107 protein-coding genes, 2 pseudogenes, 1 riboswitch and 1 other annotated feature (1 of these 111 running past the window's edge) are annotated in these 115,343 nt (G+C 52.5%); of the genes and pseudogenes, 50 read left to right on the top strand and 59 right to left on the bottom strand.

The window, feature by feature from the left end; all coding sequences use genetic code 11:
- Positions 1-154 carry the final stretch of a glycoside hydrolase family 30 protein gene (locus HEP82_RS02815; RefSeq protein WP_192456687.1) on the top strand. Its footprint begins 1,088 nt before the window's first position, so only the last 154 of its 1,242 coding nucleotides appear in the window; the start codon falls outside the window, past its left edge; its stop codon occupies positions 152-154.
- Between the two features lie 54 nt (positions 155-208).
- Here the strand turns inward: HEP82_RS02815 and HEP82_RS02810 are convergent, their stop codons facing one another.
- Entirely contained in the window at positions 209-1,216 is a 1,008-nt protein-coding gene (locus HEP82_RS02810; protein WP_192456686.1) for a LysR family transcriptional regulator, read from the bottom strand.
- 104 nt (positions 1,217-1,320) lie between these two features.
- On the opposite strand from HEP82_RS02810, the gene HEP82_RS02805 reads away from it, so the two are divergent.
- The gene (locus HEP82_RS02805) at positions 1,321-1,782 is read left to right on the top strand and encodes a DMT family transporter (RefSeq protein ID WP_192456685.1); all 462 of its coding nucleotides are present in this window, start codon (positions 1,321-1,323) and stop codon (positions 1,780-1,782) included.
- A gap of 1 nt (position 1,783) precedes the next feature.
- On the top strand, positions 1,784-2,260 hold the full coding sequence (locus HEP82_RS02800) for a DMT family transporter (protein ID WP_015853827.1): 477 nt from the start codon (positions 1,784-1,786) through the stop codon (positions 2,258-2,260).
- A gap of 93 nt (positions 2,261-2,353) precedes the next feature.
- Here HEP82_RS02800 and purT read toward each other — a convergent pair whose 3' ends face one another.
- The 4 genes from purT to HEP82_RS02780 all read right to left on the bottom strand — a co-directional run bounded on the left by purT (position 2,354) and on the right by HEP82_RS02780 (position 6,081).
- Positions 2,354-3,532 (bottom strand): formate-dependent phosphoribosylglycinamide formyltransferase, encoded by a 1,179-nt coding sequence (gene purT / locus HEP82_RS02795; RefSeq protein ID WP_192456684.1) that lies wholly within the window; start codon positions 3,530-3,532, stop codon positions 2,354-2,356.
- 140 nt (positions 3,533-3,672) lie between these two features.
- Complete coding sequence (locus HEP82_RS02790; RefSeq protein ID WP_269150406.1) at positions 3,673-3,855, bottom strand: hypothetical protein; 183 nt, start codon at positions 3,853-3,855, stop codon at positions 3,673-3,675.
- The gene (locus tag HEP82_RS02785) at positions 3,818-4,870 is read right to left on the bottom strand and encodes a zinc-binding alcohol dehydrogenase family protein (protein ID WP_192456854.1); all 1,053 of its coding nucleotides are present in this window, start codon (positions 4,868-4,870) and stop codon (positions 3,818-3,820) included. Before HEP82_RS02785 ends, HEP82_RS02790 begins: the two co-directional genes overlap by 38 nt.
- 17 nt (positions 4,871-4,887) lie before the next feature.
- On the bottom strand, positions 4,888-6,081 hold the full coding sequence (locus HEP82_RS02780; RefSeq protein ID WP_192456683.1) for a serine hydrolase domain-containing protein: 1,194 nt from the start codon (positions 6,079-6,081) through the stop codon (positions 4,888-4,890).
- Between the two features lie 122 nt (positions 6,082-6,203).
- Between HEP82_RS02780 and HEP82_RS02775 the strand changes: the two genes are divergently transcribed.
- Positions 6,204-7,124, top strand: a complete 921-nt coding sequence (locus HEP82_RS02775) for a LysR family transcriptional regulator (RefSeq protein ID WP_192456682.1) — start codon at positions 6,204-6,206, stop codon at positions 7,122-7,124.
- 272 nt (positions 7,125-7,396) lie between these two features.
- Positions 7,397-9,457 (top strand): S9 family peptidase, encoded by a 2,061-nt coding sequence (locus HEP82_RS02770; RefSeq protein ID WP_192456681.1) that lies wholly within the window; start codon positions 7,397-7,399, stop codon positions 9,455-9,457.
- A gap of 645 nt (positions 9,458-10,102) precedes the next feature.
- Here HEP82_RS02770 and HEP82_RS02765 read toward each other — a convergent pair.
- Positions 10,103-10,333, bottom strand: a complete 231-nt coding sequence (locus HEP82_RS02765) for a DNA polymerase III subunit theta (RefSeq protein WP_192456680.1) — start codon at positions 10,331-10,333, stop codon at positions 10,103-10,105.
- 237 nt (positions 10,334-10,570) lie between these two features.
- On the opposite strand from HEP82_RS02765, the gene copD reads away from it, so the two are divergent.
- The 4 genes from copD to cspE (HEP82_RS02745) all read left to right on the top strand — a co-directional run bounded on the left by copD (position 10,571) and on the right by cspE (HEP82_RS02745) (position 13,939).
- Positions 10,571-11,449 (top strand): copper homeostasis membrane protein CopD, encoded by an 879-nt coding sequence (copD, locus tag HEP82_RS02760; protein WP_192456679.1) that lies wholly within the window; start codon positions 10,571-10,573, stop codon positions 11,447-11,449.
- Positions 11,450-11,867: 418 nt separating this feature from the next.
- Positions 11,868-12,368, top strand: coding sequence for a non-heme ferritin (ftnA, locus tag HEP82_RS02755; protein ID WP_015853820.1), 501 nt, complete (start codon positions 11,868-11,870; stop codon positions 12,366-12,368).
- A gap of 195 nt (positions 12,369-12,563) precedes the next feature.
- A complete protein-coding gene (locus HEP82_RS02750) occupies positions 12,564-12,902 on the top strand; it encodes a YebY family protein (protein WP_023638320.1) in 339 nt (112 codons plus the stop codon).
- Between the two features lie 824 nt (positions 12,903-13,726).
- Positions 13,727-13,939, top strand: a complete 213-nt coding sequence (cspE, locus tag HEP82_RS02745) for a transcription antiterminator/RNA stability regulator CspE (protein ID WP_015853818.1) — start codon at positions 13,727-13,729, stop codon at positions 13,937-13,939.
- 576 nt (positions 13,940-14,515) lie between these two features.
- Here cspE (HEP82_RS02745) and lpxP read toward each other — a convergent pair.
- Positions 14,516-15,439 (bottom strand): kdo(2)-lipid IV(A) palmitoleoyltransferase, encoded by a 924-nt coding sequence (lpxP, locus tag HEP82_RS02740; RefSeq protein WP_192456678.1) that lies wholly within the window; start codon positions 15,437-15,439, stop codon positions 14,516-14,518.
- A gap of 438 nt (positions 15,440-15,877) precedes the next feature.
- Between lpxP and HEP82_RS02735 the strand changes: the two genes are divergently transcribed.
- Both HEP82_RS02735 and HEP82_RS02730 read left to right on the top strand, forming a co-directional pair.
- The gene (locus tag HEP82_RS02735) at positions 15,878-16,105 is read left to right on the top strand and encodes a YdcH family protein (protein WP_015853816.1); all 228 of its coding nucleotides are present in this window, start codon (positions 15,878-15,880) and stop codon (positions 16,103-16,105) included.
- A gap of 437 nt (positions 16,106-16,542) precedes the next feature.
- Positions 16,543-16,821, top strand: a complete 279-nt coding sequence (locus HEP82_RS02730; RefSeq protein WP_225622297.1) for a hypothetical protein — start codon at positions 16,543-16,545, stop codon at positions 16,819-16,821.
- A gap of 629 nt (positions 16,822-17,450) precedes the next feature.
- Here HEP82_RS02730 and HEP82_RS02725 read toward each other — a convergent pair.
- Positions 17,451-17,642, bottom strand: a complete 192-nt coding sequence (locus HEP82_RS02725) for a hypothetical protein (RefSeq protein WP_192456676.1) — start codon at positions 17,640-17,642, stop codon at positions 17,451-17,453.
- A gap of 225 nt (positions 17,643-17,867) precedes the next feature.
- Between HEP82_RS02725 and HEP82_RS02720 the strand changes: the two genes are divergently transcribed.
- Positions 17,868-18,341 (top strand): OsmC family protein, encoded by a 474-nt coding sequence (locus HEP82_RS02720; RefSeq protein ID WP_192456675.1) that lies wholly within the window; start codon positions 17,868-17,870, stop codon positions 18,339-18,341.
- A 196-nt stretch (positions 18,342-18,537) separates the two neighbouring features.
- Here the strand turns inward: HEP82_RS02720 and lysC are convergent, their stop codons facing one another.
- The 11 genes and pseudogenes from lysC to HEP82_RS02665 form a co-directional block, all read right to left on the bottom strand.
- On the bottom strand, positions 18,538-18,822 hold the full coding sequence (lysC, locus tag HEP82_RS19915) for an Rz1-like lysis system protein LysC (protein ID WP_225622284.1): 285 nt from the start codon (positions 18,820-18,822) through the stop codon (positions 18,538-18,540).
- Positions 18,749-19,099: pseudogene (lysB, locus tag HEP82_RS02715) on the bottom strand (Rz-like lysis system protein LysB); the annotation flags it as partial. The pseudogene lysB and the gene lysC, both read right to left, overlap by 74 nt.
- Entirely contained in the window at positions 19,096-19,587 is a 492-nt protein-coding gene (locus HEP82_RS02710; protein WP_192456673.1) for a glycoside hydrolase family 24 protein, read from the bottom strand. The pseudogene lysB and the gene HEP82_RS02710, both read right to left, overlap by 4 nt.
- Positions 19,577-19,891 carry a phage holin family protein gene (locus HEP82_RS02705; protein ID WP_192456672.1) on the bottom strand — a complete coding sequence of 105 codons (315 nt, stop codon included), beginning with the start codon at positions 19,889-19,891 and terminating at the stop codon, positions 19,577-19,579. The genes HEP82_RS02710 and HEP82_RS02705 overlap by 11 nt, the downstream gene beginning before the upstream one ends.
- A gap of 344 nt (positions 19,892-20,235) precedes the next feature.
- A complete protein-coding gene (locus HEP82_RS02700) occupies positions 20,236-20,937 on the bottom strand; it encodes a DJ-1/PfpI family protein (RefSeq protein WP_192456671.1) in 702 nt (233 codons plus the stop codon).
- Positions 20,938-21,084: 147 nt separating this feature from the next.
- The gene (locus HEP82_RS02695) at positions 21,085-21,252 is read right to left on the bottom strand and encodes a hypothetical protein (RefSeq protein WP_192456670.1); all 168 of its coding nucleotides are present in this window, start codon (positions 21,250-21,252) and stop codon (positions 21,085-21,087) included.
- Positions 21,253-21,275: 23 nt separating this feature from the next.
- Entirely contained in the window at positions 21,276-22,946 is a 1,671-nt protein-coding gene (locus HEP82_RS02690; RefSeq protein WP_192456669.1) for a methyl-accepting chemotaxis protein, read from the bottom strand.
- A 282-nt stretch (positions 22,947-23,228) separates the two neighbouring features.
- Positions 23,229-25,082 (bottom strand): sensor domain-containing diguanylate cyclase, encoded by a 1,854-nt coding sequence (locus HEP82_RS02680; RefSeq protein WP_192456667.1) that lies wholly within the window; start codon positions 25,080-25,082, stop codon positions 23,229-23,231.
- Positions 25,083-25,587: 505 nt separating this feature from the next.
- Positions 25,588-25,782, bottom strand: a complete 195-nt coding sequence (locus HEP82_RS02675; protein WP_192456666.1) for an ogr/Delta-like zinc finger family protein — start codon at positions 25,780-25,782, stop codon at positions 25,588-25,590.
- A 648-nt stretch (positions 25,783-26,430) separates the two neighbouring features.
- Positions 26,431-27,045 (bottom strand): tail fiber assembly protein, encoded by a 615-nt coding sequence (locus tag HEP82_RS02670; protein WP_407938270.1) that lies wholly within the window; start codon positions 27,043-27,045, stop codon positions 26,431-26,433.
- A complete protein-coding gene (locus tag HEP82_RS02665) occupies positions 27,045-27,647 on the bottom strand; it encodes a phage tail protein (RefSeq protein WP_192456665.1) in 603 nt (200 codons plus the stop codon). Before HEP82_RS02665 ends, HEP82_RS02670 begins: the two co-directional genes overlap by 1 nt.
- Before the next feature lie 389 nt (positions 27,648-28,036).
- Here HEP82_RS02665 and smrA point away from each other — a divergent pair, with 389 nt between their 5' ends.
- Positions 28,037-28,603 (top strand): DNA endonuclease SmrA, encoded by a 567-nt coding sequence (gene smrA / locus HEP82_RS02660; protein WP_192456664.1) that lies wholly within the window; start codon positions 28,037-28,039, stop codon positions 28,601-28,603.
- A 106-nt stretch (positions 28,604-28,709) separates the two neighbouring features.
- On the opposite strand, the gene HEP82_RS02655 is transcribed toward smrA, so the two are convergent.
- From HEP82_RS02655 to HEP82_RS02645, 3 genes are all read right to left on the bottom strand, one after another.
- Positions 28,710-30,053, bottom strand: coding sequence for an MFS transporter (locus tag HEP82_RS02655; RefSeq protein ID WP_192456663.1), 1,344 nt, complete (start codon positions 30,051-30,053; stop codon positions 28,710-28,712).
- A gap of 207 nt (positions 30,054-30,260) precedes the next feature.
- Positions 30,261-31,616 (bottom strand): esterase-like activity of phytase family protein, encoded by a 1,356-nt coding sequence (locus HEP82_RS02650; protein WP_192456662.1) that lies wholly within the window; start codon positions 31,614-31,616, stop codon positions 30,261-30,263.
- Between the two features lie 520 nt (positions 31,617-32,136).
- Complete coding sequence (locus HEP82_RS02645) at positions 32,137-32,358, bottom strand: hypothetical protein (RefSeq protein ID WP_192456661.1); 222 nt, start codon at positions 32,356-32,358, stop codon at positions 32,137-32,139.
- A gap of 852 nt (positions 32,359-33,210) precedes the next feature.
- Between HEP82_RS02645 and HEP82_RS02640 the strand changes: the two genes are divergently transcribed.
- Together HEP82_RS02640 and HEP82_RS02635 are read left to right on the top strand one after the other, a co-directional pair.
- Complete coding sequence (locus HEP82_RS02640) at positions 33,211-34,074, top strand: phage repressor protein CI (protein WP_192456660.1); 864 nt, start codon at positions 33,211-33,213, stop codon at positions 34,072-34,074.
- Positions 34,075-34,826: 752 nt separating this feature from the next.
- Entirely contained in the window at positions 34,827-36,833 is a 2,007-nt protein-coding gene (locus HEP82_RS02635; RefSeq protein ID WP_192456659.1) for a methyl-accepting chemotaxis protein, read from the top strand.
- A gap of 232 nt (positions 36,834-37,065) precedes the next feature.
- On the opposite strand, the gene HEP82_RS02630 is transcribed toward HEP82_RS02635, so the two are convergent.
- The 4 genes from HEP82_RS02630 to yebS form a co-directional block, all read right to left on the bottom strand.
- Positions 37,066-37,266, bottom strand: a complete 201-nt coding sequence (locus HEP82_RS02630) for a YdfD/YebW family protein (protein ID WP_015853776.1) — start codon at positions 37,264-37,266, stop codon at positions 37,066-37,068.
- Positions 37,267-37,500: 234 nt separating this feature from the next.
- Positions 37,501-38,946, bottom strand: coding sequence for a 16S rRNA (cytosine(1407)-C(5))-methyltransferase RsmF (gene rsmF / locus HEP82_RS02625; RefSeq protein WP_192456852.1), 1,446 nt, complete (start codon positions 38,944-38,946; stop codon positions 37,501-37,503).
- Positions 38,947-39,057: 111 nt separating this feature from the next.
- Positions 39,058-41,688, bottom strand: coding sequence for a PqiB family protein (locus tag HEP82_RS02620; protein WP_192456658.1), 2,631 nt, complete (start codon positions 41,686-41,688; stop codon positions 39,058-39,060).
- Positions 41,657-42,940: a membrane integrity lipid transport subunit YebS gene (gene yebS, locus HEP82_RS02615; protein WP_225622283.1), complete on the bottom strand. Its 1,284-nt coding sequence runs from the start codon at positions 42,938-42,940 to the stop codon at positions 41,657-41,659. Before yebS ends, HEP82_RS02620 begins: the two co-directional genes overlap by 32 nt.
- 254 nt (positions 42,941-43,194) lie before the next feature.
- On the opposite strand from yebS, the gene HEP82_RS02610 reads away from it, so the two are divergent.
- From HEP82_RS02610 to pepT, 8 genes are all read left to right on the top strand, one after another.
- On the top strand, positions 43,195-43,701 hold the full coding sequence (locus tag HEP82_RS02610; protein ID WP_192456850.1) for a GAF domain-containing protein: 507 nt from the start codon (positions 43,195-43,197) through the stop codon (positions 43,699-43,701).
- An 84-nt stretch (positions 43,702-43,785) separates the two neighbouring features.
- Positions 43,786-44,523, top strand: a complete 738-nt coding sequence (gene proQ, locus HEP82_RS02605; RefSeq protein WP_192456657.1) for an RNA chaperone ProQ — start codon at positions 43,786-43,788, stop codon at positions 44,521-44,523.
- 19 nt (positions 44,524-44,542) lie between these two features.
- Positions 44,543-46,564, top strand: coding sequence for a carboxy terminal-processing peptidase (prc, locus tag HEP82_RS02600; RefSeq protein WP_192456656.1), 2,022 nt, complete (start codon positions 44,543-44,545; stop codon positions 46,562-46,564).
- A 293-nt stretch (positions 46,565-46,857) separates the two neighbouring features.
- A complete protein-coding gene (locus HEP82_RS02595; RefSeq protein ID WP_015853770.1) occupies positions 46,858-47,106 on the top strand; it encodes a FeoA family protein in 249 nt (82 codons plus the stop codon).
- An 11-nt stretch (positions 47,107-47,117) separates the two neighbouring features.
- Positions 47,118-47,345, top strand: a complete 228-nt coding sequence (locus tag HEP82_RS02590) for a FeoA family protein (RefSeq protein ID WP_015853769.1) — start codon at positions 47,118-47,120, stop codon at positions 47,343-47,345.
- Positions 47,346-47,369: 24 nt separating this feature from the next.
- Positions 47,370-49,694, top strand: a complete 2,325-nt coding sequence (gene feoB / locus HEP82_RS02585) for a Fe(2+) transporter permease subunit FeoB (RefSeq protein ID WP_192456655.1) — start codon at positions 47,370-47,372, stop codon at positions 49,692-49,694.
- Between the two features lie 21 nt (positions 49,695-49,715).
- Complete coding sequence (locus tag HEP82_RS02580) at positions 49,716-49,937, top strand: FeoC-like transcriptional regulator (protein WP_192456654.1); 222 nt, start codon at positions 49,716-49,718, stop codon at positions 49,935-49,937.
- Positions 49,938-50,528: 591 nt separating this feature from the next.
- Positions 50,529-51,797 (top strand): peptidase T, encoded by a 1,269-nt coding sequence (gene pepT, locus HEP82_RS02575; protein WP_192456849.1) that lies wholly within the window; start codon positions 50,529-50,531, stop codon positions 51,795-51,797.
- Positions 51,798-52,026: 229 nt separating this feature from the next.
- Here the strand turns inward: pepT and HEP82_RS02570 are convergent, their stop codons facing one another.
- The 8 genes from HEP82_RS02570 to rluE all read right to left on the bottom strand — a co-directional run bounded on the left by HEP82_RS02570 (position 52,027) and on the right by rluE (position 60,431).
- Positions 52,027-53,148: a ribosomal protein uL16 3-hydroxylase gene (locus HEP82_RS02570; RefSeq protein WP_192456653.1), complete on the bottom strand. Its 1,122-nt coding sequence runs from the start codon at positions 53,146-53,148 to the stop codon at positions 52,027-52,029.
- A 240-nt stretch (positions 53,149-53,388) separates the two neighbouring features.
- Positions 53,389-54,840, bottom strand: a complete 1,452-nt coding sequence (phoQ, locus tag HEP82_RS02565; RefSeq protein WP_192456652.1) for a two-component system sensor histidine kinase PhoQ — start codon at positions 54,838-54,840, stop codon at positions 53,389-53,391.
- A gap of 19 nt (positions 54,841-54,859) precedes the next feature.
- Entirely contained in the window at positions 54,860-55,531 is a 672-nt protein-coding gene (gene phoP / locus HEP82_RS02560) for a two-component system response regulator PhoP (RefSeq protein ID WP_015853763.1), read from the bottom strand.
- A 174-nt stretch (positions 55,532-55,705) separates the two neighbouring features.
- Complete coding sequence (gene purB / locus HEP82_RS02555; RefSeq protein WP_192456651.1) at positions 55,706-57,073, bottom strand: adenylosuccinate lyase; 1,368 nt, start codon at positions 57,071-57,073, stop codon at positions 55,706-55,708.
- A gap of 111 nt (positions 57,074-57,184) precedes the next feature.
- Positions 57,185-57,814 carry a high frequency lysogenization protein HflD gene (gene hflD, locus HEP82_RS02550; RefSeq protein ID WP_192456650.1) on the bottom strand — a complete coding sequence of 210 codons (630 nt, stop codon included), beginning with the start codon at positions 57,812-57,814 and terminating at the stop codon, positions 57,185-57,187.
- Positions 57,815-58,124: 310 nt separating this feature from the next.
- The gene (mnmA, locus tag HEP82_RS02545) at positions 58,125-59,237 is read right to left on the bottom strand and encodes a tRNA 2-thiouridine(34) synthase MnmA (RefSeq protein ID WP_192456649.1); all 1,113 of its coding nucleotides are present in this window, start codon (positions 59,235-59,237) and stop codon (positions 58,125-58,127) included.
- A gap of 122 nt (positions 59,238-59,359) precedes the next feature.
- On the bottom strand, positions 59,360-59,812 hold the full coding sequence (locus HEP82_RS02540; RefSeq protein WP_015853759.1) for an NUDIX hydrolase: 453 nt from the start codon (positions 59,810-59,812) through the stop codon (positions 59,360-59,362).
- Positions 59,805-60,431, bottom strand: coding sequence for a 23S rRNA pseudouridine(2457) synthase RluE (gene rluE / locus HEP82_RS02535; RefSeq protein WP_192456648.1), 627 nt, complete (start codon positions 60,429-60,431; stop codon positions 59,805-59,807). Before rluE ends, HEP82_RS02540 begins: the two co-directional genes overlap by 8 nt.
- A gap of 132 nt (positions 60,432-60,563) precedes the next feature.
- On the opposite strand from rluE, the gene icd reads away from it, so the two are divergent.
- The 3 genes from icd to htpX all read left to right on the top strand — a co-directional run bounded on the left by icd (position 60,564) and on the right by htpX (position 65,938).
- Entirely contained in the window at positions 60,564-61,817 is a 1,254-nt protein-coding gene (gene icd, locus HEP82_RS02530; protein ID WP_192456647.1) for an NADP-dependent isocitrate dehydrogenase, read from the top strand.
- Between the two features lie 750 nt (positions 61,818-62,567).
- Positions 62,568-64,724, top strand: coding sequence for a putative bifunctional diguanylate cyclase/phosphodiesterase (locus tag HEP82_RS02525; protein ID WP_192456646.1), 2,157 nt, complete (start codon positions 62,568-62,570; stop codon positions 64,722-64,724).
- A 329-nt stretch (positions 64,725-65,053) separates the two neighbouring features.
- Entirely contained in the window at positions 65,054-65,938 is an 885-nt protein-coding gene (gene htpX, locus HEP82_RS02520; RefSeq protein ID WP_192456645.1) for a protease HtpX, read from the top strand.
- Between the two features lie 68 nt (positions 65,939-66,006).
- Here htpX and HEP82_RS02515 read toward each other — a convergent pair.
- Positions 66,007-66,892 (bottom strand): annotated as a pseudogene (locus HEP82_RS02515) (IS4 family transposase); the annotation flags it as partial.
- 429 nt (positions 66,893-67,321) lie between these two features.
- Here HEP82_RS02515 and ogl point away from each other — a divergent pair.
- The 11 genes from ogl to ihfA all read left to right on the top strand — a co-directional run bounded on the left by ogl (position 67,322) and on the right by ihfA (position 77,434).
- Entirely contained in the window at positions 67,322-68,488 is a 1,167-nt protein-coding gene (ogl, locus tag HEP82_RS02510; RefSeq protein ID WP_192456644.1) for an oligogalacturonate lyase, read from the top strand.
- A gap of 209 nt (positions 68,489-68,697) precedes the next feature.
- On the top strand, positions 68,698-69,489 hold the full coding sequence (kdgR, locus tag HEP82_RS02505) for a DNA-binding transcriptional regulator KdgR (RefSeq protein WP_015853753.1): 792 nt from the start codon (positions 68,698-68,700) through the stop codon (positions 69,487-69,489).
- Positions 69,490-69,672: 183 nt separating this feature from the next.
- Positions 69,673-69,924, top strand: a complete 252-nt coding sequence (locus HEP82_RS02500; RefSeq protein ID WP_407938271.1) for a YebO family protein — start codon at positions 69,673-69,675, stop codon at positions 69,922-69,924.
- Positions 69,925-70,222: 298 nt separating this feature from the next.
- Positions 70,223-72,151 (top strand): threonine--tRNA ligase, encoded by a 1,929-nt coding sequence (gene thrS, locus HEP82_RS02495; RefSeq protein WP_192456642.1) that lies wholly within the window; start codon positions 70,223-70,225, stop codon positions 72,149-72,151.
- Between the two features lie 3 nt (positions 72,152-72,154).
- A complete protein-coding gene (gene infC / locus HEP82_RS02490; protein WP_192456848.1) occupies positions 72,155-72,697 on the top strand; it encodes a translation initiation factor IF-3 in 543 nt (180 codons plus the stop codon).
- A 93-nt stretch (positions 72,698-72,790) separates the two neighbouring features.
- Positions 72,791-72,988, top strand: coding sequence for a 50S ribosomal protein L35 (gene rpmI / locus HEP82_RS02485; RefSeq protein ID WP_015853749.1), 198 nt, complete (start codon positions 72,791-72,793; stop codon positions 72,986-72,988).
- A gap of 40 nt (positions 72,989-73,028) precedes the next feature.
- Positions 73,029-73,385 carry a 50S ribosomal protein L20 gene (gene rplT / locus HEP82_RS02480; protein WP_015853748.1) on the top strand — a complete coding sequence of 119 codons (357 nt, stop codon included), beginning with the start codon at positions 73,029-73,031 and terminating at the stop codon, positions 73,383-73,385.
- Positions 73,386-73,521: 136 nt separating this feature from the next.
- Positions 73,522-73,645, top strand: a sequence feature (Phe leader region).
- Positions 73,527-73,571, top strand: coding sequence for a pheST operon leader peptide PheM (pheM, locus tag HEP82_RS02475; protein WP_106120997.1), 45 nt, complete (start codon positions 73,527-73,529; stop codon positions 73,569-73,571). (Overlaps the previous feature by 45 nt.)
- A 99-nt stretch (positions 73,646-73,744) precedes the next feature.
- On the top strand, positions 73,745-74,728 hold the full coding sequence (pheS, locus tag HEP82_RS02470) for a phenylalanine--tRNA ligase subunit alpha (RefSeq protein WP_192456641.1): 984 nt from the start codon (positions 73,745-73,747) through the stop codon (positions 74,726-74,728).
- 14 nt (positions 74,729-74,742) lie between these two features.
- Positions 74,743-77,130: a phenylalanine--tRNA ligase subunit beta gene (pheT, locus tag HEP82_RS02465; protein WP_192456640.1), complete on the top strand. Its 2,388-nt coding sequence runs from the start codon at positions 74,743-74,745 to the stop codon at positions 77,128-77,130.
- A 4-nt stretch (positions 77,131-77,134) separates the two neighbouring features.
- On the top strand, positions 77,135-77,434 hold the full coding sequence (gene ihfA / locus HEP82_RS02460; protein ID WP_015853745.1) for an integration host factor subunit alpha: 300 nt from the start codon (positions 77,135-77,137) through the stop codon (positions 77,432-77,434).
- Positions 77,435-77,766: 332 nt separating this feature from the next.
- Here ihfA and HEP82_RS02455 read toward each other — a convergent pair whose 3' ends face one another.
- From HEP82_RS02455 to nadE, 3 genes are all read right to left on the bottom strand, one after another.
- Positions 77,767-78,162, bottom strand: a complete 396-nt coding sequence (locus tag HEP82_RS02455) for a nitrous oxide-stimulated promoter family protein (protein WP_192456639.1) — start codon at positions 78,160-78,162, stop codon at positions 77,767-77,769.
- A 49-nt stretch (positions 78,163-78,211) separates the two neighbouring features.
- A complete protein-coding gene (gene yddG, locus HEP82_RS02450; RefSeq protein WP_192456638.1) occupies positions 78,212-79,099 on the bottom strand; it encodes an aromatic amino acid DMT transporter YddG in 888 nt (295 codons plus the stop codon).
- Positions 79,100-79,178: 79 nt separating this feature from the next.
- Complete coding sequence (nadE, locus tag HEP82_RS02445) at positions 79,179-80,000, bottom strand: ammonia-dependent NAD(+) synthetase (protein WP_192456637.1); 822 nt, start codon at positions 79,998-80,000, stop codon at positions 79,179-79,181.
- A 325-nt stretch (positions 80,001-80,325) separates the two neighbouring features.
- On the opposite strand from nadE, the gene osmE reads away from it, so the two are divergent.
- Entirely contained in the window at positions 80,326-80,658 is a 333-nt protein-coding gene (gene osmE / locus HEP82_RS02440; RefSeq protein ID WP_192456636.1) for an osmotically-inducible lipoprotein OsmE, read from the top strand.
- A gap of 52 nt (positions 80,659-80,710) precedes the next feature.
- On the opposite strand, the gene HEP82_RS02435 is transcribed toward osmE, so the two are convergent.
- The 11 genes from HEP82_RS02435 to kduI form a co-directional block, all read right to left on the bottom strand.
- Positions 80,711-82,102: an L-cystine transporter gene (locus HEP82_RS02435; protein ID WP_192456847.1), complete on the bottom strand. Its 1,392-nt coding sequence runs from the start codon at positions 82,100-82,102 to the stop codon at positions 80,711-80,713.
- 148 nt (positions 82,103-82,250) lie between these two features.
- Positions 82,251-82,835 carry a metal-dependent hydrolase gene (locus HEP82_RS02430; RefSeq protein WP_192456635.1) on the bottom strand — a complete coding sequence of 195 codons (585 nt, stop codon included), beginning with the start codon at positions 82,833-82,835 and terminating at the stop codon, positions 82,251-82,253.
- Positions 82,836-82,989: 154 nt separating this feature from the next.
- A complete protein-coding gene (gene paeX / locus HEP82_RS02425; protein ID WP_192456634.1) occupies positions 82,990-83,934 on the bottom strand; it encodes a pectin acetylesterase PaeX in 945 nt (314 codons plus the stop codon).
- A gap of 204 nt (positions 83,935-84,138) precedes the next feature.
- Complete coding sequence (gene kdgM, locus HEP82_RS02420; RefSeq protein ID WP_192456633.1) at positions 84,139-84,852, bottom strand: oligogalacturonate-specific porin KdgM; 714 nt, start codon at positions 84,850-84,852, stop codon at positions 84,139-84,141.
- A gap of 454 nt (positions 84,853-85,306) precedes the next feature.
- Complete coding sequence (locus HEP82_RS02415) at positions 85,307-86,599, bottom strand: ABC transporter substrate-binding protein (protein ID WP_192456632.1); 1,293 nt, start codon at positions 86,597-86,599, stop codon at positions 85,307-85,309.
- 15 nt (positions 86,600-86,614) lie between these two features.
- Entirely contained in the window at positions 86,615-87,742 is a 1,128-nt protein-coding gene (locus tag HEP82_RS02410) for an ABC transporter ATP-binding protein (protein WP_192456631.1), read from the bottom strand.
- Positions 87,743-87,755: 13 nt separating this feature from the next.
- Positions 87,756-88,658: a carbohydrate ABC transporter permease gene (locus HEP82_RS02405; RefSeq protein WP_015853734.1), complete on the bottom strand. Its 903-nt coding sequence runs from the start codon at positions 88,656-88,658 to the stop codon at positions 87,756-87,758.
- The gene (locus tag HEP82_RS02400) at positions 88,651-89,541 is read right to left on the bottom strand and encodes a carbohydrate ABC transporter permease (protein WP_015853733.1); all 891 of its coding nucleotides are present in this window, start codon (positions 89,539-89,541) and stop codon (positions 88,651-88,653) included. Before HEP82_RS02400 ends, HEP82_RS02405 begins: the two co-directional genes overlap by 8 nt.
- Before the next feature lie 46 nt (positions 89,542-89,587).
- A complete protein-coding gene (gene pelW / locus HEP82_RS02395; RefSeq protein WP_192456846.1) occupies positions 89,588-91,219 on the bottom strand; it encodes a pectate disaccharide-lyase PelW in 1,632 nt (543 codons plus the stop codon).
- Positions 91,220-91,478: 259 nt separating this feature from the next.
- Complete coding sequence (gene kduD / locus HEP82_RS02390; RefSeq protein WP_015853731.1) at positions 91,479-92,240, bottom strand: 2-dehydro-3-deoxy-D-gluconate 5-dehydrogenase KduD; 762 nt, start codon at positions 92,238-92,240, stop codon at positions 91,479-91,481.
- A 79-nt stretch (positions 92,241-92,319) separates the two neighbouring features.
- A complete protein-coding gene (kduI, locus tag HEP82_RS02385; protein ID WP_192456630.1) occupies positions 92,320-93,156 on the bottom strand; it encodes a 5-dehydro-4-deoxy-D-glucuronate isomerase in 837 nt (278 codons plus the stop codon).
- A 320-nt stretch (positions 93,157-93,476) separates the two neighbouring features.
- Between kduI and HEP82_RS02380 the strand changes: the two genes are divergently transcribed.
- Entirely contained in the window at positions 93,477-93,809 is a 333-nt protein-coding gene (locus tag HEP82_RS02380; protein WP_192456629.1) for a cupin domain-containing protein, read from the top strand.
- A gap of 249 nt (positions 93,810-94,058) precedes the next feature.
- Positions 94,059-94,607, top strand: coding sequence for a YniB family protein (locus HEP82_RS02375; RefSeq protein ID WP_192456628.1), 549 nt, complete (start codon positions 94,059-94,061; stop codon positions 94,605-94,607).
- Positions 94,608-94,656: 49 nt separating this feature from the next.
- On the opposite strand, the gene HEP82_RS02370 is transcribed toward HEP82_RS02375, so the two are convergent.
- A complete protein-coding gene (locus HEP82_RS02370; protein ID WP_192456627.1) occupies positions 94,657-95,526 on the bottom strand; it encodes a fructosamine kinase family protein in 870 nt (289 codons plus the stop codon).
- Positions 95,527-96,675: 1,149 nt separating this feature from the next.
- Here HEP82_RS02370 and HEP82_RS02365 point away from each other — a divergent pair.
- The 3 genes from HEP82_RS02365 (at position 96,676) to rlmA (ending at position 97,944) form a co-directional block, all read left to right on the top strand.
- Positions 96,676-96,792, top strand: a complete 117-nt coding sequence (locus HEP82_RS02365; protein WP_071597672.1) for a DUF2627 domain-containing protein — start codon at positions 96,676-96,678, stop codon at positions 96,790-96,792.
- A 38-nt stretch (positions 96,793-96,830) separates the two neighbouring features.
- Positions 96,831-97,040: a transcription antiterminator/RNA stability regulator CspE gene (gene cspE, locus HEP82_RS02360; protein ID WP_015853726.1), complete on the top strand. Its 210-nt coding sequence runs from the start codon at positions 96,831-96,833 to the stop codon at positions 97,038-97,040.
- Between the two features lie 79 nt (positions 97,041-97,119).
- Positions 97,120-97,944 carry a 23S rRNA (guanine(745)-N(1))-methyltransferase gene (gene rlmA / locus HEP82_RS02355; protein WP_192456626.1) on the top strand — a complete coding sequence of 275 codons (825 nt, stop codon included), beginning with the start codon at positions 97,120-97,122 and terminating at the stop codon, positions 97,942-97,944.
- A gap of 44 nt (positions 97,945-97,988) precedes the next feature.
- On the opposite strand, the gene mntP is transcribed toward rlmA, so the two are convergent.
- The 5 genes from mntP to manX all read right to left on the bottom strand — a co-directional run bounded on the left by mntP (position 97,989) and on the right by manX (position 102,156).
- Complete coding sequence (mntP, locus tag HEP82_RS02350; protein ID WP_192456625.1) at positions 97,989-98,561, bottom strand: manganese efflux pump MntP; 573 nt, start codon at positions 98,559-98,561, stop codon at positions 97,989-97,991.
- A 14-nt stretch (positions 98,562-98,575) separates the two neighbouring features.
- A riboswitch (yybP-ykoY riboswitch) is annotated at positions 98,576-98,748 on the bottom strand.
- Positions 98,749-98,944: 196 nt separating this feature from the next.
- Positions 98,945-99,403, bottom strand: a complete 459-nt coding sequence (locus HEP82_RS02345; RefSeq protein ID WP_192456624.1) for a DUF986 family protein — start codon at positions 99,401-99,403, stop codon at positions 98,945-98,947.
- A gap of 76 nt (positions 99,404-99,479) precedes the next feature.
- Entirely contained in the window at positions 99,480-100,319 is an 840-nt protein-coding gene (locus HEP82_RS02340; protein ID WP_015853722.1) for a PTS mannose transporter subunit IID, read from the bottom strand.
- A 13-nt stretch (positions 100,320-100,332) separates the two neighbouring features.
- Complete coding sequence (locus HEP82_RS02335) at positions 100,333-101,130, bottom strand: PTS mannose/fructose/sorbose transporter subunit IIC (RefSeq protein WP_192456623.1); 798 nt, start codon at positions 101,128-101,130, stop codon at positions 100,333-100,335.
- Positions 101,131-101,199: 69 nt separating this feature from the next.
- Complete coding sequence (gene manX / locus HEP82_RS02330; protein WP_192456622.1) at positions 101,200-102,156, bottom strand: PTS mannose transporter subunit IIAB; 957 nt, start codon at positions 102,154-102,156, stop codon at positions 101,200-101,202.
- Between the two features lie 589 nt (positions 102,157-102,745).
- Here manX and HEP82_RS02325 point away from each other — a divergent pair.
- Complete coding sequence (locus HEP82_RS02325; protein WP_192456621.1) at positions 102,746-104,299, top strand: TerC family protein; 1,554 nt, start codon at positions 102,746-102,748, stop codon at positions 104,297-104,299.
- Positions 104,300-104,479: 180 nt separating this feature from the next.
- On the opposite strand, the gene HEP82_RS02320 is transcribed toward HEP82_RS02325, so the two are convergent.
- The 3 genes from HEP82_RS02320 to pabB form a co-directional block, all read right to left on the bottom strand.
- Entirely contained in the window at positions 104,480-105,844 is a 1,365-nt protein-coding gene (locus HEP82_RS02320; protein ID WP_192456620.1) for an L-serine ammonia-lyase, read from the bottom strand.
- 195 nt (positions 105,845-106,039) lie between these two features.
- Positions 106,040-106,651, bottom strand: coding sequence for a CoA pyrophosphatase (locus HEP82_RS02315; RefSeq protein WP_192456619.1), 612 nt, complete (start codon positions 106,649-106,651; stop codon positions 106,040-106,042).
- A gap of 130 nt (positions 106,652-106,781) precedes the next feature.
- Entirely contained in the window at positions 106,782-108,140 is a 1,359-nt protein-coding gene (gene pabB / locus HEP82_RS02310; RefSeq protein WP_192456618.1) for an aminodeoxychorismate synthase component 1, read from the bottom strand.
- A 145-nt stretch (positions 108,141-108,285) separates the two neighbouring features.
- Here pabB and HEP82_RS02305 point away from each other — a divergent pair, with 145 nt between their 5' ends.
- Positions 108,286-108,471, top strand: coding sequence for a YoaH family protein (locus HEP82_RS02305; RefSeq protein WP_192456617.1), 186 nt, complete (start codon positions 108,286-108,288; stop codon positions 108,469-108,471).
- A 17-nt stretch (positions 108,472-108,488) separates the two neighbouring features.
- Here HEP82_RS02305 and HEP82_RS02300 read toward each other — a convergent pair whose 3' ends face one another.
- Positions 108,489-108,836 carry a Rid family hydrolase gene (locus tag HEP82_RS02300; protein WP_192456845.1) on the bottom strand — a complete coding sequence of 116 codons (348 nt, stop codon included), beginning with the start codon at positions 108,834-108,836 and terminating at the stop codon, positions 108,489-108,491.
- A 199-nt stretch (positions 108,837-109,035) separates the two neighbouring features.
- On the opposite strand from HEP82_RS02300, the gene HEP82_RS02295 reads away from it, so the two are divergent.
- The 5 genes from HEP82_RS02295 to rnd form a co-directional block, all read left to right on the top strand.
- Positions 109,036-110,955 (top strand): ATP-dependent DNA helicase, encoded by a 1,920-nt coding sequence (locus HEP82_RS02295; protein WP_192456616.1) that lies wholly within the window; start codon positions 109,036-109,038, stop codon positions 110,953-110,955.
- Between the two features lie 62 nt (positions 110,956-111,017).
- Positions 111,018-111,719, top strand: coding sequence for a tRNA (adenosine(37)-N6)-threonylcarbamoyltransferase complex dimerization subunit type 1 TsaB (tsaB, locus tag HEP82_RS02290; RefSeq protein WP_192456615.1), 702 nt, complete (start codon positions 111,018-111,020; stop codon positions 111,717-111,719).
- Positions 111,720-111,848: 129 nt separating this feature from the next.
- A complete protein-coding gene (locus HEP82_RS02285; RefSeq protein WP_192456844.1) occupies positions 111,849-112,418 on the top strand; it encodes a Slp family lipoprotein in 570 nt (189 codons plus the stop codon).
- Between the two features lie 224 nt (positions 112,419-112,642).
- The gene (gene fadD, locus HEP82_RS02280) at positions 112,643-114,319 is read left to right on the top strand and encodes a long-chain-fatty-acid--CoA ligase FadD (RefSeq protein ID WP_192456843.1); all 1,677 of its coding nucleotides are present in this window, start codon (positions 112,643-112,645) and stop codon (positions 114,317-114,319) included.
- Positions 114,320-114,565: 246 nt separating this feature from the next.
- On the top strand, positions 114,566-115,343 hold a 778-nt coding region (rnd, locus tag HEP82_RS02275; RefSeq protein WP_192456614.1), incomplete at its 3' end, for a ribonuclease D.

Raw genomic sequence — 115,343 nt, 5'->3', positions numbered from 1 at the left:
GAACATTAGCCACGCTGATGTCGGTAAATTTGCAAAATACAGCACATCAGAGGCGTTGAATGTGGGATATGGCGGGTCATATCAGGTTGATAACAGTGGGAAAACAAACGTATGGCTCAATCCGCTGAGCGTGACAACCTTTGTGAGTCAATGACGATACAATGAGTGTCTGTTCTTGCGCCGCAATCTGCTTGCGGCGTTTTTAATTTTAGGGGGTTGCATCTTCACGGTTATCCGGGCAGGCAGGCGCTTCCTTTCCGGGGCGGGGGCGTAGAGGCGCGTCGCGCGCGCCTGGGTTGGCGGCGTATTCGTAATCCCGGCGGTAGTCCGAGCCTTCGCCCAGATGCTGGCTGAGAAAGTCGATGAACACCCGCACTTTAGCCGGCAGGTGGCGCCGTTCCGGGTAAACCGCGTAGATACTGTGTTCCGGCAGGCGGTACTGCGGCAGTACCTCCACCAGCCGGCCTTCGCTCAACGCCGGCCCGACGATGAATTTGGGCATCTGGCAGATACCAACGCCCGCCAGCAGCGCATCGAACAACGCTTCGCTGTTATTAGCGCGATAATTGCCATGAGGTTGAAAGCGCACCGGGCCGTCCGGGCCCTCGAAACTCCATTCAACCCCACCTTTGAAATAGAGATAAAACAAACAATTATGGTGCTTCAGCGCATCGATATGCTGAGGGACGTCGGTACGTTGCAGGTAATCCGGCGCGGCGCACAGCACACTGAAACACGGGGAGAGCCGACGGGCTATCAGGCTGGAGTCTGGTAACTGGCCGATACGTACCGCTAAATCGAACCCTTCGCCCACCAAATCCACCACCCGATCATCCATCAAGAGATCGACACTGACCTCGGGATAACGGTGCAGAAATATCGGCAATAGGGGAGAAATATGACGCAGCCCGAACGCCATCGGCGCACTGACGCGCAATGTTCCCTGCGGGCGCTGTTGCAACTGTGTGACCGCGTCTTCCGCCTGCTGCGCCAGTTGCAGTGCCCGTTGCGCGTAATCGTAGTAATCGCTGCCCGCCTCCGTCAGGCTGATCTGCCGGGTGGTGCGATGCAGCAGGCGAACGCCCAGCCGCTCTTCCAACTGGCTCAGGCGTTTGCTGACCGCTGACTTTGACAGATTCAGCCGTTTGCCCGCCGCAGAGAAACTGCCGCTTTCCACCACGGCGACGAACACGGGCAGAGAAGAAAAATCGTTCATAGGATTGTTGCCTATAGATAAACAATTAGTTTCGTATGGGATGGATTATAGAGGATGTCGTCACCCGCTAAAATGCCTGCCGAAATCCATAACGAGGATAATGTATGCGTATGAATATCGGGTCAGGTGGGTTGGCGATCGGTGCCGGCGCATTGCTTTCCGCCATGATTGGCCTTAATAGTCAACTGGCGGTCTACAGCTCACCGGCAGCGGCGTCCTGGGTTGCTCATGGCATCGGTACGATTGCTGCGGGTGTACTGTTGCGGGGATTGTGTTTTTTTGGGCAACAATCGGCTGTGTCATCGGGCCAGCCGGCACCTTGGTGGGCGTGGCTAGGCGGCATTCCCGGCGCGATGACGGTTCTACTGGCGGCCATCACCGTCAATAGCCCGCTGGCACTGTCCGGATCGCTGGCGCTGATGTTGCTGGGGCAGATGCTGTTCGGTATGGCGACGGACGTGTGCGGCGGGTTTGGCATGGACAAACGCCGGCTGACGCCGCGCGATGGCGGTGCATTGCTGTGCGTGCTGGCGGGGACGCTGCTGCTGATCATGGCGGGGCGGTGACATGGCTATCATGATGATACTGGCGGTGCTGAACGGGGGATGCATCGCCTTGAGCCGGTTGTTGAATGGACGACTGGGTATGGCCCGAAGCGCGTTTTTTGCGTCGTTTTGGAATCATCTGCTGGGGTTTTTATTCCTGACGCTGACGTTGTGCTTGTCCGGCGATCTGCGCAGCGCGGTGCCGAGCGGCGCTCCTGCCTTCGCCTGGTTAGGGGGCGTCATCGGCGCATTGTTTGTCGCCGTCAACAGCTACGTGTTGCCGCGGTTGGGCGCGATGAAGGCCACGCTGCTGGTGATTGGCGGCCAAATGCTGACCGGCGTGTTGGCCGACGCATTCAGTCATGCGACGACGGCACCGTGGGTGCAGATAGGGGGTGTCGTGCTGATTTTGGCGGGGCTGTTTCTCTCCAAGACGCCGGCGACAACATCGGGTGAACATCGGCGGGAGCAACGACAGGTGTGGTGGTGGAAGCGCTAGGCGGCGTTTTTAATCACGGATGGAGTGGGTATCGCGCCACGGTTTCATGCGGTGACACGGGCCGATAGCCATCGTTATCGGCCCGCTGCGGTATTAGCCGCTGACGTTGACGGCGGCAGCGACGGACTTGGCCAGCGCGACGGCCGCGTCGGTGCTGTCGGCGACGGCGAGCGCCACGCCCATCCGGCGTTTGCCGGCGATGTCCGGTTTACCGAACAAACGGATTTGCGTATGCGGTTGCAGCGCCTGTTCAAGCCCCTGATAACGCACGTCGCTGCTGGTCAGTTCAGGGAGGATCACCGCAGAGGCCGACGGGCCGTACTGACGAATAGCGCCGATCGGCAGCCCAAGGAATGCGCGTACATGCAGCGCGAACTCGGACAGCTCCTGGGAAATTAACGTCACCATGCCGGTATCGTGCGGACGCGGCGACACTTCGCTGAAAATCACCTCATCGCCGCACACAAACAACTCCACGCCGAACAGGCCGTAACCGCCGAGCGCGCTGACCACCTTGCCGGCGATCGCTTTGGCTCGCTCCAGCGCCAGCGGGCTCATCTGCTGCGGTTGCCAGGATTCACGGTAGTCGCCATCTTCCTGTCGGTGGCCGATCGGGTCGCAAAAATGCAGGCCGTCGGCGGCATGGATAGTGAGCAGGGTGATTTCGAAATCGAATTTGACCAAACCTTCAACAATGACCTTACCGCCGCCGGCACGGCCACCTTCCTGCGCGTAGCGCCAGGCATTTTCAAGCTGGTCGGCGGAGCGAATCAGGCTTTGCCCCTTGCCGGAAGAGCTCATCACCGGCTTGACGATGCACGGATATCCGAGCTCGTCGGCGGCCTGACGAAATGCCCGCTCATCGGCGGCGAAACGGTAGGTGGAGGTCGGCAAACCAAGGGTTTCGGCCGCCAGCCGACGGATGCCTTCCCGGTTCATGGTCAGACGGGTGGCTTCGGCGCAGGGCACCACTTTTTGCCCCTGCTGCTCCAGCGCCAGCAGGGTTTCCGTGGCGATAGCTTCGATTTCAGGCACGATGTAGTCAGGGCGCTCCAGCGCCACCAGCTGCGTCAGCGCGTCGCCGTCCAGCATATTGATGACGTGGCTACGGTGGGCGACCTGCATAGCAGGCGCATCGGCGTAGCGATCGACCGCGATAACCTCAATCCCCAGACGTTGACACTCAATCGCTACTTCTTTTCCCAGCTCGCCCGAACCCAGCAACATAACGCGGGTAGCGCCGGGGCGCAGGGCTGTTCCCATTGTTAACATAAGCCTGATACCTAATGGTGTTGTGAAAAAATCAAAACGGGTAATCCGAACCGCCCGAAGTATAAGCGAAAACGTTTGCGTGCGCATCCGCTCAGGAATCTGGCGCGAGCCTGGCGGTACCGGCAAGTAGGGCGCGGTACTTATGGTGTCCCTGGGTTGCGGAACCGAAACATGGCCAGGCCCCATGCCATGTGTGACAACAGCCCGGCTGGCAACGCTTCGGTCAGGATGGTGATAAAAGCCGCCATGGCCAGCGCCAGCAACGAGACCAACGGGACGCCGCGCTCATTGTCCTGCCTCCTGGGCGGGTTGCCCCCTGTCATTCGCAGAACGTGCCACCACCACCTTGCCGGCGATGCCGCCGTTTTCCACCAGCCTATGCGCCGCGCACAGCCGGGCAGCGTCGAGCGGATACAGTACACGGTTGACGGTCGAGCGCAGTACGCCTGCATCCACGAGTTCGGCCACTTCGTCGAGAATACGGTGCTGCGCGATCATGTCCGGCGTGCCGAACAGCGGGCGAGTGAACACCATCTCCCAATGCAGCGACACACTCTTGGCCTTGAAGGGCGCCGCATCCAATGTGTCGTGATCGGTAATGATGGCCAACCGCCCCTGTGGTGCGATCAGATTCGCCAGTTCGTGCAGGTGTTCGGCGGTATGCGACAACGCCGCGATATGAGAGATTGGCGGCACTGGCAACGCGCTGATCTGTGCCGGCAGCGGCAGCCGGTGGTCAATGACGTGGTGGGCACCCAGTGCGAGGCACCAGTCGCGGCTTGACGCGCGCGAGGCGGTAGCAACCACCGTCAGGCCGGTCAGGCGCCGGGCGATCTGGATCAGCATGGAGCCGACCCCGCCGGCGCCGCCCAGCACCAACAGGCTGCCGGCATCGGCCGGCTTGCCGGGCGAAACGCCCAGTCGCTCGAACAACAATTGCCAGGCGGTTAGTGAGGTTAGCGGCAGGGCCGCCGCCTCGGCAAAGCTCAGGGTTCGGGGCATGTGGCCGACGATGCGCTCGTCCACCAGCTGAAACTGCGCGTTGCTGCCGTTGCGGTCGAAAGAGCCCGCGTAATAGACCTTCTGACCTGGCCGGAACAGCGTGACCGCTTCGCCGACGCCTTCGACAACCCCAGCGGCATCCCAGCCTAAGCAACGGACGGTATCGGGCGCGGCAACCATGCCTGCCCGGATCTTGGTATCCACCGGATTGACCGAGACGGCGTGAACCGCCACAAGCAGGTCGTGCAGCCCTGGCTTCGGCCGCTCGGTAACAAGGTCGGTCAGGCAGCTCGGATCGGCCAGCGTGGAACCGCGGCGAAACGTAACGGCGGTCATGGAGGCGGACATCGTCTTCATCGGCGCGCCTCCAGCTCGCCATAAACCGCATCGCGCAGCGCCGTGACGAAGCGGCCAGACATGCCTTCGTATAGTGTGTTGGTCAAGGCAATCACGCTCACCCCTCGAGCCCGATCCACGAACCACGAGTGGCCGTAGGCGCCTCCCCAACGCCAGGTGCCTGCTGATTCTGGTGACGCCGCGCGCTGAGGGTCACGCAGCACCGAGAAGCCCAAACCGAAGCCGAAGCCAGGAGCATCGGGCAGTTCGCGCCCGCCAGTTTGGTCACGGCCCATCTCTTCGACCAGTTCGTCCGGTAGCAATGCACCGCCGCCTTGGCGCAGGGTGTCCAATAAGCGCATTAAGTCCTCGGCTGTACCGGCCATACCGGCGCCGCCGGACGGGAAGGCTTGGGCGTCAAAGATACGAGCCGGGCTGTAGGCAATGCCGAGCGCTCCTTCGAAGGCCGATACGGTTTCCCCCTCAGCCAGCCGGTGCGGCTGCGGTGTGTCGTTGACATAGGGGGTGGCCACGCGCGGCGCATCACGGGCGACGAAGCCGGTGTCGGCCATACCCAACGGGCCTGTCACCAGTTGTTTTACCGCCAGGTCTAACGGTGTGCCGTGGACGCGGGCAATCAGCGCGCCCAACACATCGGTTGCGAGTGAATACCCCCAGGCGGTACCCGGCGCGTACAGTAGCGGCACACCGGCCAACCGACGCAGGTTCTCCCCCAGGGTGATGCCGGACGCATCCATGCCATCCGATACGCCAGCCTGGGCATACGGTTCGTTTGCGGCTGTCTCGAAGAACCGGTAGCCCAGACCAGCGGTGTGACTGAGCAGTTGCCGCACAGTAATGCGTGCGGGGCTGCCATCGCCAAGTCTCGGTTGGAATTCAGGTAGCCAATACTCAATGCCCGCGTCTAGGTCGAGCCGGCCTTGCGCTATTAGCGCCATTGCCGCTGTAGAGACGATGGGTTTGCTCACTGAGGCTAGCCGGAACACCGTCTCGGTAGTCATGGGCCGCTCACTTTCGCGGTCGGCGAACCCCGCAGCCTGCCGGTGGATCAGTTTCCCATCCAGGGCAACCAGTACGGCGGCGCCGACCAACCGTCGATCATTCAGGGCTTGCTGAACGACAGCCTGAATACGTGCGGACAGCGGCGCAGGTGAAACTCCTTGATACCGCGGGAATAGCGCGTTCGTCATGATCAATACCTCGATTCAATAGAAAGTGCCTTGACGATAGAAAACGCTTGATTAAAGAAAAAGTAGGCTGTAGTTCCTTGATGTGCGGAACAAAGTGTCCGCAATCAAGAAGGGAGACGGTGATGGAAAGTCTGAATGGCTTTGTGGTGTTTGTGCAGGTGGCCGAGACGCGCAGCTTCGTTGCTGCCGGGCGATTGTTGGGTGTATCGGCCTCGGCGGTGGGTAAAAGCGTCGCGCGGTTGGAAGAAAAATTGGGGGTGCGCCTGTTTCACCGCAGCACACGCAGCGTCACGTTAACGGCTGAGGGCTCGCTGTTTCTTGAGCGCAGCCGCCGTATCCTCGCCGAGATCGACGCGGCGGAACAGGAATTGTCCCAAGCCAGTTCGGTACCGTGCGGCCGTCTGCGCGTGAGTCTGCCGCTGGTTAGCTCGTTGGTGTTGCCGGTACTCGGCGAGTTCATGCGCAAGTACCCTGAGATCGAGCTGGATCTGGATTTCACCGACCGCCTGGTCGATGTTATCGAGGAGGGTTTTGACGCTGTGGTGCGCACGGGCGAACCGGTGGACTCCCGCTTATCAGCACGACGTATTGGCTGCTTTAAAACACGATTGGTGGCTTCGCCTGATTATCTTGCGCGTCGAGGTACGCCTATGGTGCCAGCCGATTTGCGCCAGCACGTCTGCCTGCACTATCGCTGGCCCAACAGCGGCAAACTGGAAACCTGGGCGTTGAATCCAATGCTCGGCGAACCTGAACTGCAACTTCCCACCTCGATGGTTTGCAACAACATCGAGACGCGCTTGTGCTTTGCGCTGCAAGGACTAGGAATCGCCTACTTGCCGGACTTCGCCATCCAGGAGCCGTTGGCTGATGGTCGGCTGACGCTAATTCTGGCCGATCATGTCGAGCACACCGGCGTGTTTCATGTGCTATGGCCAGCGAGCCGCCATCCCTCGCCGAAGGTGCGAGTGCTGGTGGATTTCCTCTGTGAGCGGGTGTTTCCCGAACGTCGTACCAAGCGGTGTCAAGGCGTCCGATGCTAGCCGCAATGATAGGCGGTTAGCCGAATGTCGGCTGGGCCTGCAAGACAGCAGTAAAGGTCCGTTTCGACGGCACTGGCTGCGGATGTCTCAGCGACGTTTTGCTAAAACGTGATTTTGCGTCTTGCATGGCCCAAGGAGGTGTCAGGGTGAAATAAAAATGCGGGGCTGCTTCAGGAAAATCAACGGACAGCCTGGACAGGCTGGATCCAGCGGATGATCCGTGGCACGCTTGCGCCCAATCCAAACCGGCGCGTCAGCACAGGAGTCCCCTCATGAAAGCCCCCATCGCCGAGAAACGTCCCCATGCTTTAACCCTGCACGGCGATACCCGCATCGATAACTATTACTGGATGCGTGATGACGATCGCGAAGACCCCGCCGTTTTGGCTTGGTTGCAGGAGGAGAATCGCTATAGCGAGCAGGCGATGGCGCCGTTCGCCGCCGTGCGGCAATCGCTGTATGACGAAATGGTGGCGCACGTACCGCCGGCGGACTGGTCGGTGCCTTATGTGAAGCGCGGCTACCGTTACCAGAGCCGGTACGAGCCGGGTAAAGAGTACACCATTCACCAACGTCAGCCGGAGTCGGAAAGCGACGCCTGGCAGATTTTGCTGGATGGCAACCAGCGGGCCGCAGGGCATGAGTTTTATCAGTTGGGGGCGCTGGCCATCAGCCCGAACACCCGTCTGATGGCGGTAGCGGAGGACGTGTTGTCGCGCCGTCAGTACCGTGTCACGGTGCGCGATCTTGCCAGCGGCGAATGGCTGGCGGACAAGCTGGAGAATGTCTCTTCCGCTGTCGAGTGGAGCGCGGATTCGCAGACGTTGTATTACGTTCGCAAACATCCGCAGACGCTGTTGCCTTATCAGGTCTACCGTCACCGGATGGGGGATGACCCGGCACGGGATGAGCTGGTGTATGAAGAGGCGGACGATGCGTTCTATTTAAGCCTGGATAAAACCTTTTCCGAGCGCTATATCCTGATTTACCTCAGCAGCACCACCAGCACGGAAATCCTGCTGTTGGATGCGGACGACTCGCATGCGGTACCGCAGGTCTTCGTGCCCCGCCGGCCTGATCACGAGTACGAACTCGACCATCTCCACGATCGCTTTTATGTCCGCTCCAACCGCGGCGGCAAGACGTTTGGGTTGTATCGCGCCCTTGATGCCGGAGAGGATGCCTGGGAAACGCTGGTGCCGCCGCGGGCCGGGCGGGTGCTGGAAGGGTTCGTGCTGTTTGATGACTGGTATGTGGTGGAGGAGCGGGAACAGGGGTTGACGCATCTGCGCTATGTGAATTGGCAGACGGGCGTCGATCGGGCGATCGCCTTCAACGATCCGACATACGTCGCCTGGCTGATGTTTAATCCGACGCCCGAGACATCGCGGTTGCGCTATGGCTACTCGTCCATGACGACGCCCTCCACCGTGTACGAGCTGGATATGGCTACCGGCAACCAGCAGGTGTTGAAACAATCGGACGTCAAGGGGTTTAGCGCGGATGACTATCGCAGCGAGCGGTTGTGGCTCGCCGCCCGCGACGGCGAGCCGATCCCAGTATCGCTGGTGTATCACCGTCGTCATTGCCAGTTGGGAAAAAATCCGCTGCTGGTTTATGGCTACGGCGCCTACGGCAGCAGTATGGATCCGGAGTTCAGCATCAGCCGGCTCAGCTTGCTGGATCGCGGGTTTGTTTTCGCGCTGGCGCATATTCGCGGTGGCGGCGAGTTGGGGCAGCGCTGGCATGATGGCGGGCGCCTGCTCAACAAAATGAATACCTTCACGGATTTCATCGACGTAACCCAGGCGCTGGTGGCGCAGGGGTATGGCGACGCTGGGCAGGTGTTCGCCATGGGCGGCAGTGCCGGCGGTTTACTGATGGGGGCAGTGGCCAATATGGCGCCGTCACTGTACCGGGGAATGGTAGCGCAGGTGCCGTTTGTGGATGTAGTGACCACCATGCTGGATGAGTCGATTCCGCTGACCACCGGGGAATATGACGAGTGGGGCAACCCCAATGAAGAGGCCTGCTATCGCTATATTCTCCAGTACAGCCCGTATGACGGCGTGACGTCGCAGGCGTATCCGCATTTACTGGTCACGACCGGGCTGCATGATTCCCAGGTGCAGTATTGGGAACCTGCCAAGTGGGTGGCGAAACTGCGCGAATTGAAAACGGATGATAACTTGCTGCTGCTCTGCACCGATATGCGGGCCGGTCATGGTGGTAAATCTGGTCGTTTTGCTGCTTTCGGGGATATTGCGCTGGAGTATGCTTTCTTGCTGATGGTGCGCGGTCAGGATGCAGCGGAGGCTGGCGGGAAGGCCTGAGACTATAGCGGAGCCGGGCGGTGCATCAAACCCGACACACTGTGTCAGGCGGATTCGCCGTCCGGCTCCTCACTGCATGAGGCGATTCAGGAATAGCAACATGCAGGTTCCGCAATTTGACTGACGCACACGGGTGCTGGTGGTTGTCTCGATCAGTCAGCGCCATTCAGCGGCAGGGCAGGTCATTCGGGCACTGAAGTGCGGGGAGGGCGCTGTCGTCGCCGGTTACGCAGGAACTCAGTTGCTGTCGGGTTGCGGCTGAGCTCGTTTGGCGCGCTTTTCCGCCCGTTTTTCTGCGGCGGTTTTCAACGGTTTTTTCTTGCCGTCTCGCTTGCGATCCATTCCTTTACTCATTTTTGTTGCCTCGCTAGATAAAAGGTAGGTTTGCCCGTTTATTAACCTCCTGTTCGTTGAGCGATGCAAGTAAAAAAATGCGCTTTACCGGCGAGGAATATTCTGGAATGACAAGGTGTTTGTAGTGATTTAGTCCTGCGGATGAAGGATGAAAATACACACGCTCGGGCTGGTGAAAAAAGCGTTGGCTATCAATGGGGCCGTAAACAACGTGTCGGCGATGTCGCCTTCATCCGCCGGTTAGCGCCGTCGTGGGGAGGAGCCCGCCGACAGCGCCAGGTATTAAGTGGATTATTTCGCTTCAGGATCGTAGGGCAGGGTCGAGAATTGATGGGAGATTCCCCGATAATGGGCAAGCCGTTCGCGGAAATAAGCGCGCAGTGCTTCGGGCTGTTGTTGTTCGATCTCTGCCGCAATCACCGGCATATTGTAGCGCTCGCGAAAAGCAATACCGGATGCCGCCAGATCCACATTCACTCTCTCCATCTCTTCGAAAGAAAGTTCGGCCAGATTTTGTGTCATGATCTCCTCCTGTCGGTTGCGCCACAAGGTAATGCAGAACGTAGAGGTTGGCAAATGCTGCGTCGACACACCAGAAAGAAGTGCGTATGCTGCGCCGTTAATGATGACGCTTCCCCCCGAAGAACAGACAATGCCGAAGCCTACGTTTTCTTTCTGGATGAACGACGCCGGGCGGCGTCGCCCGCGTGTATTAACGGCCGGTGATGCCCTGGCCGCCGTTGTAATGTGAGGCGAATCATGACGCCAGAATGGTTTTATGTGCTGCTGCGCTGGGTGCACGTTGTTGCGCTGATGTTGCTGGCTGGTGGTGCGTGCTATGGCGCTCTGTTGTCCCCGCTGGCGTATCGCGCTCGTCTGCAATATCAGTTGCGGTTCCTGCTGATGATCTGTTGCGGCGTCACCTTGTTGAGCGCCGGGGCATTGCTGGCGCTGCAGCTGGTGTTGATGAGTGGCGACTGGCTTAATCTGCGTGATCCTGCGGTGTGGCAGGCGGTGCTGGATACCCGGTTCGGTCAGGCATGGCGCTGGCAGCCGATCGCCGCGTTGCTGGGCTGCCTGTCGTTTTTGTCGTCGGGAGTGATGCGGCAGCGGCTCGTGTTACTGATGGCGCTGGCGCAGCTGGTCGGCATGGCGTTCACCGGGCATGCTGCCGTGCTAGAGGGCGGGCTAGGGATGTTGCAGCGCGCCAATCAGGCGTTACATCTGATCTTTACTGCGTTCTGGGTCGGCGGATTGCCGCCATTGTTCTGGCTGTTAAGGGCGTCAACGCATCCGCAATGGCGGGATATGGCGATCCGCACCATGCTGCGTTTTTCCTGCGTGGCGCACTTCGCTGTGGCGGGTTCGATCTTGACCGGGATGATAAACGTTGGTTTTATTTCTGGTTGGCCGCTGGATTTTTCTTTACGATATAACCAGTTACTGGCGCTTAAAGTCGTGCTGGTGGTGTTGATGGTCGGCATAGCACTGTTTAACCGCTACTGGGTTGTACCCCGATTTCGTTGCTGTACTCGCTGGGCGGAGCGTTGGTTTTTCCGCCTGACGAGTACAGGCATGCTCTTGGCGTTACTGGTGTTGGTGCTGGTTAGCGATTTTGCCACCCGTTCTCCCGGCTAAGTCGTCATCGCGTTTCCTGCCTGCTGCTGTGTGTGGTGGAATCGCGACTGAATAATTCGGAGAGGATCTCTTCTCAATGGGCGACACCCGCAATAACAATAATTTCCATCGGGCAAGATGCGTTAAATATAGATGCCATACTGCACGTTGCAGGTGTATTGGTTGCGTTTGTTCACCCGAATCTTTTATCCGGAGGAGTTCATCGGGGTACACTCTCTGGTTGCCTTCCAGCAGCAAAATTATTGGGGGGATACATGATTCGGTATCAGAAAAATGAAAATAATTATCAATGAAAAGTGATAACGCTTTGAATTTAAGCTGAATTATTTGATGCTTTGGTTAATTTTTGTTTGTGGTTTTGTTGTTTCAATGCATAATTTCCCGTGTCAATCACCTGCCAGTAAAATAAGGAACGGCTATGTTAAAAAAAGAAATGATCCAAAAGTTGAATGAACAACTTAATCTGGAGTTTTATTCAGCCAATTTGTATTTGCAGATGAGCGCCTGGTGCGGCGACAAAGGGTTTGAAGGCGCCTCCGGTTTCCTGAAAAGTCATTCCCGTGAGGAAATGGAACATATGCAGCGCCTGTTCGATTACCTGGATGACACGGGAAGTTTACCGGTGCTGGGCGCTATCGCCGCGCCGCCGGTGGATTTCGCCTCATTGCAGGAGGTTTTCACATTGACTTATGAGCATGAGCAGTTGATTACCAGCAAGATTAATGAACTGGCCCATGCCGCCATCACGTTGCAGGATTACTCCACCTTCAATTTCCTGCAGTGGTACGTCGCTGAACAGCACGAAGAAGAGAAACTGTTCAAATCGATCCTCGACAAGCTGGGTATGGTCAACGCCAACGAAGGCGGGTTGTTCTTTATCGATCAGGATCTGAAAAAAATGGCGACGCCATCAGCATAACCGTGTCGTGCGGCAATACCGCCGGTGGTCGTCGGTATTGCCATGTTTGCACCATGACGTAACCGTTCCGCAAGTTTTCCCCTCCCGTCTTGTCGTCCATGCTGTCCGTGTCACCCGTTGGCTCGACTTCCCCCGTAGCTGCCGTTATCATCCGCGAAAACCGTATACATGGAATGAATGATGAAAAAGTTCGTATTGAAAAGGTTCGTTTTGTCACTGGTGCTGACGACGCTGTCTGCCAGCGTGTGGGCTGCGCCCAGGATTGCCAATCTTAGTAAACTGGAATATGGCGCCCGTTGGGCGTTCAATCGGGAAGAGGTGCAGTTGATATGCCGCCCCGGTAATGCGTTGTATGTGATAAACCCCAGCACGCTGATGCAGTATCCGCTCAACGATATCGCACGCGAGCAGGTTCGCTCAGGCAAGGTCAACGCCGCCGCATTGGATGTGATACAGCTGGACGACCCGGCGCAACCTGGCCGAAAAATCAGCCTGCAGCCCTTTATTGAGCGTGCACAGATGCTGTGCCAGTAAAGCAACGCCCTCTGTTTCAGCATACGCCAAACACAAGATCCGCAGAATGCGAGCCTGAAATGGCAATCATTTCAGCTTTGCGCGTGTTGTCACAGAGTGTACTGAATGTTGCGGAAAGGTGCAGGGGGAATAATGGGAAACTGGAAATTGGAAACGAGTCGTCTACGCTTAAGGTGCGGGTCAGAACATGGCCTGCACAAATGCCAACTTTTAGCGCACGGCTCTCTCCCAAGAGCCATTTCCCTAGACCGGATACAGGAATCGTATTCGGTCTTTTTTTTATCCATTGATTCTTAAACTAAAAAGAATCATTCCCGCCTCTGGCATGAAATGCTGACTCCGGGCTAAATGATGATTTATTTTTTCATGAAGATCGGGATAGTTATCTTCCACCTGCATAGTGTTATCACCGACCAATTTTGGCATGCATCCGTTTTTGCATTCCTTTCTGCCGGCAACCCGGTTGGCCATGTAGCCATGAAATGTAGATAAGTAGGGTATTGCTAACCTGCGATTTTTCCTAAACCCTGTTGAAATGCAAGGAGAATAATGCCGAAGAATATCCCGAAGGCAGTAAAAACGGATAGTGCCGTTATTGCATTTTTAATTAAAATAAAAAGAAATCTTGCTAAAAATAATCATACATGCGTTAATGCTGCGTCGGTTTGATATACAGACATTAAAGCACGTTAGTAAAGCAGCCATAATTCAAGAGTTATCCATAGATACCCCTTCTTTTTGTGCCTCCTATATTTAAAACGCTAATTAAAATCTGTCATGCAGGCCATATCGCCGGAAGGCTCTATATATTAAAGGTAATCTCTATGTCTAATAAAATGACTGGTTTGGTAAAATGGTTTGATGCGGGTAAAGGCTTCGGTTTTATTACTCCGGATAACGGTAGCAAAGATGTGTTCGTACATTTTTCCGCTATCCAGTCTGATGACTACAAAACGCTGTACGAAGGCCAGAAAGTGGAATTCGTGATTCAGCAGGGCCAGAAAGGGCCTGCGGCTGGCAACGTTACCGTACTGTAAAATTGAGAAATGATGCTTAACTTGCGATAGCGATGATGGTGTAAACCGGAGCAGTCAAGATAAGTTTCTATTAAACCCTGGTGTAAAGCCGGGGTTTTTTGTTGTCTATTTACAGTGTAATGAAACGGTGAAGTCGAAAATGATGACTTCCTGCAAGGGTCATTGCGATTTTCGTCAACCGAGTATATTTTTCGCTATGAGTAGAAAAATTAAAAATAACGGGGAATTCGGTTACGACCCAGTTTTCGGGACGACATGGTATGTGGTTAAACGAGGTGGATTTATTATGAAAAATAATTTGATTGAGCGTTCAAACTGACATTTCCTAAGCAACCGGATATTAATGTAACCAACAATATTTTCATAACCGAAGGCGGCTATTCGCAACGTGTCGGTGATAATCATTGCCATAAAAGATAATGCATTAAGCGCCTTGAGCCCCAAATGTCGTTATCGCAAGAAGAGCCCAGTACCGTCGTCCAACGACGTTTTCGCCATTCGGTCGCCTGGTTGGTGGCATGACCGGCGCGCAGTGCGCCGGCAGCGGCATCTGGAAGTCATCATCCCGGTATGAACTTATGCATACAGCGATTTTTCTCCCACCGGCCGGGTTTTAAAGCGTCGGTGAATCCACAGGTATTGCGCCGGTGCGCGCAGGATTTCTTTTTCAATCACTCGATTTATATACGCCGCAGCGGCGGATTCATCACTCTTGGGATAATCCATCAGTTCCGGTTCGATGAATAGCCGATAGCCGCTATTGTCTGATTTTCGAATCAGCGTGATGGTCAAAATGGCGGCATTCGAGAGCCGGGAGAGCACATAGGTGCCGTTGGTGGTGGCTACGCTGTTGACAGCGAAAAACGGCGCGAAGGTGCTGCCTTTAGGGCCATAGTCCTGATCGGGCGCAAACCAGACCGCTTCTCCCTGTTTGAGGGCTTTGACCATTTCTTTCAGATTGCGTCGGTCAATCATCGCTTTATTCGAACGCATCCGGCCGCGTGTCTGCACCCATTCCAACAACGGGTTATTGTGCGGGCGGTACATGGCCATCATGGGTTGACACAGCCCCATCACCCGGCCGCCGAGATCCAGCGACATAAAATGTACGCCGACGACCATCACACCGCGCTTATTCTGCTGCGCGTCACACAGGTTGCTGTAACCCTGCACATCGAACCAACGACGGATGCGGCGATCCGGCCAGAACCAGGCCATGCCTGTTTCCACCAGCGCCATGCCGAGAGAAACGAAATTTTCATCGATCAGTTTTTCCTTTGCGGCGTCGGAATAGGCCGGGAAACACAGATCGATATTCCGCCTGGCGATGCGTTCCCGCCTTTTCAACAAAGGGCGTGCCGCGATTCCGGAATATTTACCCACGCGCACCAACCAGGGGTAGGGAAGCTGAACCAGCAGAAACAGAACGATAAGCCCGCACCAGAGCAGCCAGTAACGGGGGTGGAAGAAAGCGCCTGAAAAACGAACCGCTTTGTTCATGGTATTCCTTGTATCATCAATGAGCTATGACATGAAAAGCTATACAGCATGGTGAGTTATGTTGGGTGTTAGAGTATGCCTGTCGCATAAGATTCCATGGTGCAATGTGGAGAATTAAGAAAGAGGGATTGGGATGTGCTGAATGAATCCAACGTGCTTTGATTTTCCGTGTGCACGATAGCACAAAATGCATACTCGGCGATAAGTCCGGAGCAGGCGATTACGTGAAATTTACATTGGCTATGCGGCGCGTCGGGTGGCGCGTATCACGGCTGTTCGCTGGCGTGGCGCTGGGCGCGGTTGGTGGAATACTCCCAAATAGGGCGGGGTACACATTTTTTCCGGGAGGAATCGACTAGGCTTTATCCTGTTGCTTGTTGATGTCAACGCGGTAGGCAACACGTTTGCGGTTAACCATGACTAACCAGAGGACGTTTCATGTTTCCAGAATATCGCGAGTTGATCTCTCGTCTTAAACTCGAGCACCCCCGCTTTATGCTGTTGTTTGAACAACATAACCAGCTTGACCATGATATCGCCCGGCTTGAAGGGGCTAACCGTCAGGGGTATGGCGATGAAGTCGTCAGGCTCAAAAAAGAGAAGCTGCATCTGAAAGATGAAATTTACAAGATCTTGCAGGAGGAAAGTGTTCATCCTACGGCCTGATGTTGCTGGCTTTTGGGTTTATTGATAATGAAACCGCCGCGTTGCCCAGCCTGCGGCGGTTTTTTATGACTCACTCAACCGCCTTGTGAGCGTGGTCATCAACAGGTTTCAGCGCAGCCGGATTGTCGTTGGCGTTAGATCAAACAGAATGGTCGGCGATTTCTTTCTAACGTGTTGAATATTCCCCTTGAGGTGCAATCAACATCACTTTTGGTGACGCTGGAATGCTTGTCATCATTCTTGTTAGTGTAAATATTCGAATTGCTATTCGCTTTATCAATACCTACTCACCATGTCCGATTATTGAGTATTTTTTTGAGAAATATCACAGCAGGTGGTCGGCATTATTACCTTTAATATAACGGCAATTATTTCGCCTCACAGGCTAATAATATTTTCCTCTGGAGGATGAAATGAAACGAATTATGCTCACGATAATGTTTGCGTTAACGGGTTTTCTTTTCCTGAATCAAGCTGAAGCGAGAAATATGCGGCTCAGTGATGATCAGGTTAAACAAAAAATAATCGATGAATCGATAGCCGGATATTCCGGCACATGCGCCTGCCCGTATAACTCAGCCAGAAACGGCAGCACCTGCGGCGGTCGCAGCGCCTGGAGCCGCAAGGGTGGCGCTGCGCCGACGTGCTATAAAAATGAAGTGACGAAAGAGCGTGTAACCCGCTGGCGTCAGCAAAATAACGTCGCACCACAGTGATACCGATACCTCCGTTATCCCGCACCTGGCACGGTAAATCTGCACGGAATAATGATAACAGTGATAGTTGTGCGTCTGCTATATCATGAATAATGCGAGTTGCAGGCAGTGACGCCGTGAATCCCTGTTGCTTATGGCGATAAGCGACAGGGAAGCGTGAAGAACATCTATGCATTAGCAACGTGAACCCCCGTGAATGCAAAACAATTCGATGGGCAAGTGTTAACATCATCGTCTGGAATAACTGTCCGTCGGAATAACAACAATGCCATTCATGGATGAAAGAAATAGCATGGATTATTATTCACTAAAAAAGATATTCTCTGGGCTTCCTCATGTTGATGAACCAAATTATAAAGAATTAGAAAGTTTTATGACCATCACAACGTCAATATTCTCTCCACATTGCCCTGGATGATTTCCTAATTGATTGAGAGTGACGGTTTCGACGGTATGTCGGAATTTGTTCATCTTCATGAAGGCAGGCGCCTATATCTAAATAAAGATTGCATTCGGTTTATAGAGAAAACCGGGATTGCTATTTCTGAAAAAACCTACGCGACCGTTACCCGCAATACGGCGCCGGGCGGCGTACTGGATATCCCTTCCGGATGGGGATATTCCTGGGATTACGGAGCGTCGCCGCCAGATCCGTGCGGGCTCAGGGCATCGGTATGCATCAGATCGCGCGGGATGTTGGCGCTATTGCGCCACAGCCACCCAGCCACGGTGCATAATACGCGCGCGGTTGACAGCAACAGCGCGGCCGGTGCCGCAAGATGGAAAGTGCGCAGCAACGCCCACCAGAGTACCCAAGCCATATCGCGGATTCTTTTTATGCCAGGGGATGGGGGTTTTCGAACCGTAAGCGAGGGAAGCATCCAGGTGTTCGTCGGGGCCGACAATGAAGGAACCGTTCCTCTCTGGGGAACGGTTCCTTCATTGTGCATGGCAACGCGCTACCAGAAAACCGCGCGTGCGGATTGCCATACCCGCCGTTCCGAGACACCATGGCCGCTCTTGTTGTCAACGAAGAAGGAACGGGCATGAAGGGTGAACATCGCTATGCGGTTAAAGTAACGTGGGAAGGCAATGTGGGCGCCGGTACGGAGGACTATCGGGCTTACGGTCGTCAGCACCGAATCAGCGTACCGGGCAAACCGGATATTCCCGGTTCGGCGGATCCGGCGTTTCGCGGCGATGCTGGGCGCTGGAACCCGGAGGATCTGCTGGTGGCTTCGTTAAGTGCCTGCCATAAACTCTGGTATCTCCATCTGTGCGCCACCTCCGGCATTTCGGTGCTCGCCTATGAGGATGAGGCGCTGGGTGTCATGCAGGAGGACGCGGCGCGAGGCGGTTATTTTTCCAGCGTGACATTACGGCCGGTAGTGACCGTACGTGATGGCGACGATCTGGCGCTGGCGCTGACGCTGCATGAGCAGGCGCACCATCTCTGTTTTATCGCCAATTCGGTGAACTTCCCGGTGTCCTGCGAACCGCAGGCGCGCTATGCCGCGTGAGAGTGAAAAGGCCGCCGGGCGGCGCTGGCCGCCCAGTTAAGCGTGGTTGCGCCGGGGAAGCGCAAAGGGATATTTCCGGCGGGAAACGTTGCCCATCGATCGCGCCAGCGGTGTCTGGGGTTCAGTGACAAGTATGACCGCCGGGTGGCGGTCATGGCAGGTATGGTAGGGGAAGTCAGCGGCGCCGATGAGACGCTCAGATGTGCTGGGTGGGAAGGGCGGCGGCGCTGGCCTGTTGCTGGCAGGCGATGATGCTGTCCACCTGATCGGCGCAGTCGGCCAGCGCGGCCTCGGTGTCGTCCAGTTGGCTATTCAGATCGCCGTTGGTCTGTGGGCTGGCCGCCGGAAAGCGACAGGGCGTTAGTCTGGGACAGCCATTCACGGTAAGCGTGACCGCCGGTGAGGGTGGGGCGCTGGCGCAACCGGATAATATCAGCAGGCAAAGCGGTATCAGCCCAGCGTTTAAGTGCATCGTTCTCATGTTGTAACCTCACAATGGTTTTTTGACGTTCGGAGAGCGCAGCCTGGGTATCGGCCGCCAGTTCGCGCAGTCGCGCCTGTTCGTTGTTGGTCTGTTCGGCCTGAACGGCCAATGTTGTGAGTTGACGGGATGTTGCATCCAGTGTGGTTTGTTGCAGTGCCAGCGTTTGCGCCTGCTGTTCGTTGAGCAGCCGTGCATTGTGCAGCCGCCAGGATTGCAGGGCGATACCGGAAGCCAACGTCAGCGCCGCTGCGGCGGCAATTAACCAATCTTTCATGCCAGCCTCCCGCCGAATTGTTGATAACAGGTCAGCAGCCGGGCGAGGTTGTGCTCCCGCTGTCCGTAACCCGCGCCCGGCAATGATGCCCAGATGTTGTTGCACAGGCCGATGGCACAGGCGATGCGGCCGGCAATCACGGTGTCCAGCGCTTTTTGTTCGCGGATGAGCTGGATCGCCAAGGTGTCCTGCGAGGCGGGGCTGAAGTCCGGCAGTCGGAGTTGGTTCTTGTAAGCGGGCCAGTAGCGATAGAGCTGTTGGTAGCGTCCGGCGGCGGTGGAGCGCTGCCCCTGACGATTGAAGACCTTGGCGGGGCGTCCGTCGGCGAAGGGATGGTCGTGATAGTCGGTAAAAATTTCCGGCTTGCCGTCAATGCCGGTGACGATCACGTCATAGCCGCGGTTTTGCGTCAGCGGGTGTGTAGCGGTGCCTTCGGAAAACGCCAGCATGTCGAGGAAGGCGGTGATGTTGGGGTGATTATTGCTCATCGTGTTTGTCCTCCTGGTTGGCATTTTTTTCATTCATTTGCCGGATACGGCGCTGGATGATCAGTTCGATGGTTTGGTAGCCGGCGATGCCCAGCGCAGCGCCGATACCGTTAATCGCCACGGGCGATAGGTCGGGAAACTGCACCAGCGCGATCCCGGCCATCATCGAGACAAAACCGCCCAGCAACACCCGGCCGACGAACAGCCGTAGAGTGATGGGCTCGCTGCCTGCCAGCACTTTGCCGACGGCAATCAACATGCCGATGATGAACAGGGAAATGAGGTTTTTGTCTGTTTCGTTCATGGTTGGGTCCGGTAGTGAGAAGGTTGCGGTGTTAGCACAGCGACATTCGGACGAGAATTGCGCCGCATAGTGTTGGGCTGTGCACAGACCTGCATTAAATCAGTTCGCCGCCGGACGAGAGCGCGATGGCGGTTGGTTTGTTATCCAGCAAACAACGGACGGCGTGGGTGAGCGTAAGTCACGCTCAATACGCTGCTTTATTCTTCAAAACAGTAGGGTGTCGGTCGAATGGTGGACGATGGGTCAAGCGGCGGACGATGAAGACGACACGAGCGGCGTGCCGGTGAAACCGTCTGGGCGGTGATAACGAAAGGTTGGGCGGTGGGGGCCGCCCGGTGCGCGATTCAGTTCGTCAGGTCAAGCCGGGCGGCGGCCTGTTCCGTCATCTGGCGTCGATGTGCGGTGAAGTCGGCGATGCTCGTTTGAACGCTATGGGTGATGTCCTCGGGTGCGGTGCGAGGCGAACCGGCATTGAACGGCGGGTGTGGATCGTACTCCATTTGTAGCTGAATGCGCTGGGCAAGCTCCGCCCCGTAAATATCCGCTACGACGCTGAGGGCAAAATCGATGCCGGAGGTAACACCCGCGCCGGTGATGCGGTTCCTGTCTCGAACGACTCGCTCGGCGACCGGCTCCGCGCCGAGTAACGCCAGTTGATCCAATGCCGACCAGTGGGATGTGGCCCGGTATCCCTGCAGCAAGCCGGCCGCGCCCAACACCAGCGACCCGGTGCATACCGAGGTGATCCATCGGGCCTGAGCTGCTTTGTGCCGCAGGAACGTCAGCGTTTGCTCATCCGCCATCAGATCAATTTGGCCGGGGCCGCCGGGGACGCAGATCAGATCAAGGTCGGGACAGTCGTCGAAGGTGGTTGACGGCATCAGACCCAGCCCGCGATCGGAGCTGACCGGCGCACGATCTTTCCAAATCAGATGCACGCTAGCCTGCGGTATCCGGGCGAATATCTCGTAGGGGCCGGTCAGGTCGAGCTGCGTTAAACGGGGAAACAGCAGTAGTCCAATGGACAACGGGGAAATAGGTGACATGAGTGCGATCCTTAGGCGGTCTGGCGCCGTGCGATACTGGCAAACGTCATCGGGGATGGCGACTCGGAGTGAAAGGCGTATCGTCAATCGACACCGTGTCGCCGCCCGATGCCGACGAATAGACGAATATCGTTCGGGAGTATGATGTCATTTTCGGGAACACGACACAAAGGCTACCATCGCCGGGCGCGGGCAGCGGCTTTCTGACGCCGGTACGACGGCAACGTTGCCGCGTTCTGACGGGAGGCTGGCGCCGCTGATGTGCGAAAAAGACAACGCCGGGCAGGAAGCGCGCCCGGCGGAACGACGACGCACATATATGCCTGTGCGTAGGGCGATCAGAACGTTTCCCAGTTGGTGTCATGGGGGGCATGGGGTGGTGGAGCCGGGACGCTGGCGAGCATCCTGGATGCCGGTCGGCGTGTTTTTTCACCGCCGGCGGCTGTCGGCATGCCGGACAATTGGAACAGCGCGACCGACTGGTTAAGACTGTTGCTCTGTTCTTCCAGCGACACGGCGGCATTAGCCGACTCCTCCACCAGCACGGCGTTTTGTTGTGTCACCCGGTCCATCTCGCTGACCGCCTGGCTGATCTGGTCGATACCGCGGCTCTGTTCTTCGGACGCCGAGGAAATCTCGCCCATGATGTCCGTCACGCGGGTGACGGCGCCAACCAGCTCGCCCATCGTCTCTCCGGTGGAGGAAACCAACTCATGACCTTCCTGCACACGACTGACGGAATCTTCAATTAGTCCTTTGATTTCGCGGGCGGCATCGGCGCTGCGGGTGGCCAGATTGCGGACTTCGCTGGCGACCACCGCGAACCCGCGCCCCTGTTCGCCGGCACGCGCCGCTTCTACCGCCGCGTTGAGCGCCAGAATATTGGTCTGAAAGGCGATACTGTCGATAAGCCCGGTGATGTCGCTGATTTTCTGGGAGCTGGTGCTGATTTGCCCCATGGTGTTGATCACGTTATCCACCATTTTCAGCCCTTTATGCGCGGTTTCCGATGCGCTCAGCGCCAGTTGGGAGGCATGGCGCGCGTTCTCCGCATTCTGTTTTACCGTGGCGGTCAGTTGTTCCATGCTGGCGGCCGTTTCCACCAGAGAGGCGGACTGTTGCTCGGTACGGGAGGAAAGGTCACTATTGCCGTTGGCGATTTCGCTGGCGCTGCGATAGATCTCGTCGGCGCTGGTGCGTACTTTATCGACGGTCGCTGTCAGCGATGTTTGCATGTGCCGCACGCTGTCGGCTAATTGGCCGATTTCATTGTGGTTCGCCAGTGCCAGCGATTGGGTGAGATCGCCACGGGAAATATGGTTCAGATGTACGATCACCTTATTTAGCGGCTTCAATAATACATGGCGGATATAGCGCCAGCTACCGGTTGCGATGACGACGAGAATAATCACACAAACAGTAATGATAATAACGCTGTAATCATAATTCTGACTGCTGCTGGAGACGGATCTATCATTCAGCGCATCGTTCTGTTTTTGATATTCTTCGAAAGATTTCTGAAACTGATCCTGTATTTTCTGTGTTGGTAATGCCTGAATACCTTTAAGGTCTAGTGCTTTAATCAACCCCACGATCTGCTGCAATACGTTTCTTAGCGCTTGATAGTTTTCAGCAATATTTTTCGTCAGCTCGGCGTTCTGTTCCGGCAATGGCGTAATTTGACTGTAGGCGGCAAATTTTTTGTCCGCTTCAGCCAGTGACTGGTTAACAACTGCAATTAACTCAGCAGATTTACCGCTGCTGGGAATGTTGTTGGTTTCCGCAATCATGCGGGCGATGGCGCGGTTGATGGTATTGCGAGTCTGGATAAGCGCTATCCAGGAGGCATTGAGTTCATTGCCCTGTTTGCGCAGGGTTTGTGATACCACGAAGTTATTCCGATCATTCTTCATGGCACCGAAGAAAAAACCGAAACTGGAGAGTTGAAGCACGCCTAATATCAGCAGTAATGAAAATAACCCGGTGACAAGTTTTATATTCCTGAACATATTCGCTACTCGATAGATGTGATTTTTTTGTAAAAAATACATCGGCATTGTAATGAGCGAGCTTTAGCATCTTTGTATTTTTAATCACATGAATTACTTATATTTGCGGCGGCGGGATAATTGTTGTCCTCAATGAAAATATCTGGGTTAAACAACCGGCGATAAGAAATTTTACGGGATTTCATTATTCTGTTTATGGCAAATCCTTCTGCTATTTTCGGCAATGTCGCCGAAAACGCCGCTGCGCCGATTAACCCCAGCATGGTGAATGCCGCCGGCTGATTATGCTTTGTCGGTGCGGTTTGGTTCGTCGGTTTGTTCCTCTATTAGGCGCTGGAAACGCCGTTTATCCTCGTACATGGCCGCGTCGGCCTGGCGTATCAATTCGTTGATGTTCAGCGTTGCACCTTGAGGCAGGAAGGCAGTACCGATACTGGCTGATAACGTGATGGTTTGATTGAAGATTTTTACCGGCTTCTCAATCCGATTTTTCAATTTTTCACTGATGATCTGTACTTCTTTGGACAGAGAGCTCTGCTCATGGATGACCATGAGAAATTCGTCGCCGGAAAGGCGCCCGATGAAGTCATAGGCACGGGTATTCCGGCGCAGCAGGCGGGCAAAAGCCTTAATCACCCTATCGCCGAACCCATGCCCGAATTGATCGTTGTAGTGCTTGAAGTTATTGATGTCGAAAAATAACAGCGCCAGGGGTTTACGGTGCTTTTTATTGATGATGCGCGTCAGATGGTTGATGACGGCGCGGCGATTCGGCAGGCCGGTGAGGTGGTCGTGATTCGCTTCGAATACCAACCTGTCGCGCAGCGCCGTCAATCGGGAGATGTCGGTTGACAGGATATAGGTGCCATCCTCCGGCCGTGCTGCGGGTACCAGCTCGGTATGGTAGGTAATAAACTGGTTGTTCAAGGTATGTACGGTGTGTTCGAAAGACATCGGCAACCGTTTTTGCCGCGATTCCTCCAGCCGGGGGAGAAATAGCGCTAACTCCGGCGGTTGCATGATGTTGTGAATATCCTGCCGGTAATAATCCTGGTGTTCGTCGCCCAGCTGTTTACGCAAATGGCGGTTGGTAAACGTGAAGTGGTTATCCGGGCTGATGCAGGAGACCAACGCCGGGATATGATCGGTGATGTCTTGGATGAATTGATGGCTAAGCATGAGCTCCTGCGTTCTCTGCTCTACGCGGTGTTCAAGCTCCTGACTCAGTTCACGCAGCGCCTGCTCGGTGGCTTTTAATGTGCTGAGGTCGTGCAGCGCCACCTGTAGCCCGAAAATGCTGCCGTCCGGATTATGGAGCGCGGAAATGGATACCAGCATCCAGATGACGCTGCCGTCTGCGCGTAAATAACGCCATTGCGCCATATCCTGTGATGTTTCTCCCGAGAGCAGATGACGATGTATATCAATCAGTTCCGGCAGGTCGTCTGGGTGAACCACTTTTTCTATCGGAAACGTTAACAGTTGCTCTTCGCTATAACCCAGCATTCGACAAAGTGCCGAGTTGACTTTCATCGCTTTCATATCCGTCGTAATTAACACCAGCCCTACCGCGGCGCGAGAGAAGATCTGCTGGTTGATGGACTCCATGTGTTGGAATTTTTCCCGTACCAGTTCGGCGTTTGCTTGCATTTCTACCTTTTGCAGGGTGGTTTGCACGATGAAAGCCAGGTCGCCCAATTGTTCTAGATCGTGCGGGCTGAATGGTCGCGGTTGATCGTGATACAGGCATAATGCACCGAACGCTTTGCCTGTCGATAGGTGTAGCGGGTAGCTAGCATGAAAACGTACCAGCGGTTCCCCGGTGACAAGAGGGTTGTTGGCGAAACGCCGGTCTTCCAATGTGTCGGGGACGATCAGCGGCGCATCGCCGTCGACAGTGTGGACGCAGAAGGAATGGTTGATCGGCGGTTCGGGCAGTGAAAAGTTGCAGTGATACAGGAACCATTGCCGATGGTCATCTAGCAGTGAGATCACTACGCTTTTTACTTGGAAATAGGATTGAACGATACGAATGAGCCGTTGCAGCTCTTCGGCCGGCTGAGACTCGAAAATTTTCAGCATACGTGCAAGGACGCGCTGTTGATGCTTATCGCTACGGTGGCGTAAGGAACCCATGAAGCAACCTTTATCAATGACAACGAGACGGCCGCAGTTCCCTGACCCAATGTTCTGACAGCAATGGATGTCCTGCTGCTGACAGGTGAAACTCGTTCAAGCTAATCCGGCAGCACCTATGGCGCGTACCGCAACCCTAAAGACAGTTATCGAACATCTTGACCGATGCTTGTGTTTTTTTTTAAGAACTGTGTATCCGATCACCGATTAGACGCGAGTATCGTCCTTACCTGATGCCTGCGTTCGTGAGGAAATGCGCTTAATCATTCGTCAAATAGGATAAGTGCTGAAATCATGACTGTATACATAGTAAGTGACTGAAAATAAGCCAGAACATTAGAATTATAATCCGAGTTATTATTTGACGTCACCCGATTATTTTGTGATTTATAATTCACTTTTTGTGTTTTTTATTCTCGATATTTTTGTGTGTTTCATAAAAAACCCGCCTGGTGGCGGGAAAACGGTCAGGGAGAGAAAAACACAGTGAAGTGTGGAGCAGATATTAAGAATGGGGGGGCTCTTCAACGGGTTCGGTTTTGCCTGGACGCATGATGGAGCGAGTGACGGCTTCCAGGGTGACAAAGGTATGACCGCAATTTACGTTAGTGCACTGGTGGTAACGTTCTTTCGTATTTTCAGACAGGTAACGACTTGAGCGGGCATGGGCTGCGTGGCGACACAATGGACAATGCATCATTTTGAATTCACCTTATGTGTTCGGGTTAACGAAATAACTTATCTGTACACTACATACTGAGGTTCTAATTTGCAAATAATAAATTCGATAAGTGATTGCATTTGTAATGCATTTATTATCATGTAATTTATGGTTTTATTGTCTTGTCTTGGTAGCAAGTCCTCTAATTAAACACTCATTTTGAGGTATAATTTTTTCACGTAGCGTGTGATTATTATGGGCCAAAGTTTTTCATCAATCACTTTTTGAAGCCTTTCACGCTGACTAATCCCCTCCAGGTTTGAAGTGTTTCTGGCCTTTGACTAGCGACAGCTTTAGCGTGATGCCCTGTCTCTGAACTTCACGCCATTTGCTTACCGCGGCCTGGATAGCTTATTGCTGTGTGGCATAGGTTTTTTGGGGCGCGTTCTGGTTGTCTTCCGCTCCCGCTGTGTAATCGTCGGACTGCGTGCCTGTTGTGAGGGGCGAGTCATAGCGCTTTGGCGGCAAACAGAAGGCATGCGAATGGAGTTTGGTATGGGATGGTATAACAGCATCGCGATGAACTTATTTTATTGGTATTAAAAACAATTGATTACGTGAAAATAAAAAACGGATGCCGCAGTGACGGCATCCGTGTCGGGGAACATAAGATACGGCCTATACCGCTCAGGCCGGTATGGCTGGCCAATCAATCGACGGCGCTTCCGATACATCAACTCGATTTAGCAGAACCAGATAGGTTTTCCAGTCTGCCAGACGCTGAGTTTCCTGTTCGGTTGCGATATTCAGGTCTACGGCATATTGCAATACAGTGAGTTGCTTTTCCGCCTGGGCGATATCATCGGCCAATTGCGCTTTAGCTACCTCGACCTGCGCCGTTTTCTGCGCTTGCACATCAGTAACCCAGCCATCATCCTGCCAGACATCATAGTCGGTAGTGGGAGAGAGCAACGTCAACTGGTCAGACAGTTCCCCAGGCTGAGTGACAAGGACAGACTGTCGGGTCTGTTTATCGTAAGCCGTTTTCCCTCGGTAATCGGGCGTGAACACCCAACTTAACCCGTCTTCGCTGCGGACAATTGCTTGTTCAGCCTCCGAATCCGGTGGTGTATCAATGAAACTGTATGCTGGAATACCCACGCCCTCCATGAGAAATTCTCGGGAGCTGCCAATATATTCTCGGGTCAGTGGCGCGATATGATAAACCGTAATATAACCTGCACTCATACTCAGCCCTTGGGGACTAAGCTGAATCTCTGTGTCGTTCAGGGTTGTCATCATTAACCTACCTTAACAATATAATTGAAGGCAATGTTGCGTGGACGGTTTTCCGATGCAGTTGGGACGACACGAGATGCATCGAATATTGTAGGAGCCCATGCGTTTACTGTTGAACTCGTTGTCCAGGTAACAGAATTTTTTGTATCTTTCACCACAGCATTCAGGTCGTAATATAAAGCACCACTAGAATAACTTTCAGTCAGCTGAACATCAGCGTCGGCCCCGTAGTATAGACTACCGGTAATATTGCGAATGGCATCCGTTTGCACAGATAGCAGTTCGCGATTGGTATCGATATTGCGACTATCATCCCAACCACGAATAAATTCGCCGCGTAAATCCGGTAAAGTCCCGCTCGGATAGCATTTCGCCAGTTCAGGGTATGTGGCCGTATCAAACGCCTGCCCATTACATTTCAGCCAGCCTTCCGGAGCATCGGCTAGCGGCCAGGGTTGGGGGATGCCGATAAGCGCCTTCAAGCTATCGACGGATTCATCAGCGCATTTGCAACAACACACTGAAATATTGTCGATACGAACCCGATTGTTTTTATAAAAATTCTCTTTACCTAACGTCAAATCAATAGAGTGAGTTTTTTTCATGATTCCTCCAGGAATTAAAAACGGGTGTTATTTTCCCGATGAGTATTTTGCCAGAGAGAATGAAAATTTGTTTTTTCGCCTGTTGTGTGAGAAATGGCTAAGCATGTTTTTTATTTTCTCTGCGTAAATAATAAAGGCGCACTGCTATTAGTCATGACCTCTATTAGCCATAACATTCAAAATGTATTACACGGCAATATCTGATAAATAAACTCTATTAGCTAACATAGGGCGTAGCCATTTTTATCGATGAGGGTTTGTGATGTCAGCGGATGGGGGCAGGGTGATCGGTTAATTGCAGAATCGGGGAAGAACGTCGGTGAGCGGATGATCTTTCCCGGTGCTCTCGCTATAGTAGGCCGGTTGTTTCAGTAAATGTGGGTGACACGATGACCCTTGACGAGAAAGACCTGTTTTTAAACGCCATGGATGATGTCAAACCGCTGAAGCAGGCTGCATCCGTTGTACATCTGAAGCCTTCGTCGACCAAAGTTGCCCCGGTGGTATGTACCGAATCGGCAACGGATAATTTTCTGATCACGGGTTTTATTGACCCTATTCCCATCACGGCCCCGCTTGAATTCCGTCAGGAAGGTATTCAACAAGGGGTATTGGATAAATTGCGTCAGGGGAAGTACCCACTGGATGCCAGCCTGAATTTGCTGCGTCAGCCGGTGGCCAACTGCCGGCAGAGTCTGTTTGCTTTCATGCAGCAAGCACAAAAAGACAGCTTGCGTAATCTCCTGGTCATTCATGGGAAGTCTCGCGACGATAAATCGCATGCCAACATCGTGCGCAGTTATTTGTTCCGGTGGCTACAACAATTTGAGACGGTACAGGCATTTTGCGTTGCGCAGCCGTTTCATGGCGGCAGTGGGGCCTGCTACATTGCGCTGAAAAAATCCGAACAGGCGCGCCGGGATAATCGTGAACGACATGCCAAGCACAGCCGTTAGTACGGCGCCCTGTCAATGAGGCAACATAGTAACGCCCGGCGAACCGGGCGTTGCTGTGATAGTCATCCCCAAACCACTGCCCGGGGAGGTGGTAATGGTTCAGCGGTCAGTAGGCGGCCTCGAGTACGGCGGGACGAGTCTGGCCGAGCTGGCCTTTGGCCAGAATCATCGCCGACGTGAGAAATGCCGGCAGCGACAGTATGGCGAACATAACCACCAATCCCCATCCCATATTCACCATTTGTGCACCCACAAAGGCACTCATAATGGCGCCGAAACGCCCGATGCCGTGCATCCAACCGGCGCCGGTCGCGCGGGCTTCCGTCGGGTAATAGCGAGCCGAGAGGGCGTTCATCCCGGTGTTGGCACCGTTGAGGCAGAACCCGCTGCCGAAGGCGATCAGTGCCAGCAGGACGGTACTATTCGATATGCCGAGCAACGCCGTTGCCATGCCGCCGACGGCGTAGATGGCGCCCAGCGCCAGATGCGGATTGATACGATCCATCAGCCAGCCGGCGAACAGGGATCCGAACATGCCTCCCGCCTGATAGAGCGCGGTGATCACCGTGGCTTCGGTGACGCTCATGCCAGCGTCCTTGATCACTGTCGGCAGCCAACTGCCGAGCAGGTACACCATAAACATGCCGCAGAAATAGCCTCCCCAAAGCATAACGCTGCCAAAACGATAAGACTTCGACAACACCAGTTGAACCGAGAACCCTGGTTTTTTCTCGGATGAAGGCATGACGAACTGACTGTCCGCTGTGCTGACGCCGGGTGCGACTTTCTCGATAACATGATGAATTTGTTTTGATGAGGCGCGTCTGGTCACTAAGAATCGAACGGACTCCGGCAGTTTCCACAACAGAAACGGCGCCAACAGCAGCGGCAGAATGCCGCCCAGCCAAAAGACGGACGGCCAACCCCAGTGGGGGATCATCCAGGACGCTGCGAAGCCGCCGCTGGCGGCGCCAAAGCTGAAGCCACAGAAGACGACTGTAATAATAAATGAACGCCTTTTTTCCGGCGCGAATTCGGAGATTAACGTACCGACGTTCGGCATGGCGGCACCGAGCCCCAGACCGGTCAGAAAACGGAATATCACCAGGTGCTGTAAATTTTGCGAGTAGGCGGCCATCAGGGTCCACAGGCCGAACATCAGCACGCTGAACACAATAATCGCCTTGCGGCCTTTCCAGTCAGCCAGCGGGCCTGAAACCATAGCACCGACGGCCAACCCGATCAGCGCCGAACTGATGACCACGGCCAGCTCGGCGTTGCTGATCCCCCAGGCGGCTTTCAGCGAAGGGCCGATAAATCCCATCAGTGCGATGTCCATGCCATCAAGGGCGATAATGCAAAAAGCCAGAAAAACAATCAGTTTTTGATAAGACCCAAGGGGGCGTTGATTAATCAACTGGCGAACGTCGATTGCGGTAGAACCCGTCACGCTTTATTCTCCAACAGTGCAGCAAGATGTTCATAATGGCTTACACTGTAAACAATAATTGCCGACAGGGAAATACGGTGATGGGAATAAATTTTATCTGTGCAGTGAAAGCACGTGGTGATGGGGCAACCCGCTATTCACCACCTGGGTTAAGGGCGCCTAACCCTCTTGTAGCCGCCCCGTTGGCCCATCGAGTTAACGGATCAGTTATTTCAGCGGTTGAGGGAGGTGAATGATCCAGAGCTGGCTGACGGCTTCGTCGCTGGACAGCGGTTCCAGTTCAACACCCGCCTGGGTGGGCTTGCCATCCAGCGATAAGGTGCCTTCAGCGTTGGCCTGGTAGCTGCCGATTTTCTTCACGCCGTTCGCCGGATGCGTCAGGACGGATTGCAGGCCGAAGTCATTGTCATTGGTTACGGCCAGCGTACTGGCGTCAATCAATGCCAACCCTTCCGCTTTTTCCGGCTCCCAACCCAGTGCCCGCAAATCAACGATTTGCTGTTTGTCAGCCAGCCGAATTCCCCGGCTGGTCAGGGTAGCGGTATCGTTCCATTCGGCAGGTTGCTGTTGATCGAAAGTGGTCAAATCGCTGGCATTGCCAAAATCAACCCGATAAATCAGGTTGTGCATGACTTTGTCCTTGTCGGCGCCCTGCTCGATAACCAGTATTTGATGATTATTTAGCGCAACGATGTCGCCGATTTTGGCGTCGCCCATCTTTTTCCAGTGGTTCGGATCCAGCGGGTAGCCGTACATGGCGGTTTTCCCCGTCGCCGGATCGAAGCTGACCAGCCGGGTAAACAGGGCGTTATCGCGCGTCTTCCCGTCGATATCCAACGTACTTTGCACCGCCGCCAGAATACGGCCGTCCGGCAGGCGAGTAACGCCTTCAAATCCACGATTGGGCTGACGCCATTTGATGATGTTGGGCAACCCGGTGGCGATGCCAGTTTCGCTATCAGCCGGAGTGGGCCCGAATTTCTGCAGAATTTTGCCGTCAGCGGCGATATGGAGCAGGAACGGGCCGTATTCGTCGGAGAGCCAAAAGCCGCCGCTGCCATCCGGCGTAATGGCCTCTGTATCCAAGCCACGCGCGTCATCCGGCAGTTTCTTTAATTGGTCGCTCAGTGCGACTTCTCGCGTGCTGCCCACCAGTGTTGCCGGCAGAGGCAGGCCGCTGACCGGCCCTTTTTCGTCATGTAAGGGATGCAGGGCGGATGCTGTTACCTGATTACCATCGAGGGTAAGAGTCATAATGGATGGCGTAAAGTCAGGGGCGGCGAAGATCTTGCCTTCCTGCCCCTGATAACCGGGCGCATCGGCGTTTGGCCCGCGATCCGTGACGGTGACAAAAGTCAGTTGGTTGCCGTTCCGACCGGTAAACGTCAGCCCTGAGCCGATCCCCATCGGGAAACCGGTAGGAAATCGCGTTTTCCAGGCGCCCTGATAGGCAACTCGATCCTGATTGGGGAATGCAATTTGGTAGTGTTCGGCGTGAATGTCGGCCGCTTGTGCGGCGGCGGTAGCGAAAACAGCGGAAAACAACAATGAGTGCAGACGCATAGTGGTAGCCCTGATGATGTAATAATTGCATTTACATTAGGAAACCAATACGACAGTAACATGACAGCCGGATCGCCGGATAATCATCGGCGTCGGGCGTGAGGATATTTTTAGCGGCCTGAAGGCACACGGGGAAATGACCGGGTGCCTTGATGAGGTTGGTTTAATGCAGAGGAACAACAACAAGTCCATTTACATAAGGGCGTTCCTTAACCTTAATAGAAACGCCAACACGATGAACGGGTTGATAGTCGGGCTGGAGTCATCGTGAAAATACAAATCGAAATCAATTGCCGTCAAAGGTTCCGTTATCACGGTTCTGCCCCCGACAGGTAAACGAGCCTGTGTGAAATCGTTAAAAATAGAGCAGTTGCTGTTTGGTGCCAGCGCTCATGCAACCACTGGAAAAAGAGACTTACTGTGTTTGTCGACAATATAAAAAATGTGGAAAGAAATAATAAAAGCGGCATTGATAATTCAGTGTGAACGGGTTCTGCGGGCTGCCACTCATTATTGCTCCTTACAGTATCTGTTGGTCGAACCAGGTTCTCAGCCGCTGAAGATCACCATATTCCTTCAGGATTTGTTGATAATCACCATCCGGAATTTCACCGTGCGATAAATCGGCGATCAGTGACATGGCGATTTTCATTTCTTCAGGATTGCATTGTGAAATCAGTGACATATCTGCGATTAATCTAATCCTTGACAGGGTTAGCTCTTTTGTTTCTGTCTGTTCCACGGTACCTCTTCCATTACATCACTGTATTTATATACAGTATTTTATATTCAGATATATTCGTCAACCTATAAGTGCAGAACCTGTGATGGCATGATGCACTATTCATCAAAAGCAGATATCGGCTTATTTTTAAATTCATCAATGAGTTGGCTATTAATAATTTCGCTGGTTCCTCGTGCCGTCGCTTCCCGTTCTCAGCGGGAACTGCCTATGCCGCACTGTTGTCGTTGTGCGCTAGTGATACCAGATGGTTGCGTTGGTGGTAGCTCAATCTTGCCGATGGCGCTCGTGGTGCGAGATCGCAATAAAGCATCTTATGCCAGTGCAGGGGCCGTCGTGGTGGGGTTCCACAACACGTAATCCATAATCAGCGGTAAAGGTATAATGCGTTTTCATGAGGGATCTCTGGGTGACGGAAATGGGGCGATAACACGGTCATTTAAAATTTTCGAATTATTCGTGTTCGGTTGCAAAACGAATGTTGCGCTTTTGATTCCGCCGTGGATTGGAAAAACCTTTGGCGGAGTTGTCTATTCGACGGATTTAAATTTGCAACCTGAATTCTGTTGAACGTGCTTAAGGGGCTCGGTGATCGCCGTGTTGAAGACTTGAGTAAAACGTCAACTCCCGCCATATCGGGTAACACTTTTCCAACGGCATATAGAGCGAGTTCTGGTGGTGTGCTATGGATCAGATAGAGGCTAAGATTTTCCCAGAAGACGGGGATCCAATTGAAATCTCACGCAACATAAAGCAATATCTCCCTCGGACAGAGTGTTCTATGGCGTGACATGTGATATGTAGACACTGTAAGAAACATAACGTGTATATATAAATACTCGTGAGGTGTTTTTGAATACGAATAACAGTGCCGCCTCTGCGGCCTCCGTACTGGAACGCATACTGTCGAGCTACGGAGTGAAAACACAGAAAGAACTCAGTGATGTTACTGAAATACCAACCAATACAATCAGTAACTGGGTTCAGCGAGGTAATATTCCCGGTAATATCATTCTGCGATGTGCACTGGATACCGGAGTGGATGCGGGCTGGTTGGTGACAGGTGAATTCGCAAAATCGAATGCGAGGGCGGAAAAAACATCGCTCAAGGGAAAAACGCTGTATGAGCAAGTTCTGGCGTCTGGAGGAAAAGCCGTCCTACGTCGTATGCTGGATGCATATGGTTTTAGCACGCAAAAGGAATTTGGGGATCTATTGGGCATCGCGCCGGGGACGATCAGTACCTGGATTCGACGGGATTTTTTCCCCGGCGACGTGGTGGTGACGTGTGCGTTGGATACCGGTGTTTCTCTGGAATGGCTGGCTACCGGGCAGGGTAAACCGTTTGGGGATGAAGCGCCGGTCATCGATGATGGGGGCGACAGTATGTTGTCGATCCCACACATGACGTTGAAAGCTGGGAAGCTCGAAAATGTCGGGAGATGGAAAGCCGATCCGCTGTTTTTGCCCAAAGGGCTGCATAAGCCGCTATTGGTGGTAGGGGGGAATGCTTCCTGGCTGGTGGATTCTGGCGTAACCAGTATCGGTAATGGCCGGTGGCTGCTGGGCATCGATGGGAAAAGCGATATCTACGATGTATCGCTGTTGCCGGGGCGCAAAATTCATGTGGTGGGCAGCGTATCGCCGTTTCAGTGCGGCGTGGAAGAAGTGACTCCGCAGGGACTGGTCGTGCTGACGATAACGCCAACATATTGATTGATAATGCGTGTTTAGCGGCGTGCCGGCTATTCCGATAGACATGCCTTTCTGTTGAGAGCCTCTTGCCGGGGGCTGTCTTTCTAAACCACTTCGGTCCTTGCAAAAGGCGGCAGAAGCTTTTAATTGTCTGGTTGATGGTGTTCCTTATGACGCTTCGCGTTTGTCGGGACATCCCGCGCCCAGATGTGTACTCTGCCGAGGTGCTAAACATAGCATATACATAGCTGCCGAATGAATCGGTGTCCGTTTATTTTGGCAGACACAATAATATATCCCTATATACCCTAAATAATTCGAGTTGCAGGAAGTCGGCCAGTGAGTCAATTCCGATGAGCTTTCTCGGGTAAGTCATCCGGGTGAGTTAACGTAGTTAACACACCTGCAACGTTAAGTATGACGGGTATATAACCTAAGTAGGGTTATAATAGTGGTTTTCATTCTATTTAAACTGGACATGAATTGCATAGAGAGTTGATGGTAAACAAGGAACATTATTTTATTAGTCTAATTAAACTTATGTGAATAATGAATTGTGATGTTTGTCATGATCTTTTTCCTCGGGTGGTCTTTCCTTAATAAGACGCTAATCAAGTAATGGCGTGTTGCTGCATATCTTTATATCAGTAAGTAGTAAAGCCAAGAATAAAGCCTATTTTTATTTATTGTTTTTACTATGTTGGAATTAATGATGAGATGCTTGGGGGGTTGAAGAAGCATCGTGGCTGCAATTTATCTCAACAGGTGAGCCTATGAGTAGTCTGGGTGAAAAATACAATAGTCTGAAAGTGGGGACTAAACTTTCCTTGGGGTTCGGTTCGGTTCTTTTGCTCACATTGATCGTTCTGATCGCCAGTATGATTGGGTTTAGTCGTGTTGGGGATCGTAATAATAAAGCATTGGTGAGTAATGAAGTTTACTCAGCGTTGGCGCAGGCAAGAATTTTACGATTACAATTTCAGTTTACCCATGATTATAGCTATATTGAAAAAAATGGTGAGCAGATTAAAAAAATGCTCACTCTCTATGAACCGATGATGGGATTAAGTTGGGATATAGATGTTTTGTCGAATGTGAGGGATATCGGTACTGACATCAAAAACTATCAGGATATGAGAGAGGCATTTATTGCGACCAGCAAGAATCGTGATAATGCCGGCAAGCTCATCGGACAGGATGAGAGTGAAGTTGTATTAGATGAATTCAAAGGAAAATGGTCACAGGCGTCCGACATCAGTGCAGAGGCTCAGGTACGGCTATATCGAATGAAGGATGCCATGGCTGATATTCGCGATCTGGCTCACGACTTGCTTCTGGCTCCATCGGATGACACCTTGAATCAGGTAATGAAGTCCATTGACACGGCGGAAAAAGAAATCAAGGCGGGTCGCGATATAGTCAATACAGAGACGCAAATAGGGTTAGATAAAGCCTGGGCCTATTTTTTGCAATACCGCAATACCGCACCAGCCTATTTGATGTCTTTTCAGGCAGAAACGGCGGCCAGTAAAAATATGACCGCAGCGGCGGAAAAATTGAATACGGATGTATCGACACTGTTCGCCTCGCAGTTGAGCAAATCAACCCAAGACATACAGTCAGCCAGATTACAAATGCTGGTTACTGGCGTGATAGTGATTGTACTCGGCATTATCATGACTTGGCGGATTACCCTCCAGATTACCACGCCGCTGAAACAAGGGCTGGCGGTGGCTGAACGTATAGCGAGCGGAGATTTGACCAGTTCGATTAGCTCGTCACGTAAAGATGAATTGGGCATGTTGATTACCGCCATGGCGACCATGAATGGCAAACTGCGCCAAATTATTCATGACATTCGTGACGGTATCGACAAGGTAGCGACTGCGTCGGCGGAAATAGCGGCCGGAAATAGCGACCTGTCATCTCGAACCGAAGAGCAGTCGGCCGCAGTGGTGGAAACCGCGGCCAGTATGGAGCAATTGACGTCAACTGTCCGCCAGAACTCGGAAAACGCGCATCACGCATCGCAGTTGGCGGCGGAGGCGTCGCAAAACGCAGTCAAAGGCGGAGAGATTGTCACTAACGTGGTGCAGACAATGGACGGCATTTCGAACAGCTCCAGACGTATCTCTGAAATCACGTCAGTGATTAACAGCATTGCGTTTCAGACCAATATTCTGGCGCTTAACGCCGCGGTAGAAGCGGCCAGAGCCGGGGAACAAGGGCGGGGGTTCGCCGTCGTCGCCAGCGAAGTGCGAAATCTGGCGCAGCGCAGTTCGCAGGCGGCCAAAGAGATTGAGGGGCTGATTAATGAATCGGTAGAGCGTGTCAACACGGGTTCGGTGTTGGTGGACGATGCCGGACGCACCATGCAGGACATTGTACGCTCCGTGACCCATGTGCACGATATTATGGGGGAAATTGCCTCGGCATCCGATGAACAGAGTCGCGGCATCAGCCAGATTGCCCAGGCGGTGACGGAGCTTGACAGCACGACGCAGCAAAATGCCGCGCTGGTTGAGGAGTCGTCCACCGCAGCCAATCAGTTGGAAGAACAGGCGCAACGCCTGGAACAGAGTATTTCAGCGTTTTATTTGGGTGATGCACCTATTTCGACTCACAGCAACCTGCATAAACCGCGTAATACCGGCGATATGCCGCTATTACCGGCGGGTAAACCGCAGCGTCAATCTCATCGAACCGAACACAATAAAACGGTAAAAAATCAAGGCGAAACACGTCGACATTCATCCGAGGATGAATGGGTGAAATTCTAATAACAACATGTTCTCCCTCTATTTGGGCAACATCCTGCAGCCATGATGTTGTCCTTTTTTATGCCATCGTGATCGATACAGGCGTTGTCTTTTGGAACGATCAGGGTTGCGTCATGGTCGGTGAGCGGAAATTTACGCCGGTACTTTCGGTCATTTATGCGGGAATAAGATTTAGCACAACATGAGTGAAAATGTTTTATATCAGATAGATAACTCGTCGCGACCCGGCGCTTCAGCGGCGCCATAAGTCGCTGTGTTCACGAGCGGGTTGCCAAAGGTCGTGGGTAAAGTCTTCGATGGGGAAACAACCGCCATTACGTATGCGTTGCTCGTCCATAGCGCTGAGACACTGTGCTTCCGAGTCATAGGCGCCAGCGACCAGATTTTCACAACCACCGCCGAGATAGCAGACAAAGATCACCAGTGCAAACATACTTCCCTCAACCGGTTAGGTCATGCCTTGCCCATAAGTGGAAGTGTAGATGAAAAAACGGGAAGCGGGCGTCATGTCATACCGCTAAACATGAGAAGACGCGCAAGCTTGCGAAGGCCGGGTTCCCGACAGGCATTCGTCCGGTGGGTATTGAAGGGTAATTTTCAGGCATTGAACACAGACAGGCGAACCGGCAGCGTGGTAGGCCGCCGGCGCCTGATTTTGTCTGCGGTGTTAGCGCAGCCCGGCGGCGCTGGCACCATCGCGCACCAGATCGCGCGGCAATGTGTTTTTCAGCCGAGATCCGACGCGCTTGGTCAAGCCAAGTGGCGTTTGCCGCCAGACCAGCAGGATATCGTCATGGGGCGGCAGCGCATCCGGGTAGAGATCTTTGCCCTGAAACCACGCGCGCGCATTATCATCATCCAGCATAAATGCGTTGGCGCTTGATGTGTCGCCAAGCGCGACAATGGACTCGTGTTGCCAGCGATAGCCTTTGGCGAAGCGTTCTGCCAGCCGAATGCCTGGCCGTGAGAAGCGGATTCGGCCAAACAGTGGGTGCAACTGTGCCGGGAACAGCCAGATTTCGTCATCACGCTGCCAAAGCTGCAGCGTGTCTTCCGACCAGACAAGCCCCAAATGATGGGCCGTCTGGATGAGCTGGCGCGCTTCTTTGGCGTTGATGGGGGAGAAAGGGAACTTCCCGGCCTTATAGCTGGGTTCCGGCAACCCTGAAACGCTGGCGGTTTTACGCAAACGGGCGATAAAAAAACCTTCACTGTCGTAGATTTGCGGAAAAACGTGCAAAAAGCCTTCGGCGGTGGTGGCATGGTGGGCTTCGGGAAACAGGTTATCAAGCGGTTCGATTTCGCAGGCATGGGGAAACTGGGTCAGCAGCCAGCGGCAAACATCCTGATTTTCCTGATGATTCAGCGTACAGGTCGAGTAAATCAGTACGCCGCCCGGTTTGAGCGCGTGAAAGGCGCTGAGAATCAGCTCCCGCTGCGTCGCGGCGATATCGACGATACTTTCCGGCGACCAGTGGCTCATGGCGGCCGGATCTTTGCGTACCACGCCTTCGCCGGAACAAGGGGCATCAAGCAGCACCGCATCGAAATGTTCCGGTAACACCTCGCCGAAGATGCGGCCGTCAAAATGCGTCAGCGCCGTATTGCTGACACCGCAACGGTGCAGATTGGCATGCAATACCTTGACCCGGCTTGACGAATATTCGTTGGCGACAATCCCGCCTTGATTGCGCATTCGCGCTGCCAACTGCGTGGTTTTTGAACCGGGCGCCGCCGCCATGTCCAGTACCCGTTCTGGCGTGATACCACCGTGGAACAAGGCATTGACCGGCAACATGGAGCTGGCTTCCTGGATATAAAACAGCCCGCCGAGATGTTCCAGCGCATTGCCCAGACGCAGCACTGCGTCGTCGGCATTGAGCAACCAGAAGCCTTCGTCGCACCAGGGGATAGGTGCTAACTGCCAACCATAGGGCTCGACCAGCGCGAGGAAATCTGTGACGCCGATCTTCAGCGTATTAACACGGATACTGCGCCGCAGCGGGCGTTGGCAGGCAGCAATAAACGCATCCATGGATAAATGCGCCGGCATGATGTGCTGCATGGCGGCAAGAAATTCGACGGGGAGAGCGGCGGGAATGTGTTTAGTCACTGGCGATACCGTTTGCTGCAAGCGTTCAAAGGAGCGAGATAGTACCACAAAGCGGCGCCATCGAAACGGACGGTGCCCGCTCCACGGCCGGGAGACGGGCGCCTGTACTGATTAGCGGTCGGGCAACGCGGTGCCCCATTCACGCCATGCTTTGGGTTCTTCGTTTTGCAGCAAAAAGTGCCGTCCGGGCTGCGCCTGAGGCGCCAGCGGGGTTGCCGGCGGCGTAGCGAAGGCAATACCGCCGCGGATAAATTGCTGGAACGTACCGCTTTTGATGACCCCGCCGGTCAGGCCGAATTGCAGGTTATAACCGGAAGCCAGCCAGAACACGGAATTGTCCCGCACCAGATGGGCGTGGCGCTTGCTGATGCGCAACGCAACCGATACCCGATCAGACAATGGCCCCAGGCTCAACCCGGTGACTGTACCGACTTCAATACCGCGGAACAGCACCGGCGTACCGATTTGCAGGGAGCCGGCTTCCGCGGTATCCACGCTGATATTCACACCCTCCTGATAGCGGGAATCGGAGATGGTGGCTTTTTGTAATTCAAAGCTGCGGGTGGTCGCGCCGCCACCCGGTTCGACGTTGATATAAGGCTGAATCAGGGTTTCCAGATGGTTAACGCCGGCGGCGGAAATTTCCGGCGTGACCACCGAAAACCGCGTGCCGGCACGGGCGAAATTATGTACATATTCTGGGTAAAGCACCGCCTGAATCTGGACTTCGTCGCGCTGGGGCGCCAGTTTTAACGACTCGATCTGGCCGATATCGATACCCAGATAACGGATGGGCATGCCCGCGGACAATTTGCTGGCGTCGTAGGTTCTTAGCGTAATGCGGCTGCCGATCGCCCTGGCGGCGGTTTCACTACCGTAAAGCGGGCGTTTGCCGCCCTGGATGGCGTCGACGCCGTCAACATTGTCGAAGCTGATGGCGCCTTTCAAGGCTCGACTGAGCGGCGAAGCTTGTACTGTCAGCCCCGCGCCGTTCAACTGGACGCGAGCGCCGCCTTCTGCCCAGAACACACTGTTTTCCGTCAATAGTTTGCGGTATTCCGGCCGGATATAGACCTCTACGTCGAAGTTCTCCGGGCGAGGTCGGATACGGGTGATTTCACCCACCTGGAATTTACGGTACAGCACGGCGGAGCCTTCCTGAATATCCGGCAGATTGTCAGCCTGCAGCGTCAGGGTCGTCGGCAGGCCGTTTCCCTGAATGCCGGCCTCGGCGCGGGCACGATCGCCATACAGCGGATAGCGAGACTGCGCGTCGCCGCGATTGCCGGCGAGGACGTCAATGCCGCCGGTAAGCCATTCATCGGCACTGGCGCCGGATACTTGCACACCGTCCAACCCCAGTTTTACGCCGATCCGGCTGCTGGCGATAAATTTGCTGTCCTGATGCAACAGTTGACGATAACGGCCGTCGATCACTGCGGTGAAGGTTACGCCGTCGTTGTTCAGCGTGCGTTGGATGACACGGCCAACCTGCACGCCGTGCAGTATCACCGGCTGCCCGCTGTCGACGCCGTAACTTTGGTCTGCCGTGAGGGTGATGGTCAGCGCGCCAGGTTGTTGTTGCAGCTGCTGAGCGCTATCCAGTACGGTAAAGCGTTGACGGGGTTCGCCCTCGCCGGGCACCAGCGACAGCGTGGTACCGCTCAGCAGTGCGGGGAGGTTGGGATTACTCAGCGACAGACTGGGCTCGTTAAGCGTAATCCGGGTGTTCGAGCGCATCAGCGGAACGATCGACGGGTCGATAATTAATTCACCGGTGACGTGGTGATCGTCGGTCAGTGATAGCCGTCGCAGCGTGCCGACCTCCAACCCCTGGTATAACAATGGCGTGCGACCGGCTTTGAGTTTATCGCCGGAAGGCAGGTCAAGGGTGATCGCGACACCACGCTGGCTGCTGGCCAGATCGGGATACAGCGAATAATTCTGATCCGGCGCGGCGGCGTTATCCTGCTCGGGGGAATCGAAGGCAATCGCGCCGTTGACCATCGCGGAGAGATTCTGTATGTCGACGGTCGCGCCATTCAAGCTGACATCGGCCTTCAAGCCGGAGACGTTCCAGAAGCGGCTGTTGGTTTTCACCAGCCCGGTAAAGCGGCGTTCGATCAGAACATCCACCGTGACGCCGCCATGATCCTGACTGACGCTATAGTCGTAGACTTTTCCCACCGGCATTTTACGGAAATACACCAGCGAGCCGATATTCAGCGAGCCTAGATCGTCGGCATGAAGGTGAATCAGCAATTCACCGGTGTTGACCCGATACTTGGGCTGGTTATCCAGCGCAGTGAAGTGGGTTTCGGGCGTACCGCTGCCGGGCATCATGCCGATGTAGTTTCCGCCGACCAGCGCATCAAGGCCGGAAACACCGGCAAGTGAGGCTTTAGGCGTCACCAGCCAGAATTGAGTGCCGCTGCGCAACGCCTCTTTCATATCGCTGCGCACGTTGGCCACTACGCTGATGGTGCGCAGATCCTTGCTTAGCCTGATATCCCGCACGGTGCCGATTTCTACACCTTGATAACGCACCTGGGTTCGGCCGGGGACGATGCCGTCTGCGGAAAAAAAATCGATGGTGATGGTAGCGCCGCGCTCCTGTTGATTGGTGTAGAACAGCCAGCCGGCAATCATCAGCGCTACCAACGGTAGTAGCCAGAAAGGCGAAATACGGCGTTTGGTTTTAATGCGCGCCTCAGTTGGTGTCTTCGTCGTTTGGTCTTGCATTGTTGTCCCACAACAGTCGGCTATCCAGCCAGTCGACCGACAGTATCGTCAAAAATACCGCCGCCCCGAAATAGAAGGCGGCGGGCCCCATAGTAAAAGCCAGCAATTGATCGCGATTAACCAGCGACATGGTCAGTGCGATCACGAACAAGTCGAGCATCGACCAGCGACCGACCCAGGCAATGGCCCGCAATAACCGCATTCTGGTCATCAAACTGTGGCTGACTTTGAAATGAATACTCAATAGCAGGGTCGCAGTGACCAATACTTTGGTGAACGGCACCAGAATACTGGCGATAAAAACCACCATGGCGACCGGAACGTTACCGTTCGCCAGCGATATGATGCCTGAGAAAATGGTGTCTTCCTTGCGGCTGCCGTTGACATAAATAATGGATATGGGCAGCAGGTTGGCCGGGAATAGCAGAATGATCGAAGCGATCAGCGCCGCCCAGGATTTTTGCAGGCTATGAGCGCGCCGGGCGGTCAGCGGAACGTGGCAGCGATGGCAGCGTCCTCGGCTGTCCGGCGTTCCGGTAAACAAGCAGGAGAGGCAAACGATCGGTGCCGTCTCAGACGAACCGGCTGGTGGCTGTGGGTAAAAGCGGCGCCACAGTTGTTGCGGATTGAGATGAATCAGCGTCAGTAGGCTGAGTAGCATCAGCGCCAGAAAGGCTGCCAACCCGTACCCTGGTTGGACATCGGAGAACTCGCGTACTTTGATGGCCGCCACCGCCAGCCCCACCAGATACACGTCCAGCATGATCCAGGCTTTCAGTCGTTCGAACAGCAACAGCACCGGTCGCAGATTCATACCGATTCGGGGGGCGAAAAACAGATAGAGCAGGGCGCACACCAATGTAAACGGGGCGCCGATGGTGCAGAACATCACCATGCTGGCGGTAAAAGGGTGGCCTTGCCGCGTCATCTGCCAGATGCCTTCCAGCAGGCTGGCATTAATGGAAACCCCCAGCAGTTGGATGTTGAGCAACGGCTCGGTGTAGGCAAAAGGCATCAGCACCAGCATCGCCGCGCCCATGGCGGCCAGCCGGGAGATGGACCAGTCCCGGCCTGAATCGATATGTGCCTGGCAACGGGGGCAGTGCGCGTGCTGATTGCGTTTCAGTCGAGGAAGCGCAAACAACAGATCGCACTGCGGGCAACGCTGTCGGCGTATGCCGGGCGCAGGCGATGGCGCCGTAGTCACGTTGTTCTCCGGTGCGGTGGATGACGAGAGGTGATAAATTTTCATATTTCCTGCAGGCAGGTAGACAGGACAGGTATTATCATAGTGTAACTGGATGATGGATGACACAAAATTGCGTTTCGTACCATCTGATTCAGACCTTACGCGCGGGCGTCTTGCATCGACCACCGCGCGTCGCATTTTTCTGCATAAATGGGCATTTGTGCCGTAGCGGAAATCGAGTAGCATCCTCGGCGGGCTCTTCATTTAATGTGTAGCCAGGGTGTCGGTAGCTGAACTGTTTAGACAATATCCGGATGATGACAAAACAAGAATTTTATGACGATCTGGTGCGCGACCTTTCCTCGCTGATTGCGGGCGAGAATCGCTTTCTCACGGTGTTATCCAATAGCAGCGCGTTGCTGTTCGAACGGTTGGAGGGCGTCAACTGGGCAGGTTTCTATCTGCTGGACGGCGATACGTTATTCCTAGGGCCATTCCAGGGAAAGGTGGCCTGCGTGCGAATTCCTGCGGGCAAAGGCGTGTGCGGGCGGGCAGTTACGGAGAATCGGGTGCTGCGAGTGGACGATGTCCATGCTTTCCCTGGCCATATCGCCTGCGATGCTGCCAGTAACGCCGAGATCGTATTGCCGCTGATGATCAATGATCGGTTGATTGGCGTACTGGATATCGACAGTACCCATTTCCACCGGTTTGATAATGAAGATGAGGATGGTTTGAAAGCTACCGTGGCGGCTCTGTGCAACCAATTAGCGCAGACCGATATCATGGTGTTCATCAATTCTCTCACGTTGCGACAAGGATAACGTGGCAATTGCCGATGGCGTCATTATAATGACGCCTGTTCATGCCTGCGCTGGTTGGCAAACCCGTTGTAATCAGGAAATTTCATGGAAAATCAACCTAAGTTGAGCAGTAGTAAAGAAGTTATCGCCTTTCTGGCTGAGCGTTTCCCGCTTTGCTTCACGACCGAAGGCGAAGCGCGTCCGTTAAAAATTGGGATTTTTCAGGATCTGGTCGCGCGCGTGCCGGATACTGAAAACGTCAGTAAAACACAGCTTCGTTCCGCATTGCGGCTCTATACCTCAAGCTGGCGTTATCTGTACGGCATTAAGCTGGGCGTCCAACGTGTCGATCTTGATGGTAATCCGTGCGGCGAGCTTGAGCAGCAGCATGTTGATCATGCCCGCAAGCAATTGGATGAAGCGAAAGCGCGCGTGCAGGCACAGCGGGCCGAGCAGCAGGCGAAGAGACGTGAAGCCGGAGAAAGCGACGAGCAACCGCGCAAACGTCGGGTTGCCGACAGGAATGCGCCGCGCCGCGAACGCAACGCCGCAGGCTCCGCTGCCGGCAAACCTCGCCAGCCTTCTTCCCGTCCCGTGCCGACAAGTTCTTCATCACCTGCCAAAGCGCAACCCCGTCAGCCTAAAGTGGCTAACGAGGTTCAGCAGGCGCCGCGTCGTAGCGTTACGGATATTTCCAGCCTGCATATCGGTCAGGAAATCAAAGTCAGAGCCGGCAAAAACGCCATGGATGCCACTGTGCTTGAAATCGTTAAAGATGGAGTTCGGGTTCAACTGGCTTCCGGTCTGGCGATGATTGTGCGCGCAGAACATTTGCAGTTCTGATACGGAGGCCAACCTGGGCATGAACAAATTTGTAAAAGTAACGATGCTGACCTGGCTTCTGCTTTCCGGCGTCGCCAGCGCCAGCGAAAATATCACTCGCGCCGATCAGATCCCCCAATTGCAGCCTGAAGCGCAGCATGCCACGGTGAGTGAGCGAGTGACGGCACGCTTTTTGAGGTCGCACTATCGTCAGTTCATGCTGGATAAAGAGTTTTCCGGCAAGATCTTTGATCGCTACCTCAATATGTTGGATTACAGCCACAATGTGTTGATGGCGTCCGATATTGAACAATTCGCCGGCCGCAAGAGCGAACTGGGCGAAGATTTAAAGAATGGCAAACTGGATTTGCCCTACGCCATGTATAACCTGGCGCAGAAACGCCGCTTTGAACGTTACCAGTACGCGCTGTCGTTGCTGGAAAAACCGGTCAATCTCAACGGCAACGATTACATCGATCTTAACCGTGACAAAGCGCCCTGGCCGAAGAACGCTGATGAGCTGAATGCGTTATGGGATGCCAAAGTTAAATTCGATTGGCTTAGTCTGCGCCTGACCGGTAAGACGGATCAGGAAATCAAGGAAACGCTGACTAAGCGTTATCAATTCGCGGTTCGCCGTCTGGTGCAGAGCAATAGCGAAGATGTGTTCCAACTGGTGATGAATGCCTTCGCCCGTGAAATCGATCCCCATACCAGTTATCTCTCTCCGCGCAACACCGAACAGTTCAATACTGAAATGAGCCTGTCGCTGGAAGGGATTGGCGCCGTGTTGCAGATGGATGATGACTATACGGTTATCAATTCCATGGTGCCGGGCGGGCCGGCAGCGAAAAGTAAACGTATCACCGTGGGCGATCGCATCGTTGGCGTCGGTCAGGCCGGCAAGCCGATGACGGATGTTATCGGTTGGCGTCTAGATGATGTGGTGGCTTTGATCAAAGGGCCGAAGGGGAGCAAGGTGCGGCTGGAGATCCTGCCGGCCGGAAAGGGCACCAAGACGCAGGTGATCACGCTTACGCGCGAACGTATTCGTCTTGAAGACCGTGCGGTTAAAATGACGATCAAAGAGGCCGGCAAGGATAAAGTCGGTGTGCTGGATATCCCCGGTTTTTATGTCGGCCTGACCGATGACGTGAAGGTGCAGTTGCAGAAGCTGGAAAAAGAGCATGTCAGCAGCATTATTATCGACTTGCGTGGTAACGGTGGTGGCGCGCTGACGGAGGCTGTCAGCTTGTCGGGCCTGTTTATCTCCAGCGGTCCAGTGGTGCAAGTGCGTGATAACAATGGCAAAGTGCGTGAAGACAGCGACACCGACGATACCGTGTATTACAAAGGGCCGTTGGTGGTGCTGGTGGATCGCTTTAGCGCCTCGGCATCGGAAATTTTTGCCGCAGCGATGCAGGATTACGGACGCGCATTGATTGTCGGCGAGCCGACCTTCGGCAAAGGAACGGTTCAGCAATACCGCTCGCTGAATCGCATCTACGATCAGATGCTACGACCGGAATGGCCGGCATTGGGCTCGGTGCAGTACACCATCCAGAAGTTTTATCGCATCAATGGCGGCAGCACTCAGCGCAAGGGTGTCACACCGGATATTCTGATGCCGACCGGCAATCAGGCTGTAGACACTGGCGAGAAATTTGAAGATAACGCATTACCGTGGGATAGCATCAAAGCGGCAACTTATACCCCGATGGGGGATATCAAACCGGTGTTGCCTGGGTTGATCGATCAACATAATGCGCGCATTGCTAAAGATCCGGAGTTCCAATATATCGAGCAGGATGTTACTCGATATCAGGAGCTGAAAGACAAACGCAATCATGTATCTCTCAATTTGGCGCAGCGCCAGAAGGAGAACAGCGAAGAAGAAGCGATGCGTCTACAGCGGATCAATGATCGGATGAAGCGACAGGGTAAGCCGGCATACAAGTCGTTGGATGATGTACCGAAGGATTATCAGGATCCGGACGCTTATCTTAACGAGACGGTACAGATTGCCGAAGATTTATCTCACATACCGTCGAAGCAGCAGTAATTCATTGCCATCAGGCCCCGGTCAGTACCGGGGCTTTTTTTGTCGCCATATCCTCCCTTGTCGCAAGCTGTTGAGCCGCTTTTCTGCGTGTCGGTAAGGCGTCATTGCCGCTTCTCACACCAAACGCACTCGCGCCATTCGTTATTCCTTCCTGTCTTGATGTACGTCAAAAGACGAGCTGCAATCAGGAATATTATTGAGAATAGTTATTAATTATTTTTTCCTATGCACTCGCACTGCTGATTTGCATTTGGAAGCGATGATGTACCAAATCATTGGTGAAGGAACTCTGTATGGCCCTAAGTCTTCAAACTCTGCTTGAGCTGCCGCTCAACGTAAATGCTGTCGTCGCGCGCATTCGCCTGACAGGGGAACATCAACAGCGGTTAACGGAATTGGGGATCCGCATCGGCGGGACGGTACGGGTGATCCAGCGTGACGCCAATCAGCCGTTGATGTTGGCTTCCGGGGATTGTCGTGTGGCGATTAATCGCGATATCGGTCAGAAAGTCTGGGTATCCTCGCAACAACACAATGCATAAGGACGATAGTCATGACACTGGAAACATTGACCGTGGGTTCGCGCTGGCGTGTAGTCGGCTTTCAAAAAGGTGAGGCGGATTACCGCAAACGGCTATTGGCGCTGGGGGTGACACCGGGCGTCGAATTCACCGTATCCCGAGTGGCGCCGTTAGGCGACCCCATTGAATTGCGTCTGCGCGGCGCGGCGATAAGCGTGCGTAAGGGCGAAGCACAAATCCTGATTCTGGAAAAATTTTAACCCCTGCGCAGGTAAGGATCTTCTATGGCTACACAACCGGTTATTTGCGTGGTTGGCAACCCAAACTGTGGAAAAACTACGCTATTCAATGTATTGACCGGCGGCAAGCAGACCGTTGGCAACTGGCCTGGCGTGACGGTAGAGAAAAAGGTCGGCACTTATCGTTATCAACAACAGCAGGTTATGCTGGTGGATTTGCCGGGCGTTTATTCACTCAACCCATCATCAGAAAGTTCGGAAGACGAACGGGTCGCTCGTGACTATATTCTGTCAGGCGAAGCCAATCTGGTACTGAATATCGTCGATGCCTCCAATCTGGAACGCAATCTGTACCTGACCTCTCAGCTGTTGGACATGAAAGTGCCGATGGTGGTCGCGGTGAATATGATGGATATCGCGGCGGCGCGTAAACTGGAAATCGATATCGCCGGCCTGCAACAGCGACTGGGGTGTCCGGTTATTCCGATTACGGCAAGCCAGAAAAAAGGAATTGATGCATTAAAACAGCAGTGTCAGGACGCGGTGGCCCAACCCAGCAAGCCGACGGTCGACGTGCCTTATGATCCCCCTTTACACGAGGCCGCGCTGGCGATTGCCGCGCAACTGGCGCAAACACCGGGCATCAGTAATCCGTACTGGCTGGCCGTGCAATTGCTGGAGGGGGATGCATCGGTTCGGCCTGCCGCGCCGCCGGCTGCGCTGCAGTTTGCGGATGAGCAGGTTCGGCGGCTGGTCGCTGATTATGACGACGAATTGGATATTTTCCTGGCGGACGGGCGCTACCAGTTTGTAGGGAGCATCGCGCGAGAAGTGATTGTTCGGCGCGGAGAAGCGTCGGCCACGCTAACAGATAAAATCGACCGCATTGTTCTACACCGTTTCTTGGGGATCCCTATCTTTCTGCTGGTGATGTATTTGATGTTTGTTTTCACCATCAACGTGGGTAGCGCGTTCATTGATTTTTTTGACAAGCTCTTCGGTACGCTGTTTGTCGATGGGCTGGGTGAATTATTGCTGGCCATCAATACGCCAGAGTGGCTGAAAACGCTACTGGCGGATGGTGTCGGCGGCGGGATCCAGACCGTTTTCACCTTTATCCCGGTTATTGGGTGTTTGTATCTGTTTTTGTCCTGGCTGGAAGACTCTGGGTACATGGCGCGAGCGGCGTTTGTGATGGATAGGTTTATGCGCAGCATCGGCCTGCCGGGCAAAGCATTCGTCCCATTGATCGTCGGTTTTGGTTGCAATGTGCCGGCCGTGATGGCGACACGTACCATGGAAAAACATAACGACCGCGTCGTTACTGTGATGATGGCGCCATTCATGTCTTGTGGCGCCCGGTTGCCGGTCTACGTACTGTTCGCTACCGCGTTGTTTGTGGACGGCGGACAGAATCTGGTGTTTGCCTTGTATCTGATCGGGATTCTGGCGGCGATCGTCACCGGCTTCCTGTTGAAAAATACCGCATTGAAAGGGGATGTGTCGGCGTTTGTGATGGAGATTCCGCCCTACCACTTGCCCAGTCTGCAGAGTGTGCTGATCCGTACCTGGGATCGGTTGAAGGGTTTTATTCTGCGCGCGGGGCGGTTGATTGTCGTGGTCGTCACGGTGCTGGGGTTCCTGAATTCGATGGGAACCGACGGTTCCTTCGGCAACCAGAACACACAGAAGTCAGTGTTGTCGGCCATCGGTCAGTCGATCGTACCGATGTTTAAACCCATGGGTGTGCGGGAAGATAACTGGCCCGCCGCGGTCGGCGTGTTCACCGGCATTTTCGCCAAAGAAGCGGTAGTGGGAACCCTGGATTCTCTGTATGGCGCAATGGCGTCCCGTCAGGATGGCGGGGCTCAGCATGAGGAAAAAACGTTCAGCCTGACCGATGGCGTAATGGGTGCTTTGGCTACCATTCCTGAAAATCTTGGCAAGTTAAGCGAGGCCGTACTTAACCCGCTGGGCCTCAACGTCGGCGACCTGTCTGATACGGAAGCCGTCGCGAAAGACAACAAATTTACCGTTACGTCGCTGACTATGATTGAACACATGTTTGACGGCCAGTTGGGGGCGTTCAGTTATCTGTTGATGGTACTGCTGTATATACCGTGCGTTGCGGCGGTATCGGCCATCTGGCGCGAGGTTGGCACCGCCTGGACGCTGTTCTGTGCGGTTTGGACGATCCAGGTCGGGTATGGCGCGGCGACGTTGGTTTATCAGGTCGGCACTTTCGGCCAACACCCTCTGTACTCGCTGTGTGCCATTACCGGCGTGGCGGTGATGTGGGGCGTGACAGTGTTGTTGCTGCGGCGTCATGGCCTACTGCGTCAGCAGATGCTGGTCAACGATGCGAAATAACCGTTTGGTGGGGAGTCGATCATGACACTGATGGAATTGCGGGATTTTGTGCGCGAGCGTAAGAAAGTGTCGCTGCGTGATATCAGCGTCGCTTTTCACGCTGAACCGGGCGTGATTGAGGGGATGCTGGATGTGTGGGTACAAAAGGGCAAAATCCGCTGTCACCGGGAAAAAATCGGTTCGCAATGCGGCAGTTGTTGTTCGTGTGATAAAAGTCTGGGGCAGTTTTATGAGTGGCTGTAATGCTGTCTTAAACACGTTTTGCAACGAGCATGCCGTTCAATTGCCTTGATGTCATCGGGGAAACGCAAGGGATATACACGGAGAGTCATCTCCCTTGCGTTCGCCCTGCAGGCGCTGAGATTAACGGCGAAGCGTCAGGTGTCGTGCGTATTTTTTCATCCCGACCAGTTCGATATCTGATGTGTAAAGTGCGTGGAAATTGATGACCAATTGATTAACGCCTCGTTGCTCAGGGCGATACCGAATACTGTCCGCCACTCTTCGTTCTCGTCATACCTTTTATTCATCCTCTACACCTGACCCGTTTGCCGCATTCAGCCAATGCGCATGCCGTGGCGGGCGCATGGGTCGTGGGCGACGTACTGAGCGCGGGTATCACGTCGCGGTAATGTGGAACAGACGTTACCGGAAGGTTGCGCGATGTCGTCTATATAGGGTGCCAGAGGGTTAAATAGTCTGTATGCCGCACCGGGCGGGCTTCTCGTAATTATAACGAACGGTAACGAAACCAAACAAAAACTGACCTGACGCAATATCTGCCTATAACCGCCTCTCCATAATGAAACCAATCGTCCATCTGGGGGGTAGATGATGGAAAAATTACTCGATCGTTTTTTGAATTACGTTTCTTTTGATACACAGGCCAAATCTGGCGTTCGCCAGGTGCCGAGCACGGAAGGTCAGCTGAAACTGGCGCAGGCGTTGCAGCAGGAACTTGTTGAACTGGGGTTTGAACAGGTATCCATCAGCAAGCATGGCTGCGTGATGGCGACGCTGCCTGCCAATGTGGCATGGGCTGTACCGGTTATCGGTTTCGTTTCCCATATGGATACGTCGCCGGATTATTGCGGCAAGGGTGTGAATCCGCAAATTGTTGAAAATTATCGGGGTGGCGATATCGCGCTGGGTATTGGCGATGAAGTGCTGTCGCCGGTGATGTTCCCGGTATTGCACCATCTGCTGGGGCAAACGCTGATTACCACCGATGGAAAAACCTTGCTGGGGGCTGATGATAAGGCAGGGATTGCCGAAATCATGACGGCAATGGTGCGTTTGAAGAAACGCCAGGTGCCGCATGGTGAAATTCGAATTGCGTTCACACCGGATGAGGAAGTGGGCAAAGGCGCACAGCATTTTGATGTGGCGGCGTTTAATGCCGAATGGGCTTATACCGTGGATGGCGGCGGTGTCGGAGAATTGGAGTGTGAAAACTTCAACGCGGCATCGGTTACTGTCAAGATCGTCGGCAATAATGTCCATCCGGGCAGCGCCAAAGGCGTGATGGTTAACGCCCTAACGCTGGCGACCCGTTTCCATCAGGAAATCCCTGTTGATGAAACGCCGGAGCACACCGAGGGTTATCAGGGCTTTTACCATCTCCATAGCGCTAAAGGATCGGTAGAGCGTGCCGAGCTGCACTATATCATCCGCGATTTTGAGCGTGAGCGTTTTGAGCAGCGGAAACAAACGATGGTGGCCATCGCGGAAAAAGTGGGTAAAGGACTGCATCCGGATTGCTATATCGAGGTCACGATCACCGATAACTACTACAACATGCGTGAGCAGGTGGAAAAACATCCGCATGTGATTGCGCTGGCGCAGCAGGCGATGCGGGATTGCGACATTGAGCCTGTCATGAAGCCGATTCGCGGCGGTACGGATGGCGCGCAGTTGTCATTTCAGGGATTGCCGTGCCCAAATCTGTTTACCGGTGGCTATAACTTCCATGGTAAGCATGAATTTGTCACGCTGGAAGGCATGGAAAGCGCCGTTTCCGTGATTATGCGAATTGCTGAGTTGACCGCGTTGCGCGCCAAAAACCGGCAGTCGGTGAGCGATACGGTATCGGCGCGAGTCTGAGTGATCTCAGCGGGCCCTTGTTTTGCGGCTGAATGGGTAGGGAACACCGCATGCCCGTCAGTTAAACGTCCGTGCCTGCGGAGTGAACATCGAAGGGCGTCCTTCGAGAATGCCGTTTGCATTTGCCCAGTGTAATGTTGTGCAACGGGAAATATGAGGGGGAGGCCCACTCGGTGCCTCCCTTGGTTTTTTTCGCATCAGACTGGGTCGTCAGCGGGCGGTGTTGATGTCAGTCAGCGAAGTACCAGTAGCCGCTGTTGATAAACTCGGCCAATTTCGCCAGAAATGCCGGGTCGTCAAGCGCATCGCCGAGCAGGGCGCTATCGAGAGTATAGTGCTGCGCCAGCGCCGACAGAGCGCTCTGATGGCGGGTTTCCAGCGCTTCGCCGTTCACGTAGCAAATGCCGTCCAGGCACAATACGCGCAGCCCGCCAAGCCGCCGCAGAGATTCGCCCTGTTGTAGCAGTTCGTAGATTTCTCCCGGTTGATAAGGCGGCTCCGGCGGCGCCAGATCCAGTTCGTGGCGGGACTGAGAGACAAACTCCCCGAACCAACGATGAAACGACTCTTTATCCTGCACCAGCGCCAGCATCATCTGTTGAAGCTGGTTCACTTCCTGCGGCAGGATTTCCGCCGGATGAGGACGGGGCGGGATATCCGGATCGCTATAACGGTGGCTGCCCAGTTCTCGGGTCAGCACGTAATCGGCGAACCCGCTGACCAGCTCGCGTGCGCTGGGTGCACGGAAACCGACAGAAAAACTCATGGAGTTTTCCATCGAGTACCCCTCGTGCGGAAATGCAGGCGGGATATACAGGATATCGCCTGGCGAGAGCTCTTCGTCGATGATGGCGTCGAAGGGATCCACCTGCAGCAGATCGGGATGCGGACAGTGCTGTTTCATGGGAACCTGCGCCCCTACGCGCCAGCGTCGGCGCCCCGTCCCCTGAATGATGAATACGTCATACTGATCCAGATGTGGCCCTACTCCACCACCGGGGACGGAGAAGGAGATCATCAAGTCGTCAATGCGCCAGTCTGGCAGGTGGCGGAAGGGGCGCATCAGTGCGGCTGAGGGTTCATGCCAATGGTCGACAGCCTGCACCAACAGCGACCAGTTGGTTTCACCCAGATGATCATAACTGTCGAACGGCCCATGGCTGACATCCCACCGCCCGTCCTGATGGCTGACCAGCCGGCTGTCGACCTCATTTTCCATCGCCAGCCCGGCCAATTCATCCGGCGTGATGGGGTCGATGAAATGGGTGAAACCACCTTTGATGATCACCGGCGATTTTTGCCAGTGATGGGCGATAAAGTCCTGCCAGTCAATATTAAGTTGATAGTTCATAACGCATTTCCAGTAACGGGAGGCTAACGGCAAGTATAACGGAAGCCGAATGGCGCTGTCCTTTTCTTCCACCAACATCCGGGGCGTATCACACTCCCGGATGAATTCGCTGCAACGGGAAATGCCGGCCAGGCATGGGATGGGTAGTCACATCCGTGTAAGCGAAGCGAGCGCCGCAAAAGGGCGCCGCCGGTTATCTCCTCCGCATAGTTCTACCCGCGTAATTTGACGGTATAACGCTCAGACATCGTTCTGATTAAGGTGCTGACGGGCGAAAATGGCTTCGACGCGCGCACCGCCAAGCGTGCTGTTGCCGATCACAATTTCCCCTTGATATTGTTCAATAATTTCTGCCGCCACGGACAGGCCGATCCCCTGACCGGGACGCATGGTGTCGGCGCGTTGTCCGCGCTGGAAGATCACGTCCCGTTTACTGTCGGGGATGCCGGGGCCGTCATCGTCAATCACCAGGTGTAGTTTCTGGCCGGAATAGCAGGCGCTGATCTCGACAAACTCGAGGCAATACTTGCAGGCGTTATCGAGGATATTGCCCATCACTTCCATAAAGTCGTTCTTCTCGCCGATAAAGGTGAGCTCGGGCGCGATATCCATGGTCAGTACCACCCCTTTGCGCTGATAGACCTTGTTGAGTGCGGAACACAATGCATCCAGTAGCGCGGGCACCGAATGGACTTCTCGGGGCATGACCAAGTGTTCGGTGCGAACGGTGGCGCGGTGCAGGTAGTAGCCGATTTGCTGAGAGAGGCGACTAATTTGCGTCAGCATAATGGGCTCGGCCTGTTCGATAGTCAGCTCCTTGCCGGTACGCAGCGATCGTAACGTGGTCTGTAGTACCGCCAGCGGAGTTTTAAGGCTGTGGGTCAGGTCGGTGAGCGTGGTGCGATATTTGTGATAACGCTGGCGTTCGTTGTTCAGCAACGTGTTCAGATTGCGCACCAGACTGGCGAGTTCCCGCGGCGGATTCTCGTCCAGATGCTCACGCGAACCGTTTTCCAGTTCCCGGATTTGCCGCACCAGATGTTTGATCGGCCGTAAACTCCAGTGTGCCGCCAGCCATAACAACGGCAGTACCAGCGCCAGATGTGCGATAAATACGTAGCGGAACCATTCCCAGACCACATCCGCCTGTTGTAATTCTTGCGGCACCCGGTCTACCACCACAATCACCAACTTGGGCAGATGAGAGGTGGCGGGGTAAACGTTAACGGCGATGGAGTGGGTAAACGGCGTTTTGTCTTCCGTGTTGTAAGCGTGGAGTTTATCCAGTATCTGCGGACTACCCTGTAATACCGCATTGCTGGTGCGCGTGTCGGCGTCTAATTCGTGATAGTCGGTTTTTTCCAGCCATTCCGGTTTGATCTGCGATTCCAATTCTGGCACTGCGCGTTCCCGCCACAACAGTTTGCCGTGCTCGTTGTAGATAAACACCAGCGTTGGATAGTTAATATCCAGTTCGGGCGGGGTAGCGATAGTGAGCTGGTTGTCGCGCCATTGCGCCAGGCTGTAGAACAGATTGCTTTCTCCGCGCAGCAGGCGAAAAGAGGTTTTGTCAAAGCTGACGCTATAGCCTACGACCGCGACGATACCGTAGGAAAGCGACAGGGCCAGCACGATCGCCACGGTGGCGATCAAAAAGCGGAATCGGAGTGAAAACGGGGATTTTTTGGCCATGTCAGCCCTGGAATCATAATCAGCGGATGTCGAAACGATAACCCTGGCCGCGAACGGTAGTGATTACCTCATTGGTGTTGGCTGCCTGTAACTTCTTGCGCAACCGTCCCATCAGCACATCAATGGTATGGCTCTCACGCAGTTCGGCATCGGGATACAGTTGCAGCATTAACGACTCTTTGCTGACAACTTTGCCGATATTACGAATTAACGTTTCGATGATGGTGTATTCGAACGCCGTCAGCTTGACCGGCGCACCATGTACCATCAATTCACGGCGGGAGAGATCCACTTCAAAGGGCGGCAGGCTGATAACCTGTGAGGCCAGGCCGCTGTTGCGTCGCATCAGCGCCTGAATACGTGCCATGACTTCTTCCAGATGAAAGGGTTTAGTCACGTAATCATCGGCGCCGGCTTCCAGCACTGCCACTTTTTCCTGCCAGCTTTCCCGTGCGGTCAGCACCAGAATCGGCAGCTTTTCCTGCCTGGCGCGCCAGCGGCGGATCAGGCTGGTGCCGTCTTCAACCGGCAGGCCCAGGTCGACAATGGCGATGTCTGGGGCGTGCTCATGCAGAAAGTAATCCGCTTCTTTCGCGTCGGCCGCCGCATCCACCTGATGCCCCAGTTCATTCATCTGAACCGTCAGGTGGTGACGTAGCAAGACGTTATCCTCAACAACCAGAATGCGCATGACTTTTTCCTCTGTCATTGTTTTTGATGAGCGTCTGCACGCGGATGAGGGCAGACCACCGCCTAATAGTGGCAGCTCGGTCAGAATTATCCACCATTGTTATCAACTGAGGTTAAACGGTTTAGCAGAATATTCGGGCAGATGCGCCGCGGCATCTGCCCGAAGGGGAGGAAGTTAAAGCTCGTCGACCAGTTTCACGGCACGGCCAATATAATTGGCAGGCGTCAAGGCTTTCAGCCGCACTTTTTCGTCTTCCGGCAGTGCGAGCCCGTCAATAAAGGCCTGCATACCTTCAGCATCCACACGTTTCCCTCGCGTCAACTCTTTCAACTTTTCGTAAGGTTTTTCAATGCCATAACGGCGCATGACTGTTTGAATCGGCTCGGCCAGCACTTCCCAGTTATGATCCAACTCGTCCAGCAGGTGATTCTGATTGACTTCCAGTTTGCTGATACCCTTGAGGGTGGCTTGATAGGCGATCACGGCATAACCAACGCCGACGCCCAGGTTGCGAAGAACGGTGGAGTCGGTCAGATCACGCTGCCAGCGGGACACGGGCAATTTACCGGCCAGATGCCCCATTACCGCGTTAGCCAGGCCCAGATTACCTTCCGAGTTTTCAAAATCGATGGGGTTGACCTTGTGCGGCATGGTGGAGGAGCCGATTTCACCGGCGATGGTTTTTTGCTTGAAGTGGTTCAGGGCAATGTAACCCCACATATCGCGATCGAAATCGAGCAGGATGGTATTGAAGCGGGCGATGCAATCGAACAGTTCGGCAATATAGTCATGCGGTTCGATCTGCGTGGTGTAAGGGTTCCACTGGATACCCAGCGAGGTGACGAAGCTTTCGCTGAACTGATGCCAGTCCACGGCTGGGTAAGCCACCATGTGTGCGTTGTAGTTGCCGACGGCGCCGTTGATTTTACCCAGGATATCAATCTGCTGCAGCTGGCGATACTGGCGCTCCATCCGATAGGCGACGTTGGCGAATTCTTTGCCGATTGTCGACGGCGTTGCGGGTTGTCCATGGGTTCGGGACAACAACGGAAAGTCGCGATACTGTCGCGCCAGTTGTTTGACGGCGTCGATAATTTGGCGCCAGAACGGCAGTACGACATCACGGCGAGCGGTATCCAGCATCAGCGCATGGGACAGGTTGTTGATGTCTTCGGACGTGCAGGCGAAATGGATGAATTCGTTAACCGCATGCAGCGCGGGGACGGCGGCTACCTTTTCTTTCAGGAAATATTCCACGGCTTTGACATCGTGGTTGGTGGTTCGCTCGATGGTTTTGATGCGGGCTGCGTCCGCCTCGTTAAATTCGGCAATGATTTTATCAAGGAAAGCGTTTGCGTCGGCATCAAATGCAGGAACTTCCTTGATTTCTGCACAGGCCGCCAGTTTTTGCAGCCAACGTACTTCAACCTGCACACGGAATTTCAGCAGGCCGAATTCACTGAAAATGGTGCGCAACATGCTGACTTTATCGCCGTAGCGTCCGTCAATGGGGGAAACGGCGGTCAGTGAGGATAATTCCATCGCAAGCAACTCCTGGGATTGTGTTCAAAAAATAATGGTTGTTTTTACATTATCTCATGGCGGGCGCTGAACCGGAATAAGCCGCGCGGCGCCTGAGTCTGACGGTAGTTGTTAATGGCAGCGAGACAGAATGTCCTGTGCCTGTTTGATCAGCCGGGTTCGGGAAAACATCAGTTGCAGACGGCCGCCGCCGATTTGCTGCCACAGTACGGCAGCGCGGATACCTGCCAGTAGCGCCGCTCTGACCCGGGCTTGCGTCTGTGAATTTTTCAGCACTTCCTGCGCGCCAGTGACCTGAATTCGGGGGCCCAGTTTACTGATGACATCCACATAGACCCCAGCCAGCACGTTGATGAATGCATCCGACAGCAGCTCGTAATGATCCAGTTGTCGATCCAACTGGCTGATACGGTTGCCCAACTCGTTCATCGCGTCGGTATTTTTGTTCAGCCGCCGCTCCAGCGTCATCAGACTGAAGGTATAACGCGATAATTCGGCACCCAGATTTTCATGTGCACTGCTTAATATGCCCAACAGTGTCTCCAGCCCGGCGCGAAGGTATTTTTCCGTATTGCCGAAAACGTCGAGAGTCGTGGCGGGGTTGACGATCAGGATGCTACTCAGCGACGTTCTGAATGCGTCGGTGTCGCAGGTTCCCTGGTGCGCCAACTGCTGTACCAGCCGGGCTGATTGGCAGATGCCCGCCAGCGCCAGCGTGATGTCATAATAATTCTTAGCCACAATTACTCCTGTTATCGTCATCCAAATGGCTGTGGAATGGCCTGTTTAAGCCCTCGCGATCAGCACCATGGACGCAGAGAAAAATCAAAGCCGGGTAGACGTTACCCGGCTTTCTCATGCGTGCAGAATCATGCCATAAAAAGGGCAATGAACCCAGCATGAAGCATGCCGGTCGATGCCATCAGTCTGTCGTCGAGTCGTCTGATATAAATGCTTTCAGTTTAGCGAAAAATCAGAAAAAACGACGGGGTACCCTGCGACGAAATAGCATCAGGGCGCCTGTAAGCGCCCCTGAAAAAATGTGTTCTTTTTATGCGGTCAGCCCAAAGCGCTCTTCAATGATGCCGCCGCCGAGACACACTTCGCCCTGATAAAACACAGCGGATTGCCCCGGCGTTACCGCCGCGACGGGGGACTCGAAATGCACTTCCACCCGGTCTTCGCCCAGCGGCGTCAAGGTACAAGGGATATCCGCCTGCCGGTAACGGGTTTTCACCGTGCAGGTTTGCGGTTGACTCAATGGCTCGCGATCGACCCAGTGCAACTGCTGGGCGATCAGACCTTGCGACATCAGACGCGGATGTTCGTGCCCCTGGGCGACATACAATATGTTATTGGCGACATCTTTATCGACTACGTACCAAGGATCGTCGCCGCCGTCTCGGACGCCGCCAATGCCTAACCCTTTGCGCTGCCCCAAAGTGTGGTACATCAGCCCTTGGTGTTCGCCCATTGTTTTGCCGTCGTCGACAGAAATAATGGCGCCCGGTTGTGCTGGCAGATAGCGGGCCAGAAAGTCACGGAATTTGCGCTCGCCGATAAAGCAGATGCCGGTGGAGTCTTTCTTTTTAGCGGTGGCCAAATCCAGCGCTTCCGCGATCCGCCTGACTTGCGGTTTTTCAAGTTCGCCGACCGGAAACAGGCTTTGCGCCACCTGCTCGTGACTCAGCGTATACAGGAAGTAACTTTGATCTTTGTTATTGTCCAACCCGCGTAGCAAGCGGCTTTTACCGGCGATGTCCTGCCGGCGCACGTAGTGCCCGGTGGCGATATAGTCTGCGCCGAGATCCTCAGCGGCGAACTCCAGAAAGGCTTTGAATTTGATTTCCTTGTTGCACAGGATGTCCGGGTTTGGAGTTCGTCCGGCACGGTATTCAGCAAGGAAATGCTCAAAGACATTATCCCAGTATTCGGCGGCGAAATTCACGGTGTGCAGTTCGATGCCTAGTTTGTCGCAGACTGCTTGCGCATCGGCCAAATCGGCCGCAGCGGAACAGTATTCCGTATCGTCATCCTCTTCCCAGTTTTTCATGAACAGGCCTTCCACCTGATACCCTTGCTGTTGCAACAGGTAGGCGGAAACGGATGAATCAACGCCGCCGGACATGCCGACAATGACTTTTTTCTGGCTGTTATCTGACATGGAAAATCTCGCGAACGGAATACATGGAAGCCCTTAGGCGAAAAACAGGCGTTATAAGGTATCACAATCAGCCTGGCCTCGCACGATCGCAACCCGAATCCCTTCGGGCATGGTGGGTAAGGCTAGAGAGAATAGGGCCAGTTAAAAGCCTCAAACAGGCTGAGCGGGTAGCGTTGCCCACGCTGGTAGCAGCGCAGACTCTCGGCAACCAACGGTGAGCGCAGGCAGGCTGCGTTCAAAATCTCTTCCGGCTTCAGCCAGTGACAACAGGAAATATCGCTGTCACGTGGCGCCGTCGGCTGACGCTCAGGCAAATCAATCGCGAAGCTGAAACGCAGAAAGGGGGTACCGTCTGGTGCGATCCATTGGTGAACTTGCAGCAAACTCTGCGGTTGGGCGTGAATACCGGTTTCTTCGAGCAATTCGCGGCTGGCCGCCTGCAACAATGTTTCGTCAGCCTCTAGGTGCCCGGCCGGTTGGTTCCACAGCATCTTGTGATTTATTTCTTCTTCGACAACGAGAAAATACCCCTCAGCCTGTACGACGCAGGCGACGGTTACATGGGGTTTAAACATGAGCGATCTCCTTCCATTCCCCGGGTTGTAATCCATCCAATGTGTGGTTGTCCATACTGTAGCGAATCAGGCGTAGCGTTGGGAAACCGATGTGGGCTGTCATTCTGCGGACTTGCCGGTTACGGCCTTCATAAAGCGTGATTTTTAACCAGCTGGTCGGGATTTGCTTGCGTTCCCGGATCGGCGGATTTCGAGGCCATAACCACAGCGGTTCATCCACACGCTCCGCGCCCGCCGGTTGGGTCAGACCGTCGTTCAGTTGCAGTCCGGTGCGAAATGCTTGCAATGCGGCTTCGTCGGGTATGCCCTCTACCTGGGCATAATAGATTTTGGGCGTTTTTTTACCGGGTTGGGTAAGCCGGGCCTGCAATTTGCCGTCGTTCGTCAACAACATTAACCCTTCGCTATCGCGATCGAGTCGACCGGCGGAATAGATGTCGCCGAACGGTATGTAGTTTTTCAGCGTTTCTCTTCCTGATTCATCAGTAAATTGGGAAAGCACATCAAATGGTTTATTAAACAGCACGATACGTCGCGCTTGTCCGATCGGTATGGATTTTATGCGCGAGCGTGAACTGAAACGGTTAAGTTTGTGATTTTTAACAGAGAATTTATTCATCTTAATACTGGCCGTAGGTGACAAAACCATTATACTCGAAAACGGTTTGTGATTGGCGCGGGCTGAATATTCAAGTAAAATTGACACCCATCTTACAAGTCATTAACAAAATGGCGCTCGAAGGAGAGGTAAATGGAAAGCAAAGTAGTTGTACCGACAGAAGGGCAAAAAATTACAGTTGACGCTCAGGGCAAACTGATTGTTCCTGATAATCCGATTATTCCCTTTATTGAAGGTGATGGTATCGGCATTGACGTCACTCCAGCCATGATTAAAGTCGTTGATGCTGCAGTGAAAAAAGCCTATCAGGGCCAGCGCGCGATTTCCTGGATGGAAATCTACACGGGTGAGAAATCGACTCAGATTTACGGTAAAGACGTATGGCTGCCGGATGAAACACTGGATTTCATCCGCGACTATCGTGTTGCGATTAAAGGGCCGTTGACGACCCCGGTAGGGGGCGGTATCCGTTCGCTGAACGTGGCGTTGCGTCAGCAGTTGGATCTGTATGTTTGTCTGCGTCCGGTTCGTTATTATGAAGGTACACCCAGCCCGGTGAAACAACCTGAGTTGACCGATATGGTCATCTTCCGTGAGAACGCAGAAGACATTTATGCCGGCATTGAATGGAAAGCCGGTTCAGCGGAAGCAGACAAGGTAATTAAGTTTCTGCAGGATGAAATGGGCGTGAAGAAAATTCGCTTCCCGCAGCAGTGTGGTATTGGTGTGAAACCTTGTTCAGAAGAAGGAACCAAACGCCTGGTACGTGCAGCAATCGAATATGCCATTGCTAATGATCGTGATTCGCTCACGCTAGTGCATAAAGGCAATATCATGAAGTTTACGGAAGGCGCCTTTAAAGATTGGGGATATCAGTTGGCCCGTGAAGAGTTTGGCGGCGAGCTGATTGATGGTGGGCCGTGGGTCAGCATCAAGAATCCGAACAGCGGCAAAGAAATTGTCGTCAAGGATGTAATCGCGGATGCTTTCCTGCAACAGATCCTGCTGCGTCCTGCTGAATACGATGTTATCGCTTGTATGAATCTCAATGGTGACTATATCTCTGATGCACTGGCCGCCCAGGTAGGTGGTATCGGTATCGCGCCTGGAGCGAATATCGGCGACGAGTGCGCACTGTTTGAAGCGACTCATGGTACTGCGCCGAAATATGCAGGCCAGGACAAGGTTAACCCCGGTTCTGTCATTCTTTCAGCCGAAATGATGCTGCGCCATTTGCGTTGGTATGAAGCCGCAGATTTGATCGTCAAAGGTATGGAAGGCGCTATCAAGAACAAGACTGTGACCTACGATTTCGAACGTTTGATGGACGGTGCTAAACTGCGTAAATGCAGCGAGTTTGCGCAAGACATCATCGACAATATGTAAGTAATGAGCGTCGCGCTTTGTGTTACGCCGAATGGTGTAACCATCCGCGGCGCTGTTTTTCTTTTTTAGTGCGTGTGCGTTACCTTCTTAATTCACCACTCCCCACCTAGTCTTAAACCGTCAGTTTCGCTGCTTCTAGCCATATTTTTCTTTCCACCGGCTAAAATTGTCTTTTTGTGGTTATGCGAATTTTTTTTGCATGAAAAAACAGCGAGATCTGGCAATTCATATAAACACTTATCATTTGATTGGTACTTTTTGTTCAGTCGTTCGGATATCTGAGGGAAAGAATGTCTGTATTGCAATCAGATGGGGAAATGAAGTCAATGTGATAACAAGTCGTCGTTAACCGGTGAGAGCATGAATTTATAGTAATGGGTTATCAACTCGATGGCGGATGATTGAAAATAGCGATCTATTAAGATAATTAACGACTTTTGACTACGTCCTTGATATCGGAAGGCATTGTAACCTCAGAAAATATTGACCTAAGGTCTTCCTCATCGTCGGCATTTTGCTATTCTGTAAAATGCGGCCTGATAATTTGCATAATAGATGTGATCCCGTTTACAGGGGCAGAATGCGACGAAGGATAGTAGCCAGCGAGCATTTTTAATTTCTTTGGGTGAGTTCGGTGAATTTATTCACTAACAATGATTTTTACGTAATAAAGTTACGCAAACACCGGTACTGCGATAGGCTACGAGTTTTTGACGAAAAAAAACAATGGATAATGTGAGGGGAACCCCCATGAGTCGAGCCCCAACCAATAATGACGAAAAAAACAGGCTTACGGCATTGAGTGAGTATGGCGTCAATGAACCGTTGTCTGATCCGGATTTCGATAATCTGGTTCGTCTGGCGGCGAATGTGTTCAACGTCCCAATCGTGCAGATTTCTCTGCTGGAAGAAGAACGTTTACTGTTTGCCGCAAGTGTTGGCATATCCACGCATGAAGCTACACGGGAAGCTTCTTTTTGTACGTATGCGATTCTTCGAAAACGTATGTTGGTTGTTCCTGATGCCCGCAAAGATCCTCGTTTCAAGAATAACCCAATGGTCGTCGGCGATCCGCATATTCGCTTTTACGCCGGAATTCCGTTACGTACAGCAAGCGGATATCCGATCGGCGCACTCAGTATTATTGACAACAAACCGCGAGCATCCCTGAGTGCGCGTGATGCACACAACCTGCAAGATCTTGCCACGTTGGTTATGGATCGTTTGGAAATGCGTCGTTTGGATTTGGCTCGGAAATCCAGCCAGGCGTGCTTTGAGTCCGTTTCAGAATCCTCTCCTGATTCCGTATTGTGCGTAAATGATAAGGGCATCATTACCTATTGGAATCAGGCCGCGGAAAAATGCCTGGAATATACCGGTGAGCAAATTATCGGTGAGCATATCAGCACTATTATTCCCGATATGTTTGTAGTTCAACTGCATCATTTGGCGACGGACAAAGTTTCGTTGTTCAGAAAAAGTGCGATGGAGCTTGAAGCCCGGACGTTAAGCGGCACATTGGTGCCGGTTGAACTATCGGTGTCCATGTGGCAAAGCGACAACCAAACCCGGTATGGGGCGATTCTGCGTGATGTGACGGATCGAAAACGTTATGAAGAGCGGCTGTTTTTGCAAGCGCATCGTGATCCTTTGACCGGGTTGGCAAACAGAACCCTACTGGCTTCGACTCTGGATCACGTTTTGAAGAGTGCACTGGCGGTAGCGGTACTGATCATCGATCTGGATGGATTCAAAGATATCAACGATAGCCTCGGTCATTCGAGTGGTGATGAGATTCTTACCAGCGTAGCCAAACGTTTGCAGGCGAATGCCCGGCCCGAGGATCTGGTCGCCCGGATGGGGGGCGATGAGTTCGCCATGCTGTTGCCTGGTTTGAATACGGAAGCGCTGGTGGCGGACTTAGCCGAGAGAATCATTCATGATATTTCTCAGGTGGTACAAATTGATAATCAACAAATCAATATCAGCGCCAGTATTGGTATTGTCATTTCACCTTCTCATGGAATGACTTCGCAAGATTTGCTAACTAGCGCGGATCTGGCTCTTTACAAAGCCCAATCCGACGGTCGCAACTGTTATCGCTTTTTTACCCGTGAATTGCGGGAGGTTTTCCAAGCACGGCATGCATTTCAGCTTGAATTTATCAGGGCCTATGAGCAGAAAGAGTTCGAAGTTTTTTATCAGCCGCAAGTCAGTCTGATCAGCAATAAGGTTGTTGGTGCGGAAGCTTTGCTACGTTGGCGGCACCCCTACAAGGGATTACTGACGCCGGCCGTGTTTCTTTCCGCTTTGGAGCGGGGGCCTTGGGCCGAGCGCATTGGGGACTGGGTTGTTGAGACGGCTTGTCAACAGGCGGCGGAATGGTACAAAGGTGGGGCTGAAAATTTCCGGATCAGTATCAACCTGTTTGCCGCGCAATTCCGTTCCGGCATGTTGGCGCAGAAAATTCAATCAGTGTTGGCGAAATCAGGGCTGAAGCCAAGTTCACTCGAACTGGAGATTACGGAAAATATTATTCTGCGCTATGACGAAAATATGCTGAAGCCGTTAAATGAATTACGTAACCTTGGTGTTGGCATTGCATTTGACGATTATGGTACGGGGTATGCTTCGTTAAGCATGTTGAAAAATTATCCGGTAACCCGGCTTAAAATTGATCAGACATTTGTCAGAACAATGTGTGACTCAGCACCGGATGCAGCTATTGTCAGGGCCATTTTGTATCTGGGTAAGAGCTTTGGTCTGGATGTTATCGCTGAAGGGGTGGAGACCGAAGATCAATGTGAACGCTTGCGCAATAAAGGGTGTGAACAGGCTCAAGGTTATCTTTTTGGCCGCCCGATGCCCTCTACTGAGTTTGAAAAGTTACTCGAGCTGGGGGGGTAGTGTGAGAGTGAAATATCTGGGATTGATGGTATGTCAATAGCAGTCCGCATTATCGATTGATGATCTTTATTTTCCTCTAATCTTTGCACCGTATTGGAATGCAATTTCAAGCCGCTTTTACTGAAAATGGCCATCGAGTTCTGTGTTTCTGGCATGGATGATATTTCTTTACTAAATGCCATATGTGTATCATTGGTAGTTAAAATGTAAAGTTATGTTTATCCGGTAACAAAAAGGTTATCAATGCTTGAAAATCGGTGCTTAACCCATACGATGTTTTTGCAAACAAACCATTGTTGCTTTCGCTAAATAGAGGAAATCAGATTTATATGATGCGTATCGCGCTTTTCCTGCTCACCAACCTGGCTGTCATGGTTGTTTTCGGTATTGTGCTCAGCCTTACGGGCATAAAATCCAACAGCTTATGGGGATTGGTTATCCTGTCTGGAATCGTGGGTTTTAGTGGTTCAGTGATTTCTCTACTGATGTCGAAATGGATGGCATTGCGGTCTGTCGGCGGAGACGTGATTGAACAACCACGTAATGAGACGGAACGTTGGTTGCTGGACACGATTAGCCGCCAGTCTCAGCAGGTCGGCATCGCCATGCCGCAGGTTGCTATCTATCATGCTCCCGATATTAATGCGTTTGCCACGGGTGCTCGTAGGGATGCTTCTCTGGTCGCAGTGAGTACCGGGTTGTTGCAAAACATGACCCGAGATGAGGCAGAGGCCGTTATTGCACATGAGATTAGCCATGTGGCCAATGGTGATATGGTTACCATGACGCTTGTTCAAGGGGTCGTGAATACCTTTGTATTCTTCATTTCACGAGTGATTGCCCAGATTGTTTCGACATTTGTTGCTGGGAATCGAGATAATGAAGAAAGCGATAGCGCTGGAAATCCATTGGTATACTTTGCGGTCGCCACCGTTCTGGATCTGGTATTTGGAATTTTGGCCAGCATTATCACTATGTGGTTCTCCCGTTATCGTGAATTCCATGCTGACGCAGGTTCTGCAAAGTTGGTGGGGCGTGAAAAAATGATCGCCGCGCTGCAGCGTTTGAAAGTGAGTTATGAGCCTCAGGAAGCCAGCTCGATGATGGCATTTTGTATTAATGGTAAATCTAGGTCTTTCAGCGAATTGTTTATGACACATCCTCCGTTGGATAAACGAATTGAAGCATTACGAAATGGCGAATACCTGAAGTAATAGCAACCGAATATCTCTAAAATCCCGCATTGCCGCATTGCCGCATTGCCGCATTGCCGCATTGCTGATCACTTAAGCGGAGTCACATTACGGTCTACCGGAAAGCGGGTTTTTGATATCTTCACCGCCCTGGGTCTCGATGGCCTGGGGCGTTTTTCTATGAACATGATGCCTGTGCAGCCTGGCAACTCCGCCAATCTCCGTGGCGTATGCGCTGGCGATAACGTGCCCGCCATCACCGCTATCTGGTTTGCTATGAACTGACAGGCAAACTTGACGCTCACCTCATTGGGTGTTCTTTGATGGACGATGGCAGCCTGACACGTCTCCCGCCTGACCAAATTGTATCCAGGCAGCAACTCCCATAGCTCCTGATACACCAAGTCCACCTTCTTGTTCCTCAGCGTGATGGCATTGTGCTGCATCGAGCTTTGATATTCCTTGTATCCCCGCTCGATTTCCCAGCGTTCATGGTATAGGGTTGCCACCTGAGCTGAATCGCGCCACGGGGAGAGAAGTAAATACCTTTTTCTCCTTGCCAGCCACCTCGTAGGTCACTGCGCTAACTTGCCAGTGCGTTGGCTGCGTTGGTTTTTTCTTGCGAGCCTGAGGCGAGACCTTCATTTGCAAAAGACAGTCGCCGTCGCCATAGCGCTCAAGCTCCGTATACACCAGCCTCTTACGTTCCGGGATGAACCTGTGGCGGTTAGTGGCTTCGGTCTGAATATGCAGCAACAACTCGGCACTGAAGAACTCCTTATCCAACAAGATCACTGAATTGTCCGGCAATGATTGTATGAACGTGCTGGCCAGGGGAGTCTCCTCTTTGCGGTACGGGCTGATCGCCGCATTGGCAATCACATGGGAGTGAACATTCATGAGCGTGACCAACCGCAGCATTGAGTAGGGAGGCTGCCGGTCGGTTGAGGTGTTACCTGGGGCGAAATCGCATCGCTCAAGTTGTTTGCAATAGACATAAAAAGATCAGGAACCAATGAATGGTTCCTGATTGTCCTACAACAGAAGGAGCGGTCAATGGAGCCTTAACTGATCAGCATTGTGCGTAATAGCAGGCTTTTTTCCATCCAGCGTATTCGGAATGGATATTGAATACATCTTCTATGTCAGACAGCCAGTAGCGGCATAGTACGTGGGATACTTGCGCGATATATGCAGGGCATGTGGTATCAGTCATTCGAGTGTTATAGCTTCAGTCAAAACAGTTAGTGAAAAATGGGATGATGTTTCATAAAATAAAATCGAGATCACAGAAAAATGAAACATTGTTTCTACAATGTTGACAAGATAAGGCGTTTAATTGTCTGTCAAAATGATGAAGGCAGTGGCGTCTGAATTTTCACGATAAGCACTAAGGATTTACGGATGGCTAAAGGTAAAAAGCTTTCTTTTACATTTCATACTTACCAGGATTCTGCGACCGGTACGGAGGTAGTTCGTCTCACTCCACCCGATGTCATTTGTCACCGTAATTATTTCTATCAGAAATGTTTTACCAGTGACGGCAGCAAGTTGCTGTTTGGCGGAGCGTTTGATGGCCCGTGGAATTACTACCTGCTTGATCTGAAAACACAGCAGGCTACGCAGCTTACTGAAGGAAAAGGCGATAATACCTTTGGGGGTTTTCTGTCCCCGAAAGATGATGCGCTTTATTACGTTAAGAATGTCCGCAATCTGATGCGCGTTGATTTGGAAACTCTGGAAGAGAAAACTATTTATCAAGTGCCGGATGAATGGGTGGGTTACGGTACCTGGGTCGCGAATTCCGACTGCACCAAGATGGTCGGGATTGAGATTAAGAAAGAAGATTGGAAACCTCTGACAGACTGGAAAAAATTCCAGGAGTTCTATTTCACTAATCCATGCTGCCGCCTGATTCGCATCGACCTTCAAACTGGCGAGGCTACAACCATCCTCCAAGAAAACCAATGGCTTGGACATCCGATCTATCGTCCGGGCGATGACAATACGGTCGCTTTTTGCCATGAAGGCCCGCATGATCTGGTTGATGCGCGTATGTGGTTTATCAATGAAGATGGATCGAATATGCGCAAAGTTAAGGAACATGCTCCCGGTGAAAGCTGTACGCATGAATTCTGGGTGCCGGATGGTTCTGCGTTGGTGTACGTATCCTACCTTAAAGGTGCAACCAATCGGTTTATTTGCAGCATCAATCCCGTCACTCTGGAGAATCACCAGGTAGCTGAGATGCCGCCATGTTCCCACTTGATGAGTAACCATGATGGTTCCTTGATGGTGGGTGATGGATGTAATGCCCCAGTTGACGTAAAAGACGATGGTGGTTACAAGATTGAGAATGATCCTTTCCTCTATGTTTTCAATATGAAAACGGGGCGTCAGCATCGTGTCGCACAGCACAATACGTCTTGGGAGGTTCTGGAGGGGGATCGTCAGGTAACACATCCACATCCGTCGTTTACGCCGGATAATAATCAGATTCTGTTTACGTCCGACGTCGATGGAAAACCAGCGCTGTATCTGGCAAAAATACCGGAATCTGTTTGGCAGTGATTATTATGAAACCGCGCCATGGATGAGCGCGGTTTGTTATTTTCCGGGATTAGATATTCGTGTCTGGTAATGCCATAACTACGCAGAGTTTGTGAAGAATTGTGGGTTATGGCAATGCTTGATTGCTATCCCCAACACGTTCCCTTTATACTAGAACAAGCGTTCTATTTTTTTTAAAACAAGAAAAACTGAGTAGGGTAACCACAAAAATGGCTATTGCAGATTTAGATAAACAGCCCGATTCCGTGTCGTCAGTATTGAAGGTCTTTGGCATTTTGCAGGCGTTGGGGGAAGAGCGGGAAATTGGTATTACCGAGCTCTCTCAGCGTGTAATGATGTCGAAAAGTACCGTTTATCGTTTCCTGCAGACGATGAAATCCTTGGGTTATGTCGCTCAGGAAGGCGAGTCAGAAAAGTATTCTTTAACGCTGAAGTTGTTTGAACTAGGCGCTAAAGCGTTGCAGAACGTGGATCTGATTCGCAGCGCTGATATTCAAATGCGCGAATTATCCGCGTTGACTCGTGAAACAATCCACCTTGGTGCGCTGGATGAGGACAGCATTGTCTATATCCACAAAATTGACTCTATGTACAATTTGCGTATGTATTCACGAATCGGACGCCGTAACCCGCTGCACAGTACCGCTATCGGCAAAGTCTTGTTGGCTTGGCGCGATCAGGAAGAAGTGCGGGGAATTTTGTCTAATGTTGAGTTTACACGTAGTACGCCTCGGACTATCAGCAATACTGAAGAACTGATGTCTCAGTTGGATCTGGTGCGCGAGCAAGGATATGGCGAAGACAATGAAGAGCAGGAAGAAGGACTGCGTTGTATCGCTGTTCCGGTATTTGATCGCTTTGGAGTCGTTATCTCTGGGTTAAGTATCTCGTTTCCAACGATACGCTTCTCGGAGGAAAGCAAACACGAATATGTCGAAATGTTGCATACAGCAGCGCGGAATATCTCTGATCAGATGGGATACCACGACTATCCATTCTGATTTCATCTTCGAGTAGGAATCTTTACAGCAGCCTGTCATTATGACAGGCTTTTTTACTGTTATTGCCGACAGAGCTCCCATCAAAGAAGGCGGTTATCGAATTTTTCATTGTGCAAGTGGTAGAATGAGCGCTTGGGTCAGTAAAGTGGCAGGTTTTTAGACATGAGTGGGTTGGTTTCAAGCATGCTTGAGATTGTATTTGTCGGTTTAGTTGTATTACTGGTTATTCTCGTGTGGTTTTTTATCAATCGTGCCAGCGTGCGCGCCAATGAGCAGATCAGGTTATTGCAAGAGATCGTCGAACAGCAGAAACAGCAGCTAGTTCTATTACAATCATTGGTACCTACAACGGAACATAAGGAAGAGGCTGAACCTCAGCAATCGGTTCCAAATGAAGCTGAACTTTATTTGGGCGGTATGATTCCCGAACGGTGACTGTTTCATTTCATCCACGGCAGAAAAAACGCAGTAAGGCAACGTGGTTTTTTATATTGCGCTATCTTCATGTTTTATCCGTCTAGATTCTGATGCCGAGCGGTGGCGTGGCGTGGCGCAGAGTGCTACTCTACGCCGTCAGGTTATTGGCAGGATTGGAGCGCTGTAACCTACGGATAGTCGGAAGATTATTTAACAATTGTGGGTTAAATATTTTTTCGAATTGCAAAACTAAACAGAAATTATCTTTTGCATGTGATCTTTCGTGTGGATCACCACTGCAGATAAGGGAATTAACATGCCTGTTATTACACTTCCTGATGGTAGTCAGCGTCATTACGAGCGTGCCGTCTCTCCTTTCGATGTTGCATCAGATATTGGCCCTGGCTTGGCAAAAGCGTGTATCGCGGGCAATGTCAATGGTGAGTTGGTTGATGCGCGCGATCTGATTGAAACTGATGCTCAGTTGTCAATTATCACTACCAAAGATGAAGACGGACTGGATATTCTCCGTCATTCTTGTGCGCATCTGTTGGGGCATGCCATCAAACAGTTGTGGCCGGAAACTCAGATGGCGATTGGACCGGTTATCGACAATGGTTTTTATTATGACGTTGACCTAGACCGTCCCTTAACTCAGGAAGATTTGGATCTGCTTGAAAAGCGGATGCATGAGTTGGCTGAAAAAGACTACGACGTCATTAAGAAGAAAGTAAGTTGGCAGGAAGCTCGAGATACTTTTGCTGCGCGCGGCGAATCTTACAAAGTTGCCATTCTTGACGAAAATATTAGCCGTGACGATCGTCCGGGCCTCTATCATCACGAAGAATACATTGATATGTGCCGCGGTCCGCATGTACCGAACATGCGTTTCTGTCATCATTTCAAACTGCAGAAAACTTCAGGTGCATACTGGCGTGGCGACAGTAATAACAAAATGCTGCAGCGTATTTACGGTACTGCGTGGGCGGACAAGAAACAGTTGAGCGCATATTTGCAGCGTCTGGAAGAAGCGGCCAAGCGCGATCATCGTAAAATTGGCAAGCAGCTTGATCTTTATCATATGCAAGAAGAAGCACCGGGGATGGTGTTCTGGCATAACGATGGCTGGACGATCTTCCGTGAGCTTGAAGCTTTCGTACGTATGAAGCTGAAAGAATATCAATATCAGGAAGTTAAAGGTCCATTTATGATGGATCGAGTCCTGTGGGAAAAAACCGGTCACTGGGAAAATTACAAAGAAGCGATGTTTACAACTTCGTCAGAGAACCGGGAATATTGTATTAAACCAATGAACTGTCCTGGTCATGTACAGATTTTCAATCAGGGCTTGAAGTCCTACCGTGATCTCCCCTTGCGTATGGCGGAATTCGGTAGTTGCCATCGTAACGAACCATCTGGTTCTCTGCATGGGCTGATGCGTGTACGCGGTTTTACTCAGGATGATGCGCATATTTTCTGTACTGAAGAGCAAGTTCGTACCGAAGTGAACAGTTGCATTAAGATGGTGTATGACATGTATGGCACCTTCGGTTTTGAGAAAATAGCGGTTAAATTGTCAACCCGTCCCGAAAAGCGCATTGGTAGTGACGAGATGTGGGATCGCGCCGAAGAGGATTTGGCGGCGGCTCTGACGGAGAATGGCATTCCGTTTGAATACCAGCCGGGAGAAGGTGCATTTTACGGCCCTAAAATCGAATTTACTCTCCATGACTGCCTGGATCGCGCTTGGCAGTGTGGTACTGTCCAGCTTGATTTCTCATTGCCTGGCCGATTAAATGCATCCTATGTCGGTGAAAACAATGAGCGCCAGGTTCCGGTTATGATCCATCGGGCGATTTTAGGCTCCATGGAGCGCTTTATTGGTATTCTGACTGAGGAGTTTGCCGGATTCTTCCCGACATGGCTGGCTCCCGTTCAGGTTGTGGTAATGAATATTACCGATAGTCAGTCTAATTATGTCAGCGAATTGACCAGAAAATTGCAGGATGCAGGTATTCGTGTCAAAGCAGACTTGAGAAATGAGAAGATAGGCTTTAAAATCCGCGAGCACACTTTGCGGCGTGTTCCCTATATGCTTGTTTGTGGTGATAAAGAGGTCGAGGCAGGTAAAGTAGCTGTCCGTACCCGCCGGGGCAAGGATTTGGGGAGTATCGATGTCAGTGAAGTGATCAATAAGCTGCAGGAAGAGATTCGCAGCCGTAGTCTTCATCAGTTGGAGGAATAAGGTATTAAAGGCGGAAAACGAGTTCAACCGGCGCGTCCTAATCGCATCAACAGAGAGATTCGCGCTCAAGAGGTACGCCTGGCAGGCGTTGATGGCGAACAAATCGGTATTGTCAGCCTGAATGAAGCGTTAGAGAGAGCTGAGGAAGCTGGGGTCGATTTAGTTGAAATCAGCCCGAACGCCGAACCGCCAGTTTGTCGAATCATGGATTACGGCAAATTCCTCTATGAGAAGAGTAAGGCCACTAAAGAACAGAAGAAGAAGCAAAAAGTTATTCAGGTCAAGGAAATCAAATTCCGGCCTGGTACCGATGATGGCGACTATCAGGTCAAACTACGCAACCTGGTTCGCTTTCTGGAAGACGGTGATAAAGCTAAAATCACGCTCCGTTTCCGCGGACGTGAAATGGCGCACCAACAGATTGGTATCGAAATGCTTAACCGCGTTCGTGACGATCTGATTGAACTGGCGGTTGTTGAATCCTTCCCAACGAAGATTGAAGGCCGTCAGATGATTATGGTGTTGGCACCGAAGAAGAAACAGTAAGGCTCTCAAGTAACAAACCGCGCTGCATGTTCGGCGCGGTTTTTGTTCGCCTTATCTGATTCGTTTTATTAACAATGCGAAGTGGAAATAATAATGCCGAAGATTAAAACAGTACGTGGCGCCGCTAAACGCTTTAAAAAAACCGCCGGCGGTGGTTTCAAGCGTAAGCATGCTAACCTGCGTCATATTCTGACCAAAAAAGCGACTAAACGTAAACGTCATCTGCGCCCGAAAGCTATGGTTTCCAAAGGAGATCTGGGTTTGGTTGCAGCATGTCTGCCTTACGCATAAGTAACCTTTTCATTCAGAATAAGATTTTAGGAGAGAGCATATGGCTCGCGTAAAACGTGGTGTGGTTGCTCGTGCACGTCACAAGAAAGTATTGAAACAAGCGAAAGGTTACTATGGTGCCCGTTCGCGCGTTTACCGTGTTGCCTTCCAGGCTGTCATCAAAGCAGGACAGTATGCTTATCGTGACCGTCGTCAGCGTAAGCGTCAGTTCCGTCAGCTGTGGATCGCACGTATCAATGCTGCAGCCCGTCAAAACGGCTTGTCTTACAGTAAATTCATCAATGGCCTGAAAAAAGCCTCTGTTGAAATTGACCGTAAGATTCTGGCTGATATCGCCGTATTCGACAAAGTAGCGTTCACCGCTCTGGTTGAAAAAGCGAAATTGGCTCTGGCGTAAGTCAGATGGAAGAGGGGGCTTGTCTCCCTCTTTTCGTTTTTACTAGACTGAATTTATTGTTCTGATTCAGATTTTTGTCTTTCAGACAACGTAGAATAGATATATCGTCAACCAGAATGATAACGACAAGGTAACGCAAGTATGAACGCTGCTATTTTCCGTTTCTTTTTTTACTTTAGCGCCTGAACGACGGGGGCTTTGCGCGTAAGAAAAGAAACGAAAGATAGCGCCTGAGCCTCCTGAATGGAGGCTTTTTTATTGGAACGAGCCTCGGATTCCACAACGTGGCTCCGGCGTACTGAAACCGTTATTTTCCCAATCATGATCGTTGGCCATACAGGCAGAAGAAGAGGAATGCAATGCAACATCTCGCAGAACTGGTTGCCAAAGCCAGAACAGCCATAGAACAGGCCGGAGACGTCGCCACGCTGGAAAACGTGCGTGTCGAATTTCTGGGCAAAAAAGGTCATTTGACCCTTCAGATGACCTCACTGCGCGAACTGCCTGCCGAAGAGCGTCCTGCCGCTGGTGCGGTGATCAACCAGGCGAAACAGGATGTACAGGAAGCGCTGAACGTCAGAAAACTGGCGTTGGAAAGTGCGGAGCTGAATGCGCGTCTGGCCGCGGAAACAATTGATGTGTCGCTGCCGGGAAGGACCATGGAGAACGGTGGGTTACACCCGATCACACGTACTATCGATCGCATTGAAACGTTCTTTGGTGAATTAGGTTTCTCGGTTGCATCCGGGCCTGAAATTGAAGATGACTACCATAACTTCGATGCCTTGAATATTCCGGGCCATCACCCTGCTCGTGCCGACCATGACACCTTCTGGTTTGATGCAAAGCGCCTCTTGCGTACGCAAACGTCCGGCGTGCAGATTCGGACGATGGAAAAGCAGCAGCCGCCGATTCGCATTATTGCGCCGGGCCGTGTCTATAGAAATGACTACGATCAGACGCATACGCCGATGTTCCATCAGATGGAAGGGTTGATTGTTGATAAAAACATCAGCTTTACCAACTTAAAGGGAACGCTGCATGATTTTCTGCGCAATTTCTTTGAGGAAGATTTGCAAGTACGTTTCCGCCCATCCTATTTCCCGTTTACCGAGCCGTCGGCTGAGGTCGATGTTATGGGGAAAAACGGTAAATGGTTGGAAGTATTAGGTTGCGGTATGGTGCACCCGAATGTGTTGCGCAATGTGGGCATTGATCCTGAAGTGTATTCCGGGTTCGCATTCGGTATGGGCATGGAACGTTTAACGATGTTGCGATACGGCGTGACGGACCTGCGCGCATTTTTCGAAAACGATTTACGCTTCCTCAAACAGTTTAAATAAGGCGGAATAGCAATATGAAATTCAGTGAACTCTGGTTAAGGGAATGGGTTAACCCCGCTATCAGTAGCGAAGCCTTATCTGAACAAATCACAATGGCCGGGCTGGAAGTCGATGGTGTTGAACCGGTGGCCGGTGCTTTTCACGGTGTGGTGGTCGGCGAGGTCGTTGAATGTGGGCAGCATCCTAACGCCGATAAACTGCGCGTCACCAAAGTTAACGTTGGTGGAGAGCGCCTGCTGGATATCGTGTGTGGTGCTCCCAACTGCCGGCAGGGGTTGAAAGTGGCGGTGGCCACGGTCGGCGCGGTATTGCCTGGTGATTTTAAAATCAAGGCTGCCAAGCTCCGTGGCGAACCTTCCGAGGGCATGCTGTGTTCTTTTTCCGAACTGGGTATTTCCGAAGATCACAGCGGGATCATTGAGCTGCCGCTGGATGCGCCGATTGGTACTGATATTCGCAACTATCTGCAACTGGATGACAACACGATTGAAATCAGTGTGACGCCGAACCGTGCCGACTGTCTGGGTATCCTCGGCGTAGCGCGTGATGTGGCCGTGCTGAATGCGCTAGCGCTAAGTGAACCGGTTGTTACCCCTGTCGCTCCGACAATCGAGGATCGTTTTCCGATTCAGGTTGACGCGCCGGAGGCTTGTCCGCGCTATCTGGGACGTGTGGTTAAAGGGATCAACGTCAACGCGACGACGCCGTTGTGGATGCGTGAAAAACTGCGTCGTTGCGGCATTCGCTCCATCGACCCGGTGGTTGATGTCACTAATTATGTGCTGCTTGAACTGGGGCAACCGATGCATGCTTTCGACCTTGATCGGTTGGAGGGCGGTATCGTGGTCCGCTTGGCTCAGGAAGGCGAAGTGCTGCGCTTGCTGGATGGCAATGATGTATCTCTGAAACCAGATACATTGGTGATTGCCGATCATCAAAAAGCACTGGCGTTGGGCGGTATCTTCGGTGGGGAACATTCAGGCGTGAATGGTGCAACACAGAACGTGTTGCTGGAGTGCGCCTATTTTAATCCACTGTCTATTACCGGTCGCGCACGTCGTTATGGCCTGCACACCGATGCTTCGCACCGCTATGAACGTGGTGTTGATCCGGCGTTGCAGCACAAGGCGATTGAGCGTGCAACTTGCTTGCTGCTGGATATTTGCGGCGGACAGGCCGGGCCGGTTATGGATGTCACCTGTGAGTCCACACTGCCTGCGCGCGCTACGATGACTCTGCGGCGCGAAAAACTGGATCGTTTGATCGGCCATGTGGTGTCGGATGAGAAAGTGCAGGATATTCTGACTCGTCTGGGCTGCAGCGTGACGAAAATCGCTGAAGGATGGCAGGCAGTGGCGCCAAGCTGGCGTTTCGATATGGACATTGAAGAAGATCTGGTGGAAGAAGTCGCGCGCGTTTATGGCTACGACAATATCCCGAACATTGCGACGCACGCCCCGCTGAAAATGACGCAACATCGTGAGGCCGATTTGCCGCTCAAGCGCGTCAAGAACATGCTGGTGGATCGTGGCTTCCAGGAAGCAATTACTTACAGTTTTGTTGATCCGAAAGTTCAGTCGCTGATCCATCCAGGGCAGGACGCATTGATTCTGCCAAGCCCTATCTCTGTTGAAATGTCCGCGATGCGACTGTCGCTATGGAGTGGTCTGTTGGGCGCGGTAGTTTATAACCAGAATCGTCAGCAAAGCCGCTTGCGTCTGTTTGAAAGTGGATTGCGTTTTGTTCCTGATGCAAGCGCTGATCTGGGTATTCGTCAGGATACGATGTTGGCGGGTGTGATTACCGGTACACGGTATGAAGAACACTGGGATCTGGCACGTCAGTCTGTTGACTTCTATGATTTAAAAGGTGATTTGGAAGCCGTGCTGTCGTTGACAGGTAAGCTTTCAGATGTTGAGTTCCGGGCTGATGCTAATCCGGCGTTGCACCCTGGGCAGAGCGCAGGCATCTATCTGGCGGATAAACGTATTGGCTATCTGGGCGTTATCCACCCGGAATTGGAGCGCAAACTTGACCTGAACGGGCGTACTGTGGTGTTCGAAGTGCTGTGGGATAAGCTTGCCGATCGTGCGGTGCCGGAAGCAACTGATGTTTCTCGTTTCCCTGCAAACCGTCGTGACATCGCTGTGGTAGTGGCTGAAAACGTGCCGGCAGGCGATGTTTTGGCTGAGTGCAAGAAAGTTGGCGCAAATCAGTTAGTTGGCGTAAACTTGTTTGACGTGTATCGAGGCAAGGGCGTAGCGGAAGGGTATAAGAGCCTGGCTATCAGTCTGGTATTGCAGGATACCTCTCGAACACTGGCAGAAGAGGAAATTGCCGCTACCGTTGCGCAATGCGTAGCTGCACTGAAACAGCGATTCCAAGCATCCTTGAGGGATTAAACCTATGGCGCTTACTAAAGCTGAAATGTCAGAATACCTGTTTGAAAAGCTAGGGCTCAGCAAACGGGATGCCAAAGAGCTAGTTGAGTTGTTTTTTGAAGAAGTTCGCCGCGCGTTGGAAAATGGTGAGCAGGTCAAGCTGTCGGGTTTCGGCAATTTTGATTTGCGGGACAAAAACCAGCGACCTGGACGTAACCCGAAAACCGGCGAAGACATTCCAATCACGGCTCGCCGCGTTGTTACGTTCCGCCCGGGACAAAAATTAAAGAGCAGGGTGGAGAACGCTTCCCCCAAGGCTTCCTGAGTGAGTGTAAAAGGCCGCGTCAGCGGCCTTTTTCTTTGAGATACCCCGTCCTGAATAGCGTTGACACGAGATGAACATCGCGTTCGTCTTCTGGTTCCGCGTCAGTGCGTCTACCACCACACCACTAACCGCCATCAGTGGTTTTACTGATACCCCAATCGGTCAAAGAAAGGCGCGTCATGATGACAGTGACTTGTCAGACTGATCGCAGCCACATCACAGCGCAGAGTAATATCTGCAGAGCGTTCTTCGGGGTACCCGGGCACAGAGCGAACAGTGTGGAAAAAACGCAGGTTATCAATAAGGTCTCATCACGGGGGGAACTCATTAGTTTACCGCAGTGGTTTCTCCGGTTTAGGCGGCACGGGCTTGCGATCGTCGATCAGATGACGGATGGCCAGAATTGGGTGATGGATCAACATTCGTGGCCCTGACCAACGCATGACCGCTTTTATGGCTTCTCGTTTTGCAGGTTGGTAGCAATGGATTGGGCAGTGCTTGCAGGCGGGCTTATTTTCGCCGTAATAGCATTTCTCCAGCCGTTTCACGGCATAAGCCAGCAACTGGGTGTATTGTTCTGGGTTATTTTCAGGGGGGGGAAATGCCTTCTCATACAACGCCACCATATGTGTAATCGTTTGAATTTCGCGTTGAATCCGCTTGCTGGAAGGCGTTAATTTAGCCACGTCATTACGTCCGTCACAATAAAAAATGTATTTTACATGCATTTTATTGGTGGCTAAACCCCCCGCATTCGTAAATGAATCCGTCGCTGCATTACTTTGCTGTTTCTCTCGTTGCCAACCAGGATAGCAAGGATCCGATAGTCACCATGATAACGCCTTGCCAGAAATTGAGTGTTGGCATGACCTGCAGCCAGACTGATGCCATCAACGTGGTCAACACCGGAGTAAAATAGGAGGCCGTCGCCAGCAACGCCATATTGCCGCGCTGGATGCCGACATCCCATGCCACATAGGCTGACGCCGTCGATGCACCAATGAACAGCAATTCCAGCAGGATCCGTGGTGAGAAAACCAATACCGGAGCGTGGTTCAGCAGATATTGCAGCCACAATAGGCCGGAAACAGCGATAAAAAATAAGACAACGCTGCTTTTTCCATCGCCGAATCGGCGAGAGACATTGCAATACAGCGCCCAGACAACGGCAGCGACCAGTGCCATACCATAAGCGAGTGGATTAGTGAGAATATTCCGCCACATTAATGCGGGAGCCCATTCGCCATCGCCCTTTAGGATCCAAAGTATGCCGGCAATAGATAGCGCGATGCCGGGCCATAACCATATTCGGCTCCGTTGATGATTGATAAACAGCGAAAAGAGTATCGTCAGGCAAGGCCATAGATAGTTAATCATTCCCAGTTCCATTGCCTGTATCCGGTTTTCCGCCATGCCGATAGCCAGTGAGAAACAGATTTCGTAACTGACAAACAGCGCACCGCCTACCAGCAGGTAGATCTTCGATCGTGCGCGAATATGGGGGCGATGGCCGGACAATAACAGACAGAGGGCGCTGGCTGTATAAATCATGGCCGCGCCCCCTTGCGCCCCCAAGACTTCGGTCACACTGCGAATGATGCCGACGGATGTACTCCAAAGCAGGATGGCGAGAAGTCCGGCAAGGGTGGCTCTCTGTGATGTCATGCGGTATGCCGTGGTTGAGTTGTCGGAGAATAAAAAGCGGATGCCGCCGCATCCGCTCAATGTCTGTATCGGGTGATGTTTAGCGCCAGAAATCATCGAACACGGTGATGGGGGGGCGACGCTTGTGCTCAGTTTTGCGATACCAGGATTCGATAATTGCAGCCTCTATCGTCTCAAGCTGTTTTCCTTCTAGGTAATCGTCGATTTTTTCGTAGGTAATGCCTAATGCGGCTTCATCCGGTAGCGCGGGACGATCATCTTCCAGATCGGCTGTCGGCGCTTTGGTATAGAGGTGAGACGGGCAACCCAGCAGCTTGAGCAGTGCTTTACCCTGGCGCTTGTTAAGACGGAAAATCGGGTTGATATCGGTACCGCCGTCGCCATATTTGGTGAAAAAACCGGTCACTGCTTCGGCGGCGTGATCGGTACCGACGACGAGCCCAGCGTTCATTCCTGCGATACTGTACTGGGCCTTCATTCGTTCACGGGCTTTTTCATTGCCTTTCACAAAATCAGAAAGTTCAATGCCGATTGCCTGCAACGTGGCTTCACTGGCATCCACCGCCGGCTTGATGTTGACGGTTAAGACACGATCAGGTTGGATGAAATTGATGGCATCCTGGCAATCCTGCTCATCGGCTTGAACGCCATAAGGCAGACGTACTGCAATAAATTGATATTCCCGCCCCGTTTCCTGGCGGAGTTCAGTTATGGCCGTTTGGCATAATTTCCCGGTCAGCGTTGAATCCTGTCCGCCGCTGAGCCCCAGCACCAGACTTTTTGCAAACGGATTGGCCTTCAGATAATTCTTTAAAAAATCAACGCTCACGCGGATCTCATGAGCCGGATCAATAACGGGTTTTACTCCCATCGCGCTAATGATTTCTTGCTGTAGTGACATGCTACCCCCTCCTGAACCTGTTGATGCAACAGAATAAATATCGTAATTGACAGAGTGTAGAGTTTATTTTCGCGCGGTGAAAGCGCAAGTTTTGTCGTGGCGTTCGCCGCGAGAATGAAGGCGTTATCACCAGCCATCTCCAATATCACTGCTTTGAAAAATAGAAAATGCATAGCTACCCTTAGGCCAGCGTCTTGCCACGGTTTGCATCGCTGGCGCATTGCTGTTTGGACTTTATCGATTCCGTAGAACCATGAGTATTTGTCGCTGTCGTCAAGATGGCAGCGCCTGCCTGGAAAGCGCGTTGAATCAACAAGAGGAACCAATGATGAAAAAGCAGGGTTATCTGATGTGTACAGTAGCGGTAACGATAGGGCTGGCAGGGTGTACGGCTTATGATCGTGCCGAAAATTATTTCACCAAACCGGTGGTAAAAGAGGTAAGCAAGGGCATGAGCAAGCAGGACGTGAATCGGATTGCCGGGCCGGCTTCCAGCCAATCTCAGATGATTTACGCGCGCGGAAGTTGCAATACATATGTTCTTGGTACGCGGGATGGCAAAACGCAATACTATTTCGTCAGTTTTGATGAAACCGGCCACGTGATGAACAAAGGTTTTCAGAGCTGCCGGGAATACGATACTGCTCCCAAACTTTGATAAAAATGCCGATGGCGTAGGCCATCGGCATCCATGTGTTTGGCGCCGGGCGTTACCTGTGTGCTAGCTCTGAGTCAACCTGGCTGAGAAAGGCCTCTTTATTAGTTTGCTTCAACAACTGGCTGGTAATGGTGCCGGCTGTCATGGAGCCGCTGACGTTAAGCGCCGTGCGGCCCATGTCGATCAGCGGTTCGATGGAGATCAACAAGGCGACTAGCGTAACCGGTAATCCCATAGCCGGCAGGACGATCAGTGCCGCAAATGTCGCGCCGCCGCCTACGCCGGCGACACCAGCCGAACTGATCGTCACGATGCCGACCAGTGTGGCAATCCATACCGGCTCCAGCGGATTGATACCGACCGTGGGCGCAACCATCACCGCCAGCATGGTCGGGTAGAGTCCGGCACAGCCATTTTGTCCGATGGTGGTGCCGAACGAAGCTGCAAAGCTGGCGATGGATTCGGGTACGCCAATACGGCGGGTTTGCGCCTCAATGCTTAATGGAATGGTGGCTGCGCTGGAACGACTGGTGAAGGCGAAGGTCAGTACCGGCCAGATCTTGCGATAGAAACGCGCGGGATTCATACCGTTCAGGGCGAGTAGCAGGGCATGGACGCCAAACATCATCACAAGCCCCAGATAGGATGCGACGACAAAACCGCCAAGTTTCAGGATATCCTGCAGGTTGGAACTGGCGACCATCTTGGTCATCAGTGCCATCACGCCATAAGGTGTAAGACGCATCACCAGCCGAACCAGCTTCATTACCCATGATTGCAGCGTATCAATAGCGCCCAGTACCTGTTGGCCTTTCTCCGCATCATCTTTCAGCAAATGCAACGCAGCCACGCCCAGAAATGCAGCGAAAATCACCACACTGATGATGGAGGTGGGGTTAGCGCCGGTCAGATCGGCAAATGGATTTTTGGGAATAAACGACAGCAACAGTTGGGGAACGGATAGATCGGCAACCTTGCCCGCATAGCTGTTCTGGATGGCGCTGAGGCGAGCGGTTTCCTGTACGCCTTGTACCAACCCGGAAGCGGTCAGACCAAACAGATGAGTGACGAAGACCCCCACCAGAGCGGCAATCGCGGTGGTGAACAGCAGTATCCCCAACGTCAGCAGGCTGATTTTTCCCAGTGAAGATGCAGAATGCAATCTTGCCACCGAGTTCAGTATTGAAACAAAAACCAACGGCATGATGATCATTTGCAGCAGTTGGACATAGCCATTGCCGACGATATTGAACCAGAGGATCGACTGTTTAACTACCGGGTTGTTGTCCCCGTAGATGAGGTGTAGCGCCAGCCCGAACAGAATGCCGACAACCAGCCCCGTCAGAACTTTTCTGGACAAGCTCCAGCGTTGGCTTCCAAAGAAGCCCAGTGCGAACAGGAGCGCACCAAAAACAATAATGTTGATTGTCAGTGGAAAATTCATCCCTTGTCTCTCTTTTTGGGTGGTAATGAGTAGTGCATCAAGCCGAATGATGAACCGATACGGCATGGCCAGTGCGCCAGAATAGCAGCTCTTTTATATCTTCGTTATGCATATAACTAAATGAATAATAGCCGATTGCTATATGCCTTCAGGATTGGGGCGACAGTAACTGATGAAGCTGTAAGCCCATGGCGTGCAACGTTTTGAGCGAGGGTGGGTAGCGCCAGTTTTCGAGTGGCTGTTGTGGTTGCCACAGCATGAACAGAATCAGGCTGACGCAGAGAACGCGCTCTAGCTGATTTCCTTTGTCGCTATTGAGAATCGGCAAGCGGAAACGCCAACGACAGGGCCATAACAAAGGTACGCCGGCGGAAGTCAACATATCAGCGATGATATGGCTCAGATAACCGACGATCATCGCATGATAGACATCCGGCGGGATCGGCCAATCGGCGGGCAAACGTGTACGGATGAAGTACAACCCGGCGACAATCGCCAGCAGGCTATGGGTAAATCCCCGATGGCCACATAGCCTGGCGATCGGTGCAGAAATCCATTTTAGACGCTGACCCAAAACAGATTTGGGGTGGTCGATATCGGGCAATAGCGATGTCAGTATCGCGGCGGGAATGATATGCCACCAATCGCCAACCGCCAGTGATGGCGAGAGCTCTGCTTTTTTGGCGAAAATAGCGCTGGCTACAGCGAACAGAATGTGGCCTTCCGCGGTCATGAAATCTCTCAAAAACTGTCATTTTATACAGTATATGAAAACATCCCGGGCAGAAAAAGATGCGGACGTGTAACCAGCTATATTTTAACCCTTATTTCATTGATAACCGTTGTTGTTAAGGCGGGCCGGAACAGCGTTCAATGAGGTGGCCGTGTCAGTTTGTGTTGGTCGGCAGGGATTGGATCCAGTTATCGACCAGGTGGGGCCATGCGGCTACGGGTAATCCTTTGGTGCCGCGAATGCCGAAACCGTGTTTACCGTGCTCAAAAAGATGCAGCTCCACAGGAACCTGATGCGCACGCAGGGCGGAAAACATAACCAGAGTATTGTCGACAGAAACGGAGGGGTCATCCATGGCGTGAAGCAAAAACGTCGGCGGCGTGTTGGCTGTTACCTGGGCTTCTGCCGAGTATTCACGAACAAGCGCCGCATCAGGATGCTCGCCGACTACCGCTTGGCGGGACTGTGGGTGGGCGATCGATTCTTGCATCGAGATAACCGGGTACATCAGCACCATGAAATCCGGTCGTGCACTGAACTTATCGATGTCATCCACAGGTGCATAAACCTGCTGTCCGAAGCGGGTTCCCAGGCTGGCGGCTACATGCCCCCCGGCGGAAAATCCCATCACGCCGATACGTTGAGGGTCGATATGCCATTTAGCCGCGTCAGCGCGTAGCGTTCGGATTGCGCGCTGTGCATCCGCCAGTGGGGCATCTGCGCCTTCCCGGTGGCCTTCATTGGGCATTCGGTAGGTCATGACGAACAAGGTGTAGCCTTGAGCATTGAATACCGGGGCCAGATCGCTACCTTCCTTGTCCAGCACGACGCGCTGATAGCTTCCGCCGGGTGTCACCAGCAGCGCAGCACCATTGGGCTGCAGTGCCGGATAAACGGTGATTTCCGGACGCCGTATACCGGTGGCGGCCCGGTCGGGCAGGGCGGGATTTTTACTGCGATCCATTATTTGCGGCTGGGCTGGGGATGTTGCCGCGCCGGGCGCATCGCCCTGTGGCCAAACCGGAAATAGGGTGTGCGCTTGACTCATGCTGGTTAATAACATCACCAGTGCTCCGGGAATCATCATTCGAATAAGCATAAATACACTCCCTGTTACGTTTCCTGCTAGTAGAAATAATAGAGATAAAAAAAGGTAAACATCATTTTAATAATGTTTACCCGAATAAAAAATAAACTATATCCCTTGCGGGAGGACACACAAAAATAATGACGAATTGATGGTATTTCAATTCCCATGAAGGGAATTTTTTGAGCGAAAAATAGCATCGCTCATCAGCAGCAATTAGAAGCTATATTGCACGCCTACACGATAACGGGTCTGGCGATTATCAGTCGTTTTACCTTCTGATACATTGCCGACTTCAACATAGGGTTTCCAGTTTTTATCCCACTTGTACGACAGTTTCACGTTATGGGTAAAATCGTAATCATCGTTGTCAGCGATAATGGTTTCACCGGCAGTGGCTTTTTTATATTCCAGTTCATAGCCGATGGTATACACCTTCAGGAAGGTGTAATCGATATTACCGGTCAGTGTATAGCCTTTATCGGTGGTGCTTGATGATGAGCCGATACTACCACTATTGCGTTTAAAATAAGGACGATAGCGGAGAGCAACGGACAAATCGCTGGTGACATTCGCACGGCCACGAATATATGGGCGATAATTGTTGCTGGTTGAACTTGATTCTAAAGATAAACCTGGTTCGATAGAAAAGACGTTATTGAATTTATAAACATAGCTGGCGACAACTTCTGTGCCGTTGCTTACTTGTTCATTAAATGGTTTATTCGGTGTTGAGTCTTTGGATGACTGAGCCCATTTAACTTCTGAAGATAATCCGAAGCCATTAGCAAAACGGTGGGAAATAGACAGGCGATCTTTATGACCCGCTTTTGCCGTGTCCTGCATTTCATGACGATAATCGATAGATACAGCTAAAGCATTGACGCTTACCAGCGAAGCCATCGCCAGAGTTAATAATTTAAGTTTCATTGTATCTTCCCTATATATACAGAAAAAAAAGTACAGTAAGAAAACAAAATCGATGTGTTCTTTTAAGAACAGTTCCTATTTTATAAATTATTTAATCTTGTTTTGTGATCTTGATCTTTATGAACGACATTTTCTTCAAAATGATTTCAAATTGTGATGATGATCCTCTAAGTTGTTCATTTTGTTTCAAAATAAATAAAAAAGCCCCGAATCAAGACGGGGCTTAAAATTAATGAATGTATATACCCGTCATACGTTAAGTTGCAGGTACGTTGGCTGTATGATTCGGCCCATCCCTGCGCCACAGCGGCAAGTTGCGTTCAAACCTACTCGGTAGATTGGCCGCTTACCCGAATTGCTCACCGTAGCTAACGCATCGGGGTTCATTACTGACTGCGTTGCAAGGCGCTTAACGCGCCTTGTCCCGTCACTCGACGTATTTAAGGTATAAAACTTATTCTTTCATGGCGCGTTTCAAAATACGGTCAGCCTGGCGTTGGAAATATTTAGCCGTTTCTTCAACTGACTTCTGATCGTAATCGATGTACTGAATAGAATCGCCGAACAGGGATACGATCTGCGGATCGTCAAAGTAAGGCGATACTTTGACATCATGCGGCAGCGACAGCGCCAGATTGAGGCCTGCTACGGCCGGATCGCTATCCTTGATGGCTCCATCGCTGCGCAATTGAGCGACGGCGGCCTTGCTCAACGGCACACCACGTTCCAGACCCAGAGCCTGAGTCCCTTCCTTGCTGTTCAGCAGATAGTTGATCAGCATGGCAGCTTCTTTCGGATGTTTAGACGACTTACCGATAGAGAACATTTGTGCAGGTTTAAAGAACAGACCGGCGTCTTTTGCTCCCGGCAGCATCGGATAGCTACCCAGCTCCAGTTTGGCAGGAGGCTGTAGGTTGTCGGAGTATTTGGTGATAGTAGAGTTCCACATATATGTGCCACCCCAATCACCGGCGATCCACGGCTTCATTTCATACATGTTGCTCTTGCCGAAAGAGGCATAGTATTTCGCTGACGGCATGACGTGCGCATCAACCAGTTTTTTATACATCTGGAAGAATTCTTGCCACTGCGCATCGGTGTAGGAGAATTTTTTGTTCTTCTCATCGACGGCAGGAATGCCGTATTTCTGCACCATATAGGAGTTCAGCAGCGCCAGCGAATCCTGGTGTTCCAGAACGACAGGGTAGAATTGATCGCCCAGTTTTTCCTTAAAGACTTTCCCGGCGTTGATCAGGTCATCCCAGGTTTTGGGATAGGTCAGACCGGCTTTCTTCCAGGTTTCCGTGTTGAAGTAGAACACACGGGCTGTCACGGAAATCGGCAGGCCGTTCAACTTGCCGTTAACGGTAGTCGCTTGCAGCTCTTTAGCATCAAACTGAGTCAGATCCAGAACATCTTTGACTTTGTTGAGATCGTAGAAGCCATCACCGTTCTTGGAGAAAATCGGCAACCAGTTCCAGTTGGTTTGCATCACATCCGGTTCAGTATTGCCCGCGATCTGAGTGGTCAAACGGGAGAGATGACCATCCCAACCGGTGTATTCCGATTTCACCTTGATATTCGGATATTGTTTCTGGAATTCATCAATGGCCTTCAGCGTGACCTGATGACGGCCATTGCCGCCCCACCAGGACATCCGCAGTTCGACCTGATCGGCCGCGAAGGATTGATGAGCCATCAACGCCAGAGAGGATGCAATTAAGGTACGTAGGATCACTTTTTTCATTGGTTATAGCTCCTTTCAGAGTGAGATATTTTGTTCTGTTTTTGCATCGAAAATATGGCATTTTTCCATTTCATACTGGAAATACACCTGACGATTCAGACCGTTGGCGATGATCAGACGCGCCTCGTCGGAAGGCATGCGACTGGTTAATTCAAAACCGTCAACTTTGATATACATGAAAAATTCGTGGCCCATGTTTTCAGCACGCACCAGTTCACCTTGGAAATGTTCGCCGTCGAACGGTGATTCGGAAACGGTGACGTACTCAGGGCGGATACCGAAGCAGATTTCCTTACCGACATAGTCACGAACTTTGTCCTGCTTGCTCTGGTTGAGCTTCATGCTGCAATGGCCGACTTTCAGACTGATTTGACCGTTATCTTCGGTCAGCTGGCCCGGTTTGATGTTCATTTCCGGAGAGCCGATAAAGCCTGCAACAAACATGTTTTTAGGGTAGTGATAGAGATTGTCCGGCGTATCCACCTGCATGATGTGCCCCAGTTTCATAACGCAGATACGGTCGCCCATGGTCATGGCTTCGGTCTGGTCGTGCGTGACATAGACACTGGTGGCCGGATGACCGCTCTTTTTCAGCTGTTTGTGCAAATCGGAGATGCGAATACGCATAGATGCGCGCAATTTGGCATCCAGGTTGGACAGCGGTTCGTCAAACAAGAACACGTCCGGTTTTTTCACGATGGCACGGCCTACCGCCACACGCTGAGCCTGACCGCCGGAAAGCTGGCGAGGCAGGCGATCCATCAGTTCATCCAGTTCCAGGATCTTGGCGGCTTCGTTGACCTGCGCCTCAATCTTGTCTTTGGGCAGTTTGCTGAGCTTCAACCCGAAGGCCAGGTTCTCGCGCACAGTCATGTGCGGATAGAGCGCATAGTTCTGGAACACCATGGCGATACCGCGATCTTTGGGCGCCAGATTGTTGACGATTTTGGTACCGATACGAACTTCCCCGCCGCTGATAGTTTCCAAACCCGCCAGCATGCGTAGGGTGGTGGATTTCGCACAGCCGGATGGGCCGACGATCACCATGAATTCACCGTCTTTGATCGTCAGGTCGATACCGTGAACAGCTTTGAATCCGTTGGAGTAAACTTTTTCCAGTTTATTAAAAATGACTTCAGCCATGATAAATCCTCAATTAACCTTTAATTCCGCTGCTGGTCACGCCCTGAACGAAGTAGCGCTGAGCCATGAAGAAAATGATGATGGATGGCAGAATGGAGATACTCGCCATTGCCAGAATTTCGTTCCACGGTGCACCTTCCGTAACGTCGATAGACATTTTTAGGGCCAGTGCGATGGGGTATTTGTCGACGCTGTAGACGTAAATCAACGGACCGATAAAGTCGTTCATTGACCACATGAACTGGAACAGCGCAACGGAAATGATGGCCGGTTTCAGAATGGGTACTACGACGTACCACAGCACCTGCCAGGAGTTGCAACCGTCAATCTGCGCCGCTTCTTCCATGTCGCGCGGAACGCCGCGCAGGAACTGGATCAGCATGAACACGAAGAATCCATGGGTGGCGAACGCTAACGGCAGATACAACGGCAGATAGCTGTTCAACATGCCCATTTCGCGGAACATGATGTACTGCGGGATCAGCAGTACGGTGCTGGGGAGCAGCATGGTGGCAATCAGTGTGGCGAACCAGAAGTTCTTCCATGGAATCTCAAACCGGGCAAAGCCATAAGCCACGATAGTGGAAGAGATTACCGTCAGAACCACCTTCGGAATCACGTACTGGAAGGTATTGATCATGTAGTGACCGAAAGTATATTCGGTCCCGGTTTTCCAGCCGTTGATAAAGCCATCCCAAGTCGCGTGCGTTGGCCACAGGCTCAGCGTCGTGAAAATTTCGTGGTTGGGCTTGAATGAAGCTGAGAACATCCACGCCAGCGGGTAGAGCATCAGGATGCCGACACCCAGCAGAATGACGTAGCGAATCCCGGCATTGATTTTTTCCCGGCGCAATGTGCGGCGAACTTCTTCCGCAGCGATATCCTGCGCAGACATTGGTGAATGAATATCAGCCATTTTTCCCTCCCTTATCGGCGGAATAGAACACCCAGTATTTGGACGATTTGAAGGAAATCGCAGCAAAGACGGCAACAACCAGGAACAGTACCCACGCAAGGGCAGCGCCATAGCCCATATCGAAATACTTGAATGCCGTCTCGTAGATATAGAGTGAGAACAGATAGGTGTAATGGGTCGGACCGCCGCCGGTAATGACGTAGGGTGCGGTGAACTCCTGGAACGCCTGTGTGGTTTGCATGATGAAGTTGAAGAAAATGACCGGTGTAATCAACGGTACAGTCACTTTCAGGAACATCTGCCATTTTGACGCGCCATCGATCATGGCGGCTTCATACTGAGACTGCGGGACGTTCTGCAGTGCAGCGAGGAAGATCACCATGGCGGAACCAAACTGCCAGACGCGCAGCAAGGTGACGGACATCAGCGCCAGCGCCGGTTCACCCAACCAGTTAATCGGGTCGAGGCCGAGCACGCCGATAAAGCTGTTGAGCAGCCCGTCGATGGCGAACAATGCGCGCCACAACACGGCGATCGCTACGCTGCTGCCGAGAATAGACGGTACATAATAAGCGGTACGGAAAAAGCCGATACCACGCAGTTTGAAGTTAAGTACAAATGCAATTAACAGTGCGAAAATCAGTTTAAGAGGTATGGTCAGAAATACATAAGCGAACGTAATTCCCATGGATTTCCAAAAAAGATCGTCCTCCATAAACATCCGGTGATAATTCTCAAGACCGGTGAATGTGGGGGGGCTCATTAAATCATACTCAGTAAAACTGAGCACAAACGATGAAATAAAGGGGAAAGCGGTAAAAACTATCAACCCTATTATATAAGGGGAGATATAGGCTAACCCCAGCATTCTGTTTTCATTCATAATGCCTACCTACTTTAGTAATGTTGAATCTTAAAAAATAAAAAAATCAATGAGTCAATAATTCTGGGTAAATAAACTCAACGTCGTATATGACCTTGCTCTGTCCATTGATGCGAAAATCGCCATGTACATATCCCCCTTGTGTCAGAATGGTGGGAAGCGTGCTCAATTTATTTCTGCAAGCAGCAATTAGTGTAAGCAGAATCGCTGGGAATGGATCGTCAAGCCGTATATAGCGATGATGTTCTGAACGCATCAGCAAGCCGTGATGGAAATAACGGTTAAACAGAATTTCCGCTAATTGCCATGCATATTCCGCCCACTGCGCCGACTGTTTTTCTTCGGCGAGCTCAATAACCGCCAATAATAAAAATGGCGAAGCGGCTTGATGTATACCCTGCTTTTCCAACCGGGACAACAGTGTGGAGATCAACGAATCAAGCTCACTATCCCCGCTCAGACGCCAGGCACGCACCAGCGGCAGCAAATAATCCCCTTCAATGGGGAAGGGCTTGAGCTCGGTGCCGGCCTTACCATAATAACCGTCGCGCTGGAAACGATAACCTGTCATATCCTGACCGTTGTTCCACATAGGACGCAGCGTATTGGTGTCGGCATCATAGGCGTATTGGTAGTAGTTTTTGAGCCCGGCGATCACCCAGGTCAGCATTTCTTGATCCGGTTGGTGCCGCAGAATTTCCAGCATAGCGAGCGGATTATCCGCCAGTAGCGGGTGCATATCGCGAAAGAGTACGTTAGCCTCGCGGGCAATGGCGCCGAACTCCGGCCCGAACTGCCGCTGAGCGCGATCGCCGAACCAGGATTGTGTCTGGTTGTCATCTGCAGGTACGGGCTGGCGTTGAATGGGTGAACTGAACTGGTATACCGGCATGCCGGTTTCCGGGTTGCGCGCCAGTACATATTGGCGATAAAGATGCTTGCCCCATGCTGCTGCTTGGGGGTCTCCGGTATGGCGCGCATAAGCGAAGGATGCGTAAATCAGATCCGTACCAGCATTGACGAACGTCAACCCTTTAGTCAGCGGCAGTTCCGGCCAGCGAGAGGGATCAACTACATCATGGCGCACATGAGTGAAGACGTTAGGATCACGAACTTTTGCGTAATCGCCATGACGCCCCAGATCCAAAGACTCCCAGTTTTCCACATGCGCATTCCAGAATCCCTGAATAAAATTCAGCGTTTTTTCTGGTTCAAGTTCTAATAGCAATTCGTAATAGGGTAAGTGGTGTTTTAATTCATGCACCAGCGATTTTGATTCCGGCCCTTCGCTGCTTAATGTGTCAAGATTAATAAAACGGTGCCCGCCCCAGAAAAAAAGTCCGCTTTTATCATCAACGAAATGGTTGAGGAAATAGCGACACTGTTCAAATGCAGATTGACGGTATTTTTCCGTTTCTGTGACTTCGCTCATGGAAATTAAAAGACGCAACCAGTTTTGTTGACTGGCGAAATTAGATATAGGGGCGTCATGACCATCTGGAAATTTCCAGACAACCGGCGTCAATGTTTTGACATCAAAACCATCAGCAAGTAACGGCGTTGGATTTACAACGCTTTGAGCGCAGGTTTGAACTTTTTCGATATGACTATTAATGGCAGATAACCATCGCTCTAATTGCCATTTTCTGCTGGTGTTTAAATCCGAAAAAATACTCATGGAGTACCTTCTTAGGAACCTTACGGTCAGTTCCTTATAAATAGAAACATTGTTTTGATTGATTATATTGCCCAACTAACTCTCTCGTCATGTGCTCAATATCGAAAGTGTGATCAGGGTCGGAACGTTGTTTTAAAATTTTTCTGAGTAATTTTGGAAACAGTGTGGAAAAAGAAGAAAATAGGTAACTTATTGATGAAAAAAAGAAAAGCACAATCCAGGATTGTGCTTTCTATCACGAAAAAATATTGAAGCCAACTTAGCGAGCGAGCCAGCCACCGTCTACGGCAACGGTATAGCCGTTGATATAATCAGAGGCGCTTGATGCCAGGAATACCGCAGGGCCTTTCAGGTCTTGCGGCAAACCCCAACGACCGGCCGGGATGCGATCCAGAATTTCTTTACTGCGATCCTGATCCGCGCGCAGCTGCTGAGTGTTGTTGGTGGCCATATAGCCTGGCGCGATGGCATTAACGTTGATGTTGTGTTTCGCCCATTCGTTAGCCATCAGGCGGGTAATCCCCATAACCGCGCTCTTGGATGCGGTATAGGACGGAACACGGATACCACCCTGGAAGGACAGCATGGACGCGATATTGATGATTTTGCCGCCGGTGCCTTGCTTAATGAACTGGCGGGCAACAGTCTGAGACATGAAGAAGACGCTCTTGATGTTAAGGTTCATCACATCGTCCCAGTTCTTTTCACTGAATTCGATAGCATCTTCGCGACGAATAATACCCGCGTTGTTCACCAGGATATCCACTTTGCCGAATTCGGCGACGGCTTTTTCCACCAGAGCGGCATGGCCGGAGACATCGCTCATGTCAGCCGTCAGGCTGAGAAAACGACGACCCAGAGCGGTGACTTTTTCAATCGTGTCTTTCGGCTCGACGATGTTGACACCCACAATGTCACAGCCTGCTTCGGCTAGCCCGATCGCCATACCTTGACCCAGACCGGTATCGCAACCTGTGATCAGAGCAATTTTGCCCTGTAAATTGAATGAATCTAAAATCATAGCTTTAATCTCTCTGTGAACGACATTATTCGTCGCGTGCTGTTACTGTAGGGATTACCGGAGCTCCGGCTTATCACTGTTAGCGTAGTTCGCTAACATTAAGGTGATCCATATCGCCAAAAACCTGATTTTCACCCACCATGCCCCAGATAAAGGTATAGCGTTTGGTGCCTACGCCTGCGTGAATCGACCAACTGGGAGAAATCACGGCCTGTTCGTTATGCACCAGAATGTGACGGGTTTCCTGAGGCTGCCCCATCATGTGAAACACTGCGCTTTCTTCGTCCATGTCAAAGTAGAAGTAGACTTCCATCCGCCGCTCATGCGTGTGACATGGCATGGTGTTCCAGAGGTTGCCCTCCGCCAGTTTGGTTAGACCCATAGTGAGCTGGCAGGTGGGTAAGACATCAGGAACAATATATTTGTTGATGGTTCTCAGATTGCTGGTGGCGTTATCGCCCAACGTTTGAGGTGACGCCTGCGCCGCAGTAATTCTGCGGGTTGGGTAGGTTGTATGGGCTGGGGCGCTGTTGTAGTAAAACCTGGCCGGTGAGTCCGGATTCAAGCTACGAAAATGAATATCTTTGGCTCCACGACCGATATAAAGCGCTTCTTCGTGCCCAACGGCATAGTCCTGCCCATCAACGGTAACGACGCCGTCGCCGCCGATGTTGATAGTGCCCAGTTCACGTCGTTCCAGAAAATAGCTGACGCCCAGTTGGCGGCCGACATCTTCTCCTAACGTTACAGCATGATGAACCGGCATGACTCCGCCGATGATGATTCTGTCGATGTGGCTATACGTCATGGTGCAGGCGTCGGCATCAAAAATCTTTTCTATCAAAAATTCACGGCGTAACCCAGCCGTATCAAGCTGACGGGCATGCTCACTGTGAATACTCTGACGGACTTGCATGATCGCTCCTTGCTTCCAGACTGAACCGGATGAGGGCTCGGGAAGGAAAGCCCCGGGCAGGGCAGGAAACATCGCGTGGCAGTGACAATGTCACCAGACCCTGACTGCCCGGTTCTTTCGTATATGGCGCGATAATAGTGTGGTTGGGATATGAATTCAATAAAAATGAAATAATGTTTTATTTATTTCTTGAGGGGCGTCATGGTTTTACTTATTTTATGTTTCGTCTGGTCCTGATGTTACTAGAATGTCGGTACTTGTCTTGTCCTGTTGCCTGAGGGTATCAAGGCGAACACATAACACAATATTGAGGAGAAAAAATGAGAAGGTACTTTATTGACGACGATACGCCATGGGAAGAACTGGGCGGTGGCATCAAGCGTAAGATCATTACCTGGAGCGATGACCTGATGATGGTGTGCGTGCATTTTGCCAAAGGCGCGATCGGCACTCCGCACAAGCATGACATTCATGACCAGATAGCCTATGTGGCGGCCGGCAGTTTCGAAGTAGAGATTGAAGGCGAAAAACGCATTCTGAAAACGGGTGATGCCTATATGGCGGTGAAAAATGAGATCCACGGCGTGGTTTCTTTGGAAGATGGCAGTGTGCTTATCGATACTTTCTCGCCGAAACGTGCAGATTTCCTCTGATTGATGTCAGAATGATACCGGCCGGTTAGGCCGGTATTTTCGCTGTTCGTTTAATCTCGCCATTTCTTGCCTTTGTCCTCGGAACGCACACCAGGCTAGCGCTGATGCGTTGGGTGTTGAAGCCTATCTACAGCAGGAAAGAAAAGTTGACTCTTCATAAACCTGAAGTACCCTGCTATCGGGTTTGAATATACTTATTTTCTGTCTCGACCGGTAACGTTTCCACGACGTTGCACACAAGGGGAACTCATGACGTATCAACAGGCTGGCCGCATTGCGGTGTTTAAACGCATCGCGGGTTGGATCCTTTTTATCCCGGCTCTGCTTTCGACAGTGATTTCATTGGCAAATCTTGTTCATACCTTTACTGAGAAAACTCAGGGCATCAATGGTGTCCTGCAGGATTTTCTGCACTTAGTAGTCGAGGTACTGCGTTTTAATACGCCATTTTTGAATGTGCTCTGGTTCAATTCACCGGTGCCGGATTTTGGGCGTCTTTCCGCCAGCACAACACTTATGTTCTGGGCGGTCTATCTCTTGATTTTTTTTGGTCTGGCTTTACAAGTTTCCGGCGCGCGTCTTTCTCGTCAGGTCAAGCATATTCGTGAAGGGTTGGAAGATCAGTTAATTCTGGAAAAAGCGAAAGGCGAGGAGGGGAAAACTCGTGAGGAGTTAGAGTCCCGTGTCGAGTTACCCCGACATAGCGTTTTTCTGCAATTTTTTCCGTTGTACATCTTGCCGGTCGTTGTTGCGGTAGTCGGTTATCTGGTACTGAAAGTCATCGGTCTGGTCGGCTGATAGTCAATCGGGGCGCTAACCCCGATTGGCATTTTCACTCCGTGCGTTTTCATTCTCTGGAAAACAATAGCGCTGACTCAATGGCTTGCTGTGCGGCAACAACGTGTTTGCCGCCAAACAGGTTGGCGCGATTGAGTAAATAGTAAAGCTGGTAAATGGGCTGACGTTCCACAAAGCCTTTATCCAGAGGCCATACGCTTTGGTAGCCGTCATAAATTTGCTTAGGTAGATCCGGGTACAAGGGCAGCATAGCCAGATCGCATTCTCTGTCCCCCCAGTAACACGCAGGATCGAATAAATAACATCCCTCGGACGTATTGACCCAATTTCCTGACCATAAATCACCGTGCAGCAGCGCTGGTTGGGGTTGATGACCAGCCAATTGCTGTTCGACTGTAGCGATCAACATACCGATATCACCAAAACTCAGGCCTTTTTCCGCCGCCAGTTGCAGTTGCCAGCCAATGCGTTGCTCGGCAAAAAATGTGGCCCAACGCCGTTGCCAGGCATTGGGTTGCGGCGTGGTTGAGAGATCATTGTCAAAATCGAGGCCGAATTGCGGTTGGTCACTCCATTGGTGAAGTTTGGCCAGGTGTTGCCCAAGGCACCAGGCGCTGTGGGCATCCAATGGTTTGGTCGACAGATATTGCAATAAGAGGAAGCTGTAGTCGCGGGTACAACCCACACCGTAAACGGCCGGGGTCTGTACGGTTTTGCTTTTGGCCAACAGTTCAAGCTGTTCCGCTTCAGCCCGGAATTTGGTCAACAATTCCCGGGAATCACTCTTGATGAACACATCGTGTTCACCATAGCGAATAAACCATGCAGAGTGGATTTCGCCTCCGGGCAACTCTCTACGTTCCTGAATCTCACCCGGCCCCAGATGCTCTTCCAGTAGTTGTGCGATCGTTTGCCACATAGGTCACCTCCCGTTGATGCAATCTGATAGATCATTACGTTAATGAATTATGCAGTATAAAAAATGAATCTGGCGCACAGCCGATGGTGTTGGTAATCCCCATCGAAACGAAGGGAGAAAGATACGTATTATGCTGTGACCTTTCTCTGAAAAATGGTCTGAGTGACCGGCTATAACGGTGTGATAAAGAAACTGACGGGATGACAATAACGCTTAATTACTGTGCTTGTCACGACAGATGTTCAAATATTGTCGCGGGTTCAGAAATCCCAGCTGTGTCTGAAGGGATGTGGTCGATTTGATATAAAAGAAAATCAGATGGATACTTGGTCTTCGCTGTTTTTGATCTGGATCTTATCGGAGGGATTAGTTCCGCGTGTTAAAAATGCATGAAGGAAAATGGATGAGACATTAATCTCATAAAATAATCGTTGGACAAAACGTAATAGAAGGGTGATTGCATGAATCCGGCATCGTAATACATTTTTTCATGTAAATGCTCGTCAATTCATCCTGAGGGCGCTCGCAGAATTATGATCCCTATCACTGACTTAAATAGAATGGAAAGTATGCATCTTGGTGGGGCGGTGCAATTTTTGACTTGGTATTCTTTAACAATTCGGCGCAGTGTGTACAGAATGAATGTTAACAAACTATTTTTTGCAGAAATAATACAAGCATCTTTATAAGATGAAATTTATATATCACCTTTGTTTCATCATTATTGTATATTTAGATAATCACCATCAGAAATCGGTGTGCGTATCTTATTGTATATAAAGTTTTTTATTGTATTTTTTACATTTTTTGCCAACTGTGTAAGAACACGATTACCGAAACTGTCTCTATCATGAAGAGATGGGAAACATACGGGCAATATTGTTTTGTTATAGTGATGGGTACCGCCGTATTAATTAGGCGCAACACCTTGCGTAATTATCATATCGTGCACATAATCAAACCATTGGGACTGTCATAGGGAATACTTCTGGTATGTCAATATAGCAGCCCTGAGCGGATTGACATATTAACTGATACATTAAAGTCCCTAATTTGTGCGGCATGTCCATCACTGTAAAAAAATGGCTTGCCAATGATAACAGAGTGTGTAATAAACCTTTTTGGTAAAAACGAGGTACAGTTCTGTATATGAATGGCATTTTCAGTAAAGAAGTATTGAGTACAAACGTTAGCGTTGAATACCACTTCTCTGCCGATCCTTATTTTCGTGCCTCAATCAGTAACGACTCTGGTTTTTCTGTATAACGCACCTGTGCGGTTTAACTATTAAAGGAAATTTTGAAATGGCAAAGATTAAAGGTCAGGTTAAGTGGTTCAACGAGTCCAAAGGCTTCGGTTTCATTACTCCGGCTGACGGCAGCAAAGATGTGTTTGTGCACTTCTCTGCAATTCAAGGCACTGGTTTCAAAACATTGGCAGAAGGCCAGAACGTTGAGTTTGAAATTCAGGATGGGCAAAAAGGCCCGTCTGCGGTTAACGTTACCGCACTGTAATTGTCAGTTTATAGACTAAAACCCGCCTGGCGCGGGTTTTTTGCTTTTTTGATTTACACCTTCCGGTTGTCGGTTCTGTATGCAAACTCCTTTTTTTCCGTATCAATGCCCGTTGTGTCACCGTCCGTTGCAGCATGAGTTTGGACGCTGGTCATGCGGCCAACATCACTTCGATTGTGCCCGGGAAGGGTATGTCAACTTGCTGCCTGTGCAGTTCAAACGCTCTAAACAGCCCGGCGACAGCGCTGAAATGATGCAGGCCAGGCGTTCCTTTCTGGATGCCGGACATTACCAGCCGTTGCAGGCAAATGTCACCCGTCTGTTTGATGGGTGTTTAACGTCGCCCGGTAGTTTGCTGGATATCGGATGCGGGGAAGGGTATTACACGGCGGCATTGGCAGATGCGTTGACGAACAGAGGCATTCAGGTTTATGGGCTTGACGTTTCCAAAGCTGCAATCCAACGTGCGGCTAGACGTTATCGGCAAGTTATGTTTTGCGTCGCATCCAGTCAGCGATTGCCATTTGAGTCCTGCGGATTGGATGCAGTATTAAAGATTTATGCTCCCTGTAACAGCGATGAATTAGCTCGGGTGATCAAGCCTGGTGGTGTATTACTGACGGTGTCACCAGGGCCACGGCATTTAATGGCGCTTAAGGCCCGTATATACCCAGAAGTGAGATTGCATCCCGATATTGATGAAGTGTTTTCAGGGTTTCGGTTGGAGCAATGTGTGAAATTGGCTTATTCAATGCAACTCACCGGGAGAGAGGCCGCAGATTTATTGCAAATGACGCCTTTTGCCTGGCGTGCTAGCGAGGATGCTAAAGCAACGCTGCGTTCGGAGCCAGTATTTACTTGTGAAACGGATTTCCTGATACGTCTGCACCGACGCGAAGCATAATAGCGAAATAAATGGGCAACCTGGGTTGCCCATTGTTATACGCATCAGGCCAGACTGCCCAGATGTTCGTAGAGAATGTTACAGCCAATGCCAATCAGTACCAGTCCCCCGACAATTTCGGCTTTTTTACCGAGGATAGGGCCGATATAGCGGCCAATCATCATGCCGAGCGTCACCATGATCATGGTGGCACTGCCAATCATCATGGCTGTGTGGAATATATTGACTTGCAGGAAAGCCAGACCGACACCGATCGCCATGGCATCTAGACTGGTAGCTATTGCGGTACAAACCAAGGTAACTAGGCTATGTTTGCTGATTTTTTCGCAGTGACAGCCGGTTTCGCCTTTCAGGCCTTCCATGATCATTCTGCCGCCAAGAATCAATAGCAGACTAAATGCCACCCAATGATCCCATTCAATAATGAACTGGCTGGCATAGAAGCCAAGCGCCCAACCCACAAGTGGAGTAATCGCCTCAATGAGGCCAAAAATCAGCCCGGTTCTTAACGCTTCGCTAAAACGAGGTTTATGTAGTGCAGCACCTTTTCCTATGGACGCAGCAAAGGCATCCATAGACATGCCAAAAGCAAGGATGAGAGTTGCAGACAAATTCATTGTAAATAGCCTCGGCTGGGGCGGTTATCCATATCCACACAATCCACCCCCAACCAGACGATGGATCATGTGTCTATGGTCTCGCCTGCCTTTCTGGCCGTTCGCACCACGTTTTTGCAAACGAGTATGTTGATACGAACATTCCTGAAACTGCGTCAGGAATTGGCTACTCCCCAATGACTGCGCAACCTTATCATATTATTCAGGCATGAAACAACAAGTAATAACATGTTATTTATCAACGATATTGATAATTATTTTCATTTAAAACAAAAAAGAAACAAATGGAGTAAATTGCATCAATAATAATGTGGTTAAGGAAATAACTTAATTATTGTAGGGATAGAATATTAATATTTTAGCGTCATGAAATAAAATTCAATTTATTGAATTTCAATGAGAAATTTATAAATTTTGTCAAGGTCATCTAATTTCTTGACCGCAATGAATATACGGCGTTGCTCAAGATCTATAACAAGAATGCCATCTTCCGATAAGTTCATGGCTTTTATTCGATGATAAGGAATATAGGTATTGGCGTAGAAAAAACCTTGCTCTTTGAATAACAATTTAGGTTGTCGAATGATCGACAAATATATAGCCATCATGACCAGTGTAAATAACAGGACTGTAGTAAGCAGGGTGCCTTGAGTGGTGACGTTTTTGTAAATCAAAATGGCCACGAGTACAACGAAGATGACAGCGTCGAGATAATGGGTCCGTCGCAGAAAGATTTTCAGGCAGGTGTGTCCATATTGGCGATCCATGATGATTTCGTCATAAACCGCATACGCCAGTGCCAGCAGCAGACAGCCGCACAACGTTATATCGGTCAGGCTCATAGTCAGCTCCATGCTTTACAACGGGCAGATGATCGAGATAGAAGCATGCCGGGTTTCCCCGACATGCTTACTGAGATTACAAACCGAGCAAGCCGAGCCAATACCCGACAATACCGATAACGAAAAAGCCGATGATGAGCCAGAGTGCATTGATTTTGCGCCTCAGTAGCCACATACAGCCAAATGTCAGCAGGAGCGGCACTAAACCCGGCATCAACTGATCAAGGATCGATTGCACCGTGGTGACAGTGGTTTGCCCGTTCTGAGTGGTAACGCGGGAAACAACCAGCGGGATATTGACGTGCGTCCATTTGTTGACCAGCGCTCCCATGACGAATAACCCCAAAATCGAGGAACCTTCAGTCAGTTTTTGCAGGAGGCCGCCACCCATATCCTGAACGATATCCGCACCTTTGCGATAGCCATATGCCACACCGTAGTAGCGAACCAGCAGACGTACCAGATTAAACAGCACGAAAAACAGAATCGGCCCCAGCAGGCTGCCGCTCATAGCTATGCCGGCGCCCAATGCCGCAAACACCGGCCGTGCCGTTCCCCAGAATATCGGGTCGCCGACACCGGCCAGCGGCCCCATCAGGCCGACTTTCAGGCCGTTGATGGCACCGTCGTCAATCGCCGCGCCGTTGGCCCGTTGCTCTTCCATTGCCATGGTAACGCCCAGCACTGGCGCTGCGACGAAAGGTTGGGTGTTGAAAAATTCCAGGTGGCGCCTGATGGCCTGCTTGCGTTCTTCCGAGTTTTCCGGATACAGGCGGCGAATGACCGGTACCATGGAAAAACAGAAGCCCAGCGCTTGCATACGTTCGAAGTTCCACGACCCCTGAAACAAGTTGGAGCGAATAAACACAGCGCGAATGTCGCTGGGAGTAAGTTTTTTTTGCGTGGTATCAACCATGATAGCTCTCCTGTCAGTCCAGTTCGTTGTCGAGGTCGTTGCTGGCGGCGGCGGAAGCCGCGCCTTGCGCCTTGTTGTATTTGGGGCTGAGCTGGATATACAGAATTGCCATGACAACTCCGATAACGCCCAGGGCGACCAGATTGAAGTTGGTGAACGCGGCGGTGACGAAGCCCAAATAGAAGAAAGGCATCAGGTAGCCGGCACGCATCATGTTGATCACCATCGCATAACCGACGACGACAATCATGCCGCCGGCGATATTCAGGCCGGTGGTGACAACATCGGGAATGGATGAAAGTAGGGCATGAACCGCTTCGGTACCGACCGAAACTGCAACGATTACTGCTGGAATGGCAATACGCATGGCCTGCAGCAGCAGGGCGGAAACGTGGATCCAACTGATAGCGGAAAGGTTGCCGCGCTCGGCGGCGCTGTCGGCGGCATGCTGGAACGCCACGGTGATGGTTCGCACGATGATGGTCAGGACCTGTCCGGCGGCAGCCAGCGGAATGGCCAGCGCGATACCAGCGCCAACGCTCTGACCGCCGGCGATGACCAGAATAGTGGATATGATGGACGCCAGTGCGGCGTCTGGGGCCACCGCCGCACCGATATTCATCCATCCGAGCGCGATCATTTCCAGCGTACCGCCGATGATGATCCCGGTTTTCACATCGCCGAGTACGAAGCCGATTAGCGTACAGGCAACCAGCGGACGGTGAAATTGAAATTCATCCAGAATAGAACCCATGCCGGAAATACAGGCGACGAGAAATATCAGCACAATTTGAAGCGTAGTGATCTCCATTCTATTTCTCCTGTGAGAATAGCGTATTGACACGTTGAGTTGTCATTTAACCCGCTCATTTCTAATAGATTAAGGCGCGGCCTTGTTGATCAAATCCATCATATTGAGCCGGGTGTCGGTGGAAACCTTGCGAACTTCCAGTTCGATCCCACGGTCGTGGAGTTTGTTAAAGGCGACGATGTCTTGTTCATCGATGGATACAGCGTTGTTGACCTGGGTTTTACCCTGCCGGTAAGCCATACCGCCGATATTGACCGATGTAATCTTGACGCCATCCTCTACCAGCCGTACCACATCGGTTGGGTTAGTGAATAACAGCATGACGCGGTCTGCGGCATATTTGGGGTTGTTGTAAACGCGCACGGCTTTGGCGACATCCACCACATGGGCGGTAACGCCGGGCGGCGCCACCTGGGTGAGCAGGGTTTTGCGCACGGTATCCGCCGCGACTTCGTCGCTGACGACGATAATCCGGCTAACGTTGGTTTCTTTGGTCCAGCGGGTGGCGACTTGCCCATGGATCAGACGGTCGTCGATGCGGGCCAATCCAATTTTCATATGCCCACCTGGGCCAGGGGGAGCGGCTTTGGGGGCTGCAGGCTGTTTACGAACCGGCGTGTTTTCCGGTTCGACCGCTTTCAGCGCTTTTACACCGGCTCTTCCGGCTTCTACCGCGATGCTGACCAACTCTTCAAAAGCGGGATCGTCATCCCGGGCCATAAAGGTCTCTGCCAGCATAGGAATGTTGACACCGGCGACCACTTCATACCCTTGTTTGTTGTTCACCAGGCGGCTGGCCGCGTTGAATGGGCTGCCGCCCCAGGTATCCACCAGAAAAAGAACCCCTTCTGATGTATCCAGTTCCGCGAGCTTTGCCTGATATTTCTCCATCAAAATCTCGACATTTTCCCCGGGAACAAAATCAATCCAGCCAACATTCTGTTGTTCTCCGAGAATCATTTCCGCTGTTTTTAACAGCGGCCCGGCTGTGGAGCCGTGAGTGCATAACATGATGGCTATACTCACTTGCTACCTCCCTCATTGTTGTCACTGTCTTGCTGCGCATGCGCATTATGGATAAATAGGCGGTAAATGTTTTTTATCCGTGATGATCTTAGGCGCTAACGCGCTTTCCTGCTCACTCCATGGCACGAAAAGCGCGACTTTGCCCGAAAGCGTGCGAATCGATTCAGAACACACTGACATTGCCGGCAAATGACGGGATTTATTTTAGGTATCGAAAAAATAAATTATGTGACCTTGGTCGACAATTAATAGTAGGTGGTCATATTAGCTGCTCTTAAGTGTGAATTTGTCGAGGTAACAGCAAGATGCGGGTACGCCCGCAAGATGAAATAAAAATTTTGTGAAACGGTGAGTCTACCTGTTAGAGTTAATGTCCTTTTAATTGCAGAGGAGTAACGGGCGAACGCCCTTCCCATGGACTGTCACCGACGATTCATATCGCTAACCCCGGCGCTGGCCGGCGGTATTTATTCTTCAACCTCAGCGGGCCGCATCGGCCACCCATACTTCATCGCTGAACGTCTTTTTTCCTTACCGCGCAATGCTGATGCATTGTTGGCGTTTGCTCGTTCATTTTCCGGAGTCTGACATGGAATTTTTGCTGGATCCCTCAATCTGGGCAGGCTTACTGACGCTGGTGGTACTCGAAATTGTACTGGGTATCGATAACCTGGTGTTTATCGCCATCCTTGCCGATAAGCTGCCGGCTAAACAGCGCGATCGTGCTCGTTTCATCGGTCTTTCACTGGCGCTGCTGATGCGGCTTTGCCTGCTTTCGCTGATCTCATGGCTGGTGACGTTGACCCGGCCGCTCTTTAGCGTCTGGCAGTTCAGTTTCTCCGGGCGCGATTTAATCCTGCTGGTCGGGGGGATATTTCTGTTGTTCAAAGCGACGATGGAGTTGCATGAACGGCTGGAAAACCGTCCGCATGACCCCGATGGCAACCGTACTCACGCTAATTTTTGGGCCGTGGTGGCGCAGATCGTAGTACTGGATGCGGTCTTTTCGCTGGACGCGGTCATTACCGCCGTAGGGATGGTCAACCATCTTGGCGTCATGATGGTTGCCGTAGTGATCGCCATGGGCATCATGCTGCTGGCTTCCAAACCGCTAACCAATTTTGTCAATGCGCATCCGACGGTGGTGGTGCTGTGTCTCAGCTTCCTGTTGATGATCGGCTTGAGTCTGATGGCGGAAGGGTTTGGATTCCACATTCCCAAGGGATACCTGTACGCGGCAATCGGTTTTTCGATCGTCATTGAGTTTTTCAACCAGGTGGCGCGGCATAACTTCGTCAAACATCAATCGAAGCGCCCGATGCGTGAGCGTACTGCCGAGGCGATTCTGCGCCTGATGGGGACGCGAAAGGCTAGCGATGAACAGCACGAAGCGGTACCTGAACGGCGGCCGGAAGAGGCCTTTGCTGAGGAAGAGCGCTACATGATCAGCGGTGTGTTGACGCTGGCTTCACGGTCATTACGCAGTGTGATGACGCCTCGTACTGATATCTCCTGGGTGGACTGCGAACGTTCCGTAGAAGAGATTCGTCAGCAGTTACTGGGTACGCCGCATAGCTTATTCCCGGTATGCCGGGGATCGCTGGATGAATTGGTGGGTGTCGTAAGAGCCAAAGATCTGTTAGTGGCGCTGGAGTCTCATACTGATGTCGAGCAGTTCGCCGCCGCCACGCCGCCGCTGGTGGTGCCGGAAACGCTGGACGTTATCAATCTGTTGCCGGTGTTACGGCGCGCGCGCGGCAGCTTGGTGATGGTCACTAATGAATTTGGCGTGGTACAGGGGTTGATTACACCGCTGGATGTGCTGGAAGCCATTGCCGGCGAGTTTCCCGACGAGGATGAAACGTTGGATATTACCCTTGATGGCGATGGTTGGCTGGTGAAAGGCGGGACGGATCTACATTCATTACAGCAGGTGTTGAATGCCAGCGATCTGGTGGATCCGAAGGAGGAGTATACGTCGTTGGCGGGGTTGTTGCTGGCGCATTGTGACGAGTTTCCCAAAGCGGGGGATGAATTGGAACTCCATCGTCTCCGGTTCAGAGTCATGGCGGCGAGCGACTATCGTATCGAGTTGGTGCGCATCGAACGTATTCCGGTCGTCGAAGATGAAAGCATCGCCTGAGTTACGTATCTCACTGTCAGTCAGGGATATACCAGGTTAAGCACGGGTATTGTTCACTGGACGTGAAAGCAGAAAGCCCACCGGATGGTGGGCTTTCTGCATGCTAGACCGGGTGTTATGTGGTGCAACAGATTAATCGCACTGCACTTTAAATCACACGGTACTTTAATCAGACGGTACTTAATCACACTGTACTTTGATCGCCAGACCACCGCGCGACGTTTCCCGGTATTTGGCGTTCATGTCCTTCCCGGTTTCGTACATGGTTTCAATCACTTTATCCAGCGACACGCGCGGCTCGGACGTGCGGCGCATGGCCATACGGGATGCATTGATCGCTTTGACGGTGGCGATAGCGTTGCGTTCGATACAAGGAACCTGTACCTGGCCGGCGACCGGATCACAGGTCAGCCCAAGGTTGTGCTCCATACCGATCTCTGCGGCGATACACACTTGCTCCGGGCTGGCCCCCATCAATTCAGCCAGGCCCGCCGCCGCCATCGAACACGCGACGCCCACTTCCCCCTGACAACCGACTTCCGCGCCGGAAATCGACGCATTCATTTTGTAGAGCGTGCCGATGGCGCCGGCAGCCATGAAATAGCGCAGATAGATACCGGGGCTAACCGGCTCGATAAAGTGATCGTAATAAGCCAGCACGGCCGGAACGATGCCGCAGGCGCCATTGGTCGGTGCGGTGACGACACGCCCGCCGGCCGCGTTTTCTTCACTGACGGCCAGTGCGAACATATTGGCCCAGTCGACCACGTTCATCGGATCTTTGGACAGTTTATCGGAAGCCACCAGCATGCGGTGCAGGGAGGATGCCCGGCGAGGAACCCGCAGTGGGCCGGGAAGCACGCCTTCGGTATTCATCCCGCGATCCATACAACTGCGCATGGTCTGCCAGACGGCAGCAAAATAGTCTTCAATTTCCTGCCGGTTGTGCATTGCCAGCTCGTTGCACATGACCATCCCGGACATCGACAACCCGCTCTGGCGGCAATGCTCCAGGATATCTTTGGCGGAGCGATAAGGGTGCGGCACGCTAAAGGTGTCGGGCTGGGTTTGGCCGAAGTGTGCTTCATCAACAATGAAACCGCCGCCAACGGAGTAATAGGTGTTGCGAAAGAGTGGATGGCCGTCGTCGGAAAATGCGGTCAGCGTCATGCCGTTTTCATGTAATGGCAGGTTTTCGCTACGGAAAATCATGCCGCCTTCGCGCGGGAAGGCAACGTCCCGATGGCCTGCCAGCGTCAGGCGCTCTGATTGCGTAACCTGACGTATAAAGGTGGGAATGGCGTCAATATCCACGGTATCCGGCTGGTTGCCCGCCAGCCCGAGGATAATAGCGATATCGGTATGGTGGCCTTTGCCGGTCAAGGCTAGAGAGCCGTAAACCTCGACGGAAATACGCTCGGTTCGTTCAAGCAATCCCTGCTCTTGCAGTTGATCGACAAATTGTTTACCGGCTTTCATCGGTCCGACGGTATGAGAACTGGAGGGGCCAATACCGATTTTGAACATGTCGAATACGCTTATCACGCTGAAACTCCTATAAACGCATCAACGTCAGCTTGACATTGATGCAAAGCATGGTGTGGCTAATATGGAATAAAATTCGATATAACGCGCTATTGTAGTGGGGGATATGCTGCCACATTCACATTTTCGCATGAAATAATCTTATGTTATGCCACAAAAGAATTCATGCAGACCGTGATGCGACGAAGGTGGTTATCAACATTCGGCGACCTGTAGCGCCAGCTGGCGGATGATCGCGGCGGTCAGTCCCCAAACGAACTGCTGCTGGTACCAGGAGAGGTAGACGCGCTGCGGTTGCCGTCGCCGTTCGATATCCAGTGCATAGTAACGTTGCAGGGAAAACGCTTCCCGCAGCGGCATCTCGAACAGTTCAGCCACCTCAGCCTGATTGGGATGCAGTGGCGTGCTTTCCGGCAACAGTCCGACCACCGGCGTAACACGATAACCGCTGCTGCTATCCATCGGCGCAAGCGTACCCAGCACCTGCACGAATTCCGGCGGAATGGCGACTTCTTCCCGCGCCTCGCGCAGCGCCGTGACGATCAGCGAACCGTCTTCAGGGTCGGCTGCGCCGCCGGGAAACGCGACCTGGCCGGCATGTTTGCGCAAATCGGCGGAACGGCGAGTTAACAACAGGCTGGGTTCTCGACGGCGAATAATCGGAACCAGCACCGCCGCCTCACGCTGATTATGCGACTGACGGTAGCCGGGAAGCGTCTGCAACTGGAAACGGGTGATAAATCGGGACAAATCATATTCCGGTGCCTGAACCAAGGGCAGCGGCGTGTCCAGTATATCGTTCAGCATGGTATCGATGTCGCTCCGTCAGGTATTCGCAAGTTGCGCCTCATCAAGTATATCTAGCGTTTGACGGCTTGCCGGAAATCCGAGCGTTTTCTCCATGAGGCCGCTGGATCCGTCTTGCCGCCGTTTCCGCTCAGACCTCCAGCAACGGCAGGATTTTCCCTACTTTATCCAATGTTTCTTGGTACTCGGACTGTTCATCGCTATCAGCGACGATCCCGCCGCCGGCCCAGCAGTATAGGCTGCCGCGGTCAGAAACCAGCGTTCTGATGGTGATGTTGGTATCCATGGTACCGCATACGCTCAGATAACCAATGCTGCCGCAATAGGCGTTGCGACGCTGCGGCTCCAGCTCTTCAATGATTTCCATCGCCCGGACTTTGGGGGCGCCGGTAATAGACCCGCCGGGAAAACAGGCGCGCAGCAGGTCTGTTGCGGTAAAACGTGTCGGCAGTAATGCTTCGATGGTACTGACCAGATGGTGCACGGCGGGGAACGGCTCGACCACGAACAGCTCAGGAACCCTGACGCTGCCGGGCTCGGCAACCCGGCCAATGTCGTTGCGCAGCAAATCGACGATCATCAGGTTTTCAGCGCGATCTTTTTCTGACGACGCCAACCGCCGGGCCTGAAGCTCGTCTTCTACGCGGTCGGTTTTGCGCGGCAGCGTGCCCTTGATGGGGCGGGTCTGGATGCGGCGGTCATGTAGCCATAGAAACCGTTCTGGCGAGATACTGATGATTGTATGGTGCGGTAGGCGCAGGAAGGCGGAAAACGGTGCCCGATTACTGGCGGAAAGTTGCAGAAACGCTTGCCATTCATCCCCTTCATACTGTGCCTGAAAGCGCTGCGTCAGGTTGACCTGATAGCAGTCGCCGGCGTGCAGGTAGTCCTGGATGCGGCGGAACTTGGCACCGTATTCTTCGCGGGTCATGTTGGTCGTCCAGCTGCTGGTCAGCCGAAACGCCGCAGTTTCTGCGCCATGCTGTGCCTCAAGCCAGGCCAGACGCGCCGACGGCTCACCATGCGTAATCAGCGTCAGGCGCTGTAGCTGGTGGTCGGCGATCAGCGCCCAGTCGTACAGGCCTACCGCCATATCGGGGAGAGAGATATCCCGCTCGGCAAGCGTCGGCAACGTTTCCACCCGACGGCCGAGGTCATACCCGAATACCCCCAGCGCGCCACCCTGAAACGGGTAATCCGGGTGTGGATCGACATTCACCCCCAGCGCGTCGATTTGCTGTTGCAGCAACGCAAAAGGGTCGTCCGCACGCTGATGGCACTCGGCGCCGGCGGCAATCTCGGTAGATTCTTCCCGAGTCTGCAATGTGGCGATGGGGTCCGCCACCAGAATATCGAAGCGGTTATGAGGATGATCAGCAAAGCCGGAGTGCAGCAGCATGGCCCAGGGCTGTTGCGACAATGGCGCGAAAAGATGCAGCAGGGCATCCGGTTGATAAGGCAGTGCGTGATAGACTATCGAAGTTCGCATGGGTTCTCAGCGGTAGGGTACCGGGTGACGTGTGTTGAACCAGCTGCCGTCGCGGCCGCTCTCTGGCGCGCAAGCGTACCATAAATCAGGGTGGCTGAAATCATTCCCCCGGTGTTAATCGCCGGGCTTTGCAGGAGAAATAACGATGTTTGCAGGTATCCCGGCGCTGTCGCACGCACAGCAACAACAGGCGGTAGAACGAATCCAGCAGTTGATGGTAGAGGGGATGAGCAGCGGTGAGGCGATCGCGCTGGTGGCGGAAGAATTGCGCCAGAGTCATCAAGGGGAGCGTATCGCTGCCCGGTTCGACGAAGATGAGGCGGAGGAATAACGCCTCCGCCGGGTTGATTACGCGATCGCGGCGATCGCTTTGATTTCTACCTTGAAACGCGGGTTCATCAACTTGGCTTGTACCGTGCAGCGCACCGGCGCGCTGCCGGCCACCACCCAGGCATCCCAGGCGGCGTTCATGGCGGCGAAATCCGCCGCATCGGCCAGAAAGAGAGTCACATCCAGTAAACGGCGCTTGTCTGTGCCCGCCTGGTGCAGAATGGCATCCAATGCGGCCAGCGCATTTTCGGTTTGCGCGCGGGCGTCCTCCTCCAGATTCTCCGGCACGCTGGTGTAATACAGCGTGCCGTTGTAAATAACCGCGTCTGACCAGCGCGCTTCAGGGTTGATGCGGGTGATGGGCATCATGCAGTACCTCTTTAAATATGCAGCCATGAAAGAAAGACCCAGACGTTACCATATTCCGGCGCCAGTGTGTCGGCCGATGGGGCAGGCATCGGGCGTGCCCGAATAAAGTAGTCGTGCGACGGCTGGCTTGGCATAATCGGCCTCCACTCAGACGGCAGATGCGCCGTGATGTATTGAGAAAAAACAGTGAGGCAGCGTGGCAGCAAACAGTTCCCCCGACGATTTTGCCGAAGATGGCGCTCTGGCGCAGGCGATAACCGGTTTTCGTCCGCGTGAGCCGCAGCGACTGATGGCGGATGCCGTGGTTTCCGCCATCGCCGGGAAGAAGCCGCTGGTGGTAGAAGCGGGCACCGGCACCGGGAAAACCTATGCCTATCTGGCGCCGGCGCTGCGTTCCGGGCGCAAGGTGATCGTCTCTACCGGTTCGCGAGCGTTGCAGGATCAGCTCTATAGTCGGGATTTGCCTGCGGTGGCTCAGGCGCTGAAATTCGCCGGCAAGCTGGCGCTGCTCAAAGGGCGTTCCAACTACCTGTGTATTGAACGCATGGAACAACAGTCGTTAGCGGGTGGCGATCTGACGCAAGAACAATTACGGGATCTGGTGCGGCTGCGTGGTTGGTCGACGGAAACCGAAGAGGGTGATATCAGCACTTGCGGTGATGTGGCGGAAGACAGCCCGGTCTGGCCGCTGGTTACTAGCACCAACGACAACTGCCTGGGCGGCGACTGCCCACATTATAAGACCTGTTTTGTGGTACACGCGCGTCGTAAAGCGATGGATGCCGATGTGGTGGTGGTGAACCACCATCTGTATCTGGCGGATATGGTGGTCAAGGAGAGCGGTTTCGCCGAGCTGATACCGGAAGGCGAGGTCGTGATTTTCGACGAAGCCCACCAGATACCGGATATCGCCAGCCAATATTTCGGCCAGCAACTGTCGAGCCGCCAACTGTTGGATTTGGCCCGGGATATTACCATCGCTTACCGCACCGAGGTGCGGGATGTCGCTCAGTTGCAAAAAAGCGCCGATCGACTGGCGCAAAGTACGCAAGACTTTCGGCTGGCGCTGGGCGACCCTGGATTTCGCGGTAATTTACGTGACATTGTCACCGATGCGGCGACGCAGCGTGCGCTGGTGCTGCTGGATGACGCGCTGGAGTTGTGCTGCGATGTGGTCAAACTGTCGCTGGGGCGTTCGACTTTGCTGGATGCGGCATTCGAACGTGCTGCTCAATATCGTAACCGGCTGAAAAGGCTGCTGGATGTGCAGCAGCCGGGTTACAGCTACTGGTACGAATGCAGCGCACGTCATTTTGTGCTGGCCCTGACGCCGCTTTCCGTGGCCGATCGGTTTCGCGAAGTGATGAAAGAGAAACCCGCCTGTTGGATTTTTACATCCGCGACGTTGTCGGTGAACGAACGGTTGGATCATTTTGTCGAGCGCATGGGGCTGGAGGGCGCGGGTACGCTGCTACTGCCGAGCCCGTTTGATTACTCGCGGCAGACATTGCTGTGCGTCCCGCGCCATTTGCCCGAGACCCATCGTCCCGGCGCGGCGCGGCAACTGGCGCGGATGCTACGACCGCTGATTGAAGCCAATCGGGGACGCTGTTTTATGCTGTGCACCTCCCATCTGATGATGCGGGAATTGGCGGCGGAATTTCGCGCCTCGCTGACGTTGCCGGTGCTGGTTCAGGGGGAAACCGGCAAGGCGCAACTGCTGGCGCAGTTCCTGGCGGCCGGCAACGCATTGCTGGTGGCGACCAGCAGTTTTTGGGAAGGGGTCGATGTGCGGGGCGATGCGCTGTCCTGCGTCATCATCGATAAGTTGCCGTTTACCTCGCCGGACGATCCGTTGCTCAAAGCTCGGATGGAGGACTGTCGGCTGCGGGGCGGCGATCCCTTTGTCGAGGTGCAATTGCCGGATGCGGTCATTACCCTAAAGCAGGGCGTTGGACGCCTGATCCGCGATGTGGATGATCGCGGCGTATTGGTGATTTGTGATAATCGGCTGGTGACTCGGCCTTACGGCGAAGTGTTTTTGACCAGTTTGCCGCCCGCGCCGCGTACCCGCAATTTGCAACGCGCCATCGATTTTCTGACGTCTAAACCGTGACGGCGGTCAGGCGCGGCTGTTATGATGCGCGCCGTTAACTGTTTTCCCTGCCTGAGGTTGGCATGTCTACGCGAATTCTAGCGCTCGATACCGCAACGGAAGCCTGTTCTGTTGCGCTCTGGAATGAGGGTGAAATCCACTCTTTGTTTGAAATCTGTCCCCGTGAACATACGCAACGCATCCTGCCGATGGTGCAGCAGGTGCTGGCCGATCATGAACTGACGTTGGCGCAGTTGGATGCGCTGGCGTTCGGGCGTGGCCCCGGCAGTTTTACCGGGGTACGCATTGGTATTGGTATCGCCCAGGGGTTGGCATTGGGGGCGGATCTGCCGATGTTGGGGGTTTCGTCGTTAGCGACCATGGCGCAGGGCGCATATCGTCTGACCGGCGCCTCCCGCGTGTTGACGGCGATAGATGCTCGTATGGGCGAGGTCTACTGGGCTCAATATCAGCGCGATGCGCAGGGCGATTGGCGGGGTGATGACAGCGAAGCCGTATTGTCGCCCGAGCAAGTACAAACCCAGACGGCGGCGTTATCGGGCGCGTGGACGACGGCCGGCACCGGCTGGCAGACTTACCCTGGGCTGGTTGCCTCTGCTGGTATCACTTTGATTTCCAGCGAGATGTTGTTGCCGCATGCTGAGGATATGCTGCCGCTGGCCTGGCGGATGTGGCAGGCCGGAAATCGGTTGTCGGCGGAACAGGCCCAGCCCCGCTATCTGCGCAACGAGGTGGCGTGGAAAAAATTACCGGGCCGTGCATAACCGCAACTTATTGTATTGTCCGCAGTCTAATCGCGTATTGAGCCCTATGCGGGGCCAGCGTTGTTGAGCAGGGGGTGTGCGATGACAAGCGTATTTTTTGGCAAAAGTAACACCAGATCAGACGCCGGTATGATGAGCCGGACGGTGACGCGCTGCGGCGCCTTGCTGGGGATGCTGCTGTTGGCGGGGTGTGTTTCGGTGCCGGACGCGATTCGTGGAACGTCGGCGACGCCGCAGATGGATCTGGTGCGGGTCATGAGCTCACCGTCCGCCTATGTCGGCCAGGAATCCCGGTTTGGCGGTCGGGTGGTGGAGATCCGTAATGAGGCGAAGCGCACTCGGCTGGAGATCGCCAGTATGCCGTTGGATGATATCGGTCGTCCGCAGCTGGGGGCGCCCTCGGAGGGGCGCTTCGTGGCATATGTCGACGGTTTTCTTGAACCGACCGAATTCAGCAATCAGCTCATCACGGTTGTCGGGCCGATCAGCGGCGCTGAGCAGGGTAAGATTGGCGATCGTCCTTATCAGTTTGTCGTGATTCGTGTTCAGGGTTACAAGCGTTGGCATGTGGTTCAGCAAGTGATATTGCCGCCGCGCGCCTACGACCCGTGGTGGGATCACCGTTATCGTCGCGTGTGGGGGCCCGACTGGGACGGTTGGTATTCTCCCGCACATGTCGAGACGGTTGTAACGGAATAGTGAGCCTTTAACGCGGCGACGAAGGCGACGTAAGTCGCCTTATTTTTTATCGGCCAGAGGGCGGCGACGGGGCAGCGTGCGGGAAAATCCGCGTAATCAGTGATCCCCTTCGCAACCTGAAGATTGTTTATTTTCCCATGGCTTATCTGGGTTAAAATATTGTTAAAAATCACTCGAATTGGGATGAAATCATGCCACTTAAAAAATATCTCGGGAGTGAAGTTTTGGAAAAAATCTGGTTAGCACGTTATCCGGCGGATGTTCCCGCAGAGATCGACCCGGATTGCTATGCCTCGCTAATCGAACTGTTTGAACATGCGGTTGAGCGTTACACCGACCGACCCGCCTTCATCAATATGGGCGAAGTGATGACCTTCCGGCAGTTGGACGAACGTAGCCGCGCCTTTGCCGCCTATCTCTTGCACCGGCTCAAACTGAAAAAAGGCGATCGGGTGGCGTTGATGATGCCGAATCTGCTCCAGTACCCCATCGCATTATTTGGCATTCTGCGTGCCGGGCTGGTGGTGGTTAATGTCAACCCGCTCTATACGCCGCGTGAACTGGAACATCAACTTCGGGATTGTGGCGCCAGCGCGATTGTGATCGTCTCTAATTTCGCCCATACCCTGGAAAAGGTGGTGTACAACACGCCGGTTAAACACGTCATTCTGACGCGGATGGGGGATCAACTGGCGCTTGCCCGGGGGACGCTGGTCAATTTTGTGGTGAAATACATCAAGCGACTGGTGCCCAAATACCATCTGCCACACGCGATTTCTTTCCGTCAGGCGCTGCAACAGGGGCGCAATATGCCCTATGTTAAACCGGATGTTCGCGGCGACGATCTGGCGTTTTTGCAATACACCGGCGGTACGACGGGAATAGCCAAAGGCGCGATGTTGACCCACCGCAATATGCTGGCCAACTTGATGCAGGCACGAGCGGCTTATAGCCCGGTGCTAAAAGATGGCGAGGAACGGGTGGTGACGGCGCTGCCGCTCTATCACATTTTTGCCCTGACGGTGAATTGTTTGTTATTCATTGAAATGGGTGGGCAAAATCTGTTGATCACTAACCCCCGCGATATTCCCGGTATGGTGAAAACGCTGGCGCGTTACCCCGTAACCGCGATGACCGGCGTTAATACTTTGTTTAACGCACTGCTGAATAATGAGGCTTTTCAAAAACTGGATTTCTCTACCCTAAATCTGTCCGTTGGCGGTGGCGCCTCGGTACAGAAAAGCGTGGCGGAGCGATGGGAGAAGCTGACCGGATGCAATCTGCTGGAAGGATACGGCCTGACCGAGAGCTCGCCACTGGTGGCGGGGAATCCTTATGACCTCAAACACTATAACGGCAGTATCGGTTTGCCGGTGCCCTCCACCGATGTCCGTATTGTCGACGAAAACGGCCAGGATGTGATGCTGGGTGAATCAGGCGAATTATGGGTGCGCGGCCCCCAAGTGATGCAAGGGTATTGGCAGCAACCGGCCGCGACCCGGGAAGTGTTGAAAGAAGGGTGGTTGGCGACCGGCGATATCGTCACTGCGGATGAACAGGGCTTTCTGAAGATCATTGATCGCAAGAAAGATATGATTCTGGTCTCAGGGTTTAATGTTTATCCGAATGAAATCGAAGAAGTTGTGACTCGCCATCCCAAGGTATCCGAAGCGGCTGCCATCGGCGTGCCGAGCGACGTGTCCGGCGAAGCCGTGAAGGTGTTCGTCGTCCGTCGGGATAGTTCGTTAACGGTGGAGGAATTGATCGCCCACTGTCGACGCAATCTGACCGGGTATAAGGTGCCGCGTCTGTTTGAATTTCGCAGTGAGTTGCCTAAATCCAATGTCGGTAAGATTCTGCGTCGCGAACTGCGCAATGAGCAACAGCCGTCCGCCGCATGAGTTTCTGCCGACAGCGTTTTATTGTTTGTCCCTGCTGCGGCAGGTATGGTGAGTGTATCTGCGGTGGTTATGTCGATGCCGCAAACCCTATTCAGGCCGCCGGCCTGCGCCCGGTTAACCGTGGATGAAAGCAGGCGTAGCGCCCTTCAGGTGTGGGCACGTCTTTTCTACGTCGCCTTGCGGCCCTCTATCATTTTTTCCCGGCAGTCATCCCGGCGCCGGAAAACCAACTAAGAGAAAAATGTGTTGAATTATCAGTTGATCACGACCGATGACGGTTTGTCCGAAGTGTGCTCGCAGGCACGTCGTATGCCGCAGGTGGCGCTGGATACCGAGTTTGTCCGTACCCGTACCTATTATCCGCAGTTGGGATTAATTCAATTGTTTGACGGAGAGCGGTTGTCGCTGATCGATCCTTTGTCTATCACTGTCTGGCAACCATTTTGCGAGCTGTTGCTGGATCCCGCCGTGACCAAATACCTTCACGCTGGCAGCGAAGACCTGGAGGTCTTTTTAAATGCGTTCGGCCTGTTGCCGACGCCGTTTGTGGATACACAAATACTGGTTGCGTTCCTGGGTAAACCCTTGTCCTACGGGTTTGCCGCGCTGGTAGCGGATTATATGCAGGTCACGCTGGACAAAAGCGAGTCCCGCACCGACTGGCTCGCCAGGCCGCTGAGTGAAAAGCAGTGTCAGTATGCGGCGGCAGACGTTTATTACCTGCTGCCGATGGCTATCCGGCTGGTCGAGGAGACAACGTCTGCAGGATGGTGGGAGGCCGCATTGGATGAGTGTCGGCAGCTCTGCCAGCGGAAGCAGGATGTGCTGGCACCGGAACAGGCTTACCGTGAAATCGGCAATGCCTGGCAACTGAAAGGGCGTCATCTGGCTTGTCTGCAGAAATTGGCTGACTGGCGTTTGCGTAAGGCGCGGGAGCGTGACAGCGCGGTCAACTTTATTGTGCGCGAAGAGCATCTGGGTCAGGTGGCGCGGTACCTGCCGGGGTCGCTGGGGGAACTGGGGG

The organism is Musicola keenii (genome assembly GCF_014855505.1).
Lineage (GTDB): Bacteria > Pseudomonadota > Gammaproteobacteria > Enterobacterales > Enterobacteriaceae > Musicola > Musicola paradisiaca.
The sequence above is the reverse complement of the archived record's forward strand: the minus strand, read 5'-3'. Positions and strand labels throughout refer to the sequence as shown.

What these genes read in the sequence shown, in the direction of transcription:
- HEP82_RS02675 (WP_192456666.1), bottom strand. Translation starts at nt 25,782, where the DNA reads ATGATGCATTGTCCATTGTGTCGCCACGCAGCCCATGCCCGCTCAAGT.
- HEP82_RS02570 (WP_192456653.1), bottom strand. Translation starts at nt 53,148, where the DNA reads ATGAACTATCAACTTAATATTGACTGGCAGGACTTTATCGCCCATCAC.
- HEP82_RS02325 (WP_192456621.1), top strand. Translation starts at nt 102,746, where the DNA reads ATGGAATTTTTGCTGGATCCCTCAATCTGGGCAGGCTTACTGACGCTG.
- nadE (WP_192456637.1), bottom strand. Translation starts at nt 80,000, where the DNA reads ATGTCACTACAGCAAGAAATCATTAGCGCGATGGGAGTAAAACCCGTT.
- HEP82_RS02285 (WP_192456844.1), top strand. Translation starts at nt 111,849, where the DNA reads ATGATGAGCCGGACGGTGACGCGCTGCGGCGCCTTGCTGGGGATGCTG.
- HEP82_RS02680 (WP_192456667.1), bottom strand. Translation starts at nt 25,082, where the DNA reads ATGGGTTCCTTACGCCACCGTAGCGATAAGCATCAACAGCGCGTCCTT.
- HEP82_RS02305 (WP_192456617.1), top strand. Translation starts at nt 108,286, where the DNA reads ATGTTTGCAGGTATCCCGGCGCTGTCGCACGCACAGCAACAACAGGCG.
- rpmI (WP_015853749.1), top strand. Translation starts at nt 72,791, where the DNA reads ATGCCGAAGATTAAAACAGTACGTGGCGCCGCTAAACGCTTTAAAAAA.
- HEP82_RS02650 (WP_192456662.1), bottom strand. Translation starts at nt 31,616, where the DNA reads ATGCGTCTGCACTCATTGTTGTTTTCCGCTGTTTTCGCTACCGCCGCC.
- feoB (WP_192456655.1), top strand. Translation starts at nt 47,370, where the DNA reads ATGGCTACACAACCGGTTATTTGCGTGGTTGGCAACCCAAACTGTGGA.
- HEP82_RS02430 (WP_192456635.1), bottom strand. Translation starts at nt 82,835, where the DNA reads ATGACCGCGGAAGGCCACATTCTGTTCGCTGTAGCCAGCGCTATTTTC.
- kdgM (WP_192456633.1), bottom strand. Translation starts at nt 84,852, where the DNA reads ATGAAACTTAAATTATTAACTCTGGCGATGGCTTCGCTGGTAAGCGTC.
- HEP82_RS02810 (WP_192456686.1), bottom strand. Translation starts at nt 1,216, where the DNA reads ATGAACGATTTTTCTTCTCTGCCCGTGTTCGTCGCCGTGGTGGAAAGC.
- rlmA (WP_192456626.1), top strand. Translation starts at nt 97,120, where the DNA reads ATGCAAACTCCTTTTTTTCCGTATCAATGCCCGTTGTGTCACCGTCCG.
- HEP82_RS02540 (WP_015853759.1), bottom strand. Translation starts at nt 59,812, where the DNA reads ATGTTTAAACCCCATGTAACCGTCGCCTGCGTCGTACAGGCTGAGGGG.
- yebS (WP_225622283.1), bottom strand. Translation starts at nt 42,940, where the DNA reads ATGAAAATTTATCACCTCTCGTCATCCACCGCACCGGAGAACAACGTG.
- HEP82_RS02345 (WP_192456624.1), bottom strand. Translation starts at nt 99,403, where the DNA reads ATGAGCCTGACCGATATAACGTTGTGCGGCTGTCTGCTGCTGGCACTG.
- HEP82_RS02785 (WP_192456854.1), bottom strand. Translation starts at nt 4,870, where the DNA reads ATGACCGCCGTTACGTTTCGCCGCGGTTCCACGCTGGCCGATCCGAGC.
- yddG (WP_192456638.1), bottom strand. Translation starts at nt 79,099, where the DNA reads ATGACATCACAGAGAGCCACCCTTGCCGGACTTCTCGCCATCCTGCTT.
- osmE (WP_192456636.1), top strand. Translation starts at nt 80,326, where the DNA reads ATGATGAAAAAGCAGGGTTATCTGATGTGTACAGTAGCGGTAACGATA.
- HEP82_RS02455 (WP_192456639.1), bottom strand. Translation starts at nt 78,162, where the DNA reads ATGCATGTAAAATACATTTTTTATTGTGACGGACGTAATGACGTGGCT.
- HEP82_RS02710 (WP_192456673.1), bottom strand. Translation starts at nt 19,587, where the DNA reads ATGAGCAATAATCACCCCAACATCACCGCCTTCCTCGACATGCTGGCG.
- htpX (WP_192456645.1), top strand. Translation starts at nt 65,054, where the DNA reads ATGATGCGTATCGCGCTTTTCCTGCTCACCAACCTGGCTGTCATGGTT.
- ftnA (WP_015853820.1), top strand. Translation starts at nt 11,868, where the DNA reads ATGTTAAAAAAAGAAATGATCCAAAAGTTGAATGAACAACTTAATCTG.
- copD (WP_192456679.1), top strand. Translation starts at nt 10,571, where the DNA reads ATGACGCCAGAATGGTTTTATGTGCTGCTGCGCTGGGTGCACGTTGTT.
- rluE (WP_192456648.1), bottom strand. Translation starts at nt 60,431, where the DNA reads ATGAATAAATTCTCTGTTAAAAATCACAAACTTAACCGTTTCAGTTCA.
- HEP82_RS02500 (WP_407938271.1), top strand. Translation starts at nt 69,673, where the DNA reads ATGCTTGAGATTGTATTTGTCGGTTTAGTTGTATTACTGGTTATTCTC.
- HEP82_RS02635 (WP_192456659.1), top strand. Translation starts at nt 34,827, where the DNA reads ATGAGTAGTCTGGGTGAAAAATACAATAGTCTGAAAGTGGGGACTAAA.
- HEP82_RS02775 (WP_192456682.1), top strand. Translation starts at nt 6,204, where the DNA reads ATGGAAAGTCTGAATGGCTTTGTGGTGTTTGTGCAGGTGGCCGAGACG.
- HEP82_RS02340 (WP_015853722.1), bottom strand. Translation starts at nt 100,319, where the DNA reads ATGGTTGATACCACGCAAAAAAAACTTACTCCCAGCGACATTCGCGCT.
- phoP (WP_015853763.1), bottom strand. Translation starts at nt 55,531, where the DNA reads ATGCGCATTCTGGTTGTTGAGGATAACGTCTTGCTACGTCACCACCTG.
- HEP82_RS02315 (WP_192456619.1), bottom strand. Translation starts at nt 106,651, where the DNA reads ATGCTGAACGATATACTGGACACGCCGCTGCCCTTGGTTCAGGCACCG.
- HEP82_RS02405 (WP_015853734.1), bottom strand. Translation starts at nt 88,658, where the DNA reads ATGGCTGATATTCATTCACCAATGTCTGCGCAGGATATCGCTGCGGAA.
- HEP82_RS02365 (WP_071597672.1), top strand. Translation starts at nt 96,676, where the DNA reads ATGAATGGCATTTTCAGTAAAGAAGTATTGAGTACAAACGTTAGCGTT.
- purT (WP_192456684.1), bottom strand. Translation starts at nt 3,532, where the DNA reads ATGTTAACAATGGGAACAGCCCTGCGCCCCGGCGCTACCCGCGTTATG.
- HEP82_RS02720 (WP_192456675.1), top strand. Translation starts at nt 17,868, where the DNA reads ATGAAGGGTGAACATCGCTATGCGGTTAAAGTAACGTGGGAAGGCAAT.
- icd (WP_192456647.1), top strand. Translation starts at nt 60,564, where the DNA reads ATGGAAAGCAAAGTAGTTGTACCGACAGAAGGGCAAAAAATTACAGTT.
- HEP82_RS02300 (WP_192456845.1), bottom strand. Translation starts at nt 108,836, where the DNA reads ATGCCCATCACCCGCATCAACCCTGAAGCGCGCTGGTCAGACGCGGTT.
- thrS (WP_192456642.1), top strand. Translation starts at nt 70,223, where the DNA reads ATGCCTGTTATTACACTTCCTGATGGTAGTCAGCGTCATTACGAGCGT.
- HEP82_RS02725 (WP_192456676.1), bottom strand. Translation starts at nt 17,642, where the DNA reads ATGGCTTGGGTACTCTGGTGGGCGTTGCTGCGCACTTTCCATCTTGCG.
- cspE (WP_015853818.1), top strand. Translation starts at nt 13,727, where the DNA reads ATGTCTAATAAAATGACTGGTTTGGTAAAATGGTTTGATGCGGGTAAA.
- HEP82_RS02690 (WP_192456669.1), bottom strand. Translation starts at nt 22,946, where the DNA reads ATGTTCAGGAATATAAAACTTGTCACCGGGTTATTTTCATTACTGCTG.
- HEP82_RS02590 (WP_015853769.1), top strand. Translation starts at nt 47,118, where the DNA reads ATGACACTGGAAACATTGACCGTGGGTTCGCGCTGGCGTGTAGTCGGC.
- ogl (WP_192456644.1), top strand. Translation starts at nt 67,322, where the DNA reads ATGGCTAAAGGTAAAAAGCTTTCTTTTACATTTCATACTTACCAGGAT.
- HEP82_RS02620 (WP_192456658.1), bottom strand. Translation starts at nt 41,688, where the DNA reads ATGCAAGACCAAACGACGAAGACACCAACTGAGGCGCGCATTAAAACC.
- ihfA (WP_015853745.1), top strand. Translation starts at nt 77,135, where the DNA reads ATGGCGCTTACTAAAGCTGAAATGTCAGAATACCTGTTTGAAAAGCTA.
- HEP82_RS02370 (WP_192456627.1), bottom strand. Translation starts at nt 95,526, where the DNA reads ATGTGGCAAACGATCGCACAACTACTGGAAGAGCATCTGGGGCCGGGT.
- pepT (WP_192456849.1), top strand. Translation starts at nt 50,529, where the DNA reads ATGGAAAAATTACTCGATCGTTTTTTGAATTACGTTTCTTTTGATACA.
- HEP82_RS02435 (WP_192456847.1), bottom strand. Translation starts at nt 82,102, where the DNA reads ATGAATTTTCCACTGACAATCAACATTATTGTTTTTGGTGCGCTCCTG.
- HEP82_RS02410 (WP_192456631.1), bottom strand. Translation starts at nt 87,742, where the DNA reads ATGGCTGAAGTCATTTTTAATAAACTGGAAAAAGTTTACTCCAACGGA.
- pheT (WP_192456640.1), top strand. Translation starts at nt 74,743, where the DNA reads ATGAAATTCAGTGAACTCTGGTTAAGGGAATGGGTTAACCCCGCTATC.
- HEP82_RS02415 (WP_192456632.1), bottom strand. Translation starts at nt 86,599, where the DNA reads ATGAAAAAAGTGATCCTACGTACCTTAATTGCATCCTCTCTGGCGTTG.
- lysC (WP_225622284.1), bottom strand. Translation starts at nt 18,822, where the DNA reads ATGAGAACGATGCACTTAAACGCTGGGCTGATACCGCTTTGCCTGCTG.
- kdgR (WP_015853753.1), top strand. Translation starts at nt 68,698, where the DNA reads ATGGCTATTGCAGATTTAGATAAACAGCCCGATTCCGTGTCGTCAGTA.
- HEP82_RS02790 (WP_269150406.1), bottom strand. Translation starts at nt 3,855, where the DNA reads ATGACAGGGGGCAACCCGCCCAGGAGGCAGGACAATGAGCGCGGCGTC.
- cspE (WP_015853726.1), top strand. Translation starts at nt 96,831, where the DNA reads ATGGCAAAGATTAAAGGTCAGGTTAAGTGGTTCAACGAGTCCAAAGGC.
- proQ (WP_192456657.1), top strand. Translation starts at nt 43,786, where the DNA reads ATGGAAAATCAACCTAAGTTGAGCAGTAGTAAAGAAGTTATCGCCTTT.
- pelW (WP_192456846.1), bottom strand. Translation starts at nt 91,219, where the DNA reads ATGAGTATTTTTTCGGATTTAAACACCAGCAGAAAATGGCAATTAGAG.
- rplT (WP_015853748.1), top strand. Translation starts at nt 73,029, where the DNA reads ATGGCTCGCGTAAAACGTGGTGTGGTTGCTCGTGCACGTCACAAGAAA.
- HEP82_RS02770 (WP_192456681.1), top strand. Translation starts at nt 7,397, where the DNA reads ATGAAAGCCCCCATCGCCGAGAAACGTCCCCATGCTTTAACCCTGCAC.
- HEP82_RS02765 (WP_192456680.1), bottom strand. Translation starts at nt 10,333, where the DNA reads ATGACACAAAATCTGGCCGAACTTTCTTTCGAAGAGATGGAGAGAGTG.
- smrA (WP_192456664.1), top strand. Translation starts at nt 28,037, where the DNA reads ATGACCCTTGACGAGAAAGACCTGTTTTTAAACGCCATGGATGATGTC.
- HEP82_RS02375 (WP_192456628.1), top strand. Translation starts at nt 94,059, where the DNA reads ATGACGTATCAACAGGCTGGCCGCATTGCGGTGTTTAAACGCATCGCG.
- pabB (WP_192456618.1), bottom strand. Translation starts at nt 108,140, where the DNA reads ATGCGAACTTCGATAGTCTATCACGCACTGCCTTATCAACCGGATGCC.
- HEP82_RS02700 (WP_192456671.1), bottom strand. Translation starts at nt 20,937, where the DNA reads ATGTCACCTATTTCCCCGTTGTCCATTGGACTACTGCTGTTTCCCCGT.
- phoQ (WP_192456652.1), bottom strand. Translation starts at nt 54,840, where the DNA reads ATGGCCAAAAAATCCCCGTTTTCACTCCGATTCCGCTTTTTGATCGCC.
- mnmA (WP_192456649.1), bottom strand. Translation starts at nt 59,237, where the DNA reads ATGTCAGATAACAGCCAGAAAAAAGTCATTGTCGGCATGTCCGGCGGC.
- tsaB (WP_192456615.1), top strand. Translation starts at nt 111,018, where the DNA reads ATGTCTACGCGAATTCTAGCGCTCGATACCGCAACGGAAGCCTGTTCT.
- HEP82_RS02595 (WP_015853770.1), top strand. Translation starts at nt 46,858, where the DNA reads ATGGCCCTAAGTCTTCAAACTCTGCTTGAGCTGCCGCTCAACGTAAAT.
- prc (WP_192456656.1), top strand. Translation starts at nt 44,543, where the DNA reads ATGAACAAATTTGTAAAAGTAACGATGCTGACCTGGCTTCTGCTTTCC.
- HEP82_RS02705 (WP_192456672.1), bottom strand. Translation starts at nt 19,891, where the DNA reads ATGAACGAAACAGACAAAAACCTCATTTCCCTGTTCATCATCGGCATG.
- kduD (WP_015853731.1), bottom strand. Translation starts at nt 92,240, where the DNA reads ATGATTTTAGATTCATTCAATTTACAGGGCAAAATTGCTCTGATCACA.
- pheS (WP_192456641.1), top strand. Translation starts at nt 73,745, where the DNA reads ATGCAACATCTCGCAGAACTGGTTGCCAAAGCCAGAACAGCCATAGAA.
- mntP (WP_192456625.1), bottom strand. Translation starts at nt 98,561, where the DNA reads ATGAATTTGTCTGCAACTCTCATCCTTGCTTTTGGCATGTCTATGGAT.
- HEP82_RS02400 (WP_015853733.1), bottom strand. Translation starts at nt 89,541, where the DNA reads ATGAATGAAAACAGAATGCTGGGGTTAGCCTATATCTCCCCTTATATA.
- HEP82_RS02630 (WP_015853776.1), bottom strand. Translation starts at nt 37,266, where the DNA reads ATGTTTGCACTGGTGATCTTTGTCTGCTATCTCGGCGGTGGTTGTGAA.
- HEP82_RS02780 (WP_192456683.1), bottom strand. Translation starts at nt 6,081, where the DNA reads ATGACGAACGCGCTATTCCCGCGGTATCAAGGAGTTTCACCTGCGCCG.
- purB (WP_192456651.1), bottom strand. Translation starts at nt 57,073, where the DNA reads ATGGAATTATCCTCACTGACCGCCGTTTCCCCCATTGACGGACGCTAC.
- HEP82_RS02380 (WP_192456629.1), top strand. Translation starts at nt 93,477, where the DNA reads ATGAGAAGGTACTTTATTGACGACGATACGCCATGGGAAGAACTGGGC.
- paeX (WP_192456634.1), bottom strand. Translation starts at nt 83,934, where the DNA reads ATGCTTATTCGAATGATGATTCCCGGAGCACTGGTGATGTTATTAACC.
- HEP82_RS02805 (WP_192456685.1), top strand. Translation starts at nt 1,321, where the DNA reads ATGCGTATGAATATCGGGTCAGGTGGGTTGGCGATCGGTGCCGGCGCA.
- HEP82_RS02800 (WP_015853827.1), top strand. Translation starts at nt 1,784, where the DNA reads ATGGCTATCATGATGATACTGGCGGTGCTGAACGGGGGATGCATCGCC.
- HEP82_RS02735 (WP_015853816.1), top strand. Translation starts at nt 15,878, where the DNA reads ATGTTTCCAGAATATCGCGAGTTGATCTCTCGTCTTAAACTCGAGCAC.
- HEP82_RS02580 (WP_192456654.1), top strand. Translation starts at nt 49,716, where the DNA reads ATGACACTGATGGAATTGCGGGATTTTGTGCGCGAGCGTAAGAAAGTG.
- HEP82_RS02730 (WP_225622297.1), top strand. Translation starts at nt 16,543, where the DNA reads ATGTTTGCGTTAACGGGTTTTCTTTTCCTGAATCAAGCTGAAGCGAGA.
- HEP82_RS02610 (WP_192456850.1), top strand. Translation starts at nt 43,195, where the DNA reads ATGACAAAACAAGAATTTTATGACGATCTGGTGCGCGACCTTTCCTCG.
- HEP82_RS02335 (WP_192456623.1), bottom strand. Translation starts at nt 101,130, where the DNA reads ATGGAGATCACTACGCTTCAAATTGTGCTGATATTTCTCGTCGCCTGT.
- HEP82_RS02670 (WP_407938270.1), bottom strand. Translation starts at nt 27,045, where the DNA reads ATGATGACAACCCTGAACGACACAGAGATTCAGCTTAGTCCCCAAGGG.
- HEP82_RS02665 (WP_192456665.1), bottom strand. Translation starts at nt 27,647, where the DNA reads ATGAAAAAAACTCACTCTATTGATTTGACGTTAGGTAAAGAGAATTTT.
- HEP82_RS02525 (WP_192456646.1), top strand. Translation starts at nt 62,568, where the DNA reads ATGAGTCGAGCCCCAACCAATAATGACGAAAAAAACAGGCTTACGGCA.
- lpxP (WP_192456678.1), bottom strand. Translation starts at nt 15,439, where the DNA reads ATGAACAAAGCGGTTCGTTTTTCAGGCGCTTTCTTCCACCCCCGTTAC.
- kduI (WP_192456630.1), bottom strand. Translation starts at nt 93,156, where the DNA reads ATGCAAGTCCGTCAGAGTATTCACAGTGAGCATGCCCGTCAGCTTGAT.